The organism is Undibacterium sp. GW821-FHT11B02 (assembly GCF_058808955.1).
The window spans coordinates 64,052-179,394 of sequence record NZ_JBXASD010000008.1; the positions used below are offsets into that span (position 1 = coordinate 64,052).

Here is a 115,343-nt window from a genome sequence, read left to right on the forward strand (position 1 = left end):
GCGATGGAATCTGCTGCGTCTGCTGATGCTGCTGCGACAATACTTGCGCCTTGAATACCTGCCATGATGTTGCTCCTTGAGTAAATAAAAATGAAATATAAAATATGAAAACCAGGTGTTGCTGGATTTTTGATCAGAGTGATCAAAAACCTGAAACGATTAACCTTGGGTCAAGCTCTTGGCGTTTTTGCCGCCATTTTCAGCGATCTGATTGGCCGCCATGTTGTAGTTCTGTTCGTTGGTGATTTGCGCCAGCTTGTTTTGCGTCGCCATGTTGATGTTGGCCAGTGTTTGTGATGTAGCGATGGAATCTGCTGCGTCTGCTGATGCTGCTGCGACAATACTTGCGCCTTGAATACCTGCCATGATGTTGCTCCTTTTAAAGGTGTAATGAGATTACAAAGATGGAACTGCTTCAAACAACGTTTACAACAAAAAACATTTAAGACATCTTGCCAACGTTCGTCCTGCATATATCTGCTGCTGCAAGAAACCCCGTATACAAAGTGTGCATTTCTTTGCGCACAATGGCATCTTCCCCGGTCGCCCAATTGCTGAATGGCGTAGCGGTCTTTTCCAAAGCCGCAACTACCAAAGTACAACGTGCTTGATTGGCCTTGTCTTGCAACAGCGACTGGAAATCATCCATATCTGCCAGGATTTCTGGTGTCAGGTGTTGGTACATAGTCATAGTCATAGTCATGTTAGATCTTCACATTCGATGAGAAAGTCTTGTTTAATAGCGAGAAGGAGGAAAATGCTTGCTGCCGTCAATAGCTTGAACGTACTGCAAAGTTCCGCTGACCAAAGCCGATTCGCTGTCCGTGACGTCCCACTTCTGCGCTGCCGGTGTGACGTTGAGCGATATCTTGATACTTGGACCAAAATCCGCTTCAAGCTGTGTCAAGGTTTTTTGCATGGCAGCCACACTTCGAACAGCGCCGGTGACATTGAAATTTCCATTGCCCTCGTAGCCTACTTTGACGCCAGCGTCATGCACAGAGTCATGGATATTGGCGATGACGTCAGCAATATTACTGATATCGATCAGCGAATTCGACGGCACGATTTTGTGCAACATTTCTTTCACAGCAATCGCGTCAGCATTGCTGTGTACCAAACCATGGACGATGATACGATCACCTTCCAGCGACGCATTTAATTCGGTCTGATGACTATTGACCAGCACGTTCTGTACTTTTTTCAGTAGTGTGGTGTTATTTGGTAAAACCGTAGCTTGGGAGGTTTGCCCTGGGAGGATTGCCGTGCTTACGGCGACTCCGATCAAGGCTGCGCTACCAACCATCAACCAGCGCAACGGTTGCTTTGCAGTGAGCGGCCGGCTCGCAACTCCATTCTTTTTCGTGACTGTTGGAGCGTTCAGCTTTTCCAGCAAATCTGCATCATCTGGCCAGGCCCCAACAGCATCACCGACACATATGATGATGTCGCCCATGCGAATCGGGTGCAGGTCCATCAGTGGTGTGCCAGGGCCATCAGTATCAGTGGCAATCCAGGTGACGCTGCCGTCCTTGCCGATTTCCATCGACACTGGAGCTTGCGTCCAATCACTGAGTTGTACGTCCATGCTGTCGTCGCAGCCAATTTTCCAAATACCTGCAGCCATCTGTAATCTGGCACCGGCATGTGTGCCTGACAAAATACGAATTTCTTTACTCATCTTAAAAACTCCTACCGATTTCGGTCGATACTGTTTAGTCGCGTAATTTGTTCGATTAACCTGGGCTATTGCCCTAATCCATGGTTCTACTTTACTACTCAAAACTTCCGATTTCTGTCGAAACGCGAACTTTAGTGATTAATTCCGAAGTTCCCGCTTTGTTGCAACGACTATGGCGGATCGGCATCCATTCTTATGGCGAATAGCGCCGCAATATCGAATCAATTGCAGCCTTCCCTATGCCGCGCTGTTCGTCAGTGCGCGGGCGCGAAGCATTCAATAGCAGGATCGGCAAGAATAAATGCATGTTGTGGGTCAACAGTGGTTTGGCTTCATGTCCGACTTCAGGCTTTGGCAAGGCAAGCACACGTTTACGAACAGTCTTTAGCGTACCGGGCGCGTTCGCTATGTCGGCGGGAAGGTCCAGATAATCGCGTATGATTTTCAGGATATGAGGAACAAGCGAATTGGATGATTTCAAATCCGCTGCTGCTGACCGAATGTCGTTAAGTGCAGCTTCCAGCCAAATATAGTTTGACCGGCCATCGACGCTGCTTGGTTTCATCTGCATGCTGCGGGCCTGCGATGCAGCTTTCACATCGTGCTGCGCTTCCACTCCCTTCCTGCCCCCTGCTCTGAAATCCATGGCCATTTGAAGGTGGTCCGGCTCCGATGATCCGGATTGCTGCCCGTTCTGACCATCTTTTTTTCGTGAGGATGCGCGAATGACGGGGTGAGCTTCACCATTGTTGCGTTCCTCCAGCATCATCAGCAACTCTTCGATTTCGCTGGAAGAGGTGGCGGCTTCGGGATGATCGACGCTGCCACGTTTGCGGCTGCGCTGCTTGTTTGCCAGTGACCGCGCAAACTGGCTTAACGGCTTGATGACCAGGTCGGGGCTGGTCAACATTTCTTCCGCATTATGGTGGGTGCCGCGATGATGTGCCGGGTGTGCGCGCTTGGTGGCGGCCGCTCCGGTATTCTGTTTGGGCAAGTTGCTTGCTTCAGTCTCCTCATTTTCGAGGAGTTGCTGCAGCTGCGAAATACCTTGACCACCGATTTTCATGAGAAAATCGATTGCATGACGTTATTGGCGAACTGCAGCACAGCAGAAGCGCCCCAGGGTGCGGCAATCATGACTGTCGCAGCGACCGCGACCAGCTTGATGCTGTGCGAGATGCTGGAATCTTGCAGCGACGTGACGGCCTGAACGAAAGATACGAGCAAGCCGACCACCGCCGCAACGAGGACGGCGGGAAGCGAAATCAAGATACACAAAGTCAACGCCGACGTCGTCAGGCGTCCGATATTATCGTAATCCATACTATCACCTGTAAGTTAACACCAGACCGTGAATCAAGACCGACCAACCATCCATAACGACGAACAGCAGCAACTTGAACGGAATGGCGACATTAGTTGGCGTCACCTGAGAAAGTCCTAGTGCCAGCAGTACATTCGCAATCACCAGATCGATGACAATAAACGCCAGGTAAAGCAGAAAGCCAATCTTGAATGCCGCAGTCAGTTCGGTCAGCGCGAATGCCGGCGCGAGCACGATCAGGTCGTCCTTTTTCAGCTGGGCTGCTTTGTCTGCCGGCCATATCTGCTGGGCCGAACGCATAAAAAACGCTTTCTCACGCTCATTGGCATGTTTCTCCAAAAACTTGCGAAACGGATCGCGTGCCGCATCAAGAAGCTGAATCACGGGGTTTCCGTTACCACCTTCTGCCGTGGAGAGGTTGGCATGTTTCATGGCATCCATCCCGACCGGTGCCATGACATACACTGATACGATGATAGCGATGCCGTTCAATACCGTGCTGGGAGGAACCTGCTGCACCCCAATCGCATTTCGCAGCAATCCAAGCACCACCACAACCTTGGTGTAGGATGTCACCACCATCGCGGCGAACGGCAGCAACGCAAGTGCGAATACTGCCAGAATCAGCGATGCAAAATCAGGCGTCTGTGTCATGCTGTTTCGCCATTTTCGAGATTTGGAAGCCGAAATTTTCCCCAATGATCACCAACTGACCGTAACCAAGGGTTTGCCCGTAGGAAACCAGGCGAATTTGAGCATCTGCGACGGCGATCGGCAATTCCATCACGTGTCCAGGATGAAGCGTACTGATCTGCTCGACCGGTAATACCATGGTTGCGATTTCCAGATTGACAGGGAGCTCAAGATCCGCGATGTCGGTAGCTGGAGCGTTTTGATCTGTGGCAAATTGAGTGTTCATGATTTCGCTTTCAATGCACAAGGTTGGTTCGGATTCTAGGGTGATGGTGGTGCGATCGATGTGGGCTTTTGCAACATACTGGAGTCCCCGGGGAGAGCCCCAGTACATGCTCACATCCTCCAGCGTGGTCATATCGCATGCAGGGCGCGCCGGGTGCCACCCGAGCAAGATGTCGCCAGGCCGCAAAGAACGCAGCAGATTCGGCGAGCAGGCACGTTGCGCGATGCGCGCACGACCCGGCATTTTCAACTTGGAGATGAACTCGGGAAGCTCCTGCTGCTTCTGGCTGAGGGACTCTTCCAGCGCCGAGAGCACGCCTGCATCGACATCAGAGATGATGATGACCTCGTCGCCGCTCACGTTGTGAACGCGAAGTGCGAGCCCTTCAGCTATGGCATCATCAAAGGCATCCCCGATATCCTGCAATTTCATAAAAGACGAAACCGTGAACACCGGAAAACCCATCGCCTCCAGCTTGTTCAAGAACCGCTTCAGCAATTCTGTCGCGAGCAAAATCCTGAATTCGCGATTTGGTGCCAGAACGGCGCTTTCCAGGGCTGGATGTGCATGCAAGTCAACAATGAGCGCCATGCTGCCGTATGTGCAGCGTAAATGCAGGAGCGCCGGTTTCAAAAATTCAGTGGTATGTGGCGATACCGGGAAGGTTGAAAAGCATATGTTGTGTTGGAGCGCGAGGGCGACCACCCTGGTGTCAAAAAAAGCACGTGACAATCTCGCAGCCGATGCCGAATAAACCGGAAGAATTTTTCTGATATCGCTAAGTGTTACGCTGTCGTCATACATTTATTTGTCTCGATCTTGAACCTGTTTCGAATGTCACCAGATGGTGACCTCCACATCGACCTTCCCTTGCAACAAGGAACTGAGCCTCATGCCAAGTTCATTGGTGTTGTCACAGATTAAGCTTTTCGATCGATAGTTTTCGGTCTCGAAGCGAAGCAATAAGCGATAAGACGAAAGTTGCAGAAAAAGTTTGGTCTCTGCCAGAACTGAGGGATTGAGTTCAACACGCAACTCCCACGTTTGACCTTCAATGATGCTTGGCGAATTACAGAATCTGGCGATGACGGATGCCAAATATTCCGTCCTCAAATTGGTTTCTTCACCGACTGCACAAGCGCGAACGATTTTGCGCGAAAGCATTGCTTCATCACTTGAGTGAGAAGACGACAAGTCAGAAGAGGAAGCGGATACAGCGCTTGCTTCCGGCTTCTTCTGCTGAGCCTCGCCTGCCTGATACGCTTCGCGTGACGAAGTGTCCTCCGCTGCAGGCTGGTCGGTGCCCTCCTCCAATTCGTCAGCGTTTACTAAGGATTCCAGAGTACCACCGGAATCGTCGGGATCGCTGCCGTAGAGTACGGAGAAGTTTTTCGTTTGCTGGGCCAATCTGCCATTCCTGGTGGCCGTCACTGGTGAGAGTGACGACTTCGGCAAAATACGAACCTGCAGCACGTCGAGGCGACGATTGGACATGAAATGCAACTCCTTATAAGTAACTATGCGTGACCGCGAACCAATTTCAGATTGTTAGCCGGCCAAGTGGTTGCAAATCAACATATCCGCCAAGTTCCTGGAAAGAATAGACGTTCAGCCAGGAAAGACGGGGTTCGATCATGCGGCGAAAATAACGCCGGATATCCATTGAGGTCACGATGGCAGTCTGCGGGTTGGGTGAAGATCCAAGCATGTTTTCGAGACGGCTTAGGATCACGTTGACCTGATCAGGTGGCAAGGTCAGATAATTCCCTGCAGGTGTGGCCTTGATCGATTGCCTGATCAATTGCTCAACAGCAATATCGAGCACAATGACAGAAAGCTGCCGGGAGCCTCGTGTGGCGCGATGCGCAATGAAACGCCCCAGATCCCCCCGCACGTATTCGGTGAGTGTCAGCATGTCCTTTTCCTTCGGCCCCCAGTTCACCAGGCTTTCCATAATCGCCCGCATATTCCGGATGGGAATGTGCTCCTCAAGCAAGCGGCGCAAGACGTCTGCAAAGCGTTGCGTTGGCACGGCCTTTTTCGCCTCTTCCACCAGACCGGGATAATCCATCGCCACGCGGTCCAGTATCCATTGCGTTTCCTGAACACCGACAAACAAATGGGCATGGGAACGCAACAGCATGATGACGTGATGCGCAATCAAGGCTTCCGTGCCAACGACAGCGATGTCCGGCAAGCCGACAGCAGACGCCCGTTCAATCCAATAACTCTTTTCGTACCCACCGATATTCGTTTTCTCCTCCGTCTTCCACACATCATGCGGTGCTGCCAGCATCAGCATGTCTGGTGGCAGATCAACCAACGCCACGGGCACGTCGTGCAACAAGACTTCATAGCACAAGCCAGTCCAGGCCTGCGCCTTCCACATCGATATACCGGGAAACGGCAGGCCTAACTCTTCCGTCAGTTCTTGACGGCTGGCCGCAAAGGATTTGTTGAGTTTTTCCATGTCGAACAGCGCCGCCAGCGCAGGTGACAATTTAACCGCCAACGGGGAGGAGAACGCCGGTGCCGATTCAGCAATGGCGGGCGCACTCTCCTTCCCTGCTTTGGCACCCTCGCGTTTCAGCGATGGCAATTCAGGGCCACCCGGGGATTTCTCCATTTCCTTCTTCCACAACAAGTACCCGGAACCGCATAACGCGCCGGCGAGGATGATGAACATGGTTGAGGGAAAACCCGGAACGAAGGCGAAGCCGACCAGCATCGCGCTGGCCGCAAAAAGCGCACGTGCGTTACCGGTCAATTGTCTGGCGATTTCGGCGCCGAGGGAACTCGGTCCGCTGCCGTGTTCATCAGCAACGCGTGTGATCATGACGCCAGCGGCGACGGAAATAAGCAACGAAGGTATCTGGGACACCATCGCGTCACCGATTGACAACACGGCAAAACGATTGGCGGCATCCCCAGCGCTCATTTCGTGATAAGTGATGCCGACAACGATTCCCGCTAAAATATTGACCAGAGTGATGATCAGTCCTGCAATCGCGTCACCCTTCACGAATTTCATTGCGCCATCCATACCGCCATGCAACTGGCTTTCCTTGGCCAACATGGCCCGCTTGTTGCGGGCATCTTCAGCGCTCAGATTACCAGCCCTGAGATCAGCGTCGATGCTCATCTGTTTTCCAGGCATGGCGTCCAGTGTAAATCGGGCACCGACTTCAGCCACCCGCTCAGAACCTTTGGCAATCACGATGAACTGTACTGTCGCAATGATCAGGAACACCACCAGCCCAACCACCAGATTGCCACCGACGACCAGTTCACCGAAACTTTCGATGATGTGGCCGGCATCCGCATGCAACAAAATCGATTTAGTCGACGCAATGTTGAGAGAAAGGCGGAGCATCGTGGTAAACAGCAACAGCGAAGGAAACGACGAGAACGACACCGCATTCGGTATGTACATCGTGATCATCAGCAGCAGGACACTGATGGTAATATTGAGCGCCAGTAGCGAGTCAATCAAAAATGTCGGCAAAGGCAGAATCATCAAGGCGATGACAGCTACCACCAAGGCGGCGATGGCAACTTCACCACCGAATTCGAGTTTTTTCAGAACGTTCATAGAGGATCAACCAGGTAGGAGGACGAAGAGGGAGACGTGGTATCGGCATGGTGGTTGCCGATGTCCTTGACCCATTTGAGAATAACTGCGACGGTTTCAAAAAGTGTTTCAGGGATAGCATGCTCGAGCGGCACGGTATGCAGCGCCCTGGCCAGCGGCGGATTGCCGACGACGGGTATGCCAAGATCCTGGGCAATACGGCGAATGTAGAGTGCATCGTCGTCCGTGCCCTTGGCGACCACGCGTGGCAGGCCGAATTCTTTAGGGTCGTAGCGTATTGCAACCGCATAGTGCGTGGGATTGACGATGACCGCCTGCGCGCTGCCAACCGCCTCGCGGGTAGGCTTAGGAGGCGCGGTTTCAACCATTTCCTTGGCAACTGACTTGCGCTTGCCCTTCATATGAGGGTCACCTTCGGAATTCTTGTGTTCGCGCTTGATATCATCCTTGCTCATGCGATGGTCACGTATGAATAACCAGCGCTGAATGCCGAAATCGGCAGCACCCAGAACAAGGAAAAGTCCTCCACCGATCGCTATGAATTTTGTCAATACCTGCCAGGAAATCTGAGCAATATCCAGCACAGGTTCGTAAGCGACTGCAACCATGGTCGAAGCGAGCATAAGCAGAAGTTTCCACATTACGCAAGAAATGATCACTGCCTTGAACACCATCTTCAGGAGGTCAATCATGGAGCGCATGGAGAATATTCGCTTCAGACCGGAAGCGGGGTTGATGGAATCGAACTTCATTTCCAGCGGTTTGAACGACAGCATTATGCCCGTCTGAGCCCAAATGCCGATGACCGCCGCCGTGACCACCACCCCCAGAAAAGGCAAAATCAGCATGGCAGCTTGCAACGCCAATTTCTTCATGTAGACAACCAAATCGAAATCAGGGTTGCTGTAGGCTTGGGCATCAAGGGCAAACAACATAAGGGACCGCAAGCCGTCAGCAAAAAAAGGACCTCCGATCACCATCAGCAGGACGCCTGACAGCAAAACTGCGGAACTAGTCAAATCGGTGCTCTTCGCCGCTTCACCGTCACGCTTCGCGTCATCGAGTTTCTTGTCGGTTGGTTTTTCCGTCTTTTCGTCAGACATTTAGACACCACAAATCCAGAGGTTTAACTTCAATATGCTGCACATCCATATTGTGAGTCGCCTCATACACGACCTCGCCCGTCAGACGAAATTTGCGACCGTCGTGCGAATCATGAAGAGAAAGTACCCTGCTGTAGACAGTAAAGAAAATTGCAGGGTGCAGGCATTTTCGCTAACTTCATCACCCGCCTTCACCGGGATTCAGTGCTGGCATGTCGGTTGACAGAGCATACGCGGCGGTTCAATCATGCCTGGACGGTGCTTTTAAAATCAATCGATCCTTTATTCGATGATGGCCACTGCTTCGCATGGCGAGTGTGTACTTCGCATGGAGCATCACTCATCGTTACACATGCCTATATCGTTCAATCACGGCATCGGTGTGGACAAGAAACGATCATGACTGTTCACTCCGCTTTGCAACCGCTGAAACTTTTCACTGACAGGAAAATCATGGACTTTACATCGTGCGATAAAAAAATCGTCATGGGCTTGATCGAAATCTTGATGACCGGAGTAAAAAACGACAATCTGGATCAGGCCGATGCCTTACTGGCTGCACTGCGCATATTGCGGCCAAAATTCGGCGAGCTGGACATCTTCGACGCATGGCTGCTGATCAAGCGAAAAAAACACATGCAGGCTGCACATATTCTGCACGGCATGGTTAGCAGTGAACAGGTCACCAAGAGCATGTCGATCTGCACCGCACTGCTGTCACTTTGCCTGCATCATTCCGGGGATCCTGCCTGGGAAGTCAGTGCAAACGAGGTGCTTGCACGCGACGACGATGCCGAGGCGGTTGGCCTGGTCAACATGTTATGTGGCAAACACGTGGAAGATACAGAAACAAAAAAAGCCGATGATGCCTTGCCCACTACGCCCCACGACTCTGCAATGGACATGCATTTCAACTATTACGTACGTGCCTAAGGAAAAACACCATGCTACCAATTCCGCCTGTAAATGCAGTGCCGCCCGTCGCTTCAGTCGAGACCGTCGCACCGCCGTCAAGTACGCTGGCATCAGCTCCCGATGCGTCACTCGTCGAACGTTTCAACTCAATCATGCAACACCTTGAGACGTCGCCGCAACAGCATGCTCACACCCATGGTCCCTCGGCGATCGGAGAATTCATCACACAACAGGATCATCAATTCCAATCTGTCACTCAGGATGCCCGGACCTTTGCCATATCGGATCCGAACAACCTGCAGCAAACAGCACGAGAAATCATCCATATGCAAAACGAATTGACGACGTTGTCGTTCAAAATGAATATCGGAACCGCCCTTGCCCAATCGGGCAAGGGTTCGGTACAAACGCTGATGAAAAATCAATAGCGGCCGCAGTCACACTTGGAGTCCTTCGTGAAACACAATCTACACTGGGTAAGAACGAGCATGCTTGTCATCTGCGCCGCAATGCTTCTGAGCGCCTGCGACAAGCAATTATTTGCTCAATTAACTGAACTTGATGCAAACGACATGTTGACGGCATTGCTGGAAGTGGGTGTGGACGCCAAGAAAAACACACCCGATGGTGGAAAAACTTGGGAAATCGACGTGGCCGAAGACGATTTCCCAAGAGCAATGAACACCCTGCACGCCCATGGCCTGCCTCACCCAAAGTACACCAACCTTGGGGACATGTTCAAGAAAGATGGACTGATTTCAACGCCGACGGAAGAGCGGGTGCGCTTCATCTATGGTGTTTCACAACAGCTCGCGCGTACCTTGACCAATATCGATGGCGTTGCCGTCGCCACCGTCGAAATTGCGCTTCCGAACAACGATCCACTTGCCAGCGTAGTGAAACCGCCCAGTGCAGCAGTCTTCATAAAATATCGGCCCAATACCGACGTCGCGTCTCTGACACCCGCCATCAAGAACCTCGTTGTGCACAGCGTGGAGGGGCTAGGCTACGATAACGTGAGTGTTGTCATGGTTCCCGGGTCCATGCAGATCATTCCCCCGTCAACGCCACATTCCAACACTGGCATGCCGGTCTGGCTCACGATACTGATTGGCCTGTTGTCGTTTGGCTCGGTGATAATGCTTTCCCATCGCTTTCTTAACAGAGATGAGAACAAGGACAAATTGTCGCTTATCAACAAGATCAAGACGTTAATACGGTCCCGCTCGGCGCTGCGTCGGGGAGCAGCCTGATGGTCGAAATCAAGCTGCCGTCTGTCACAGACAACAAGTCCGTAATAAAGAGCGAGCCCATACCGCCTCTCGCCGACCTGGTGAACATGCTGCACGAATTCGAAGCCCGCCTGACAGTCTTGCCAGACACGATTGACCCCAGTTGGCTCGATCACATATTCGACGCCAAGGACCAGGCAACGTGGCAAAGAGAGCAGCAACCGCTGCGCCGCGCCGAGCAACTGCGCCAGGCTCTGAAACTGCAATCCGTGCCGCTTGACGCGTTCGCGGTCAAGAGCAATCGACTCGCCTTGCTGGAACGCGACATGCTCTGGAAAGTACTTGCGGCGCGTGCGCTATTTGCGCGACGCGGCGCATTGCGCAAGTGCATAGACCGGGCCGTCATACTGCCTTTACGCTCCCTGATCGGCTCTACCGCTCTGGACTTTCTGCGATCGACCTTTAACAGTGCCACGGTAGCGGCCGATAATCAACAGCGTTTTCCGACAGTCAGCTTCCCTCATGCAGTCTGGGCCTGGAGCGGCTATGCCGCTTTCGAGAGTACTGGTGCCTGGAGCAACGCCAGCCTGCAGACCATGATCAGGATTTCCTTGCCCGCCAATGCGCCACCCGACAAACCGCCTCCTGCTACTGAGGAAACCTCGGCGGAAGATCAGGAATTCATGCAAATTTTATCTGTGCTTTTCCCGGAGTTAACATGGCTATTTGGCTAAGAAAAGAAGGTAGTACAGTCGGCATCGATGGCGACATGATCCGTCGGGAAGAACTGGCGGCATTGAGGGAAATCGATCAGGGTTTCATCGACATGCAGCAGCATACTGCACAAATGTTGAATGAGGCTCAGATGCGGGCTGAAAAAATCGTTGAAGAAGCTGAAAAAAAAGCAGCTGTCATTTTCGGGGCAGTGCAAAAAAAATTCGAAAGCAGTGCGCGACTTGGCTATGCGGCAGGCAAGCAACAGGCTGTTACTGAAGTACACGCGGCAATGCTGGACCGAAGCGTTCAGGACAAACACGCGCTAATGGCGATGCAGGAGCGTATCGCCGGGCTTGTGCTGCGGGCAGTGGAACAAATAATTGACGGCGATCGCGCAGCCTTGTTCAAGCGCGCTGCCGGAATATTGGGTCGCGAATTGGCCGATGTCTCATTCCTGACGGTGACTGTTCATCCTTCCGATGCCAACACAGTACGTGGCGCGTTCCGCGAAATCGCCGAAGAAATGTCATGGCCGATCCAGGCAACCATCGTTGAAGACGGCAGGACAACTCTGGGTCATTGTCTGTGCGAATGGGATTATGGTGTGCTCGATGCCAGCTTGGCAACGCAATTGAAAAGTATGCGCAGGTCGATCAGGAAAGCAATCCAGAACGAGGAACTGCTGGATGCGCAGGCCGAAAACGAATCGTATGAAGAGGAATCCGTCGCCTCGTTCGATCAGGGCTCCGAATTCGAAAATACAGAAGGCAGCGAATTCAGATCCGCAGAAGAAGAGTTGGTGTATGCCACAGAAGAATGAAGTTAACAATTAAAATTAATTGACTGGAGAAGTGAGATGAAAGCATTGCTTAGGCTCGCAGACGCGATAGATGCGGAACTCGATACCCAGCCACATTGGAAAAAAGTTGGGAAGGTGGTTGAAGTAACCGGCACCTTGCTACGTGTCGGCGGTGTCGACGTCAAACTGGGTGAATTGTGCGAATTGCACAATCCTGATGGTACGCTGCTGCAGCGCGCGGAAGTTGTTGGTTTCAATCGCAACATTGCAATTCTGGCACCATTCGGCAGCATCGTTGGCTTGTCACGCGATACGCGGGTGACCGGTCAGGGAAGACCGCTTTCGATCGGTGTCGGCGCCAGACTGCTCGGTCGCGTCGTCGATGGCCTCGGCGAACCCATTGACGGTGCTGGCCCCATCGATTATGAACACCGTGTTCCGGTCTACGCGCTTGCGCCAGATCCGATGAAACGCAGAATGATCGAATCCACGTTATCAACCGGCATCAAAGTCATCGATGGCATGGCGACGCTTGGCGAGGGACAGCGCATGGGGATTTTCGCTCCGGCAGGTGTAGGCAAGAGTACTTTGCTCGGCATGTTGGCGCGCGGAACGGAATGCGACGTCAATGTCATCGTACTGATCGGTGAACGGGGTCGCGAGGTGCGTGAGTTCATCGAACTGGTACTCGGCCAGGAAGGTATGGAGAAAACGGTTGTGGTCTGCGCAACTTCGGATCGATCATCGATCGAACGCGCCAAGGCAGCATATGTTGGCACGGCAATCGCGGAGTATTTTCGCGATTGCGGCATGCGTGTGCTGCTGATGATGGATTCGCTGACCCGCTTCGCACGGGCGCAGCGCGAAATCGGGCTGGCGGCAGGTGAGCCGCCTACTCGCCGGGGCTTTCCGCCTTCGATTTTTGCAGAATTGCCGCGATTGTTGGAACGCGCAGGAATGAGCGACGTCGGTTCCATCACGGCCCTGTACACGGTATTGGCCGAGGACGAAAGCGGCAGCGACCCCATCACCGAAGAGGTACGAGGTATTCTTGACGGGCATCTGATCCTCTCGCGCGAAATCGCCGCACGTAACCAATATCCGGCCATTGACATCCTGGCCAGCCTGAGCCGTGTGATGCCGCAGATCGTATCCAAAGAGCATCTTGACACTGGCGGCAGGATACGCCGGCTGATGTCAAAGTATGCCGAAGTGCAGACCCTGTTGCAACTGGGTGAGTACCGGGAAGGTATTGATCAGCTGGCAGACGAAGCAATTGCCAAGCACGAACAGATCCTGGCGTTTCTGTGCCAGGAAACCGACGAACATTACAATGAAGACGAAACGCTTCAACTGCTGGCCGAGCTTTCGCCATGACAACCGGATCAATCAAGGTCTGGAACACTGTTTTGCTGATGAAGAACCAGGCATTGAAGCGCCTGGAACAGAAACTCACTGGGCAACGGGAAGAGCTCAGGCAATGTCGCGCTGAAGTATCGCGCAAGAACGACGCTGTATCGGCTTGCCGGGACGACAGTGAGCAGCATGCGCGGCGATTGGATGAACTGATGCAAGGTGCTACCGGATTTTCTCCCCAGCAGTATCTTGACCATGACGGCTATCGCAAAATTCTTGTCGAACGAACTGACGCCGCCGTAGCAGAGGTCGCAGCCGCTGAGCAACACGAAATAGACAAGAAAAATGAAGTCGCCAACACGAATAGCCAAATAGGAAAAGCGACAACGAAGCGCAACCTGATAAAAAAGAGAATCGAGATGCTGATGAACCAGAAAGATCAGGCCGAACAAAACAACCAGGACGAGGAAGCTTCCGAGGTCAATCTGGCGCGCCACATACAAGCTGTCAAAGCAGCCAACTCGCAAAGGGCGGCGCGCTGATGCTTGATCTGACCGCAACGAGTATCGGTGCCATGCTGGATTTGCATCGCAATTTCCATGAACTGCTGTATGTGCTCGCTTTATGCAGCATTCGTATTTTCGTCATCTTCACGGTATTACCGGCGACGTCGGACCAGGTGTTGCCGGGTAGTGCGCGCAACGGTATCGTGTATGCCATCAGCTTCTTCATTGCTGCTGGACAGCCAGCAGATTCCCTCTCACAGCTCAATTCATTGACGGCATTGATCCTGATAGGGAAGGAAATGTTCATTGGCTTAATCATCGGTTATGTAGCGTCTTCGGTATTCTGGGTTTCCCAAAGTGTAGGTGTCATCATCGACAATATGGCAGGCTTCAACAATGTGCAGACCAGCAATCCACTACGCGGTGAACAGGCCACGCCAATTTCCAATATTCTCATCCAATTGGCAATTGTCCTGTTTTACACCGGCGGAGGGATGATGTTCCTGCTCAGCGCAATTTTCCAATCTTTTACCTGGTGGCCGTTGGACGCGACCATGCCGGCAATGAATAAGGTGACAGAGAGCTTCATGATTCATCGCGTCGATTCCATCATGACGGCGACAGTAAAGCTCGCATCTCCCATTATCTTTGTGTTGGTACTGATTGATATTTGTTTCGGACTCGTCGCCAAGGCGGCCGAAAAACTGGAACCCATGTCACTGAGCCAGCCACTGCGCGGAGTGGTTGCCATGTTGATGCTGATTTTGTTGCTGAATGCGTTCATCGAACAGGTAAAAACAGAATTCACTTTCCAGGGATTTCAATCTTTCCTGAAAGAGAATGTAACCGGAGATGCGACAAGACATTAGCGTCATATGACATATGTCGGATTCAACGAAAAAGAATCGATGTGCACCAAGAATAGTAAATTTTCATTGGTGTTTTCGGATTTTGCGCTATGACGGTGCAATCTGCTCCATCTCCATGTCATAAAACTGAAACAATGTTCCTTATTCGCAATACATCAATCTTCGCCAACGGTAATCATCCCCTATGAACGCCCGGATTTCCGTTCGACCGTTCTTTTTCATATGAAATTTGTTGAGGAAAATTCGGTTATTTATTTAGGAATTTTCCAGTTTTCTTGAAATTCTCTTTTCGTCGCATCGCTAACATGATTGACATGAGGCGGTGAACAACGAGACAGCAGTTGTCATCGCACTAATCGGTGCATTTACTCTCTTCAGTAAAAGCCCCTTTGTTTTGGCAACCACTTTGAAAAGGTGAATGACTATGTTTCCTGTATATTTTTCTGTGATTTCCGCGATTGCAAAGGTTGACGTTCTGCCTTCGTTCACATTTTCCATGCTTGACGGCGATTTTGATCAGGCGTTGAAGCACGTGGAATGGTTCTCCGATCTCGATTCTTCTGAACTGGGTGAAACGGGCGTGTTGTCTTTTCAGGCAATCGCCGATGCATCTCTCCTTCTGGGGCGTGACGAGGAAGCCGAGGAAAATTTTCGCAAAGCACAAAAACTGCTGAAAGGATCGAACGATGAGTTGCGTATCTTTTCATGCCGCAACACCGGCTGGCAGGCACTTTCCATGAACCGTTATGGAGCGGCTCTGAATTGTTTCTCGCGCATCGTGCAAGATGCTGCATCGTCCCGGGAACAAAAGATCGAAGCGATCATCGCCATTGCCATGATCCACCACCAATTGGCACAACAATCAGCCGCTGAAGAAGCGCTGACACATGCCGCCCAGCTTGCGAAAAGCGATTGCGACAATCGCTGGTGCCAGCTGATCGACCTGCTGGCATTGGACTTTTCTGTGCAGATTGGCATCCGCTGCGCGAGCGGCCTGAAAGACCATGTATTCTGGCAATCCGCCGCAGCTTACGGAGACCATCGTTCAAAGCAGGCGCGCTTCGTCACACAGATGTCTACCGCGCCAGCCGCGACACCGACTCCCGAGATTCTGGCACAGCGCTATAACTACCTGGTTTTGTTGCAGCGTTGCGCCGCTGGCGAACGCGACGTGATAGGAGCATTGACAGAGCAACTCACGCTTTCCCGCAAGTGGAAATGCGAAATTTATTCCAGCACAATGCAGTTAGAAATCGTCATGTCCGCCCTCGCCGGAAATTGCAGCGAACAAGTCGAGAAACTGTTGAGCCACAACCAGAACGCCAAAAACAGATCGCGTCGCTGGAATCTTGACTACCTGTATTGCCAATCGAAAATTTGTTTCAAGCAAGGCAATATCGACGAAGCAATGAAATTCTACACCAGCTATTCCGGCGAAGCGCTGCAATGCCTGCGCAGTGAAACACAGATCATCAAGTCACTCAACGGTATTGTGGAGACCTCCGTCACCGCTCCAACCGACGATATCAGCGCCCGCCTGCCCGCCAAATATCGCCGCGCCTATATCTATATTCTTGCGAACTTCAAAAACAATTCGCTGACCACACGCGACGTTGCGGCGCACATCTGCGTGACCGAACGCGCATTGCAACTGACATTCAAAGAACATCTCGGCATGCCACCCAGCGCAGTGATTCGCCGGTTGCGACTCGATGCGATTCGCACCGACTTGCTTCACGAAGGCAGTGGTAACGACAGCATCATCAAAACAGCGAACCGTCTCGGCTTAAAAAGCCGTTCCGCCCTGCTCAGGGGATATCGCAAGCAGTTCAACGAGTCGCCTTCGGAAACCATACTCCGTTGACCACGCGTTTGATCCGGTCAAAAGCTATTTTCGATTTCAACTTTTCTTTCAGGTAATTTTCAAATGAAACTATGTGATCAACACTCATACGTCGATGGACTCGTCACGGCGCTTGTGGTTCTTTGCTTGATGTCGGGCCAACCAGTCAGTGCAACGACAGTCGGGCCCAAAACTTCGCTGAGACTGGAAACCAATCTGGACATGCGTATGCCAGGGGCGTTACCGATACCCTGGAAAACAAATTCCTTGCAATATGCGGCGGATCATAAAGAACTCAAGGAGATCCTGCGTGAACTAGCCGCGAGTCAAGGGGTTATGACGAAAATATCGCCACAGATAGAAGGGAACGTCACCGGAAAATTCTCGGATACACCACAGCGTTTCCTGGAACAGCTTTCAGCGTCGTTCGGTTTTTCATGGTACTACGATGGCTCGATATTGTATTTGTATGGAGCGAACGAAGCCAAAAGCACTACCGTTGGATTGACATATGCTTCGACAGAAGATTTGAAGGCAGCATTGGGGCGCATGCATATTTTCGACAAACGATACTCCATAGTGTACGACGAAACGTCTGGAACTGCTCTGGTATCCGGGCCACCGCGCTATGTGGATTTGATAACCGAAATCGCTGGAAAAATCGATCACAACCAGGCAGAAAACAGGCATGCCGTGGTTCGAGTATTTCCACTGCACTATGCCTGGGCCGCAGACCGTCCGGTACGCGTGGATGGCCAGGCGATGACGATCACCGGCGTGGCGAATATCCTGCATGCTATCTACCAGAAAAATTCAGCAATGCCGCACGAGCAACCAATATCGCAAACTGAAGTCAAACGGGCCAGTAGCGTGTTGCCAAAAACAACATCTCAGCCGCAGAATACCAATTTCTGGAAGACCGCTTTGCCGGGTCTTGGAGGAACAGCAGGTGGCGACAATCAGCCTGTCAATCCGCCATTGCCAAAGACGGCACCACTAAACGAAGCGACGCAGGCATCCACACCGACTACTGGCGACATGGGCCCGGACGAGGCACCGTCCATCCAGGCTGACCCACGTTCCAACGCCATCCTGATTCGCGATTACCCAGAGAAAATGGCAGGCTACGCCGCATTGATCGCTTCGCTTGATACCCGGCCCCAGGTTCTTGAAATCAGTGCCAGCATCATCGATCTTACCGAGAGCGGGCTGGCGCAATTGGGAGTCGATTGGCGCCTGCATGGTAGCCATGTGGATTTCGAAACTGGAAACGGCGACTTAGTGCAAGCGAGCGCCAGCAGCTCGCTTAATCCGGTTGGGTTCGGCAACCCCAACAGCACAGCGGCCACCGTGGCGAGCACGCCCTTGGGCGGCGCATTCACAGCTATCGTGGGTAGCGCCGCAAATTACTTGTTGACACGTGTGAGTGCGTTGGAACAGACCAGCGACGCCAAGATGACGGCAAGCCCCAAAGTAGCCACATTGGATAATGTCGAGGCGGTCATGACGAACAAGTCGACGTTCTACGTTCCGGTAGCCGGAAATCAATCCGCTGACTTATACAGCGTTTCCGCCGGTACCTCTCTGCGGGTGTTGCCCACGGTGATATCGGGTAACGAACACTCACAAATCCGGCTTAGTGTCCATATTGAAGATGGCCGGTTGACCAGCCAATTGGTAGGGCAATTGCCGGTCGTTACCAATAGCGAAATCGACACGCAGGCAATGATTCGGGAGGGAGACAGTCTATTGATTGCAGGCTACACAGTAGAACAGGATGTAAAGCAAAACAGCAGTGTTCCCTGGTTGTCCGGGTTGCCTGTAGTCGGCAATTTGTTTAAGTATAACCAAGGCCAAAAGCAGAAGTTCCAACGCTTGTTTTTGTTGACACCGCGCATCATTACACTGAATTGAATATTCGACATTGCCTTCCTTTCAGTCATTACGAGTAGCGCGATAGTGCTACTCGTTGCGGCTTAAAGAAACGATCGTCGTATTCAGTTGATAACGGCTGTTAAAACAAAGAAAATGTTCAGCAGACATGAGAAGCCCATGAACATACATCCCTTTTCAAAAGCGCCGACCAACTCCGCATTGTCATCGTCGGAAAACTGATTGAATGTCCCCCGGCCTAAAAAAACTGCAAACCAGGCGATGCCTATATAGGCAAAATAGGCCAGAACATCGAATATGTCGTGCAGGCCACAATGCGTCAATGCTAAAGAATGCAACATGGCGATGCCGCAAAGGCTGACAGGGTGGCCTATGGCCTTTAATGTTGTCTTGCGAAAGTGCATTAAATTCCCATCAACCTTGGGGTCGATGCTCGCTGCAAAGTTATGAATAGCTACTAAAAAAGTAGCTATGGGTTGCTATTTAATCTGCCATATTTACTACATTTGGTGCTGGCGAACGGCACCAGTCATCGATGCCAGCAATTCGACGCATGAAGAAGACGCCGCTCTACATCTGCATAGCTATCCAAAGTGGACGAGGAAATTTACAGTTTGTGCCCGATATATGCACTACTCGAACTGCCGGAGATACTCTTCCAGAGCAGCGCCGCGGCTCGCGTGACGATGCATTTGAGCCGCGTCGTCCGTCTCCTGCTTTTCAAAGTGGGAAAGCGGCAAAATTGGCTGTTCATACGACTTTTTCACCGGGCTCGAATTCGTTGGCGCAGTTCTCACGGATTCATTTCGCCCAGTCGTGTTCTGACGTCGGCTCACCGCCGGTTTGGGTGCGAATTGCGCATTGTATTTTCCCCATGCCAGCGCATCGCTCGGATGCTCATTTTCATAGGCAGCACGATCGGCCTCCTCCGCCATGAATTCTTCAATCGGCCTGATCGGTTGGCCGGAGACATTGCCTGCGCCACCCAAATAAGCGGACGTGTTTTTCGATTTGGCACCTGGCCTTGAAGCCTGGGGAGAGGAAAAGAATTGCGCTTCGTACTGTGCTTTCGCGGCTGCTTTGCTCGGGCGTTCGTTGGCATTTTCGGCGCGATCGGCTTCCCATTTTTCAAAATGCTCGAGAGGCTTTGAGTCCACGGGCTTTGAGGGACGATCCGGAGCGCCCCCCCCGCTGGTAGAATGTACGCGTGCAGCTTGTTTGGGCACATTCGATGGGCGGCGGTTTATATCGGCAAGCCCCTTGAAATCATCCATATTAAGACCCAATGAAGACGCTTGTTTGGTGGAATTCGACGGACGGCGTTTGATATCGGCAAGCCCCTGGAAATCATCCATATTGAGCCCCAGCGAAGACTTCGCCGGTGCGGAAGGCGCAGAAGAAGTTCGCGGGCCTGATGATACAGCACCATTCTGCACACGTCCCTTCGACGGCAATTGAGAAGTCCCGCTTCGCCCTCCTTGCATACGCGCCGGAGGTGGTGACGCTTGAGCCGGCTTCGCGGTTGTGCGTCCCTTCCCTATCGGTGTATCCGTCTTCCCTGTCTGTTTCGCTGTTGCCGACAAAATCGGCCCAGGCGCCTTTTTTAATTCCTGCATGAGCGTCTTCAAGTCCTTCTCAGGTGCCGGAACTTGCGCTGCTGGCTTGTTCGCAATTGGGGTTTTCAATGCATCAAAACGCGCAAACAATTCCTTTTCTGACGGAACCGGGCCGCCGCGCAGGGCTTGAAACCGGGCGTTCAATTCTGGTGGGAGCCCCTCATTCACGCTCGTCTTTCTTGGCCTTCCAGTTGATCCGCCCGTTTCCTGGCGGGTACGGGCCGAAGCACCCATTTGATATTGGCGAACCGGAGCCTGTGTTACCTTGCCTTCAGCCTGACCATTGCGAGACGAGGAAAACTTTTTCGCCAAATTGCCAAGTATTGATTGCGTCGACACTTTGGCAGGCTTTTGTTTTGCTTGCGTCAGCGCAGGCTCTGGTGCCACACGAGCCGGGCCGAAATGTGGCATGTACTTCGCGATACCAGTTTTGAAAGACATAGCAAATTTCCCCTCAATTTCTCATACAACGACTATTAGATGGTCCCGACCCAGCTCGGTCGATGTGCCGCAAAATTACGGCGAAAAACGAACTGCATGTTCTTCGCTTGTGATGTCGGCTTTTCATCAAGTGCAAACCTATGGGTGATGACGCACTCATTAACCTCGCGTCAGCGACGTGGCATTCTTGCCAAGTTGTTCCGATACCTGATTGAGCGACATATTAAGTTGCATCCGGTTCTGGATCTGAGCCAGCGCATTATTGGTTTCCATGTTAATTCGCTGGAGTTCAATAGATTGATTGATCATGCTATCCGAATCAGCTTTCGCGGTTTTCACTGGACTGCCATCGTTCGGTGGTTCCGGTGGTGGATTGCCACCAGGTCCAATTGGGCCATGCTTATCGCTGGATTCGTTGTGCCCAATGACGCTGTACGAATCATGGTGCAGCCCGACTTCAGACTCATGAGATCCCATGCTCGAACTTGTCGAGTCGAATTCCGCAAATTGGGCAGGATGTTCCCCGTGCCCGTGATAAGGTACGAGCGGACCGCCTGGATGCTGCCCCGCGTCCGATTCCAAATTCCTGCTTTTCGCCGACGCGATGGCGTTGCGCGTATTCGTACTGAGCTTGATTTTAGGACCAACCTTGAATCCGGCCCTCGGTCCGCTTGAAGCCGCAGGCTTTCCTCCCAGGCCGGCAAGCGCACCGGACGGTTGATGGGATTTCTGCCCTTGAGTTGTCGCAGCATCAGCGCCGTTGCTCTTCCCCGCAGGTGCATCGTGTGGCGTTGACGATACATCCCGGCTTGAGCCGAAGGAAAGAAAAGATGGTAATGACGGTAGACCAAAAGTCATGATGCACTCCTATTTCAAAAATAATTTGCACGCTGAATCGCAATACGAAGCCACTGACGCACCTAATTTTCGACAACGCGTTCGCGTGTCGGCGTCAATAACATCTGTATATAACGACTATAAAGCTCTCTCAATCAGGCTTGGGTTACAATGCGCAAAATCTGCTCTAAGAGCGAACTCACCCTCTTCGCACTTAATGATTAATGATGACTGATGTAACCCCAAAAAAGGCCGCGTGCCCAACATCCATTTAGCTACAAGGCACAGCAGTGCGTCGCCTGCATGCAGCGCCGACGACGCACCGTGCTCATGCATTAGCCCTGCGTCAGACCCTTGGCATTCTTGCCGCCATTTTCAGCGATCTGATTCGCTGCCATATTGTAGTTTTCATCATTGCTGATTTCGGCCAACTTGTTTTGCACGCCCATGTTGATGTTAGCGAGCGTCTGCGCAGTCGCAGTTGCTTGGGCGGCATCAGCGGCCGCAGATGCAACGATACCGCGACCACCGATTCCCCCGCCGCCACCAGTCGCTGCAAACGACGCCAGATCAATAACCTGTGAAATCTTGTCGCTCTTTGAGTTCGATCCTTCGTCGGTTTTCTGCCGCTTGTTCGACCCAAAGCCGGGATTGCCCTGGCCATCCGCCCCAGATTCATCCCGCGTGCGTTTGCCGCGCCTGCTGCCCATGGCGTCGAACGCAGCACCGCCGGCGATCCCCAATGCTAGCCCTGCAGCAGCGCCGTTCCCAGCGCCACTCGTGGCCCCATTCAGGCCAACTGATGCAGCAGTCGATACGAGTGCATCCTTACCTGCATTAACCGCTCGCTTGGCCAATCCCTTGGGGCCGCCAACCAGGTCACCCACTACGTTTTGTAGCGCAGCGCCGCCAATATGCGCCGTCTGCATGGCCGCCACGGTGGCATTCGCCGCCAGACCCTCCGGTGTCAGATCCGACGCCAGGGAAACACCACTGCCAAGCGCGCCCAGGCCATCGGAAAGCGCAGCGCCGAAATGACCATGCACCGCATCCTTGGCAGCATTCAACGTGCCCTGTACCGTATTGATCGCGTCGTTGGCGACACCGGTCGCTACCTGATTGAAGGTCTGGACGACCCCATCTTCCATCTTGTGGTCCAGGCTCTTGACTTTTTGGGCCACCTTGTCCATCGTTTTGCTGACATGCATGTTCGTGACAGCATCCATTGCAGCGTCGACTTCGGCTTTCTGTATGTCGGTTCCAGCCTTGGCCAGATCGGTTAGCGTCCGCACTTCGGAATTCGCCGCTTCCTTCCATTTTCCCTGTGCCAAATCTTCGATCGTGTGGAACTGTGATACGACTGCCTTTCCTACGTCCTTTGCCGCGTGTTCTACTCCATGCACAATATCACCTGCCGCATGCTCGATGGCATGTCCAAGATTATGAAAAAAACTTCCGATTCCCATGATGATTTCCTTTTCAATTGATGTAATTTAATTAAACGAACTGCGTTGTATAACTACCGTCTAACCGGTAGATGCCTCAAAAAACTGCCCTGGCCCACCAGAAGTCGTCATCGCGCGATTGAGCCACTCGCAGCGATTCAGAGACACACTGGTGCGATCCGTGTTACTGGTTTTTAGTACCGGTACTGCCCGTCGTAGGCAGTTGCTTCGCCATCTGTTCGATCATAGGGAGCAATTGCTGCAAAACTTGCATAACTTGTTGCAACATATCGCCTTGATTAGTCGCGCCAGGAGAAGGCGAATTGGTGCCGCCGGATGTTCCTTGCGGCGGCTGACTACCTGAAGGTGGCTGTTGGGTGCTGGCTTGTTGTTGCAGCATTTGCGCCATCGTTTGCAGTATCGACATCATCTCTTGCATGATGTTCATGAGTTGTGACTGCGGATCGGTAGCGTTTGGATCGGTCGAGCTTGGTGTAGTCGAGCCAGGATCGGTGGGGCTTGGTGTAGCCGAACTTGGATCAGTCGAGCCTGGTGCCCCCGAACCAGGATCGGTTGAACCTGGTGCCCCCGAACCAGGAGCTGCTGCCCCCGAAGTGTCGCCGGAGCCGTTCGAATTGCCCGCACCCTGTCCTGACAGAAGCTGTTGCAGCATTTGAATCAACTCGTCAAGCATTTGCATGATTTGCTGAAGCGAGCCACCCCCCGAAGAATCGCCGGCGCTACTAACACCACCGGAGCCTTGCGCCTGCATTTTCTCAATCAACTGCATCAGCTCGGCCAGCATCGCCATCATGTTCTGCATCATGCTTCCGCCTTGTGATGCCCCTTGGGTAGACGAACTGCCGTCCACTTTGTTGTTTGACTGATCGCTGGAGGGTTGAGTGGAATTTGCCTGGAGTGCCGATTTCAACAGATCCTCCACGACCTGCAGAGCGACGGCCATGACCTGCTCCGCTTTCTGCATGTCTTCAATCTGCTGAATTTCTTTCGCCAACGACGCGAGATTGTTCACTCCATGTTGAATTGATAGATTGCCAGATATACTCATAAATCACCTATAAAAATGATATTTTGAAAAACCAAAGAAAAACGTCCCACAAAAAAACTACAATGACTACCATGCATCTTGGACCCAATATCAAAAACACCCAGGCCGATTGAAATCGGCAAAGGCAGGAGCCGGTGCTAACACCACACTGGCGAAGGTCAGTAATTCATCTGCACGTCGTGCGACGTGGCCGGCGCCGGTGGTTTTCATCTCACGATGGGCCATAAACTTCCCGACACGACTCTGCAAGTCACACATTTGCATCACCCATCTTGCCGCTTTCGCAAAGACGTATCGAAACGCCCTCCTCGCCGCGCGACCTGACTTCACTGGGCAATTAAACCAAATGTAAATGGTAAGAACATTTCGAAAACCCATATAACGAATTGGGTGCGCAAAACACGAAATTCGACGAGCACTTTGTTCACGCCTTCCTTCAGGTGCCGGTCAGCAATTTTCGAAAGTAATTTTCATCATGTCTTTTCGTTTTTTATTTACATATTTCGTTTGGGGTAAAGCCCTCGCACTTCAGAACTCCTACGATGAGAGCGTTGAGATAAAGGTGGCTTCGTCTGGGGAACTTCGCGAAGCTGTTTGACTAATAAATCGATGGCGCATCGAATCGGCTCATCTGTTGGAAGTGCATATGTCAAAAAATATTTATAGGACTGGAGCTAATGGTTCCTCACGTGTCGCGCCGCATGGTGCGGTTGACGGCATAGGTTATCGAAGAATTTTACTGTCGCAGCAAGTGCGTCTATTGCCGATGGCGCGTCATATCGGCATATTTTTGAGTTTGCTCTTGGTCGACAATGCCGCCATGGCTGCGAGCTTGGGGGACCTCGAAGTGCAGTCGGTGCTGAATCAACCATTGCAAGCGCTGATTGCCGTGAGCGATGTCGGAAAAACTAGTGCCAAGTGCTTCAAAGCCAGCCTCACTTCGCTCGACGGCGAGTCGTTGGGTGCGACCGGTATCAAACTCGTCAAAGAAGGCTCGTCGCACAAAATGGTGCTATGGACCGACAATTCGATTCCCGAGCCGGTGGTGAATGTCTCAGTCGAATTCACTTGCGATAAGAGGCAGAAGCGCAATTATCAAATTTTGCTGGATCTCGCCGTATCGAATCCGACGCCTGCAACACTGCAAAATCACAACACAGTTGAAAAAACGGACGAGAGCCCGGCAATGAAATACGCAACACGAACAAACGAAATCGATTCACCGAAGCTTTGGCAGATCGGCATGACCCTTAGTCGTACTCTGTCAAGCATCATTCCATCAGCCGCCGCGGCTACGTTACAGGAAGATGTCGTCAACTCGGCCAAGAAGAGAATAGAATCGGTGCGGGCGGAAATGACACCTTTCGAACAGGAAACCGCGAGCCTGCTCGCGAAACAGCATGGCGAAAACCTGTGGGGTTTCTACTCCACTGCACGCCAATATTTATATGTCACACTGATCTGCGTCGGTTCTGGAATTCTGCTGCTGTGGGGCACCAACTATCGCGCATCTAGTGGCAAACGACGTACTGTCCAGCGATACAGAGCCACCAAGGAAGAGGAGCAATTCGGAAAGGAGTGCAAAAGAACAAATTCGTTAATGGACGTGAGCCAGCCTATCCCTTACGAGCCAACTGTCCCCCCCCAGGCAACCGTTCACGACGGTGGCGGGCCATGCTCAACTCCAGGCAGGTTATTTTCCGTAGAAACGATCAAGGAACAAGAATTCGTTAACAACCTCGAATATTTTGCCAACACCCGTGGCGATCTTCCCATTTATAGCGTGGAAGTGCTTTTGGACGAAGAACAACTGGTCAAATTCTGGAACAACATCGGCGAACCCGGGCATGCGATTGAAATCCTGGAATCAACATGGCGAAACGTGCCGCCAGTATCGCCCATACCTTGGCAGTATCTTCTGGAACTGTATCAGATTGTAGGCAACAGACGAAAGTACAGGCGATTAGCCAAAGAGTTTGAGCGGGTATTTCAATGCGACGCGCCGGCATGGTCTTACTTTCCGCATGAGAAAACAGGCACGTCTGGGCTGGAAAATACACGTATGTGTGCCTGACAACCGCAGGGAAATTAAAGCAAAAGACGGAGGAGAACAAATTTTATCGGTCTTTTTTGCTAATCATTGATCTATTAATCTATCAACGAAAAAGCCAGTGAAATATAAAATTTTCCAACCAATTGTTGTCCAAGCCCGACAGCCACAACGAACCTGCACGGCAGGTTGTGTTCTGCTTAACGGCAATTTTTGGAAATTCATCATGACAAAGTATGTGACAGCTGCATTAGTGTCGATTTGCCTCTTTGTGCCACGTCTGGCGTTTGCAGACTGTTTCGATGATGCGGCAAACTACCAACATGTCAACCCGTTGGTGTTGCGTGCAATCGCGTGGCAAGAATCGCGTGGACATGCCAATGCCACTCACAGCAATGCCAACGGCACGACAGACTGGGGAATGATGCAAATTAACTCGATTCACCTGCGTACGCTATCGAACTACGGTATCTCGGCAAAGGACTTGATGAAACCCTGTGTCAGTATCTATATTGGGGCCTGGTATTTGAGACAAATGATGTTAAAACACGGCAACACATGGGATGCCGTCGGCACGTATCATTCCGAAAAAGCAAGCGAACGTGACAAGTACAAGAACGCCCTTATTAAGATCATCTCCGAACATTGTGGTGAACTTGAAGCAGCAAACAGCCAAGTCTCTCATTGCGGCGACGTCAAGGCCGACAGACGCCGCGTGCACGGCGACGCCTTGCTCATGTCAAATTCCGGGGAAAAGGCATTTAGGACTCCGGGCAATTTTTGAGGGTGGCGTCAAGTGGTATGTTGCTATCAAAAAATCCAGATGAAAAATGCAAAACATCGCATTGATGAATTGCCGGGTGCCTTGCACCCTGCCCTACCTTACCAGGCTTCCACTCGCCTGAAGAAATGCGGCCCAGGCAATTCTCAAGCAAGATTGAAGACGTCGTGGCGACAATGGATGGCAATTGTCATTCAAGCTTTTGCACTGTGAATATCCAGATGTCATCGCAGATTTATATTATTTTGTGATGACACCGTCTGGCAATGGGAGGGCATCGCAGAATATGAAGGGCAAGCCAGAGCAGTCCAATCGTCTGGACGCTTTTCCTGTGAGGGGCCGCCAACTTCCAGCTTGTATCCGAGAGAGTAAACGGTTTGCAGCCAGACATCGCCGTGTTTCGACATTAATAGCTTTTTCCGTATTTTGTAGATGTGTTGTTCAATCGTGCGCTCTATGCAATCAGAAGATCTTCCCCAGATGGAGGACGCCAGTGTCTGCTTGGTAAAAAAGGAATTCGGATTCGAAAAGAAAAGCCAGGCCACACAGAATTCCCTCGCCGTCAAGTTGATGGGCTCACCTCGACATGTTACACGACCTTGTTTTTTATCCAATACATAGTTGCTTACACGTAATACCGAACATTGACTTTCCTGCTTATTCCTAAGTGAATTCAGGATACGGTGGACGCGTACATACATTTCATCTCTGTCGAAAATACCGACAAGAACATCGGATACGCCGACATCAAATGCCCGGAACATACTTTCTCTGTCAGGAAAAGGGCCGAATACCACGACCGGCATAAGGTGATCAGAATGGCAGGCGCGCCACAACATGAGTTCGTTAGCACTACGGAACGATTGCGCATCCACTAATGTCAAATCGAAATTGCCGTCGCGCGAGGCTTTCAACAGCAATCGAACATCCTCGAAACCCTGGCATTCGATGCCGTCCGCATCGAAACAATTTTGAATTTCAGCTAAGTGCCTCTTGCTACTGGTCAGAACAGCAAATTTCATTGTCGCTCCCGGATATGGTTACTTCGTTCTTCACATCAAAATCTGCCTTGCTTTCGCGCGGACAGGGCTTTGACTGCGTTTTTAAAGTATTTGTAATTAAGTTTGCATCCAGAAAGCATGCATCTTTCTTACAGGGTACTGTCATTGCGCTTACCACAACAGATGCACCCATTGTCACAGCGATCGATGCCTGATTCCATCCGGCAGATGTCAGAAAAGGCAACGACGTTTGTCCGGGTGTCCCCCCCCGACAATTGTCGGATACCGATTCGCCGGTATAGCTGATACTATGGTGTTTTGAATTTCAAAACCTTATCGTGATGACAGCGCCGAATACGAAGATACTTATCTTAGAGGATCAGAGACTGGTTTCCGCCGGCATGCGGGAATTGATTAAGATTTCAGAGCCAAATGCCAGCATCTTCGAGGCAGCGAGTTATGAACAAGCCATTGAATTTTTGTCACGTGAGGCTATCGATTTTGCTTTCCTGGATTTCGATCTGAAATCGACAAAAACCGGGCTCGACGTGTTGAAATATATTCGCGAAAACGAATTCGAAACCCACGCGATCATGTTGTCCGGCCGCTCTGAAAAAGAATTGGTTCTGGAGTGCATCATGGCTGGCGCATGTGGCTACATCTGCAAAGATATCAACACTGCAGATGTATTTAGCAATACGCTCAATACCATCTTGAGCGGCGGCATATATTTGCCGGCAACGCTCATTGGAAGAGAGATCGGACTTTCAAATACGACAGCCACAAACTCCACGACATCTCTGAATTCCCTGGGGGTCAGCCCGAGGTGCGCCGAGGTCTTGAGTTATATTTGCCAAGGCTTGCCCAACAAAGCAATCGCCTCAAAAATGCGCGTAGAGGAAGGGACAATACGTAAGGATTACGTCCCAAAACTATTCAGGATTTTCAAGGTCACACGCCGTACCGAGCTCTTGATCGAAGTTTCCCGACTTGGCATAAAATTGCCGAAATTCGATAAAGAGTCTGTTGCAGCATTGGATTAAACGTCTGGACAGATCAGGAGATCAGTGCCCGAATCTGGGTCAATAACGCCGTCACGGAAATCGGCTTGCGCAGAATGACTATATCGTTCGAGCCATCCGGTAGTTGAAAATTGCCGCTCTCGCCTGTCAACAGGATGGTCGGTATCGAGGCCTGAAATTCGGCCCGCACTGCCTTGATGACATCGATCGCCGTGGTCTTATCAGACAGGTGATAATCGGTCAATATGAGATCTGGCATTCTTTCAAGCGTCGGTAATTTTTCAGCCAATTCTTCAAACGATTTCGATGCATCGCACAGTATCCCAAATTCGTGCAACAACGCTTCGGTGGCTTCACGCACCATGGCGTCGTCTTCGACATAGAGAATGAATAGCCCCGCCACATCTACATCTGTCGATTCGCTGCTGGGTGCATGTTCGATTTGGCAAGCATCCTGCGATAAAGGTACATCAACAGAAAAGCGCGTGCCGTATCCAAGCCTGGAACGCATGGTGAGACGATGTCCATCGAGCAGGTTCGTGATTGATTTGACGATGGAAAGCCCTAGGCCCAAGCCTTTCTCACGTTCTTGACCCGGATTGTTAATCTGGAAGAAAGGCTTAAAAATATCAGCCTGATCTGAAATGGCGATACCGATACCATTATCCACAACGTTGATCCGGAATCTGCCCGGCAATGCCACCACGCCTACGATAACGGTTGATTTATCACCTTTTTGCGAATTGCTGTATTTAATGGCATTCGAGAGCAGATTGGACAAAACGCGCGCGAGCAAATGCCGGTCACTGTGCACGATGCACGAATTTTTCGACGACATGCGGATGCGCAAATTCACACCTTGCGGCTCGGCCAAGGGACGTATCGAGACAAAAATTTCGTTGAGCAGTTCGACGAGGCTGAAATCGGAATAGTTGACGGTCAGCGAACCGCTATCGAGGCGGGACAATTCCAGAACCGAATTAAAGGACGAACGCATCGACTGCGCCGCGCTTTGCGCGGAATCAACCAACTCCTCACTTTTAGCCGTGTCGCCGCGCAAGGATGCTTGCCTGGCCGCTTCGAGCAGATTACCGATCGCTTGCATGGGTTGCCGGAGATCATGCGCTGCATCGGCGATAAACTTCGATTTGTCGAGGTTGCTTTTGTGCGCCTTCCAGCGTAATTTCTCCTTCTCCCGAATGATCACGAACGCGATCACCGACACCAGGATGGCCGAAAGAATCGCAATGGTACGTTGCAGATTCTTGTTCTGAAGTTCTTCAACCTGTATGTCATTTTTCTTCTGCAACAGTTCGATTTTTATCTGGCGCTCACTGGCATCGAACTTGGCCTGCATTTGCGCCATTGCACCGTCACGATCCTTCTGAAACAGGGTTGCTGCCAGCTTGTGCTGTTCCAGCAACGCCTTCGCCTGGTTCTGATATTTTCCGATTTTTTCGTAAGCCGTAGCCAACTGACCATACGTTGTTTCCATATCAGGTAGATTGTTTGCCTTGCGCATCGCATTGATGCCACTTTCGACTTCGGCCTCCCCGGCTTTGACCTCGCCGATGCTGATATGACATAAGCCAAGATTGATATTGCTCATAAAGACGCCATCTGCCATCTGTGTTTTCCCTCCTGCCAAAGTCGCCGCCTGCGCATACCGGATACATTCCGCATACCTCTCTTGTACGCGGGCGACATCGGCAAGATTATTCAACAAAATCATTTCTGTCTTAATCTCTGGATATTTGCGAGCCGTTTGCAATGCCTTCTCATATATTTTTTTGGCATTTTCCATGTCCCCTAGCAGCGAGTAGGCATTGCCGCGATCAACGGCAAAAGATTCGGCCAATCCTGGCACATTAATGCTTTGCGCCAGTGCATACGCTTTGTCGCTATACTCCAGCGCCCTCTTTCCATCCTTCAGGCTGGCATAGATTTGGCAGATGACATTGAGTGACCTCGCCCTCGCTTCAATAATATTCTCTGTGTTTCCCTTGAGCATGTTCAACGCAGCAATTTCATGCGCTAATGCTGCCTGAAAATTTCCTTTCTCAAGGTAAATATCGCTGGCCGCTCTATGGACCATGGCAATGGTCTTGTCGTGGCCAGATCCGTCAACCAAGGTGATAGCTTTCTCTATATTCACCGCGGCGTCATCCAGTTTCCCCTCAAAAAACAGCACAAAGGATTCGTGAGTCATTGCCATCGCCGTTGCGATCTTGTCATGATAACGGTCGCCGTGGGCTTTAAGTTTTTCTATTTCGACCTTCGCTTGGTCATACTGACCAGTTGTTACCAGAAGGTTGAGCAAGTCGCCTTTGAAATCGCGTTGGGTATCAGCAGGCGCCTTCTCCATGATGTATTTTTCCCTCTCCCGCATTTTTTTAATAGCTAATGTGGGGTCAGTCCGCGCCAGTTTACTTATCTCGGTGGAATCGCTTGGCAACTGCAGGGGAAAAGGATCTGGTTCCTGTGCTGCCACCTGGATTTGACATGCCATGGCAACAGCAATCAAAAGACCAAATACATTACGCGTCAAAATTTGCATTAGAGTGAACCTTTCACATTTAACATCGTAAAATCATTGGGGCCACATCTACCACATCTGAACCTTCCATTAGGCAACAGACACAGCTAAACGGCTAGAACAGTATCGTCGCTGAGTTAGTTCTGCATAAGTCTTACTGTACTAGCTGCGCAGGATGAAAATCAACCGCGTACACATCCGAAAAAACAACGCCCGGTCTATTGACGCCTGGTAGCTTAGTCAGAGTCCGGTTTAGTTGTGATGCTTCGCAAATTGGGGACTTCATGCTGGTCACAAACACCGATTCGATCGCTGTAGAAACAACTGACTTATCGATAACAACATCTTTTACCACCGAATCCGTTTCCGTATTGCCGACTTCCTCTACCGCAGTAAACGAAAAGAGTTCACTACTGATGGTCAACGCCACCATCGATCGTGTATGACGCCGAATGCCGCGGTTATATGCCATGCCCCTCCCAATTTGCAGATTGTGAAATTACGACGTACCCGAAAAATTAGAACGTTCTAATTTTTACTGTAATTTTAACTCAATTTATAACTTGATTGCTACTTTGAATAGAATTACTTCGCTGTACGAAAGTTTCTACAGTTGACGGGCCGAAATTGATTTGACGCCTATCATGTTACAGGTGGCGCGTTTCGGCTGGAGGCGTGTCCCAATTATCACGGAATCCGTCAATGTACCTCATTGGAGCATTGGCGAGTTCATCAATGGATGCATCATCCAAACATGTGACACTTACACCATAAAATTTTCCTATTTTGGGTGAATTGCCAAGCCCAAAGGGTCTTACACCGCAATGCTTGCAAAAAAAATGTCGCTCGCTCTTTGTGCCGAATTGATACTCGCTTAAATCCCCTTCACCACCAAGTAATCGAAACGATTCTGGTGTCACCACGACCGCCCAGCACCGAATTTTCAAGCAAAATGAGCAGTTACACCGTTGAGTTCCCCTCGATAAATCGATGTCCGTTTCGAAGCGAATGGCGCCGCAATGGCAGCTTCCTTGATATGTTTTCATTTTTACTTGAACTCTATAAATAGCGCGAAGTCGTAAAGCATAAATTTGAAGACTTTTAGCTTCCGAATACCTTGCACAATGCTGATCAATCTAATGAGGCAAGGTATTGCCAATATTTTGCAATGGTCCCAGCGGGTTATGCTCAAGCTCTTGCTGTTGGATATTTGCTTCACCGCTCCATAGTTTATATACCACTACGTCATCCTGTATAACTAATAATGCATCGAATTGCCATCCGGAAATAAGCGTTTTTCTTTTAAAATTAAGAAAATCCAACCAAAAATTCCCTTGACGCTCTCGCTCAATATGTTTTTGAACGATTTCGTAAGCGTAGCAATTGTAGGGAGATGCGATACAGATTTGCACTTTTGGTGCCAACATTTTAGTATCCATAGTTGCGGATGCGATCAACTTCCTGGAAGTATCGGCATGGTTCAAGAGAGTCACGTTTGGTGTACTTTTTGGGTCAATTCCCATATTTTTGAGTTCGGTCAGTGTTGTTTTCTCTGGAACGATTGTCGCAAACATCTTCTGGGCATATTCATAGTTCGCCCAAGGCAAATCAGTTGTCTGCTTCGCACTTGGAAGAAGTGTTGCACATCCATGCAACATCCATAAACAAGCCAAGAATGCGAAGCGTTGAATCATTTTAGTTTTCATGATGTTTTCAGATATTTTTTCTTCTATTCTGAACGCTCCAGCTTCTATTATTTTTGTGCTAAATCAATTTGAAGGAATTGATACCCTGAAAGCGAAATTCAACTTATTTCACTCCACTTACTTCAGTATAGCTTCAATTTCAGTAAGCGAAAAAATAACACCATGTCTTATCGAAGATATGATTCACCGAATATTTTATCTGCGCTTGCCATCAATTTGACGGATTGTACATAGACTGCTTGGCCATTCGAAATCAGTCGCCACCAGATAGTTGAATTTTTACATTTTGCATATGGCCGCTGCAGCAGTTTTTACGATTTTTTTAGAATTATCTTGATACGCTTTGCTCTGTTAAAAATGGTCATCTGATTCAGCGAGGTGAAATCAAACTCGCCAGATGCGATCTTGAAAGAGTAAGCGCAAATGAAACTCCAACACATCATTTACCACTTGTCCGCCATGGTTATTGCCTATGGTATTGTGCTGGCGCTGCCTGCGCTCTTTGATTTTGCTTTTGATACTTGTACAGAATTCGCTGTCATTGTTTGGCTCAATATCGGCTTGCTTGTCATGCGAGTACGGAAAATTCCCTTTCCCTCACCTGACATGCGTCATGTTGACATCAAAGGCGGCCTGAAAGTATTGTGGTGGGCTGTCTTTTGGCCTAACTATATACGCTGACTTGTGTGGGACTGACGCATGACCTGTCAAACTGCTTTACTACCCAGTCTTGTTTTAAAAGTTGATACTCTACACGAGCGAAACCCGGTGGCGTCCGAATCTATGGTAAAAGACCATCACCCGCCGTTTCAAGAGGAAGCAGATCAAGGCGAGTACCAAGTTCAACGACACGGTTAGGTGGAATCCCAAAATGTGAGGTGGCGTCCAGTTCATTCTTATGCAGCCAGACAAACAAGCTCAGCAACAGGCGCATGCCAATGGGACATTTGTTGCTGACCTTAAGGGTTTCGCGGCCGAGATAAAAAGAAGTCGTCATTGTGTCGTAGAAGATTTTCCCGCTTTGCTGTTCTGCAAGCTGCAGCAAAGCCGGTACGTTGGCTTCCTCTATATAACCATAGTGTGCCACGATCCTGACGAAACCGATTTCCATGTTTTCAAGCTTCACACGGTGCTTGTCATCTATCCTTGGCACCTCGTCGGTGATGATAGTGAGCAATACTACTCGCTCATGCAATACCTGATTGTGCTTGAGATGATGGAGTAAAGCAACCGGGACAGATGTATCAGATGCCATCATGAAGACGGCTGTGCCAGACACGCGATGCGGGGGCGACAAAGCCAGGCTAGAAATCAATACCTCGATGGGGAAGCCTGAATCAGCACGCGATTCACCCAATACCTTGAGCCCGGTAAACCAGGCAAATGTGATCAGGCAGGTGAGTAATCCAATGACAAACGGTAACCATCCCCCTTCAGCAAATTTCATCGCATTGGCAGCAACAAAGGCAATGTCAGCCACCAGAAACACGCCCGCGACCAAGCCTACCCTCCATACTGGCCAATGCCAGCGAGTGCGGGCAAAGGCGGCAAATAATACGGTAGTAATCGCCATGGTAGTCGACACTGCCAAGCCAAAGGCGGCAGCCAGGCGGTCTGACGAGCGGAAGATCAGCACTACTGCTATCGTACCCAGCATTAACATCCAATTTAACGCTGGCAGGTAGATTTGCCCGGCACTACTGTCTGATGTATGTTTGGTGAAAATGCGTGGGCTCAAGCCCAATTGCGATGCCTGCCTGGTCAATGAAAATACTGCTGAAATCAAAGCTTGCGCAGCGACAACCGTTGCCAGGGTAGCAAGGATCACCATGGGATACAAGAGCCAGCTTGGTACGGTTGAATAGAAGGGATGGGATGCCGCACCCGGGTCGCGCAAAAGCAATGCCCCCTGTCCCAGATAATTAACGGTCAGTGAAGGCAGTGCAAGACCATACCATGCAAGACGTATCGGCTTTGCCCCAAAATGTCCCATGTCGGCATACAGTGCCTCACCACCTGTCAGGCAAAGCACAACTGCTCCAAGCGCCAAAAAGCCACGTCCACCATTGCGTATGAAAAAGCTGATGCCATTCAAAGGATTAAACGCCGCCAGTATTGCCGGTGTTTTCAACAAGGAATATAAACCAAGGAAAAAAATAACTACAAACCAGGTTGCCAGAATAGGTCCGAATGCTACGCCTACACGGCCAGAACCCAATGATTGTATGGCGAACAAGGCAATCAGTATGGCGATGGTGACTGGCACAATATAGGGTTCAAATGCCGGGGTGGCGACATTCAATCCCTCGATGGCACTAAGCACAGAAATGGCAGGCGTGATGACACCATCCCCATACAGCATTGCTGTACCTATCATGGCCAGGTAGATCCAGCGCCTGGATTTTGCTCCCATTCGGTGCTTACCACGGTCACCGAGCAGCAACGCCAGCAAAGCCAGCAAACCGCCCTCGCCTTGATTGTCTGCCTGCATCAACACAAACACATACTTGATGCTGACCATCACAATCAACGACCACAAGAACAAAGAGACGACCCCAATGACATTGGCAGCGTTCGCCGTCACCCCGTTGGCACCATGAAACGCCTCCTGCAGCGCATACAGCGGGCTCGTTCCCAAATCACCAAAAACAATACCGAGTGCGGCTAGTGTCAGAGTTGCTGTCGCACTGTGGCGCACCGTGGAATTATTTGCCTGATGTGTAGCTGAAGTTTTGGACATATTTTTATTCACGCCAGTCTGGTTTTTGCCACGAAACAATCAACATTGCGCAGGAAACGTAGCAGGCTAGCAGAATTATAAATGTTTCAGTACAAGATTTTCTGATTCATTTTATTTTGGCAATACAAATGAATGTTGACATTCCCCTTTTCATTAATTTTATCAATTCCAAACTGTGCGAGCCAGCTCTCGCTCTGAACGTAGCGACCTTACCTATCAGAATGCGCCAACGTAGTTTTCCGCCAGCGCAGTTGCCATTGCGCGCGAGCTGACCACGCATTCGAGTTCGGCGCGCTGCACTTCGCGCTGGAACGGGCTGGCGTCAGCAAAGGTATGCAGCAGGCTGGTCATCCACCATGAAAAGTACTCGGCGCGCCAGATGCGTTTCAAGGCAGCTGCCGTGTAGCCATTCAAGCGGTCTTCTTTCCCTTGGTGGTAGAACTGTTCCAGTCCTTGCGCCAGCAAATGCACGTCCGACACGGCCAGGTTCATGCCCTTGGCACCAGTGGGTGGTACGATGTGCGCTGCGTCGCCAGCCAGGAACAGTCTGCCTGCCTGCATAGGCGTGGATACGAAGCTGCGCATGCCGATGATATTTTTTTGAAAAATGCGTCCTTCATTGACGCGCCAGCCATCATTAATCTCCAGGCGCGCATGCAATTCGGCCCAGATGCGGTCATCTGACCAGTTGTCAACATGATCGGCGGGATCGCACTGAAAGTACAGACGCTGCACTGTCGGGGTACGCGTGCTGACCAACGCAAAACCACGCTCGTGTTGCGCGTAAATCAGCTCATCAGACGATGGTGCCGATTCCACCAGAATGCCGAACCAGCCGAAGCCATAGGTGCGCTGGTAATCCTGGCGGCCTTGTGATGGCATCGCTGGCCGCGTAACGCCATGATAACCATCGCAGCCGATGACGAAATCGGCTTCAATGCGTGTCGCAGCACCGTGATGACTGAAACTGACTGATGGCGTGACAGTATCGATGCCATGCAATTCTACGTCGCTGACTTCGAACAGCAACTGTCCCTGCGCTGCCTGCCTGGCAGCCACCAGGTCCTTGATCACTTCATGTTGGGGGTAGACGGTGATGGCCTTGCCGGTCAGTTCAGTCAGGTCGATGCGATGCCGCCGACCATCGAAGGCCAGTTCTATTCCATGGTGCAGTGCACCTTCGGCCTGCATACGGGTGCCAACGCCTGCATTTTTCAGAATGTCCATGGTGCCTTGTTCCAGCACACCTGCACGGATGGTCGCTTCAATTTCAGCCTGGCTGCGTGATTCAAGCACAATGGATTCGATGCCGTTCAAATGCAGCAGATGGGATAACAGCAGGCCCGCTGGGCCTGCACCAATGATGGCTACTTGGGTACGCATGATGTCTCCGATGTGGTTTTAATGTGTAGTCATCGTAGCGCCGGACCGGTCAAAAAAAAATGGATGAAACAGCTTAAAACTTGTACTATTTCGACACCCTGTCATTTTTCACACATGCGAATATCCATGGCCCGCAATACAAAACCGGCACCGCCCGACATCCCGCAGTTTGGTCTGTATGGGGAGCATACGCAGGTTGAGAACACAGAATTTGTGCACATTGAGCTCATCGAAACCCGTAGCAGGGTGCATCACTGGCATATCGAAAACCATACCCACAGTGGCTTGTTTCAGGTACTTTTTCTCTTCGGCGGCGAGGTTCGCGCCAGCGTCAATGGTGCCGTATGGGAATGCAGCGCGCCGACCGTCATTACCATCCATCCATCGGTGGTGCATGGCTTCGACTTCTCGGCAGAGGCGCACGGTTATGTGTTGACGGTAGACCAGAACGTAGTGTTTGCAGTGGCAGAAAACTATGGTGACTTATACTCCTCACTGTTCGTGGAGCCATTGGCAATCGATCTGACTGGACACCCTGAACTGCGCACGCGACTGGAGTCACTGTTGCAAAACTTGCTGACGGAAGCAGCCTGGCCACAATACGGCCATACATTGATGCTGGAATGGTTGGCACGCAGTGCTTTGCTGCTACTGGTGCGTCTGAATGAAGAACGTCGCTTTGCCGATCAGTCGGGTCGCCGCGACTTTGAACTATTTAGCCACTTCCGCGCCGAAGTGGAAAAACATTACAAGGATCAATGGCAGCTCAGCCAGTACGCTGCGGTACTACGAACCTCGCCTGTGACGCTGAACCGATTGTGTCTCAAACTGTCTGGGAAATCAGCATTTGACATCACACAGGATAGACTGATACTGGAAGCCTGTCGCAAGCTGACCTATTTGCCAGCCAGTATCGCCAGTATCGCCTACGAACTGGGTTTCCAGGATCCAGCTTACTTCAGCCGTCTGTTTAAGAAGCGCATGGGTATGACGCCGAAAGAATTTCGCAACTGAAGTGTGGCGCTGCTATCAACCACATCATAGCAAGGCATTCAATTCGACCTGAACCTTGATCAGTGCTGGCAAGCATCGATCCACCATTTGTTCACGCGGTATGCGGCCAGCATGCACGCTGATGTTCATGGCAGCCACTACTTCACCACGGAAGTTCTTCAGCGGAACGGCGATAGTGCGCAGCCCCAGTTCCAGTTCCTGATCTACCAGCGCATAACCCTGTGCACGGGCGCGTGCGATTTCCAGCGCCAGGCGTTCCTTGTTGATGATGGTGTGTTCGGTGATTTGCTCTGGCTGGGCTCGTTCCAGGAAGTGATCAATCTGTTCCTGTGGCAGATGTGCCAGCAATATCCGCCCATTCGCTGTACAGTAGGCCGGCACCCGGGTACCAGGCTGTAGCGTGACCGACACCAGTTGCCCAGCGCTGGCAGCAGCCACGCACACCAGTTGATCTTGATCCAGCACACCAGCCGATGCCGCCTCACCCAGCGAATAGGCCAGCCGATACAACAAAGGTTGCGCAATGCGAGGCAAGCGTGCCGAATGAAGATAGGACTGTCCCAGACGCAAGACCATCGGCGTCAATGCGAATAGCTTGTTTTCATGACGCATGTAGCCCAGATGCGTCAGCGTAATCAGATAGCGACGCGCCGCGGCCCGCGTCAAGCCAGTGCGTTCGGCCACTTCAGCAATGGTAAGGCGACTGCGCTCCTGGTCGAAGGCGGCGATCACCTGCAAACCTTTTTCCAGGCCCGCCACCATGTCGCGCTTGGCGGGAAAATCGTATTCTGATTCCATGAGAGAGAAAATAGAGAATTTGTGCGATTGTCGCACATTTTGTGCGCATAGCGAATACCATCTGCATTTGATGTATTGTGATACCAGGACGCATTTCATAACATGGTTTTCACACACACTTTAATAAAAGGAGACCAGCCTTGAAATTCGATGCTATTGCGTCCGGCGTCTATCCGGAACTGATTTACCCAGCCTATAAATCCACGCTGAAGCGCGGCCCTACCCAACCACTGTTGCGCATCCAGGCAGACCAGCCAGTGCTTGACAATCTGGTGCCCTCGCCGCGCATCTTGCTACCCAACGATACCGACCTGACCGCGCATGGCGCAAGCGAGCCATTGGGTGAAAAGATCGTCGTTACCGGCAGGGTGTTCGATGAAGATGGCAAGCCAGTACGCAATTCGCTGATCGAGGTGTGGCAATGCAATTCCGCTGGCCGTTACTGGCACAAACGCGACCAGCACCATGCCCCACTCGACCCAAACTTCTTCGGCTTTGGCAAGATGATGACTGATGGCGACGGTCGCTACCGTTTCATCACTATCAAACCCGGCCCTTATCCTTGGGGTAATCACGACAAGGCATGGCGTCCGGCACACATCCATTTTTCCTTGTTCGGTAATGTCTATGCGCAACGTCTGGTCACCCAGATGTATTTCCCCAATGATCCGCTGTTTGATTACGACCCTATCTTCCAGAGCATCCCGGACCTGGCCGCGCGCCAACGTCTGATTTCGCGCTACAGTCTGGAACATACTGACAGCGACAAAATGCTGGGCTATGAATTCGACATCGTACTGCGTGGCCGCGATGCCACACCCATGGGCATTTAACGGAGAGACACGCATGAGCAACATCACTACATCACAAACCATCGGCCCTTTTTCGCATGAAGCCTGGCAGTGGGCGGTTGACGCCACCGCCGCCGCACGGCTGGAAACCACAGCAGCCACCATCACCATTAGCGGTGCCATCTATGATGGCGACGACCAGCCTATCAACGATGCCCAGATCGAAGCCTGGCAGCCAGCCGCAGCTGGCGCAGAAGCGGCACAGGCTCTGCCGGGCTTTCGCCGCGTGCCGAGTGACGACGCCGGCCGCTTCAGTTTGCGGCTTTCGCAAATTGAGCTACCCACCAAGGGCGTACCTGCCACCTTTATCACCGTGTTCGCACGCGGCCTGGTCAAGCACCAGTTCACCGCCATTTTCCTGGACGATGACAGCGGCCTGGCACAATCTGTCATACTGCAGCAGGTGCCAGAAAATCGCCGCCCGTCCCTGATCGCCCGCAAAACAGCGCCCGGCACCTATCACTGGGACATCTGGATGCAGACCGATAAGGAAACCGCATTCTTCGACTATGTATGACCTTGCAGCGGAGTTCTCTTGAGCGTATCCATCTTCGACAACTTCCTCACCACGCCCGACATGATTGCTGTCTTTGACGATGCAGCAATCGTGCAGGCCATGTTGCGCTTTGAAGCTGCACTGGCGCGCGCCCAGTCTGAGGAAGGCTTGCTTCCAGCAACGACGGCACACGCCATTGCTGGCGTCTGCAATGCGCAACTGTATGACATCCCGGCCATTGTCAATGCTGGCCGCCGTGCCGGTAGTCTGGCGATTCCGCTGGTGCACGAATTGACACGCGCCGTGGCGCTGTATGACGCAGAGGCGGCAACGCGCGTGCATTGGGGTAGCACCAGCCAGGACGTGATCGACACTGCCATGGTGCTGGCCACACGCAACGCGCTGCAGTTGCTGGACGACGGCCTGCATGACCTGACCGGGCATCTGCTGCAATTAGCGGATCAACACATCGCCACGCCGGTACTGGCACGTACGTTAATGCAGCCGGCACAAGTCAGTAGTTTTGGTTTCAAGATAACTGGCTGGCTGGCACCGCTGGTGCGCGCACGTGCACGTCTGCGCGAATGCGCTGCACGTGCGTTGCAACTACAATTGGGCGGCGCAGTCGGCACGCTGGCAGTGATGGGTGAGCAAGGCACCGCAGTAGCCGCACGCGTAGCCAGCGATCTGGGCCTGAAGCTGGCTGATGCTGCGTGGCACACGCAGCGCGACGAATGGGTGCGACTGGGGCTGGAAGTGGCAGTCCTGACGGGTAGTTTGGGCAAGATCGCTACCGATGTCAGCCTGATGGCACAAGGTGAAATCGCTGAACTGGCCGAACCATCCGGTCAGGGTCGCGGTGGTTCTTCCGCCATGCCGCATAAACGCAATCCAGTATCGTCCATGATCGCACTGGCCGCAGCTATCCGTACACCGCAGCACGGTGCTGCGTTACTGGCAAGCATGGGACAGCAACATGAGCGCGGACTGGGTAACTGGCAGGCCGAACTTGCAGAATGGCCTGGCCTGTTTCTCAGTGCACACGGTGCGCTACAGGCACTGAATGACGCCTTTGCGGGCCTGCAGGTTGATACTGGCCGCATGCTGCGCAATATTGACGCCCTGCAAGGACTGGTCTTTGCCGAAGCAGCATCGGCGGTACTGGCAGCCAGCATTGGCCGCCCGGCAGCTCACCGGCTGCTGGAACAAATGAGTCGCGAAGCACTGGCCAGCCAGCGTCATTTGCTTGATGTGCTGGCTGACGCTGTACAAGCCGACGCCAGCTTGCGCAAACAAACTGATCTGCCCGCCCTGGCTGCGCTATTCGACCCAGTTGCAGCCACTGCCCCCGCACAGCGTCTGGCGAGGCAGCAGCTAGACCGTCTGCACAGCGACATCACTGCACTAAATGCCACCCATTTTTATCACAGGACTACTGCATGAGCTTCGACCCTATCGACCACGACTTCGAGCGTGGATTACATAATCGCCGCGCCATTCTTGGGGATGCCTGGGTGGACCGCTCCCTGACCAACGCCAACAGCTTCAACGCCGAGTTCCAGAACCTGATCACACGCTTTGCCTGGAATGAAATCTGGGGTCGGCCTGGTCTGGAACAGCAAACCAGGCGCGCCATTGTTCTGGCCATCACGATTGCGTTGGGGCGCTGGGAAGAGTTCGATTTGCATGTGCGGGCCGCGCTACTGGGTGACGAAACAAATCGCCTGACGCCGGACGAATTGAAAGAAGTATTAATACAGTCTGCCATCTATGCTGGTGTCCCTGCTGCCAATACCGCGTTTACCCATGCACAAGTGATCTTGCGTGAAGTAGGACCGCAAATCGGCTATGAACTGACACCGCTGTCACCAGACGCTACCTGCCACCCTGGCATTGGTCACGCCGCCCGTAGTGCCGGCCAGCCCGCGCTGCACTATACGACTCGTGCACCACGCAACGGCAAGGCACCGCGACACACTGTAGTACTAAGCCATGCGTTGGGCTGTGACCTGACCATGTGGGACGACCTGGCCAATCTGCTGGCTGAAGACTGCCGGGTGATCACCTACGACCATCGCGGCCATGGCAGTTCCGAAGCACCGACGGGCATGTACAATATGGCCGACTTGGCAGACGATGCGGCAGCCCTGCTGCGCGAATTGGATACAGGGCCGGTAGTGTGGATAGGCTTGTCGATGGGCGGAATGGTGGGCCAGGAACTGGCACTGCATCATCCTTCCCTGATACGGGCACTGGTGCTGGCCAATACCACTTCAGGCTATCCCGATGTCGCACGCGAGGCCTGGCGCCAGCGTATTGCTACCGTGCGCGAAGGCGGTATTGAAGCTATTGCCGACGCTGTGATGGGGCGTTATTTTCGCGAACAATTCCGTAGCGACCACGCAGCTACAGTCACTCGCTTCCGTCGCCGGGTGGTTAGCACGGATGCAACAGGTTATATTGGTTGCTGCCATGCAGTTGGTACTGTCGATACAACTGGCCGGTTGAGTACCATTGCCGCGCCAACGCTGGTGATCGCTGGCGAGCTGGACCAGGGCACGCCAGTGGAGATGGCACGAACACTGGTGGCTAATATCCCCGGTGCGCAATTGAAGATATTGGATCAAGCATCGCACCTGAGTTATGTCGAACAACCTCTGGCCTTCACACTCGCGGTTCAGGAATTTATTGCCACGCTGTAAACCGATGCTGGCCGTCAGATCGCCATCCTTGTAGATGAGCGACCGGATGGCTGGCGAGGCTGTTCAATTATAAATCCAGCAGTAAAGTACCCGTTTTGGAACGTGAACAACAAGGCGTGAACTGGTCATTGGCCGCTTGCTCTGATTCATCCAGATACAAGTCGCGATGATCAGGAACACCTTCCAGCACGCGTGTCAGACAGGTACCGCACACACCCTGCTCGCAAGATGCAGGAATGAACACGCCCGCATCGCTCAGCACGCGTAATACCGTGCTACCGGGTGGAATGATATACACCTTGCCGCTTGAAGCCAGCCGCACTTCAAATGCCTGGTCACCACCCACCACTATAGCTGGGGCTACTGCAGCACCAAAGTACTCAAGGTGCAACTGCGCCTGAGGCCAGTCGTGCGCTTTGGCCGTGGCCTTTACATGATCGATGAAACCGGCCGGACCACACAGATAGATGTGGGTCTGACGGTCCAGCCGCGTCAGCAGCGTGGGCAAATCCAGCTTCTGCGCCGCATCCCCATTATCGTAGTGAAAATGCACCTGCTCCGCGAATGGTGCTGCTGCGATGCGCTGACGGAACGCCGTACGTTCGGGTGAGCGCGCGCAATAGTGCATCTCGAACGTATCCCCCTGCGCAGACAAGGCTTCTGCCATGGCAAGAATCGGCGTGACGCCGATACCGCCCGCCAACAGCAGGCTGTATTTGGCCTCGGTTAAGGGAAAATGGTTTTTCGGTGTGCTGATCTGCAAGGTGTCGCCAGCTTTAATATCTTCATGCATGGTTTGTGATCCACCGCGTGATGCAGGATCACGCAGTACGCCTATCAGATAGCGGTGACGCTCGCGGGGTGGATTGCAGAGCGAATATTGTCGCACCAGACCCGTGCCTATATGCACATCGATATGCGAGCCGGCAGAGAACGGCGGCAGCTGCGCACCATCCGGGCTGACCAGTTCGTAGCTGCAAATATCGTCTGCTTCGACGTGCTTGCGCTCTACCCGCACTTGCAGCAAACCGGCGCTCATTTCACTTGCTCCCGCTCCAGCCACTGATCCAGTACGCGGCGTGACTGCACGCCACCGGCATCGATATTCAACATCAGCAGCTTACGCTCGGGATGACGCAGAATATTGGCCTGCTGCAGCTCCAGCATCTCGCGGTCTTCACCAAATATCTTGCCCTGACCTTCACGGATAGTGGCAGTCAGTTCCTTGTCGTCAGGCCTGAAATTGCGTGCCATGCCCCAAAAATACCAGTGCGAGGTCTCGGTTTCTGGCGTAATGAAGTCGACCACAATGCTCGATGCCTTGTGTTGCGAATCGGCATTGTAACCACCCTTGCCTGCATGCGCGACGCCGACCTCAATCATCACGTGGCTGGGTGGTGTAAAGCGGCAGATCTGCCAGCGGTCCACCGGTACGTCGTCCGCCAAACCGTTTCCACGCAGAGCTGCGCGCCAGAATGGTGGTGCCATGATGTTTTCCATGAAGCGACTGGTGATGACTTCCTCGCCCTCGACGCGGGTGTTGACAGGCGCCTCGTCAATTTCCTTCTGGCCGATGCTGGACGCATGCACATAGGTTTCGTGCGTCAGGTCCATCAGATTATCGATCATCAGCCGGTATTCGCAGTTGATGTGATACAAGCCACCACCATAAGCCCATTCCGGATTGACAGCCCATTCCAGATGGTGAATCTTGGCCGGATCAGCCAGTTCGCGCTCGCCGGTCCAAACCCAGATGAAACCATAGCGTTCCTCTACCGGATAACTGCGTATGCAGGGAAAACCACGCACGCGCTGGCCCGGCATGCTGATCACCTTGCCGTCGCAGCCCATCTCCAGTCCATGATAGCCGCACACCAACTGGCCGTCGCGAACAAAGCCCAACGACAACGGCGCGCCACGGTGTGGACAAAAATCCTCCACCGCTGCGACCTTACCTTCCGGTCCGCGATAAAACACGATCTGCTCGCCGCAAATCTTGCGCCCCAGCGGCTTAGTTTCTATTTCATCCGGCGTGCAAGCTACATACCAAGTATTTTTAGGGAACATCCTGGTCTCCTTTTTTGAGTTTTAAGTTAATATTCAGTGTACTGAATATAGTAAAGTATAGACTGGAATCCGGCGATGTATACGTCGTACACGAATTCTTTTTACGTTGCACCGCAACAGCTGAGAAAACACTATGCAAACAACAGAAAGCAAGCTGATTGACTTGTACGAACATCCGGGCCATTTGTTGCGCCGCGCGCAGCAAATCTCGGTATCGATTTTTTATGATGAAATGGGTGATGAACTGACACCGGTACAGTATGCAATGTTGCGCAACCTCGAAAATCACGAGGGCATCGATCAGGTATCGCTTTCTGCCATCAGCGGCATTGACACCTCGACCGGTGCCACCGTATGCGCGCGACTGGAGGAAAAGGGTTTGCTGGAACGCCGGGTCATCCCGACCAACCGTCGCCAACGTGCACTGACTATCACCCACGCTGGCGAGCAATTGCTGAATGACCTGATCCCCGGTGCGCAGCGACTGCGACGCCGTTTGCTGGCACCGTTGACGGATGCAGAACAGCAGCAATTCATGAAACTGCTGACCAAACTTGTGCAGGAAAACAACGAGCAAAGCCGCGCCCCGCTCACCAATAGCGCACCAGCCCAGCGCGAGGTAAACTAGTGCAATAACACAGGAATATTCCATTCACCACATCAGGAGACATTATGAAACCTTACGCCATCGCCAGCTTGACCGCCCTATTACTTGCTCCTGTCCTGCCCGTCCTGGCACAGACCGCCACCAAGGCCGATGCTATTGCTTTGGTGGACAAGGCGGTGGCAGATATCCAGAAAAAAGGTATTGATGAAGCCTGCAAAGACTTTTCTGATCCCAAGGGTGGCTTTATTCAGGGTGACCTGTATGTTTTCGTCCAGGACGCGCAGATGATGATGGTCTGTCACGCCGTAACGCCCAAGATGAATGGCAAAGACATGTCACAGTTGAAGGACGCCAACGGGAAAAAGTTTGTACAGGACATGCGGGACATGGCCCAATCGAAAAAATCCGGCTGGGTCGATTATGTCTGGGTCAATCCAGTCACCAAGACACTGGAAGACAAAACGTCCTATATCCGTCTGGCAAGCGACAAATACACAGTTGGTGCGGGCATCTACAAGCCCAAATAAGTTGGCATTCTAAGCTGGCATTCGATTCCCTATGAGTCAGGCAACGGCGACAAGGTGATCCAACTTGTCGCCATCTGCCAACAGGCTGGCACTGTCCGAATCGTGCACGATGCGACCACGATCGAGCACGATGGCGCGCTGCGTCAACGACAGCGCCAGGCGCGCATGCTGCTCAACCACGATCACCGACATGCCATCATCCTGCACAAGTTTGCGGATCACCCGCATCAATTCCTGTACGATGATGGGTGCCAGGCCTTCCATGGGCTCATCCAGCAGCAAGATACGAGGGTTGGTCATCAGTGCGCGGGCAATTGCCACCATTTGCTGTTCACCGCCGGATAGCTGGTTACCCATGTTGCTACGGCGCTCGAACAGCCGCGGGAATATCTGATACACCTTCTGCAGATCCCATGGTCCAGGACGCGCTACCACCGTCAGATGTTCTTCCACCGTCAACGAGGGAAACATATGTCGCTCCTGTGGCACCCAGCCCAAACCAACTCGCGAGCGCTGATGCGTGGGCGTGCGCACGATATCGCGCCCGGCCCAGCGAATCGTGCCGCTGTGCAGCCGCGTCAATCCCATCAGCGTCACCAGCAGGCTGGTCTTGCCGACACCGTTGCGACCGAGCAATGCCAGACTGTCACCTTCTTTCAGTACGAACGAAACATCCTCCAGTACCACCGATTCACCATAACCGGCGCAGACTTTATCGAGTGCCAACAACTCAGACATATTCAGCCTCCCCCAGATAGACTTCCCTGACCCGAGGATCTGCCGCAATCTCGTCCGGCGTGCCTTCGGTCAGCACCTTGCCAGAGACTAATACCGTAATACGGTCGGCGAAACGAAACACCAGTCCCATATCATGTTCAATAAATAGCACAGTGACTTCGCGCGGCAGTTGGGCCAGCACCTCGAACAGCTCCTTGCTTTCGGTCTGCGGGATGCCGGCGGCTGGTTCGTCCAGCAGCAAAATGCGTGGTTTGGTAGCCAGCGCCAGCGCAATTTCCACCAACCGCTGTTTGCCATAGGCCATGCTGCGCGTGATGCTATTGGCCTGATCACTCAGTTTGAGTGTGGCGAGCAGGGTCATCGCCTCTTCAATGACGTCGGCTTGCTTTGCCACAGTTTGATACCAGATCGACTGTAACCCGCGTCGCTCGCAAATGGCCAGTGCCACTGACTCCAATACCGTCATACCAGCAAACAAGGTATTGAGCTGGAAGGTGCGGGTCATGCCGCGTTGCACACGCCGGTGCTGCGGCAAATGTGTAATGTCTTCACCGCCCAGATACACTTTACCGCTGCTGGGTAAAAGACTACCTGTCAGCAAATTGATAAAGGTGGTCTTGCCTGCACCGTTGGGACCGATCAGTGCATGGCGTGCACCGGGCTTGAAGGTCAGGTTGATGTCGCTGTTGGCGACGAATGCACCCCACTGCTTGCTCAAGCCTTCGGTGCGTAATGTGATGTCTGTGTTGTCGTCGTTATTGGGATGCCTCATGTTTGCTCCCTGCCCAGCAATGATTTGACACGGCGGGCCAGTACTTCCAAGCCACCAAGAATACCGCCACGTGCAAACAGTACGATCACCATCAGCAGCAGACCAATATAAAACTGCCAGTATGCTGGGTTGAGCCCTGAAAGATAGTCCTGTGCCAGCATGTACACTGCAGCGCCAATCAGCGCCCCGTACAGTCGACCAGTTCCGCCCAGCACCAGCATGATCAACAGTTCTGCCGAGCGTGGAAAGCCCAGTGAATCCAGCCCGACAAACTGTGTGGTTTGCGCCAGCAGTGCCCCCGCCAAACCGGCCACTGTCGCAGCGACCGTAAATACAGCTACCAGACGGCGATTAACATTGACGCCCAGTGCAGGCATGCGGCGCACGCCCTCGCGAATGCCGATCAGACTCAGACCAAACGGCGACTTCACCAGTCGGCGCAGCAACAAAAATACAAGAAATAATACGGCTAGGCTATAACAATAAGCGACCTTGCCGTTCAAATCGAACTCGAAGACACCGAACAATTTACCGACCACCATGCCGGACAAACCATCCACGCCGCCAGTCAGGAAAGATGCTTTATTGGCTGCTTCAAACAACATCAGGCCGATACCTAGTGTGACCATCAGGCGGGTCAAATCCTGGCCACGCACCACTAGCCACGATGTAATAAAGCCAAACAGCCCGGCAACAGCAGCGCCAGCCAGCAATCCGCTGAACGGTTCACTCCAGCCGTGCACAGACAACAGGCCGGCGGTGTAGGCACCCAAGCCGAAGAAAGCTGCGTGTCCCAGCGAAACAATGCCCGCATAGCCCAGCATCAGGTCCAGTGACAGCGCGAACAGACCAACGATCATGATCTGACTGATCAGTACCAGGTAACCAGGAAAAGAAAAATACGCCGCCACCGGCAGCAGCCAGAAAGCAACTTCCAGCAGCGTCCAGCGATCATGGGGTAAACAAGGTACGGGCGTCACCTGAGATTGGATAGTTGTAGCAGCGTCAGCCGGTTGGATGACGGCTTCGGCAGGGGCGTTCATGCTTTCCTCCGTATCAAACCAGCCGGAAACAATATCAGCAACAACACCATCAGACCATAGATGACGAAGGCACCCACTTGCGGCACGTAGTATTTGCCGGCCACATCGAACACACCAAGGATCAACGCCGCCAACAGTGGCCCTTTGATCGTCCCGGCTCCACCCACGGCGACCACCAACAGGAAGTAAACCATGTATTTGATCGGGAAAGTCGGATCCAACCCCAGTACATCAATACCCAAGCCTCCGCCCAGCCCGGCCAAGCCAGAACCCAGCGCGAAGGTCAGGCTAAATACCAGGCTGACATTGATACCCAAACCAGCAGCGGCAGTCTGATTATCTACCGACGCCCGAATTTGCGCTCCAAAACGGGTACGTTCAATCAATAAACCCAAGGCCACGGTAACCAGCACCACCACGCCAATCAGGAACAGACGGTAGACACCAACATCCAGCCCCAGCAGCGATACCTGACCGTGCAACCAGTCCGGCAGTGTGACTGGCTGTTGCGTCGGGCCGAATAACCAGGTGGCACCTGCTACCGACATGAAGGTAAGACCGATAGAGAACAATACCTGATCCAGGTGGCTTGCCTGGTAGAGGCGACGATACAAAAGCCGTTCCAGCACCAGCCCGGCGACGGCGGATGCCAGAAAAGCCAGCGGCAGCGACGCCAGGAATGGCACTCCCAGCCGGGATAGCAGCGTGACGCTGACATACCCGCCCAGCATCGCAAAAGCACCGTGTGCCAAGTTAATGAAGTTCATCATACCCATTGTTACCGACAGACCAACGCTGATGAGAAACAACAGGCTGCCATAGGCGATGCCGTCGAACAGCACACCAGCAATATTGGTCAGCATGACGTACTCTCAGCGCGCATGTTGGTATGGTATTTCTTTTTATCACCCATATTGTCCCCTGCCAATCCCAACGACAAACTACACGAATTACATTTTTCAATCACACTTTTTCAATGATCATCGCAATGCCCTGCCCCACCCCTATACACATGCTGCACAGCGCATAACGTCCACCGCTGCGATGCAATTGGTAGGTCGCCGTGGTAACCAGCCGGGCACCGCTCATACCCAGTGGATGGCCCAGCGCAATAGCACCACCATTTGGATTGACGCGCGAGTCGTCGTCACGCAGGCCCAACTGGCGCAACACGGCCAGACCCTGCGCAGCAAAGGCTTCGTTCAGTTCTATCACATCCATCTGTTCCAGTGTCAGGCCAGTCTGGCGCAGCAGCTTTTGTACTGCAGGTACCGGGCCGATACCCATGACACGCGGTGCCACACCAGCAGTTGCCATACCAACGACGCGTGCTAACGGCTTTAGTCCATACTGGCGCGCTGCGTCGGCATTGGCGATCAGCAGCGCGCAGGCACCGTCATTGATGCCAGATGCATTGCCTGCGGTAACACTACCATCCGCTCTGACCACGCCTTTCAACTTCGCCAACGCATCCAACGTGGTAGCGCGCGGGTGCTCGTCCTGATTAAAAATGACGGGATCACCCTTCTTCTGCGGCAGCGATACGGGCATAATCTCACGTGCAAAAATGCCTTCGGCGATGGCGACACCTGCCTTGTTCTGGCTGGCCAGCGCAAACGCATCCTGGTCGGCACGGCTGATACCATAATCCTGGGCAACGTTTTCTGCCGTTTCTGGCATGGTCTCGACGCCGTAAACTTCCTTCAGCGCTTTGTTGATGAAGCGCCAGCCCATGGTCGTATCCTGCAGTGACGCATTGCGCGCAAACGCTGAATCAGTCTTACCCATAACGAAAGGTGCACGTGTCATCGATTCGACTCCACCTGCTATCAACAGGCTGGCGTCACCAGCCCGGATTGCGCGTGCCGCAGTACCGATGGCGTCCATTCCCGAACCGCACAGCCGGTTAATGGTAGAGCCTGGCACTTCCTGTGGCAAGCCTGCCAGCAATGCCGACATGCGCGCCACATTGCGATTGTCCTCGCCAGCCTGGTTGGCACAGCCGTAGATCACGTCATCGACTGCAGTCCAGTCGACGCCCGGATTGCGGCGCATCAGTTCACGCATAGGCAGTGCACCGAGGTCGTCCGCACGCACGTCTTTTAACGATCCGCCGTAACGACCTATTGGCGTTCGCACTGCATCACAGATATAGGCTTCGTTCATGTTATCCCCTTTTATTTTAACGGTAACAGCGGCGCGCCAGTGGCGGCCTGTAACTCTTCAAAGCTCATGCCTGGGGCTATCTCGCGTACTGCCAATCCCTGAGGTGTCACATCCAGCACGGCCAGGTCAGTATAGATACGGTTGACACAAGCCATGCCAGTCAATGGGTAACTGCATTGGGTGACGATCTTGCTTTCACCTGTCTTGGTCTGATGGTCCATCATCACGAACACCTGTTTGGCACCGATTGCCAGGTCCATTGCGCCGCCCACGGCCGGGATGGCGTCGGGCGCACCGGTGTGCCAGTTGGCCAGGTCACCGTTGGCTGCTACCTGAAAAGCGCCGAGCACGCAGATATCCAGATGTCCTCCGCGCATCATAGCGAACGAATCACCGTGGTGAAAGTAAGCTCCGCCTGTCAGCAGCGTGACCGGCTGCTTGCCAGCATTGATAAGGTCTTCGTCTTCCTCGCCGGGAGCTGGTGCAGGCCCCATGCCCAGCAAACCGTTTTCGCTATGCAAAAACACTTCTCGCTCGGCTGGCAGGTGGTCGGCCACCTTGGTCGGCAAGCCTATGCCCAGATTGACATAAGCTCCTTCAGGGATGTCTCGTGCAACACGGGCCGCCATCTGGTCGCGGGTATATTTATTCGTCATGCTGACTCCTTCACCACGCGTTGAACAAAGATGCCGGGCGTGATGATCTCTTCAGGATCCAATTCGCCCAGTGCCACCACCTGTCGCACCTGCGCGATGGTAGTCCGGGCCGCCATCGCCATGATGGGGCCAAAATTACGGGCCGTCTTGCGATACACCAGATTGCCCCAGCGGTCGCCGTGCAGCGCCTTGATCAGCGCAAAGTCGGCGTGAATCGGCGCTTCCAGCACGTAGTGGCGGCCATTGATCAGACGTGTCTCTTTGCCCTCCGCCAGCAAGGTACCATAACCAGTCGGCGAGAAAAAACCGCCAATACCGGCACCGGCAGCACGGATGCGCTCAGCCAGATTACCTTGCGGGGTCAGTTCCAGTTCGATTTCGCCAGCACGGTATAGCGCGTCAAAATGATGAGAGTCAGTCTGGCGCGGGAAAGAACAGATGATCTTGCGCACCCGTTTGCTCTTCAGCAGCGCGGCCAGCCCCGTTTCACCGTTGCCGGCATTGTTGTTAACGATCGTGAGTTCGCGTGCGCCCTGCGCAATCAGCGCATCTATCAGCGCGGACGGCATGCCAGCGTTGCCGAAGCCGCCAATCATGACCGTAGCGCCATCGTGAATATCAGCCACGGCGCGCTCCAGCGACTCAAAAGTCTTATCAATCATATGTCTGCCCTTGTTATTCACTTTACTAGGACTTACGCAAAACTGCCCCAGCTGCGTTGCAGCTCCTAGCCGTACTATTCGTACTGTCTTCGTCGCTACGCCTTGCTGAGACCGTTTTGCGTAAGTCCTATTTACGACTAATTATGTGCGATAATCGAACAAATGATTGTTTATCGCACGAATAGTGTAACAAGGTCACATCCTGCTGGTCAACAAATAAAACTATCGAACTTACCGACTGCATTAAAATTACGTCATGTCCAAGATCACCAAACCCAAAACCAATACCCCAGAAACCGGGCAAGAACACGAACCAAGCATCTCGGAGCAGATCGACGCACTGACCGATCCCAGTTTCATGACCTCGCTGGCGCGCGGTCTGGCTGTGGTGCGTGCTTTCAGTGATTCACGCAAACCGCAGACCATTGCCAATATCAGCCAGAAAACCGGGATTCCACGCGCAGCCGTACGGCGCTGCCTGCACACCTTGCGTGAACTGGGCTACGTGGATGCGGAGTTGAATAATTTTTCACTACGACCCAAGGTGCTGACGCTGGGATATTCTTATCTCTCGTCAACACCGCTGACGGTGTCAGCCCAACCGTACCTGAACAACATCAGTCGTACCTTGAACGAATCGAGTTCACTGGCGGTGCTGGATGACGGTGAGGTGCTGTATGTGGCGCGCGCCGCGACTTCACGCGTGATGTCAGTGGCGCTGAACACTGGTAGTCGCCTGCCCGCTTACTGCACTTCGCTTGGTCGCGTGATGCTGGCGTATCTGCCACCTGATGAACTGGAGAAGTACCTGGCACGTACCAAACTGCGTCCGATGACGGAACATACAGTGATCAACCAAAAACGTCTGCGGGAAGTCCTGGCCGACGTGCGTCAAGCTGGCTATGCCATCAATAATGAGGAACTGGAACTGGGCCTGCGGTCCATTGCTGTACCTGTGCGTGGCGCGTCCGGTACAGTGTTGGCAGCATTGAACGTGGGGACACAGGCGTCCCGCGTCAGCGTCAAACAGTTGAAAAATGAGTTCCTGCCGGTGCTGTTGCGTGGCGCACAGGAACTCTCAATATTACTGCCATAGAAGCAACGGATGCAATCAAAGGCATCAGACCGAAGATGTGATCGGCAAAACCCTCTGTGTCCCCACTGTGTTGGCGTAGCACTCCTCACTCTGTAATGACTTTGATTTGCTTCAGTTGCCGTCCAGGGTGCTGAATCAATTTATCCGTCAATCACCAAGGCCAGGATTTCACGGATAACCACTCTTCGAAACGCGCACGCGATTCCATTTGGGCCTGGTGCGACCGGTTGCAATTTTCTAGCGCGAATGCCTGAAAATTGCGCAGGCCGATGGTCTCGAAGACGTAGCGCAGGTAAGGTGTTGCCCAGTCGGTTTGCGACGACGGACCACTTCCGAGAGTACCCCCACAGGCTATTAGCACGCACACAGGCCGGTCACGCAGCAGCCCCACTTTGCCATTACTGGTTGAGCGAAAGCTGCGGTCTGGACGTACCACATGGTCGATCCAGCTTTTTAACACTGAGGGTACGCTAAAGTTGTGCAACGGGGTAGAAAGCAGGATGGCATCGGCGGCATCAAGTTCATCTATCAGCGTCTCTGAAAGCACCAGTTCCTGATGATGAATACTGTTGCGCTGCGATGCTGCCGTCAGGCTTGCACTCGCGAATGCTGCGCTGACGTGCGGTACAGCAGTTTCTGCCAAGTCACGTAGCACAACGCTCAGTCCGGACATCCGGACCTCTATACCCTGTACAAGTTCATCTGCAGCCTGACGACTGTGTGATACGCCGGCGCGTGGGCTGGCGGCAACGTGCAGCAGTGTTGCCATATGCTCATACCTCAATCGGAACGTTAAAGCGCAGAGCACTTGCCAGTAAGCCGCAGCGAAAATAGAAGCGATGGCCAAGCGAGTTCGACAAAGGTGTGTCCAGTACAAGTTTGCCGCAACCTAATGCACGTGCCCGGTCGCGTAAATACGCCATCAACTGTTCACCATAGCCACCACTGCGTAGAGCCGCATCTGTCACCAGGTCGTCCACATAGAGGAAGCGACCATGCACCAAATTCTCCTGCACGCGATAGCCAGTCAGCGCCACGACTTCGTTTCCGTCGAACAAGCCAGCCAGGTGGTAGCCCTCTGCTGCCTGACGTCGCCAACGGTCGCAAAATTCATCCTCAGATGTGAGGTGCGGGCGCAGTTGCCGCATCAGCCGGAAGCAGCCGCGCACGTCTGCTTCACTACTGACCGACTGAAGTACCAGGTTCTGTTTACTCATAATCTCCCGCCTTCTGTCATTTGGTCTCTGGGAATAGGCGGAGAGAACTGCAAGGCACCTGCAATACGATTCCAGGCATTGATAGCACCCACAGCAGTGGTCAGAAAAGCTATTTCAGATTCGCTGAATTCTGCTTGCAGCCCGATATACACAGCGTCGGCAACGTGTTGTTGCGCCATCAAGGTCAGTGCTTCAGTCCATGCCAGTGCGGCGCGCTCACGTGCTGAAAACACGCCAGCTTCACGCCATGTTGCGACCAAGTCGATTTTTACCTGCGCCAAACCCAGCTTGCGCGCCAGATTCAAATGGAACTGAAGGCAAAACGCACATCCATTTAGCTGGGAGGCTCGCAATTTCAACAGCTCGGTGAGTTGCTTGTCCAGTCCTGAGTCGTCAACTGCCTTTCCCAACAGTCGTAGCGCTGCAACGACGCTTGGCGCAGCTAGTTCAAAAGATGCCCAATCGCTTCGTCGATTGAATAAAGATGTCATAATGCACTCCAAAGGATTAATATAAGAACTCGAACAATAATATACGAACTCTAACATTATGCGCAAGTCAAAAATACAAGGCACGCCGATTCCAGAAATAGGTGAAGGCAAACGAGGTGAAACAGGTCACATCGGTTATCTGTTACGGCAGGCCCATGCGGCTCACAGAATCAGGATGGAACGTTCTTTACAAGACATGGGTCTGACCTTGCCCCAGTTTTCGGTGTTGACCATGCTCGCAGCATACCCAAGCGCTTCTGGCGCAGAACTGGCCAGATTGTCACTACTGACACCGCAAACGATGAGCGTTATTGTCGGAAACCTGGAGCGTGCCGGAGCAGTTTCACGGCGACCGCACCAGGAACATGGCCGGATACAAATTATCGAGATCACCGAGGCGGGGCTGGAGCTGCTTACTCGCTGCAAGTTAGCGGCCCAGGCAGTTGAAACGACGCTGTTGGCTGATGTTAGCCAAGCCGATGAAATTGCAGTTCGCCGCTGGCTGGTTCAGGTCGCAAAGCGCCTGGACGCAACCAGTGAATGAAGAACATTGAGTCATATCAAACAATGGAGACCACGTAAATCTGGCAACTGGTGTGCGCTTAGTGCGAAAGGATAATCGCACATTTTTTAAATTGTTCGATTATCGAACAATGGATTGTTAATCGCACACACATTAGATACTATATATAAAGCGATCGGCTATCTACAAATGCCGCGTGGAAGAATTGAAACCTGCTGTTGCGAACAATCGCCACGTCTGGCTATTCTTCAAAAAGAAAAAAGAACGCAGAACGCAGAACGCACTGAACAATATAGGAGACCAGCATGACAATGAAAAAATTTGTATCAATGGCGACATTGGCAGCCGTTGCATGGTTAGCACTGCCGCTGGCGCAGGCCGAAGACACCATCAAGATTGGCTTGATCGCCGCCTTCTCAGGCCCCTTCGCCGATTATGGAAAACAAATGGAAGGTGGCATCAAAACGTGGATGGCACAAAACGGCAACACGGTTGCAGGCAAAAAAATTGAGATCATCGTCAAGGACACCACAGGCCCATCACCTGAAATCGCCAAGCGGCTGGCGCAGGAATTGGTGGTGCGCGACAAGGTCGATTTCCTGGCTGGTTTCGGCCTGACGCCAGAAGCGCTGGCCGTTGCCCCCATTGCTGAACAGGCAAAGAAGCCGATGATCATCATGAACGCCGCCACATCGGTGATCACCACCAAGTCCAATTACATCGTGCGCTTTTCGATGACGCTGCCGCAGATCTCTGCACCTATGGCAACCTGGGCAGCAAAGAACAACATCAAGAAAGTTGTGACACTGGTGGCCGATTATGGCCCCGGCATTGATGCCGAAACGGCGTTCAAGAATGAGCTGGTCAAAGGCGGCGGCACGGTTACTGAGGCAATCCGTGTTCCGCTACGCAATCCAGAATTCGCGCCTTACATTCAACGCGTCAAGGACGCCAAGCCAGATGCCGTGTTCATTTTCGTGCCAGCTGGCGAACAAGGCATTGCCTTCATGAAGGGTTACCGTGAGCGCGGCCTGGCTGCGGCGGGCATCAAGGTTATCGCCACAGGCGACCTGACCGATGACCATGTACTGCCTGCCATGGGTGACACCACATTGGGCGTGATCACCACTTTTCACTATTCAGCAGCGCACAAATCACCAGAAAACCAGGCTTTCCTGAAAAGTTTTGCGGCTGCCAATCCAGGTGCAGGCCGCCCCAACTTCATGGCGGTGGCGGCATATGACGGCATGGCGGCGATCTATGAAGTAGTACGTAAATTGAACGGTAAAATCGACGGCGACCAGGCCATGGCCATTCTGAAGAACATACAGCTCAACAGCCCGCGCGGTCCGATCGCCATTGACCCACAAACCCGTGACATCGTGCAGACAGTCTACGTGCGCAAGGTTGAAAAGGTCGGTGATGAATTCTACAACGTCGAATTCGACCAGTTCAACCACCAAAAAGATCCTGGTAAATAAGGCTGAGTGAATCCAGTCATCTGCTTTCCAAAAGACCGCCTCCGCCCGTATCCTGCTGGCGGAGACTACCGGAGCATGTGTGACCGGAGCTCAGCCTTGCTGCAGCTTCTTCATCCGGTATGACAACTGTGGCCGCGTCAGGCCCAGCATGCGTGCTGCTGCCGACAGATTGCCATCAGCCCGCTCCACCGCCGCGAGTATCAAGGTACTTTCCAGATGGTCCAGTGACCAGCCCAGGTTCTGCTCTGATGCTTGTTGCAGCATGCCGGGAAGCACATCGAGCAGCGCACCACTGGGCGGCGCTTCCGTTGCGGCGGCACCGTGACCAGTCAGGCGACCTGTTTGCGCCAGTGAGAAATACGAGGTTTGTGATTCTTCACCACTGGTGAACAGGTGAGGCAGATCTATTGGACCATCCTCGTTAGCAAAAATGACACCACGCTCCACCAGGTTTTGCAGCTCACGAATATTGCCGGGGAAGTGGTAGTTGAGCAAGGCATCCACCGCACGTGCAGTAAAGCCGATCACACGGCGCTGATGCTTTTGCCCGTAATGGCGCATGAAGTAACCCATCAACAGTGGGATGTCGTCGCGCCTGTCCCGCAGTGGCGGCAAGTGGATGGGGAACACATTCAGGCGAAAGAACAAGTCTTCACGAAAGCGACCCTGCCGGATCTCCTCACGCAAATCGACATTGGTTGCAGCCACCAATCGGACATCAACCTTCACGCTGCGCACACCCCCTACCCGTTCAATTTCGCCCTCTTGCAACGCACGCAGCAGCTTGCCCTGCGCGACCATGCTGAGCGTCCCAATTTCGTCGAGAAACAGAGTTCCACCCGAGGCACGCTCGAAACGACCTGGCCGTGACTGGCTGGCGCCGGTGTAGGCACCACGCTCCACGCCAAATAGTTCAGACTCGATGAGCGTCTCGGGAATCGCCGCACAATTGACCGCCACGAAGGGCTGCGCCTTGCGGGCGCCTATCTGGTGCAGCATGTGGGCGAACAGCTCCTTACCCACACCGGATTCACCAGTGAACAGTACCGTGGCCGCAGTCGGCGCGACTCGCCGTAACATGTGGCAGGCCGCGTTAAAGGCCGACGACACGCCCACCATTTCCTTCTCGCCATAAGACCGCCCGTCGTCGCCTGGAAGCACTGCAGCTTGCTGATGTTGCCCAGGTCCGCCGTAAGCCGTGGTACTGACAAAAGACTCCGCGTTCAGGAAACGCAGGTCCTCTTCCACGTTTTCCCATTCATCGGCAGGTTTTCCAATCAGGCGACAATGCTTGTGGCCCATGGACGTGCACTCGACCTCGCGGTAGATGATCAGCCGCCCTATCATCGCGCTGGTATAGCCCATGGCGTAGCCAGTCTGCATCCAGCACGCTGGCTCGGTACCGATGCCGAAATCGGCTGTATGCACCTCGTCCTCACTGGAGTGATGCCACAGGAACTCGCCGTGATAGGTGCCGCGCTCAACATCGAATTCAAAATGCAGTGGCTCAACCTTGACCGCCCCTTCCAGCGAATGCATGCGCGGTCCTGCGGCAAACAGCGTGGCCGCATCAGCATCTGGCCAGCGTTCGCGCAGCAACTGGGCGTCACGTGCACCAGCCGAATAACCGACCCGGGTCAGCAAGCCGCGAGTGCGCCCGGAGCCTATGCTTTCGAGCAGTTCCCGTCGCAGCGCGCCAAGAGAAGTGGTATGCAACAGCTGCATACGCTGGCCGTTGAGCCAGATGCGTCCATCACCAGGCGAAAAATGCAGGCTTTGCGTGAGATCTTCCAGCGTTGGTGCCGCGCCGGCATGAAGTTGTGCGTTATCGCCACGGTTCAGCATCTTGCCGGTGGCGCGAGATACGTCGGACAGTGATACGCGATGGGGTTTGCTCATGTCTCCACTTTCATCGTCTTTTATCAAATCATACATCGGCAAATCTCCAGTTTGATCATTTCATCAATCGCCAGCGCGATATCTTTTTTGCTGCAGCGCGCCACGCCAGATCCTTCAACAGCGACTTAACACACAGTACAAACACCGCTTAGTGCGCCGCAATAACTTCAGCATTCAAGGAGCTGGCACATAACTTGTAATAGCTAAGACAAAAGCGGCAAGCAGACTTTCATGCAACAAACATGCAAGGAAGCTGACTTTCCCACCATCCCTCAATCAACAGGAGACAACATGACTGACGCTATCGGTTTTTTGCGCCCCGCGATCTGGCAAGATCGCATCTTCAATGGTGACTGGATTACTGCCAAGGGCGGCAACCACACTTTCATCGAACCCGCCACCGGCGAACAGTTAGGCCGCATCGGTCTGGCGAATGCAGACGATGTGGCGCTGGCCGCCACACAGGCGCGTGCAGCACAAACCGCGTGGGCCAGCAGCGACTATAAGGAACGCGCTGCCATTTTCCGCAAGGCAGCCGCGTTAATCACCGAACATCATGATGAACTGGCCGTATGGATCGTGCGCGAGACTGGCGCAATTCGCCCCAAGGCCGATCTGGAACTGCGTGAAGCATGCGGACATCTGCAGGAAGCTGCCGCAATGTTGACCCAGCCCAAGGGTCAATTACTGGCTTCGGGCAGCGGTCAGATGAGTATTGCGCGCCGCGTTCCACATGGCGTCGTAGGCGTGATCTCGCCTTTCAATTTCCCTCTTATTCTGTCGATCCGTTCTATCGCACCAGCACTCGCGACTGGCAATGCGGTAGTGCACAAGCCTGATCTGCAAACGCCAATCAGCGGTGGTGTGTTGATTGCCCGTATCTTCGAAGCAGCCGGCTTGCCGAAAGGCGTGCTGCATGTGTTGCCGGGTGCTGCAGAAGCTGGTCAGGCCATGTGCAACCATCCCGACATAGCCATGATCGCTTTCACCGGATCGACCGCTGTGGGCCGCAGCATAGGCGAAGCAGCGGGCCGTAATCTGAAAAAGATGTCGCTGGAACTGGGTGGCAAAAATTCGCTGATTATCCTTGATGATGCTGACCCGGACATCGCCGCCGCCAACGTGGCCTGGGGTGCTTACTTGCATCAGGGCCAGATATGCATGGCTTCTGGCCGCATTCTGCTCCAGCGCGGTATTGCTGACGCCGTCATAGAACGGGTGGTTGCCAAGGCGCGTCACCTGCCGGTTGGTGATCCGATGAAGGGTCAGGTTGCATTAGGCCCGTTGATCAATGCCCGTCAGGTGCAGCGTGTGCATGCCATCGTCGAAGACAGCGTAGCCGCCGGTGCCACCCTGCTGGCCGGCGGCAGCTATGACCGGCAGTTCTACCAACCGACAGTATTGACTGATGTCCGTCCCGGCATGCGCTGCTTCGAGGAAGAATTGTTTGGCCCGGTAGCATCAATCACGGTGTTCGACACCGACCAGGAAGCCATCGACCTTGCTTCAGCCACCAGTGGCTGCCTGGCACTGGGCGTGATTACTCCGGATCTGGCACGCGGCATGTACATCGTGGATCGCGTGCCAGCTGGTCACGTCCATATCAATGACCAGACCGTGCTGGCCGAAGTGCACGCGCCATTCGGCGGTGGTGGCACCTCCGGCAACGGTGGCCGCCACGGCGGCACGGCTGACTGGGACGAATTCACCCAATGGCAGTGGCTGACAATGAAAGCCGAAGCGCCACGCTATCCCTTCTGATTCACACACAACCACACAAAACATCAACCAGGAGACAACATGAAGTTACGTAACAAAACCATCGTCGTTACCGGTGCCGCCTCCGGCATCGGCGCCGAAGTAGCCCGCCTGGCGCGCTTTGAAGGTGCCACAGTGATCGGCATGGACCGCAACGAACCGGGGCTGACACTGGACGGTTTTATCGCAGTCGATATGGGGCAGACAGTCAGCATCGACGCCGCCATCGCCAAACTGCCACAGCGTGTGGATGCACTGTGCAACATCGCTGGCGTGCCTGGCACGGCTGACCCGGCGTTGCTGGCGCGTGTTAACTACCTTGGCCTGCGTCATCTGACCGAAGGTGTATTGCCACGCATGCCAGTTGGGGGTTCGATTGTCAACGTCGCCTCTATCCTGGGCGCGGAATGGCCTGAGCGCACTGCGCTGCACAAGGAACTGGCAGCCGCAAATGGTTTCGCCGCTGGTCAGGCCTGGCTGGAAGCACATCCTGTCCCGGCTGACACCTGCTACCAGTATTTCAAAGAGGCACTGATCGTCTGGACCTATGCGCAATCACAGCCATGGTTTCTGGAGCATTCAGTACGCATGAATTGTGTGGCACCCGGCCCGGTCTTCACACCTATTCTGGGCGATTTTGTATCCATGCTGGGCGAGGAACGCGTGCAGCGCGATGCCCACCGTATGAAACGCCCGGCTTATGCAGACGAAGTAGCTGCTGCAATCAGTTTTCTGTGCAGTGACGACGCACGCTGGATCAGCGGTGTCAACCTGCCGGTAGACGGGGGACTGGTCTCAACTTTTATCTGATGCATACCATCCGTCAGGCCGCGCGTTAGCGGCCACACAACTATAATGAGGAGACTATACATGAAAGCGAATAAACGTCTGAGTCCGACCCTGTTGGCACTGGCTGTGGCAGCCGCACTACCGACCGCCCACGTCTACGCCTACGAGTTCGAAACCGATAATCCCGATCTCAAAATCAGCTGGAATAATACATTCAAATATAGCACCGCGTATCGCCTGAAGGATGCTGATGCGCGTCTGCTGGCCGGTGGCTATCCATCAGCTGGCCCGGGCGACTTCACCGGCTATAACCTTGACGATGGTAACCAGAACTTCCGCAACAAGGGTATCGTCTCAAACCGTGTCGACTGGCTGTCCGAGTTCGATGCCGGCACCCGCAATCTGGGCATGCGCATCAGTGCTGCAGCGTGGTATGACTCCGTCTACAACCGCAGCAACGACAACGCGTCCTACGGCAGTAACGCTGCGACCTTGGTCGGCAACGCCGGCAACAGCTTCACTGACGGCACCCGTACGCTGCATGGCCGCAATGCAGAACTGCTGGATGCTTTTGTTTTCGCCAAGGGGTCACTGGGCGATTTGCCGGGTACCGTGCGCGTTGGCCGCCATACACTGCAGTATGGTGAGAGCCTGTTCTTCGGAGCTAACGGTATCGCCAATGCACAAGGACCGGTGGATCTGGTTAAACTGCTTAGCGTGCCGGGCGCGCAGTTCAAGGAAATCCTGCGTCCAGTCAATCAAATCTCAGGCCAACTGCAAGTGTTGCCGAATGTGTCGATCGGTGGCTACTACCAGTTGGAATGGCGTCCTTCCCAGATTCCTGGTGTCGGCAGCTATCTCAGCTCTTACGATGCTGCAGGTGCTGGTAGCAGTGCCTTTCTGGTGGCACCGACAAACAGCGGCGCACCAGCCTTCTACACTATTGCGGACATGAAGGCAAAAAGCTCTGGCCAGGGCGGCCTGCAAATCAAGTTTACACCTGCTGGCTCGGACGTCGAATATGGTCTGTATGCCGCGCGTTACCACGACAAAACCCCTTATTTTTACCTCCAGTTTGCGCCCAGTTTCCCACCCGGTGCACCGTCCGCCGTGCAGGCAGTGTATGCAGAAGGCATCCGCACTTTCGGTGCCAGTGCCAGCACCGTGTTATTTGGCGCAAACGTAGCGGCCGAAGTTTCGATACGCCGCAACACACCATTGGTCAGTGATCCCACGCCAAACTTTTTATCCCGGGCTGGCACCGGCGTTCTTGCTGACAATAACAGCAACCCTGCTTACGCAGTCGGCAACACGGCACACGTCAACCTCTCAGCGATTTACGTCATGCCCACCACCGCACTGTTCCAGGGGGCGTCACTGCTAGGCGAATTAGCATGGAACCGCGCTACCAGCGTTACCTGGCAAGGTTCGCTTGATCCCAATACCACGCGCGACGCTACCTCGGCACGCATGATCTTCGAACCGTCGTATTACCAGGTAATCAATGGGCTCGATCTGTCAGTCCCGATCGGCATCGGCTACAACATCGATGGCCGCTCGCGTGCCGTATTTAACTTCAACGGCGGCAGCTCGCACGGCGGTGATTTTAATATCGGCATCAACGCCACCTATCGCCAGGACTGGAAGATCGGTATCAACTACGTGCGCTTCCTTGGCGCGGCAGGCACCTTCCTGAAGAATAATCCGGTCACCAACAAACCAATACTGAGCTACGCCCAGTCGCTGGCAGACCGCGACTACCTCTCTTTCACTATCAAACGCGCATTCTAAGGACAAAACTAAAATGAAGACGACTATCAAATTCGCTGCTGCGGCCCTGACCCTGGTTTTTGCTCTGCCGGATGCCGGTGCTGCCGTTACTGCTGATGAAGCGGCCAAACTGCACACCACTCTGACGCCACTGGGTGCCGAAAAGGCAGGTAACAAGGAAGGCACCATCCCGGCCTGGGAAGGTGTCTACACCAAGGTGCAACCTGGCTTCAAGCCAGGCGACTTCCGCGTTGATCCATTCGCCAGCGAGAAACCGGCGCTTGCCATTACGGGCAAGAATGTCGACCAGTATGCGGCCAAACTGTCGGCTGCTACAGTGGCACTGCTGAAGAAATATCCGACCTACCGGCTCGACGTTTTCCCGACCCATCGTACTGGCGGTGCACCATCCTGGGTGTATGACAACACGCTCAAGAACGCCACCCGAGCCAAGTCGATTGACGGCGGCTTCGGGGTGGAAGGCGCATACGGCGGCATTCCCTTCCCGATTCCAAAAACCGGCTATGAAGCAATCATGAACCACCGCTTGGCCTGGACTGGCGAAACGATACAGTTGCCGATCCGCACCATCATCGTCACGCCGGACGGCAAACGTGCGATGGCTACCGAAGCCGAACAGACGCTGATGCGCCCATACTACTTCAAGGAAGGCAGTCTGGAAAAATTTGACGGCATCACCCAGTATGGCCGTCTGATCACCCGCGCCCCAGCGTCCAAGGCGGGCGAAGGCATCCTGGCTTATGACGGCATTGACGAGGCCCACCCACGCGCCATCTGGCAATACCTGGTCGGCCAGCGCCGTGTACGCCGTGCGCCATCAGTGTCCTACGATACGCCGGACTCGGTCACGTCAGGTATCGGCCTGTTCGACGAAGCGTTCATGCTGTTCGGACCTATCGATCATCACGAGTTAAAACTGATCGGCAAAAAGGAGATGTATATCCCCTACAACAATAACCGGGCCGGTGCCGCCAAGATCGCCGATCTGGTCGGCCCACAGTTTCTTAATCCAGATCTGGTACGCTGGGAGTTGCACCGCGTGTGGGAAGTGGAAGCGAACCTGATTCCCGGTAAACGCCACGTGGTCGCCAAGCGTCGCTACTACCTGGACGAGGATACCTGGCAAATCGTCATGATCGACGGTTATGACGCCCAAGGCCAAATATGGCGCGGTAATTACACGCTGACACTACTGGCACCTGACCTGCCGGCTGTGCTGGGTAACATCATGTGGGGCACCTACAACGTGCAGACTGGTGCCTATCTGCTGAACGAAGCCTCGAACGACATGTCATCCCAGGTCAAAGCCATTCCTCGTCTTCCAAACAGCTATTTCGGACCGGAAGAGCTTGCAAACCAAGGCTCGCGCTAAGTGAAGGAGCGAACGATGTCCAGATTGAATTCAGGCATGCTGTCTGCAATGGTCGGGGCCTGCGCCACACTGGTGTTGGCGACGACTGCACTGGCAGATGGCGGTGCTCCCGTTGCGGCACCAGTCGCGCTAAACCAGCCGGCTCTGGTCACACCCAAGGCACTGGGTGCAGCCATGCTGGCGGTGGCCAGCGCTGGCAAGCGCCTGGTGGCTGCTGGTGAACGCGGCACCATCTTGTACTCAGACGATGCTGGCCGGAACTGGCGGCAAGCCAGCGTCCCGGTCAGCGTCAGCCTGACAGCGTTGAAGTTTGTCGACGACAAACAGGGCTGGGCAGTCGGTCATCAGGGCGTGGTGCTGCACAGCAGCGACGGCGGCACCACCTGGAGCAAGCAGCTGGATGGTATCCATGTGGCGGCATTGGCAGTACGCGCCGCCGCTGCCATAACTGGTCCTGAACAGCAACGCGCCCAAGCCGATGCCCAGCATCTGGTGGACGATGGCCCGGACAAGCCTTTTCTCGATCTGTACTTCGACAGCTCTAGTAGCGGCTACGTATTGGGCGCGTATAACCTGATGCTAAGGACCACGGACGGCGGCGCGACATGGCAGCCATGGCAAAGCCATGTCGCCAACCCCAAGGGCTTGCACCTGTACGGTATGCAAGGTGCCAGCGGCACACTGTATCTGGCTGGTGAACAGGGTCTGCTACTGCGTTCTACCGACCAGGGAGCCAGTTTCGTTACGCTGGCCACGCCTTACAAGGGCAGTTATTTCGGCCTGCTTGCCACTCGTAGTGGCGCATTGTTGGCGTTTGGTTTGCGCGGCAACGCCTGGTGGTCTGGCGATCAGGGCATCAGTTGGAGCAAGGTCGACACGGGTATCCAGGCCTCGCTGGCAGGTGGCACCGAATTGGCTGACGGCACGTTGGTGCTGGTCAGTCAGGGCGGTGACGTACTGCTGAGTCGCGATCAGGGTCGCAACTTCGTTGCACAAACCGGTGGCGGCTTGCCTCCAGCTTTACCTCTGGCGGCAGTAGCACAAACCAGCGATGGCGCACTGGTTGTAGCTGGTTTGCGCGGCTTGCGCCGCGTATCAATCGCGACATCAGCGGCACGGCAACAGTAGCACCGCCTCTTCCTTATATGAATATCGTTGGAGCATCATGAATACAGACCAAGATTTGGAACAACAGCCTGTAGTACGGCGACTGCAGGATTTCGATACCAGCTCCGGCAATCTGGGTGAGCGTGCGCTATTCAACTACCGGCCGCTGGTGATATTGCTATGCCTGCTGACGACCATTGTGCTGGGCTACCAGGCCACACGCATCAAGCTTAACGCCAGCTTTGAAAAGATGATTCCCAGCAGTCATCCTTATGTGGTGAACTACCTGGCCAACAAGACCGACTTGAATGGCCTGGGTAATTCAGTGAGGATTGCGGTCGAAGCGCGCGATGGAACGATCTATGACCGAGCCTATCTCGATACGCTGCAACGCATGAACGATGAACTGTTTTTGCTGCCGGGTGTGGACCGTCCGTTCATGAAATCCTTGTGGACGCCCAGTACGCGCTGGGCTTCCGTCACCGAGGATGGCCTGGACGGCGGCACCGTGATCCCGGATGGTTACGATGGCACGCCCGCCAGCCTGGCCCAGTTGCGTGCCAACGTAGCACGCTCCGGCGAGATCGGCCAGCTGGTCGCGGCTGACTTCAAGTCCAGCATTATCTTCGTACCGTTGCTGGAGCAAAATCCACAGACCGGTCAGTCGCTTGACTATGGTGCACTGTCTGCACGTCTGGAGCAGATCCGCAGCAAGTACGAGAAGGAAGGCGTGCGCATTCATATCACTGGCTTCGCCAAGATTGTCGGCGATCTGATCGAGGGTCTGCAGCAGGTGCTGCTGTTCTTCGTGCTGGCAATCGCCATCGCCGGTGCTGTACTGTTCTGGTACACACGCTGCTGGCGCAGCACCACACTTGTGGTGGTATGTTCGCTGGTGGCGGTGCTATGGCAGTGCGGTTTGCTGGCCACGCTGCATTATGAACTTGATCCCTACTCCATCCTGGTACCCTTCCTGGTATTCGCCATCGGCATGAGTCATGGTGCACAGAAAATGAACGGCATCATGCAGGACGTTGGCCGTGGCACACACCGTGTGGTGGCTGCACGTTACACCTTCCGCCGCCTGTTCGCTGCGGGCCTGACGGCACTGCTGTGTGATGCTGTCGGCTTTGCCGTGCTGGTCAGTATCCGCATCAAGGTAATTCAAGATCTGGCTATTATTGCCAGTATCGGTGTGGCTGTGCTGATCTTCACTAACCTTGTATTGCTGCCAGTACTGCTATCCTATACTGGCGTCAGTGGCAAGGCAGCCGTACGTAGCCTGCAGGCCGATAACACTACCCAACCATGGCTGTGGACCTTCCTCGACCGTTTCACCCAGCGGCGCTGGGCTACGGTCACGGTCGTCGCCAGTTTGCTGCTGGGTGGTCTGGGCTATCTCTACAGTCTGAACCTGAAGGTGGGTGATCTTGATCCCGGTGCGCCCGAACTCCGTGCCGACTCGCGCTACAATCGCGATAACGGCTTCATGGTCACCAATTACGCAGCCAGTTCTGACATCCTGGTCATCATGGTCAAAACACCGCCTGATCAGTGCACTCAATACGCCACATTGGCCAGTATGGATGCGCTGGCCTGGCAGTTGGAACAACTTCCAGGTGTTGATTCGACCAACTCTATGGCTGCACTCAGCAAGCTGGCTACCACTGGCTACAATGAGGGTAATTTCAAGTGGTACGACCTGATACCGAATGCCGGTGCACTTGGAGCAGTACAGACGCGAGCGCCACGTGAGCTGTTCAACCAGAGTTGCTCGTTGTTGTCATTGTATGTTTACCTGAAAGATCACAAGGCCGCTACACTAACCCGCGTGGTGGATGCAGTTGAGGCCTTCGCCGCAACACACAACACGCCGGACGAGCAGTTCCAGTTGGCTGCAGGCAGCGCCGGTATCGAGGCGGCCACCAACATTGTCGTCAAACAGGCCATGCATGACATGCTGTTCTGGGTCTACGGTGCTGTGATCCTGCTGTGCTACGCGACTTTCCGCAACTGGCGCGCGGTGGTGGTGGCGATCTTGCCGCTGGTGCTGACCTCTATCCTGTGTGAAGTACTGATGGTGGTATTGGGTATGGGCGTCAAGGTCGCAACCCTGCCAGTCATTGCGCTAGGTGTCGGCATCGGCGTCGATTACGCACTGTATGTATTGAGCGTGATGCTAAGCCGTATGCGTGCGGGTGTCAACTTGTCCGAGGCTTACATGCATGCGCTGCAATTTACTGGCCGGGTGGTGATACTGACTGGTGTGACGCTGGCCGTGGCGGTTGCCACCTGGCTGTTCTCGTCAATCAAATTTCAGGCTGACATGGGTATCCTTCTGGCCTTCATGTTTCTGTGGAACATGGTAGGTGCGCTGGTGTTAGTGCCGGCGCTGGCGCATTTTTTGATGCCGCAGACGGCGCAGCAAATGCGGCCAGAAAAGCTGCCTGCAACTGCGACAACAGCAGACCATGTCATCTTGCGCGAGAACGTTCTGTGAGCATGCAAAATCTGTTCTTCGCACTTGGGTTGCTGGTCAGCCTTGCCAGCAGTACCCATGCCGAAACGGTTGCCATCGATGGTGCCGTGAATCTCGGCATGTCGCTGCCCTTGAGCGGACCGCAAGCCAGTATCGGCCTGGCTATCAGGGGCGGCGCGGAATCCTATCTTCAACACGTTAACCAGAACGGCGGGATCTTTGGTCGCAAGATCCAGTTGGTGGCACTCGATGATATGGACGATGTGGCACTTACCGTTTCGAACACCAAAAAACTGCTGGATGAATCCAAGGTGCTGGCCCTGCTGGGCTACCATGGTACGGCTGCGGCAGAGGCCATATTACCACTGCTGCCAATTGCCGGCGCGCCCCTGGTCGGCCCGACCAGCGGTGCCGAATCCCTGCATGAACCGGTCAACCGCCATGTATTCAACCTGTTCGCCAGTTACAAGGAAGAAACCGAAGCCATCCTCAACCAACTTGATTTCCAAACACTGATTGAAGTCGCGGTACTGTATCAAAACGACCGTTTCGGTCTCACCGGATTGAAGGATGCCGAAGCAGTGATGTTGAAGCTGGCACTAAGGAAAAATTCGGTGGGTGTCGTAGCGACCAATTCGGGTGATGTGGCGCAGGCGGTCAAAACCATTGCAGTGGGAAAACCGCAAGCGGTGCTGCTGATTTGCTCCCCCCATTCGGCTGCAGAATTTATCAAACAGATACACAAGTCAGGTCTCTTCCCACAATTCATTGCAGCATCCTACATGGATGTCGGTGCGCTGTTCAAGGAATTGGGTACGGAAGCTCGCGGGGTCGCCATTTCCCAGGTTGTTCCGTTCCCGCGGGGTAGCGATTTACCATTGCTCAGGCAGTACCAGACTCTGGAAAAGCAGCAATCGGCCCAGCCAATTTCAGTGTACGGCTTGCAAGGTTTCATGGCTGCCAAGCTGGTGGTAGAAGCGATGCAAAAAATCGGTAAAAACCTCTCGCGGGAAAAGTTGATCAGTGCACTGGAAACCGACTTTGACCTGGGTGGTTACCGGCTTCGTTTCAGACGTGACAATCACAGTGGTTCAAAGTACACCGAAATGACTGTGATTGCGCGCGACGGTAAGCTGAGCCGCTAAACTGTCAAGAACAATACCCTGATAGTCACACAGTACCTTATTTACAGTAAAACAAGGAGACAAACATGCCCTACTACTGGCTCATCGCCCTGACTGTCGTGGCCGCTGTCGCGATCCTGTTTTCAAGGCGCAGCCGCAACACGCCGCTGCCACCACAGAAAACAACAGATCCGGCGTCACTACGCAATACCTCGCTCGGTGCCGTCGTCGGATTTACCGACAAACACAACACCCATGCCTGGCTTGGACTTCCGTATGCGCAGCCGCCAATCGGCGCACTGCGCTGGAGGGCACCGCGTCCGCCACAGGCGTGGCAAGGTGTACGTGAAGCTTTGACCCACAGCCAGCCAGCCGTCCAATTGGGTGGCATTACACTGGAACTGCCGCCCGAGCAATGGGGCAAGCTGGCAGGATCAGAAGACTGTCTGATGCTCAACATCTATGCCCCTCAGATGCAGCCGGAAGAAATAAAGGCGACCAGTCTACCGGTGATGTTCTGGATACATGGTGGCGCCAACACCGCTGGTACGTCCGCCACTTACACTACCTTACGCAATCTGGCGGGCCAGGATAGCGTGATCATGGTTTCGGCCAATTATCGGCTCGGTATCCTCGGCTGGTTTAGTCTTGAAGAGCTGGCGCAAGACGGTGACAGCGCAGCTGACCGCTCAGGCAATTTCGGCACGCTGGACCTGATCGCGGCACTGCAGTGGGTGCGGCAACACATCGCCAGTTTTGGTGGCGATCCAAACAACGTCACTGTGTTTGGCGAGTCAGCGGGCGGCCTGAATACTTATACGATGCTAGCCAGTCCGCTGGCCAAGGGTCTGTTTCACCGTGCAATATTACAGTCACCTCTGATGGCTAGTTATACCATGGCGCAGGCGCGCAACTACACGGACGACGCACAGCCCGGTCATGCTGTCAGCTCACGCGAGCTGCTTTGCCAATGGCTGCAGCGGGATGGCCGTGCCGCCGATCGCGCCGCAGCCAAGGCATTGATCGCGTCCATGCCACCGGCTGAAATAGCCAGCTTTGTACGCGGTCTGCCACCCGAGGCGCTGCTGGCAGCCATCACGCCGGGCGCACTGAGCTTCTATGATGCCCCTTGCGTGCTACAAGACGGGCACGTACTGCCTGCAATGCCGCTGCTTCAGGTGTTCACGGATCGCAGTCTTTACAATGCGGTACCGGTCATCATCGGCACCAACCGCGATGAATATAAACTGTTCATGTCCAACAATCCTGCCTATGTGCATATGTTGTTCGGCAGCATTCCGTTGATGCGCGACCGCGCCCGCTACTTGCGCCACGCAGCCTACATGTCGTCATTGTGGCAGGTCTCGGGTGCGCTGGAGCCAGCCAGTGCGATGGTGGCTTCCGGTCATTACGATGTCTGGGTCTATCGCTTCGACTGGGACGAACAGCCAGCCGTGCCGCTGATCCAGCCACGGGTATTGCTGGGTGCTGCACATGTACTGGATGTTGCTTTCGTGTTCCGCGATCTGGATGGTGAATTCGATCCATTCCGTTCCTTCACTGCCGCCAATTTGCCGGGCCGCAAAGAAGTTTCTGACGCCATGGCAGGCTACTGGACCCACCTTGCCCGCCACGGGCAACCAGGCAGTGGTACGGTCATATCCTTGCCGGAATGGACACGCTGGAGCGCCGAAGTCAGTCAACCGCGTCTGATGGTATTTGACACCAGTGCCGATGGCGGCACGCGTATGGTGACACACGACAGCAGTCTGGCCAAACTCAAGACTACGCTGGCGCAAGACACTTCGCTGCACCACGATCCACGCGAGCGTGCCGAACTGTATGGACGCATGTTCCTATGGTCAATTTTCGGCGGGCAAGAAGCGCCACAGGCGCTGGCCACCTTTGCACAAACGCACGGTTATGGCGGCGACACCGACAAACTGCGCCCCAGTTACTGGCCATGACGATGCATTGACTTAGGTATCGTCGTAGCTACTTTAACCGGGCCAGACGTGCACAACGACATGATTTTTTAACCGTGATCGAAAAGTTTGAAAATCCTTTAAAAAATGCTTGCATAACTGTTCAAGCAGCATATATTATAAGACGCGTATCAGGTAACCTGATATTAACCTAATATCAACCAGCATAGAGTGAGAACAAGATGAGCCAATATGACAACCGTTGGAGTACCGTGAAAGTTGAAGTTACCGGCGGCATCGCCTGGGTGACCTTGAACCGGCCAGAAAAGCGTAATGCCATGAGCCCGACGCTGAACCGTGAAATGATAGACGTACTGGAAACCGTGGAGCTCGATCCTGAAGCGCAGGTATTGGTGCTGACCGGTGCTGGCGACAGCTGGACCGCCGGCATGGATCTGAAAGAGTACTTCCGTGAAACTGATGGCCAGCCCGAAATCGTGCAGGAACGTATGCGGCGCGATTGCTCGCAATGGCAATGGAAGCTGCTGCGTATGTACAGCAAGCCAACCATCGCCATGGTCAATGGCTGGTGCTTCGGCGGCGCATTCTCGCCACTGGTGGCCTGTGATCTGGCAATCGCAGCTGACGAAGCAGTGTTCGGCCTATCCGAAATCAACTGGGGCATTCCACCTGGCAACCTGGTCAGCAAGGCCGTGGCAGACACCATGGGCCACCGCGCTGCACTACACTACATCATGACTGGTGACACTTTCACCGGCCAGCAAGCTGCTGAAATGGGCCTAGTGAACAAGAGTGTACCACGTGCAGAACTGCGCGCCGCAGTGCTGGAACTGGCCGACAAGCTGTTGGCCAAGGCACCGGTAGTACTGCGTATCGCCAAAAACGGCTTCAAACGCTGCCGTGAGTTGAATTGGGACCAGAACGAAGACTACTTGTACGCCAAGGTCGATCAATCCAACTATCGCGACCCGGAAAAAGGCCGTGCCCAAGGGCTTAAACAGTTCCTGGACGATAAAACCATCAAGCCTGGTCTGCAAACTTACAAACGCGCATAAGACGCGTCTCACCACCCCAGCATAAAACAACACAGGAGATACATCATGTTTGAAGCCCGTTTGCTGATTGGAGGCCTGGATCAGGCCGCATCCACAGGTGCCACTTACCAGCGCCTCAACCCCGCCACTGGCGACACTGCCTCAGTCGCTGCTGCCGCCACCCTGGCCGATGCCGATGCTGCCGTAGCAGCAGCACAGGCTGCCTTTCCTGCCTGGTCTGCCACGGCACCGGGCGAACGCCGCCGTCTGCTGCTGAAAGCTGCCGACTGCCTGGAAGCACGCACGCCAGAATTCATTGCTGCCGGCGTAGCCGAAGCAGGCGGTGTGCCCGGATGGTACGGTTTCAACGTGATGCTGGCGGCTGGCATGCTGCGCGAAGCAGCATCCATGACTACCCAGATCGCTGGTGAAGTGATTCCCTCAGATGTACCAGGCCTGCTGGCAATGGGCGTGCGCCAGGCCTGCGGCGTAGTGCTAGGCATCGCACCATGGAATGCACCAGTAATTTTGGGCACGCGCGCAATTGCCACCCCACTCGCCTGCGGCAATACCGTCGTACTCAAATCGTCTGAAGTATGCCCTGCCCTGCACCGCCTGATCGGTAAGGTGTTTGAGGATGCTGGCTTTCCGGCTGGTGTGGTCAACGTCATCAGCAATGCACCACAAGATGCGGCCAGTGTTGTGGCACACCTGATCGCCAATCCGGCCGTCAAGCGCGTCAATTTCACTGGTTCAACCAAGGTCGGGCGCATCATTGCGCAACAGGCAGCAAAATATCTGAAACCGGTGGTGCTGGAACTCGGCGGCAAAAATCCGCTGCTGGTGCTGGACGACGCTGATCTGGACGAGGCGGTACAGGCCGCAGCCTTTGGGGCTTTCTTCAACCAGGGCCAGATTTGTATGTCAATTGACCGCATCATCGTTGACAGCAAGGTGGCTGATCAGTTCGTCGAAAAACTAAAGGTGAAAACTGCTGGCCTGCGCGCTGGCAAACCGGGACAACAAGGTGCCGTATTGGGTGGCATGGTCGATGGCTCAGCCGCCAGTCGTGTAGCAGCCATGATCGATGACGCCAAAGCCAAGGGTGCCACACTGGTCTGTGGTAGTAGCGAAACCGATGGCAATGTACTGCAACCGGCCATTATCGACCACATCACACCTGCCATGGCCGTCTATCAAGAAGAATCCTTCGGCCCCATCGTCGCCATCATCCGTGTCGATGGTGACGAGGCGGCGCTGGCTGAAGCCAACGCTGGCGAATATGGTTTGTCGGCAGCAGTCTTCAGTCGCGACATCCCGCGTGCACTCGCACTGGCGCGCCGTGTCGAATCGGGTATTTGCCATATCAACAGTTCCACCGTGGCGGACGAAGCGCAAATGCCTTTCGGTGGCGTCAAAGCAAGCGGCTACGGGCGCTTCGGTGGCAAGGCTGGCGTTGCCGAATTCACCGACCTGCGCTGGATCACCATCCAGAGTGGCCATCGTCACTACCCAGTGTGATGGAGTTGACGCCATGACGCAACTCCCTTCCACTGCGGTCGGCACGCTGGATTTGTCGCGCTACCGCCCGGTGCGCGTCGGCAGCGCACCAGTGCGGATTGAAGCTGATGCACAGGGGCGCTGGCACCTGGCATCGGCGGAAACACTGGGCGCCTACCCGGACCGCATCACCGATTGCCTGGTGCGTGGTGCAGAACAGCATCCCGGGCGCACGCTGGTTGCCCAACGTGGTTCTGACGATGCATGGCAGCATATCAGCTACCGGGAAATGCTGGAGCAAGCACGCGCCATCGGTCAGGCACTGCTCGACCGTGGACTGTCTGCCGAGCGCCCACTGATGATTTTATCTGGCAACGATTTACAGCATTTGCAGATGGCAATGGGGGCGCTGTATGCAGGCATTCCATATTGTCCGGTGTCGCCCGCTGCCTCCATAATCGCTACTGATTACACAAAACTGAAGCACTTCGTGCGCCACCTGACGCCGGGTATGATCTATGCCACTGACGGTAGCGCCTGTGCGACTGCATTGGCAGCGGCAGTGCCAGACGAAGTGGAGATCGTGATCGACCGGGGTGACGCCGGACGCGCCAGCACACAATTGGTCGATTTACTGGCAACCGTGCCAGACACGGTTGATGCGGCCAACGCAGCCAGCGGCCCGGACACCATCGCCAAATTTCTGTTTACGTCTGGCTCGACCAAACTCCCCAAGGCCGTGATCACTACTCAGCGCATGCTTTGCGCCAACCAGCAAATGCTGTTGCAAAGCTTGCCAGCCTTCAGCGACAAGCCACCGGTACTGCTGGACTGGCTGCCATGGAGTCACACTTTCGGCGGTAGCCATAACGTTGGGATCGCACTATACAATGGTGGCAGCTACTACATTGACGATGGAAAACCAACTGCGCGTGACTTCGCTATCACGGTACGCAACCTGAAAGAGATCGCACCGACCGTATTCTTCAACGTTCCCAAGGGCTGGGAACTACTTACTGCTGCGTTGCAGGACGACCCCGCACTGTGTCAGCAATTTTTTTCGCAGATGGAGCTATTCTTCTTCGCCGGAGCCGGTCTGTCGCAAGCCGCATGGGATGCACTTGAACAAGTCAGCGAAAAACAGTGTGGTCAACGGATCCGCATCATGGCCGGCCTGGGCATGACGGAAACAGCTCCGTCCAGCACCTTCACCACCGGCCCAGTGATGATGGCGGGCTATGTTGGTTTGCCTGCGCCAGCCTGCGAGGTCAAACTGGTGCAGATAGATGGTAAGTACGAGGCACGTTTCCGTGGCCCACACGTTATGCCGGGTTATTGGCGCGCTCCAGAAGCAACTGCTGCCGCCTTCGACGAAGAAGGATATTACTGCAGTGGCGACGCTGTATGCTTTGTCGATCCGGCGCGACCTGAACTTGGATTGATGTTCGATGGTCGCATCGCCGAAGATTTCAAGCTCAGTAGCGGTACCTTCGTCAGTGTCGGGCCATTACGGGCACGAGTAATCAGTACCGGTGCGCCTTACATCCAGGATGTGGTGGTGGCCGGTCTCAATCGCGATACCATAGGCTTGCTGGTATTCCCTCGCCTGGATCAATGCCAGTTATTGTCCGGGCTGGGGGCCGATGCAGACGCTGCAGCCATTCTGTCAAGTGCCCCAGTGCGCCGCCATTTCCAGCAGTTGCTGGTGCAATTGAACACCAAGGCGACCGGATCAGCGTCCCGCATCCAGCGCATGCTGCTGTTGGAAGAAGCGCCATCTGTGCTAGCTGGCGAGCAAACCGACAAAGGCTCAATCAACCAGCGCGTGGTGTTGACACGGCGCGCAGAGCTGGTCGAAGCGATGTATGGCGGTGTGCCAGGGACTGATCAATTCCTGATCATGGAATAAAGCAAGGAAACAGCGTCCATAGAGTAGAAAGGGCAACGGTTGAATGCAAGAACGTCACGTTATGGCGTTTTTCTGCTGAACCGTTGTTCTGTGACGCTGGTTCCCCATTGCATGCCCTCCTCTTCGTCAGTCAGTTGAAAGCCGAATGACTCATACAGATGGCGGGCCGCATCCAGCCCCTTGAAGGTCCAGAGGTAAGTCTCATTAAAATGTCTGTCGGCATATTGAATCGCTTGCGCCATGAGTTGACGTCCGACACCTGAACCGCGCAAAGATTCATCGACAATGAACCATCGCAAATGCCCTGTGCTGGCTTCATCATCCCCATCGATTGCAATAGAGGCCAGTGAGCGTCCGTTTTCTGAATAAGTCCACAGTGCCTTGCCTTTTGCTGGCAACGTAGCCGTGAAGCAGGCAAGTTCTGTTGCTACCTTTTGCTCGAAGAATGCACCGAAACCCCAATGCATTGAATAAAACCTGGCGTGCAAACCTGCAATGTCTCCAATACAACCGGGTTGGTAACCTGCAAGAATAGATGTGCCCGAAGCACGTTCAGTGCTGGTATTAAGCAGATTGTCTTGCGCCAGTGCATCAACATACTGCGCCAGAGAACGGACCAAAGCATGCTGGTCGGAAGGGGTTATGCGCCGAAACGCGCCAGACACCTGATTTGTGGCGTATCGGTCTATTTTTTTCCGAATCTTTTGCCCATCGCTGGTCAAATACAGATTTGTTGAACGGGCATCTTCACTTTCAGCTCTGCGTTCGACTAGCCCGGCAGCCTCCAGCTTACCTACTTGCCGGCTGGTATTCGACTTATTCAGTCGCAAGATATTGCCTAAAGTTTTGGCGTTCATCCCCGGTCTGGCACCAATTTCGATAATGGCGTGCACTGCCGAAGGAGCGAGATCGCTATCGGCCAAGGTGGGTCGCATAAAACCAAGTTCACGGACCAGTCTTCGGGAAACTTCGCGAAGTTCCAGAATCGTAGTTTCCCGGGGGTGAGCTAAGGAATCGACAAGAGTCATGGCTGGCCTGATATTAGTTGCGTTTCGCAATCAATATAGTTGCGAAACACAACTTGTGCAAGCCTTGTTTTTTGATGTGTCGCTCTCAAGCAATAATTACTGCTGGCCAAACATGAGGATAATTAAATGACATGCTTGCTTTGACACAATAGTTAATTTGGTCTAAATTGACTATATGGGATTACAGTCAGCGGGTCTTGATTCATAGAAGAAACATCGTGGGTATGGTCCAGATAAATTCACGACTGAAAGACTTTGAATGTGTTATGTTCATTAATGACTATGCAGCATAATTTGTTGTGCAGTCAGACCTGAGTATTGATTGATCCTTTTCGCCACCTTTAAGCTCGACTGCCGACGCACTTTTCAAAAAGCTTTTCTACGGGAGAACTGCCGTGAACAGACTTGAAGCCTTCCGTAGTATTGCGGAGCAAGCGAGCCGGGGAGATTTGACCTTTCCGACCAATGTCAACGCCACCCTCAAACTGAAAAAGGCGCTGGATAATCCAGATGCCCACTTGACGGATGCTGCCAGACTGGTACTGACCGAACCTTTGCTCTCGGCGCGGATTGTAGCAATGGCTAATTCGGCAGCCTACAATCGCTCTGGCATGGAAATCAATAACGTAAGTACAGCTGTAGCACGCCTGGGCTTTCGCACAATACGTTCACTCACTGCCTCACTATTGGTGCACCAGATGAGTCGTAGTCTGACAACCCCTGCATTACAGGCAAAGGCAGAACAACTATGGGAGCATACCGCCAACGTCGCCGCACTGGCCCAGGTTATTGCCCGCAAGATGACTAAAATTGAGCCCGATACTGCGATGTTTGCTGGCATTGTGCATGAAGTTGGTGGCTTTTACCTTCTTTCGCGTGCAGATGCATTTCCCGGTTTGCTTGACGGTACGCTTGAAGACTGGGTCGAATACGGTGAAAAGATTATTGGAAGAAGCGTGTTGAAAGCGCTGGAGGTACCTGACACTGTCAATGCAGCCATCGAACAAACTTGGTTGGGTGGAGGAGCGCGCCCACCTTCAACCCTTGGGGATGTATTGGTGCTGGCCAACGATCTCTCTTCCATTTTATCTCCGTTGTCAGTTTTATCGCATGAGGTAGATAACGAATTTGATTTTGATGTTGGCAATAAGACCCTGCGTTCTATCCTGGAGGATTCGGCAGATGAAATTGAGTCTTTACGAATCGCCCTACTCCATTAATTCACTTTGTTAATTCTCTGGAAAGTCGTATAACGTAGTCAGACACAATGGAATAAAATATGCTCGAATTTGAGTTTCAGGAGAATTAACAATATGACTGAACTGAATGAGCAACTGCAACGCCTTACCATTAAGCTAGTTTATTATGGTCCCGCTTTATCCGGGAAAACAACGAATCTGACTCGCTTGCACGACATGCTTGCCCCGCAACTTAAAGGCGAGATGATGACCTTGGAAACCGAAGGTGATCGTACCTTGTTTTTTGACTTGCTTCCTCTCGGCTTCACTGCCCCGTCAGGACTGCTCATTAAATTCAAATTATTTACAGTTCCGGGCCAGGTGATACATGACGGTACCCGCAAAGCAGTATTGTCGCGCGCCGACGGTGTCATGTTTGTCGCTGATTCACAAAACAACCAGATTTACAATAATGGTGCCTCGTTTGACAATCTCATTGCAAACGCCAATATGGTAGGTTTGGATTTGTCTGCACTGCCGCTCGTGGTCCAATTTAACAAACGCGATCTTCCTGACATCCTCAGCAAAGAAGAAATTCTGGAACGCTGGTCACAAGCGCCATGGCCAGTATTTTTTGCCTCGGCACTGGAAGGTGACGGGGTGCTGGAGTCGTTTAGCGCTCTGCTTGGTGGTATCTACGACAATCTGGACAGGCAATTCAATTTTGAACACGTGCACCAACTCAACCGTGACGCATTCATTTCAGCCGTGCGGGGAAAATGATGGAAGCCAATCAATTTGACCGCGACATTACGCTGGAAGAATTGTTGCGCGGAGTTTCCAAAACCAAGTTAATGGCCGCGCTAAACCTGTCGTTAGGCACATCATGGTGCCTGCAAGACAATACAGGCAACATCTTGATGCACTCATCTGCTGCACATGATGAGTCGATCAATATCCCTGGCTCTGCCATACAGGTTGAGCTGGAAAACATTGGGCAATTACATTCAACTTGCCCCGCAGAAACGCGCATTGCCACAGCCGCCTGGTTAGAACTGATGCTGACCGCAGCACACCGCTATTGCATGGTAGCTGATTTGCACTCTGAAGTCGTGTTCACCAATTATGCTGAATTACAGCGTGAACATCTGGCACTACGTGCGTCAGAGCAACGTTACCACGAACTTGCCAATGAGCTGGAGCAACGAGTAAAGGAACAGGTACTTTTGATAGAGCGCTCACAAAGACAGTTATATCAGGCTGAAAAAATGGCTTCTGTCGGTAGCCTGGCGGCCGGAATGGCGCACGAAATCAATAATCCTATCGGGTTTATCCGCTCCAATCTCTGCAGCGCAATCAGCAATGTTGACAGCATGCAAGAGGTGCTTGTGGCCTTTCACCGTGGAGCGGCACAAGAAGCGGAGCGTATATGGGCTACCAGTAACCTCGATTTTATCCTGGAAGATTTCCCTGCTCTATTGGCTGAGTCGGTTAACGGTGCTGACCGGATTGCTCGCATTGTCGCCAACCTGAAAGATTATGCAAACATTGACAATGCCGAAGCAGGTTTGATTGATCTCAATGATTCCATCCGTACTGTAATGAATCTGCTTGGGGATCAGCCATCAAGCAACATAGAATTGCAGATGGATTTACAAGCACTCCCCCCCATTGCATGCGACAGGGGACGTTTTAACCAGGTTCTGTTATCGTTAGTGCAAAATGCTTTACAAGCGCTGCGAGGTAATGGCGTGGTTCGTGTGTCAAGCGCGGTTAAGAAGAATCAAATTGTGGTCACAGTCAACGATAATGGTTGTGGCATAGCACCGGACACCCTGGCGCGTATTTTCGATCCTTTTTTTACATTGCAAGATATTGGTAAAGGAACGGGACTTGGCCTTACCGTCAGTCAGGAAATTATTACTGCGTATGGTGGCCACATTGCAGTAGAGAGTCAGATTGACAAAGGCAGTACTTTCACGATTTATCTGCCTTTACCCCAAACCAGTTGATGTATTCATCAAAGTAAAAAGTCATGCCAGCAACTGCAAATTTCTCGCACTTGTTTACCGGGGGCCCGGCCCCCGCAAGCTCCGAATTGCCGAAAGTAACAAGCTACCGGATATTATTGGTTGATGACGAACCAAATGTCCTGTCTGCATTAAAACGCGCTTTCCGTCAGGAAAACTATCAAGTCATCACTTGCCAGACACCGCATGAAGCGCTGGAGCGGCTAAGTCAGGAACGTTTTCAGTTAATCATCAGTGACTATATGATGCCGGGAATGAACGGTGGTGAGCTACTCAGCCGTGCGCGCACCGAATATCCAGAAATGATACGGATCATGCTTACAGGGCATGCTGACGTGAATGCGGTAGTCAGTGCGGTTAAAACCGGCGCCGTATATAAATTTATCCTGAAGCCATGGAATGACGACGACTTAAGGGTGACCGTAGCACTGGCACTTGAACAGCATGCTTTAATTGAAAAAAATCGTCAGCTCAAAAAAGAAAATATTGAGAAAAAACGGGACGTTGAACAGCTCGTCAAGATTAGCGTCAACAATCGCGCCCAACTTGCCCATACACTCCACAAACATAGTCTATTGAATGATCAGCAATTGCAAGAAGTTTTGCGTGTCCAACAGCAATGCAAGGAACCTGTAATCCGCCTTTTATGTGGCCGGAATTATTTAAATGAAAGGGCCATCTGCAATTTTCTCTCAGATGAAATGAAATTGAAATTAGTCACATTGAATGAATATGTGATCGATCCGGCGGTGGCGGCCCTCGTACCCGCAAGTCTTTGTCAGAAACAGTTAGTTATTCCCATGAGCGTTACTGACGACAGATGTTTGCTACTGGCAATGGCAGACCCACTGGATGCCGGTTTAATGGAAGATCTCCGGTTTATCACCGGACTGGAGATCGTGCCGCTACTGGCGCCAATGCAAGCTGTCAGTGACAAGGTAGCTGATGTATATAAGCTAGGTGAAACTGGCTTGACAGATCTGGAAGTGGCATTTGGGAATTCTGATCCTTATGAAGGCATACAGATCGTCATAGATGATGAACAAGACTTGACGATAAGCGAGTTGTTGCGTGAAACAGAAGAGCCTCCCGCAATCCGCCTGGTAAACTCCATATTGCTCGAAGCGATACGCCTGGGTGCGTCCGACATACATATCCAGCCGCGCGCAAAGAATGTCATCATTCGGCTGCGCATTGACGGTGTTTTGCTGGATAAGATGTTCATACCGAACAGCATGCATCAGTCTATTGTGTCACGCATCAAGATTATGGCTGATCTGGATATTTCTGAACGGCGGCGCCCACAAGACGGGCGATTAACTGTAAAAACACCAAAACGAATAGTTGATTTACGCGTCTCCGCACTGCCTACCATCAATGGCGAAAAAATAGTCATGCGGATACTGGAACGGAATTCGTCCGTATTAAGCCTGGATGGTTTGGGTTTCTCTCCCGCCAATCTGGAACGCATTAAGTATGCAAGTGATAAACCGCAAGGTATCATCCTTGCTACAGGCCCAACCGGCAGCGGCAAGACCACCACTTTGTATAGCTTGCTACAAAACAGTGCCACATCCGAAAAAAACTATCTGACCATCGAAGACCCGGTCGAATACTACCTCGATAGCGCCGGCCAGACTCTGGTCAAAGAGAAAATCGGTTTGACATTTCCATTGATACTGCGGTCCATCTTGCGACAAGACCCGGACGTTTTATTGATTGGTGAAATTCGTGACTTCGAAACTGCCGAAGTCTCATTTCATGCAGCATTGACTGGACATCAAGTTTTTTCCACCCTGCATACGAACTCAGCAATTGCTACCATTTCGCGCTTATTCGATCTGGGGCTCAAACCTTTCGTGATCGCGACGGCATTGGAAGGAATTCTTGCGCAAAGGCTAGTACGGAAAATCTGCCATGAATGCAAGGAGCAGGTAGCCCCCGACCCTGCATTGCTGAAACGCCTGGGGACACGTTTTCAATTGGAGCATATTCAATGCTATAAAGGGAAAGGCTGCCAGGCATGCTACAACACCGGCTACAAGGGGCGCGTAGGTATATACGAGGTACTTACCCTGGACGATCACATGCGCCACTTGATTGCTGATCAAACGGCTGTTACCGAGATGTCAAAATATGTCAGTACCAAGGGCTTTACCAGCCTGCGTGACGATGCCTTTGAAAAAATACAGGCTGGCCTTACTACCCTGGAAGAAGTTCTTCGTGTATTGGGGCCAGAATAAAACGTCTCGCGGCTCATGTTAAAACAAGCAAATAAGCCGACTTATCAAATAGCTGCCGTCTTACATTCCTTTGAGTCATTCACCTTGGGAATGCTCTAGAAACGGTGTCGTATACCTAGCATGGCAGTTTTCCCATTTTCAAGACCAGTATATTGATCAACCATGAAGACTGCGTAGACATCCGTACGACGAGAGACAAAATGATCATACACAATTGACGTTGTATTACGCGTTGGATTAACGCCTGATGTTGCTGTTCCAACCGGAATAGTTGCAACTGCCGTCGGTGCATACGCAGAGACGCCAGTACCTGGTAAAGTGATCGAAGTATGTCCCCACGATAGCAGCAATTTTCCTGAAGCGTTGAGTGGTATTGAAGCGCCCAGCTGTGTGGTGTTAAATTTTCGATCAGAATCAGCGGTAGTAAATTCCTGCCTGGTTTGAGCCAATTGCGCATAGAGTTTGGCAACACCAAAATCATAAAAAGCACCCAGCATCAAGGATGTTTGCTTATCTTCAGTTGTGAATGCGAGCGGCGATTTTGTTTGCTCAAACGCGACACTCAAGCCCAACGGCCCTTTTATATAATTCATGTTGGCGCTAATTCGATTTTTGCTGGTATTGCCTGCCACTTCTCCAAAACTATATTGAAATGCGCCTTTTAATCCCGATAAATCGGGAGTCGTGTATTGCACCGCATTGGAAGCACCGCTGTCCGGCGTATTGAGTGGCGGTGCCAACAAGGGGTTTTGCCCACCTGTATAAGTATGCAAAAATATAGGTGCAAAAGCGGAAGAATCACCCAGTGGATTAAATACAATCATCGACATAAAGTACGGCGTACTATTGCGCCCTAAACGTATCTCGCCAAATTCACCATTTAAGGTCACGACGGCACGGCGCGAAAAAAGTGCATCGTCTGCGACGTTGGGGATGCCCGAAAATCGCCCACTCTGTCCGGTATCGTTGCGGATAAAGGCAGACAGGTCAAAACCTGCCTTTAATCCGCTACCCAAGTCTTCCGTACCTGCAAAGTTCAAGTATGAGGTGCTCATACCACCGCTATTTGTGACCACGTTACTTTTTTGGCCTGCGTATTGCATGACACCTGTATTTGCATCTATCAGGCCACTTACAGTAACACTTGATTGTGCGAATACTGCCCCTGAAGCCAGTCCGGCAAGTAATATGCTGAGCGTCGTTTTTTTCATGCTTGTCTCCGTTTTTATAATAGGTAAATCGTTCAATTTTTTGTGCTATTGCACATTTCTCCATTACTGCTTAGGTAAAACAATATTTTTTGACGTAAAAGCCCCTGGCTTCATTTAACGAAGCCAAATTGATTCTCTTCTATGCTCAGGAAATACCGGCTCTTATTCTCTATTCGCTTAATGCCGGAATTTATGCTGGAATTTATGTCTCGATTGATGGCAACAAATTGCTGTCAAAAATAGCGACTGCGCGCGTCCAGCCTGCAGAGGCACCGCGAATCTTTACCGGGAAGCAGGAAACCATGAATCCGCTAGATGGAAGCGCTGCCAGATTTCCCAATTTTTCCAGATGGCAGTACCCAATGAGCCGCCCTGCCTTATGCCCTTCCCAGATAAGGCTGGCATCACCTGTCTCAGCAAATTTTTTGGCAGTATGTGCAAATGGCGCGTCCCAACTCCATGCATCAGTGCCGGTCAGGCGCACGCCACGTTCTAATAAATACATGGTCGCTCCAAAGCCCATCCCACATCCGGAACGCACATAATCTGGTTGTCCGTACCGGGCTCCGGCACCGGTGTTGACCAACACAATGTCCAAAGGCTGTAAACGATGTCCGATGCGCTTCAATTCATCTTCAACATCCTGCGCCGTCACTACGTAACCATCTTCGAAATGGCGAAAATCCAGCTTAATGCCCGGTTGAAAACACCAGTTGAGATCAACCTCATCAATAGATAAAGAACGCTCCCCTTCGTTCATGGTTGAATGAAAATGATATGGAGCATCCAGATGCGTACCATTGTGAGTATTGAGCTGTACATCCTCCACAGCCCAGGCTTCGCCATCTGGCAAGTCTTCTTTCTTGAGACCTGGGAAAAATGGCGAAATTTGTTCAAAACTCATCTGATGATTGGTGTAATTGATCTTTGGCCCCAATCCTGGCGGATCAGAAATTACATCGTTTTCCAGATGAATCGAAATGTCCACTAAGTGACGCGTTGCTGTAGTGCTATTCAAGATACTCTCCTCAAAACAATCATTCGTGAAATTAATTTCTCTATTTTTTCCAGGCCAATAAACGCTGTTCAAGCAAATGTAATAGAAAATTGCTTCCCAGCCCAATACCACCGAGTAATAACACTCCGGCAAACAAATCTGCAGCCCGGAATGAACGGGCTGCCAGCAAAATTGCTGTACCCAACCCATCTTGCGATGTCAGCATTTCGCCCACGACTGCCAGGATTAATGAAATCGTCAGCGACACCCGCATGCCCGCCAGTGCGTCTACAAGCGCGTTCGGCAAACCAATCTTGACAATGAATGCAAAGCGCGACAGCCCAAGTACTTTTGCCACTTCGTTCAATCTTGGCTCTATATTGGCGAACCCATGTATTGTTCCTAGCAAGACTGGCCATACCGCGCCGAAGATAATGACGAACAAAACCATCAACGGCGATAAACCAAACAATGCAATCGCTACCGGCACCATGGCAGAGGCTGGTAATGGCCGGATAAATTCCAATGAGGGCTGCAACCAGGCACGCATGCCTGCAGAAACACCTATCAAGGTACCAAGGGCAATACCAAACAAAGATGCCATTAACCATCCATAAAACATCCTGGTCACGGTGCCACGGGTCAATGCAGGTAAATCACCGTTAGACCAGGCATCCTGCAATGCATAAAATGTGGCTGCAGGCCCAGGTAAAAAAACTGGCGATATCCACTGCTTTTCGGCAATTAATGCCCAAAGGCCAAGCAATACTATGGCGACAAAAATGCTGCCGATATGGCACAGAAGCTGGAACGATGGTGTTGATAGAGCCTTCATCGAGTCCCCCGCATCACAAATGGGTTGAAAAAAAGCGTTTGCAGGCGGATCAAAACAGCATTCAAAGCCCAACCAATAACACCTATCCATGTCAGGAAGGCCAGCATCAATTCAGGTCTGAGGTTTTGCTGCGCCGACATCATCGCGTAACCAAGGCCATATGGATTGGCTGCAATTTCAACCGTGACTGCCACCACCAGGGCTATTCCGCTGGATAAACGAAAAGCGATGAAAACTCGCGGTAATGCTGCAGGTAAAATAATTTTTTTCACCTGGTCACGCATTGACAAGCCCAATACTTTTGCGACATCCAGGAGCTGACGTTCGACATGACTCACGGCATTTCTTGTCAGCATCAACATAGGAAAACAGCAAGTGAATGCGATGACCGTGATTTCCATCCGATAACCGAAACCAAAAATCATCATGGCTATTGGTATGAGTGCCACTGATGGTATGGGCATAAGCAATTGCACAGTCAAGGCACCCAACCGTGAAGATATTGGCGACAACCCAAACCAGCATCCGATTGCAAGACCAATGCCACCACCCAACGCCAAGCCTGCCAATGCAGCACCAAGCGTCTGTATCGTCGCGTTCCAAAAATCGCCATCACCACAGGCATTTTTCAAAGCGAAAATAATGTCACTTGGTTTTGCAAGGGCATCGCTTTGCATGCCGGATTGCCGCATCGCAATTTCGGTGATACTCACTACGCAAAGAGGAACCACCCACCCGCGAAAAAACCCCCACCTTTGCCAACTTTGTATAAGTTTGAAGTTCATTCGTGATGCTCCTGAATAAAGTCAAACAAGTGACGGCGCAGCTTTAAGAATTCACTATCTTCTCGTGTTGTCAGTTGATCTCTGGGACGTGGAATTGGCACCAATATTGATTGCGCCAAACTACTCAGGCCATGGCCAGGGTTGGCTCGCAAGGCGATAACACGATCCCCTAGGTAAATCGCCTCTTCCAGGTCATGAGTGATGAACAATACTGTCGTGCCAGTTTCAGCAACGATAACGGACAATTCATCCTGCAGGCTTTGACGGGTCATGGCATCAAGCGCACCAAAGGGTTCATCCATCAAAAGGATGGTCGGCTCCTGGGCAAGACAGCGTGCAATTTGTACGCGCTGCTGCATACCACCTGACAATTCTGCTGGATATTTCTCTGCGTGCCTGGATAAACCAACCTTTGCCAGTAGCTGCATGATGCGGTCAGGGTGCTGTGTCTTTGGTATGCCCATCGCCTCCAAAGCCAGGCCGACGTTTCCAGCGACAGTACGCCATGGCAGCAAGGCTTTGCCATAATCCTGAAAAACAATGGCAACATCTCTGGACGGTCCGGTAATCACATCATCGCCCCGCAGTATTTGACCTGAACTAGGTGCAATCAATCCTGTCATCAGGCGCAGCAAGGTCGTTTTTCCACAACCTGAAGGGCCAACAACACAAACGAACTGCCCCTTGGCGATCGAAAAATCGAGTTCGTTGATAATCCTCCGCCCTCCCAAATCCAGGCTAACCTGATTGAAACGGATAATGTCCTGTACTGCATTATTTTCCATATTGATTGATGCCGGATAATTGGCGCTCATATTGGCTCGTAATGCGAGAACTGATGCACTCATGGTGAAGTCTCCAATTCGACGTAAATTTACCGGACAATAATGGAAGCGATATCAGGTGTATTTTTGTATGCTTCTTTATTCGGTGTTTTGAACATTTCTTGCTGGCGCATTGCAGTTACCCAAAATTTCAGGTGTTCAGCAGAAATGTAATTAGCCAGCTTGGGTATGGGAAGTGTTTCCAGAACTTGTGGAGGCACTTTTACGTACTTCCCTATGATGCTGCGCGTCGCCTGGGGATTGGCCAGGGCAAACTCCACTGCTTCTGTCAAGGCTTCATTGATAGCTTTCAGGGCAGCAGGATTTTTCTTCACCCATTGACGTGTGGATGCGTACACTACGACAGAGAAACCATCAGGCAAGTCCTTTGATAGATTTGCGTAGATCACACCAACACCGCTTTGCTCAATACGGCTCATGAAAGGATCGGCAACGACAACTGCATCGACATTTCCACCTTTCAATACGTCATTCATTTGTGGAAATGGGATTTCAACGAAATTGATTTTTTTAGTGTCCACGCCTTTATAGAAAAACCATTTTCGTATCAACACATGCAATGCCCCACCAAGGCCGGGCACGCCTATTTTTTTTTCAATGAAGTCAGCAGGCGTGTGAATCTCCGTACCCGCCTTAACCAACAATCCAGGATTCTTGGCGCTGCTGTCACTGAGAGATGCACTTGCAAATGTCACCAGATCCAGTCCGCTTGATGCTGCCTGCAACAAGGTGCTTGGTGCTATTCCGCCCACCTGTATCGAATCTGACTGCAATGCTGGTGGTATATTCGACGTCAGAGTGATCAGTTGAAGTTCAACATCCAAACCTCGTTTTTTGAATAAACCCTTGTCTTTAGCAACAAAAGCAGCAGCAAAATCAGAAATCCCGGTGTAGCCAAATACGATCGGTGTTTGTGCCACCGTGGCTGTGCTGTACAACTGCATTGCGAATACTGCTACCAGCAACACAAGGTGTTTTACTGTTTTCATACTTGTCTCCGTTTTAAATTAATTTATGCAGTGACGGCATCTTTGTGCCTTGTCTGTCCACTGCAAATTCCTATTGCACTTGCTTTGTTTATACGTCATGCAACAATTTTGTTACGCAAGATGCCGATATGCTGAACTTCCAGTTCAATCACGTCTCCAGCCTTCAAAAAACGGCCGTGTTCAAGACCACACCCCATACCTTGCCCTCCTGAACATGTACCTGAACCAAAAAATTCTCCGGGATACAAGGTTTCACTTTTCGACACATAAGCAAGCACCTCTTCAAAAGTAAAATACATATCCCTGCTATTGCCGAGTGATACTTCCTCTCCGTTGATGCGAGCACGCATGCTTAGTGCATAAGGATCGGGAATCTCATCAGGGGTGACCAACACCGGCCCCATGCAATTTCCCGTATCAAAATCCTTCCCTTTCGCAGGGCCTAAGCGCGCGCCCATTTCACGACCTTGAATATCACGGGCAGAAAAATCATTAAAAATCGTGTAACCACCTATATAACTGCGGGCTGCATTGACATCAATGTCACGTCCGCGCTTACATAAATAGATCCCGAACTCAAGCTCGTAGTCGAACACTTTGGTGTACGAAGGAATCACAATATCGGCATCATTACCAACCACGGAAAAACGATTTCCCTTGTAATACGCTGGTCGCTCATACCAGGGCTGGTTGCTGGTATAAGCCAGAGTATGTTGGCGACCAAATGTTTTCTCTATCCAGAGATCCAGTTTCGCGCGCCACGGTTTCATTCCATATTTTCGTGTCGCATTGATGACATGCTGTTCAAAATTCATGAATTCGCGTATGGACTCAGGCGTAGGTACTGGTGCCAGGATTTTCACTGCATTGAGATTCAGCACTAATTCAGGTCCGGAATTTCTTATTCCGTATTCCATTGCTGAAAACGCGACTTCGTGCGCTATCTTGTCCCCGACAAGGAAGGTGAGCATCGTTACTAAATGCGGGCTAGTCATGCCATGTTGTTCAACGTATGCCGCTTGTAGTCGCACAAGACTTGTGTTCCCGGAAAGCAAAGCGCCGATTTCCATACGCTCTTCATAGGAGTAAGTAATTAATCTCATTCGTCTCTCTCTGTCATTTTTTTTGAACGTGTTCGGCACACTTTGTTTTTGCGACGAATTTGTCTCTTGGATGAACTGTAATTGAGAGCGAAGTTTCTGTGAAATCGTTTGTTTCGAACTATACTTTCGGTATAACCGAATGCTCAAAATAGAAGGAGACAGATATGCACTTCAAAGGACTGGACCTGAATTTACTGGTGGCTCTGGATGTACTGCTTAAAGAAAAAAGTATCACCCGTTCCAGCCAGCTATTGCACTTAAGTCCATCTAGTGTCAGCGGGGCACTTGCGAGGCTGCGAGAGTATTTTGATGACGAAATACTGGTATTGGTCGGCAGGAAAATGGTCCCTACCCCATTGGGAACTATGATTGCCAGTTCAGTTGGAGATATTTTGTTGCAAGTTCAATCGACGATAGACATACGACCACATTTTGATCCTGCCACTGCAAAGCGCAACTTTACTTTGATGATGTCCGATTACATATCGACTGTATTAATGAGTGGCGCACTGCGGAAAATGCAACAAATTGCACCCGGAATCACGTTTGACATGGTGCCTCCTACTGATACGCACAGTGAGGCATTGGACCGGGGTGAAATCGATTTGCTCATCATGCCCAAGAGTCTCATTTCCTCCAACCATCCGGCTGAAGTTTTATTTGCAGACAGTTATGTGTGCCTTGCAGCAAAAGATAATTCTCAAGTTGGAAACAAACTCTCATTAGAACAATACTGCAGCATGGGACATGTCGTTGTGAAAGCGGGAACGCCGCGCGGATTGACCCACGGCGATGTGTTTTTGACCCAAAAGAAAATAGAACGACGGATTGAAATATTTACCCTTAACTTCAATTGCCTGCCCCGCTATCTTATCGGCACCAAGCGCATTGCCACCGTACAAAAGAGGCTGGCTGACGAATATATTAAATATTTACCCCTCAAATCAGTACCATTGCCATTCAAGATTCCCAACCTGGTGGAAATGATACAGTGGCACCGTTACAAGGAGAAGGATCCAGCACTGACCTGGCTCAGGCAATATTTAAAACAAGCTGATGAACAACGTTGATTGTGTAAGTAGCGTCGTACTATATTCAACGTGCTCCTTGATTCCCCAACAGAGAAATACGCAGCCCCACCTGTTTAAGATGGCAAGTGTATTCAAATGAGGTCTTGCCTGAGATTTATTTTTCTTCCATATGGACAGGGTCTACCATCATGGATCCTAGCGAACGCAATAGTTTCCGCAATTGGCCATGCAGTGCGTTACGTTCTTCATTACCAAGTTCTGCAAGCATCGCAACTTCCAGCTTTGCAACAGCGATATCACAGTTCCTCAATAAACTTTGCCCAGATTCAGTCAGACTGATTTGAATGATACGACCATGACTGGCGTCTGGTTGGCGTTCTATCCACCCTCGGCTTTCCATTGTTTTTACCATTTCATTGGCGGATTGCGGTGACACCATTGATCGTTCCGCCAGCTGCGCATTTGATAATTGACTTTGTGCATTTAATACCGACAAGGCTGTATATTGCGGTGCCGTCAGGCCCAACACGGCAAGACTGTCACGCAGGCGCCGGTTCAGCACATGATCAATTCTTCCTATGAGGTAGGCGATACCGACGGGCCTGGGTTCAGATGATGGCGTAGTTGTCATTGATTTTTTCATTGTAAAAAAATTTCAAATAATTCTTGTTATTTATTTTGGAATGGCTATATTATAAGTCAAATATCAGGTATCCTGACATTAACCTTCATGAATAACGAGGAGAAAACATGGCAAATTATGACACGCGCTGGAGCACAGTAATAGTTGACGTAGCAGATGATGTCGCCTGAGTTACTTTAAACCGCCCCAATAAGCCTCATGTGATGAGCCCAACGCTCAATCTCAGCATCATTGAGTCATAACAAGATGGCTCGAGACGCCTTCGCTAGTAAGCCGGCGGCTGAAATGAGATTGTTCAACAAGTGCATGTCACACTCAGAATTGCGCGCAGCAACCAGCATGTCCCTGGAAAAGTCCGTCAGCAAAGAGATGATGCCCCCTGCATTCGCGTTAATTGATTGAGGGCTGTATCAACATTAATGACAACGAAAAGCAATTTTGAAACATACCTGATAAACATCATCAAAATACAAGGCGCAAAAAGCGCTGACCAATGGAGACAAAATGACAGCCAACCTGAATTCAGGATACGGAAGCGTTAGAACGATAGCGCTATGTTTTATAGTTGCCTTGTTAGAAGGCCTCGATTTGCAAGTAACCGGCCTTGCCGCGTCTGGAATCGCTGCCGAATTCAAGTTAAGCCCGGCACAGATGGGCTGGATGTTCAGCGCTGGCTTACTTGGTCTTTTGCCAGGTGGTTTTGTTGGGGGCAGATTGGCTGATAAAGTTGGTCGTAAAATGATATTGATCATTTCCGTCATACTCTTCGGCATATTTTCACTTGCCTCTGTGTATGCCTGGGATTATTCAAGTTTCCTGATTGCCCGCTTAATGACAGGCCTGGGTTTAGGAGCTGCACTGCCTGTACTCATCTTGCTTTCGTCTGAAGCATTCGAAGAAAAACATCGCAGTACTGCAGTAAGCATGACTTATTGCGGTGTACCTTTGGGAGGTGCTTTTGCATCCCTGTTTGGCATGTTGAATCTGGGTTATGGCTGGCGCAGTCTCTTCTATATTGGCGGCTTGTTACCAATTGCAGTTGCGGTGTTATTGCTTCTTTGGCTACCGGAATCCCGTGCATTCCGAAAAGATGCCATTAGCGCGGGACATGTGCGCGGCATAGAACAAACCGCATTTAGCGACCTGTTCCGGTCCAAAATGTGGCGCTCAACGACCATGCTTTGGCTGGGATTCTTTTTTACAATAACGACCTTATACCTGTTGCTGAACTGGCTGCCGTCTCTTCTGATGCGTCAAGGTATTGATCGTTCACACGCAAGCATTGTACAAATATTCTTCAATCTCGGCGGTGCAGCGGGGGCATTATTGACTGGTCGTTTGCTGGACCGCATACGTCCTGCTGTCGTGGTCGTGTTGACATATACCGGAATGTTGCTGTCACTTGCGGCCCTGGGCCTGTCTGACAGTTTTGCTGTTATGACTCTGGCTGGCACCCTGGCCGGATATTGTGCACTGGGGGCGCAATTGGTTCAGTATTCTCTGGCACCTAAGCTATATTCAACCTATATCCGTGCGACTGGCGTAGGCACCGCCCTGACCATTGGACGCATGGGTGCAGTGGGCGGGCCATTGATTGCGGGTGCAATTCTTGCCACAGGTGCAGGTGTTGGTGGCGTAATGCTCGCTGCGTCACCAGGTCTTGTTATAGCCGCAGTCACCGCATTGATTTTATTTGAAAAAAAGACTGCAGTAAGTTAAGGAGATTCTTCGTCAAATTATTGTGAAACGCAACTTGATCTGCATTGATAGCAATCTGCCCCATTCCCTGTTTATAAAAAACTTTGCCTCAAGTTGTCCCCCCAAAAAAAATGGAAACCAATTTTTGGGGGAATTTCATGGCTACATACTGTGCACTCACCTCACCACCTGCATCCTCGCGCTCGTTTGAATGCAACTACCATTTCGATATTATCGCTGGCTACAAGAGTTAAGATGACGCTCTCGTGTTCCCGCCACAAAATCTCGTCACGATGCAGCCAGACACGGCAGAAGCAACAACATGAGCAAAGCGAAATATAAGTTTGTGACGAATTGTCACAAGGAAATAGTTTTTGATTTACGTCAGTTCCATCTCTGGGAAATTTCATAAGCTAGACCTAACCCTTAAACGGGGTCGGCGAACATGCAATGAATATGATCAAGTGATACTTCATTGCATGATTTGAATAATCATCTGGAGATCATAATATGGCCATTCCACCCCTCAATCATCCTTGTTGGCAACGACTTGCAAACGGTGGACTTTCAAAGCTCAAGACGCAGCATCTCGGAACCCAGTTAATGGCAAAACGTATCGAGCGTAGCAATGCCCCTATTCCTGAAAGAGTTGCTGAGATTCATGCCTTCTTTACCAAGTGGGAACGAATTCTTGCAAACGAAGTTTCACAATTGACTACCATCTGAGGGCTGAATCATGAACAAACTAATAACAGTAGAAGAAGCCATCAAGTTGATAGGGCAAGGCATGCCGCTGAGTCTGGCTGGTCCGGAGCAGGAATTGGATAAACTGCCAGCTGGAAATTGGATTGGCGGGACAATACCGTATTTTATGGTCGCTACCGGTGGAGTAGTAGAGCGAGAAGGTAAAATTTTCGCCACCGACCTTTCCGAAGTTGGTGAAGTTACTTTTGCCAGCTATGACTCTGCAGAATTGGCAGGCATTTGCAAAAATGCACCTGCAAACGGTTTTTCATTAACAATCATCCCGGCTGGCAGTAACTCACATCGACAGTTTGCAGTTGATGCTGCGAATTTCGAAAATGCATTCATCAAGCCTACAGTCGGCTGGATTGCCGGCATTCATCTGTCAGAAGTCGGCGCCGTTACACCAAAGGTGTACGATGGACGTGGTCCAAGTAAATACGAAGATCGTGCCGTGGTTGCCTATGTCGCATTACCTGACGACAAACTGGCATCTATCGAAATAATTAATTTATTCGAGCCAGATGGCGGCGACGTGTTGCATTTTCCATCGTCCAGTTTCCAGGTGGATGAATGCCAAGTCAATGGCAAAAAAATGAACTTCGCCGAATACATCCGGAATCGTGGACTGGAGCAAGGAAAGTTGCCACTTGTTGGCGATTTTGCAGGTGCCTTTGTCAACGTATCTCTGCAGCAGGTTGGGGAAAGTGGCGGGACGGTAGATTTATATGCACCAGTCTTCCCTGGGGTCGATTATCGTTTCGCAAAACCCGTGGACGATTATGCCGCAGCCTTCCAAAATCGTTTGGCACAACAAAGCGCAGAAGGACTAGTTCTCTCTTGCAACTGCATCTTGAATTTCGTCTTCGGTGAACTTGAGGGTAAAGCTATTGGTGGCATGGAAGGACCGGTCACATTTGGTGAAATCGCCTATCAACTGCTCAATCAAACGATGGTGGCGATACGTGTATATTGATCAGCTGTCACCAAGCTTGAGTTAGCTGAAACGATCTGCTTGACTTTAAGTGCTGCAAGAGAACTGCTGGCGAAGGATAGCTTACAATAAAAGCAACCCGCTTACTGAGATTGACACCTTAGTAAGCGGGTTGCATCATAACGCAACACAACCGCCCATTCGCGATCCTGCAGCGGAAACTGCATCTCGACCACAGACTCGTTCATACGCCCTTTACCTGGCAGGCTTAGAAAGCTTTCGCGACTCGACTCTGCCAGAACTTTATTGCGCAAACTTAAAAAAACAAGATGAAACAAGACAGGTTGCATCGCAATCAATTGCTGATGAATACTGGAGATCAAGGTCATCGAGGCGAGTAAATTCTGGAACAGAAAAATAAAGTAAAGGCATTGAAAAAATTCACCGGACGCAAGCTGCTACCGATTGAGGAAAAACATGTGCGTCGCAGCTCCGCTTGAAATTTGACGGCAAAGTACCGACAATGCCTTTATTTTATTTATTTGTGTATGTGTATTATGAGTTATTTACTGACAATCGGCCTTTGCATTGGGGCCAATTTAGCTACCAATTTATTGGCAACAGTAGTAAAAATATTATTTTTTCCCATCGCAACTTGTAGGTCTTCAGCCAAAGCATTGAAGTGAGCGTTATTAATCCCCATCCCTTCATGCGTGCCATACATATCACGGCCTTTGTACTGACAAGGACCACCCGCCAGCTCACAAAATTGATCACTGAGCAGACCAGCTAAATGCTTTGTATCCACCTTGGAGAAAAACCGATTGATACGTTCATCTCCAAGTACGAGAGGAATAAAATCACTTACGATCTTGTCTATCCCGGCTTTGGCTCCCAAACTACAAACGATGGCCATCGTCTTTCCTACACACATCATCACATTGGTGTGGTAAATCTCCCGGGCATGCCGGTCAAAGGCACGAAACCAAACTGCACGATATGCGGTGCGATGCATAAACTCGTGCATCACCGCTGGGTGACTGCGTGACGAGTGACAGATATAGGCCAGTTTGTTGTCATGGTCCAGCACAAGCGAGCCAGTGCCCTCAAGATACAGCGCATCTTTTTCAAAATGCCCCAGATCGATTACTTCACGGATGCAGAATGTCTGTTCAATTTTTTCCAGAACCGCAGCACGTCTTTCCTGTCGTCGATTTGGCGCTTCCATGGGATATAAGAAGACCCGTCCATCAATATGCAAGCTGAGCCAGTTATTTGGGAAGATAGAATCTGGCGTGTACGGGATCGGCGTATCGTCGATCACTGTTACACCAACTCCAGCTTGGCGTGAAACGCTGACATAGGCGTCAAATTCCTGTAAAGCTTTGGTCTGTGACAAACAGGTATCTGTCTCCAATGTCTGAAAGGCGTTACTGAGCATACTTTGTGGATTCGACATAAATTTTTCTGGACGTATCATTAGTACTTGATCTGTCGTTTGCATTTGAGGCATCTCCATGGGTGAGTGATGAAAAAATTATGCTGGAACTTGCGATTGATAAAAAGTGCGCACTTTGATCACTTCGTCAGAAAATTTGACAAAATGAAGGTTTGAATACAGCATTTTTTCGGTAAGTGAATGTAAGCGTGTCATCCAGCCATCATGCTAAGGCGTTACTATTCCGATACCTCAACTACAGACTTTTTACACGAAGGTGATTAACTTGACTCGCCCATTCAAAAATACGAACTTCCTTGTCCATGCAGCATTACTGTTCACACTAGCTGTGGCATCTGCACACGGGGAATCCTTCGTTCATCCGGGTGCCTTACATACCCAGGTCGATCTTGAACGAATGAAAATGAAAGTCGAACAAGCTGCACAACCGTGGCTCAGCAGTTGGGAAATTCTGATCAAAAATCCGCACGCGTCATTGAATTGGACACCACGTCCTGTAGATGTGATCTATCGTGGCAAGGACAGAGTCGGTCACAATGAAAATTATGCTGTCTTATTTAATGACACCGCCGCCGCTTACGCGCTTGCACTACGCTGGAAGATAAGTGGCGACACTGTCTATGCAGATAAAGCGACAGCCATTCTGGATGCCTGGTCTGAGAAATTGACCACTATAGACGGCAGTTCGGATAAATTTTTGGCAGCGGGTATCTATGGTTACCAGTTTGCAAACGCCGCAGAGATCATGCGTACCTATAAGAAATGGCCAGAGAGTAATTTCAACCGTTTCAAAACATTGATGCTCAATGTCTTTTATCCGATGAACCACGATTTTCTGGTGCGACATAATGGCGCAAAAATTGACCATTACTGGGCAAACTGGGACCTGGCAAATATGGACTCCATGTTAGCCATTGGCATACTCACAGATCGACAAGACATCTATAAAGAAGCCATTGAATACTTCAAGCACGGGCAAGGTAATGGCGCTATTAATCAGGTCATATGGAAACTCTATCCTGATGGACTAGGACAGACACAGGAAAGCGGACGTGATCAAGGGCACAATACACTTAACGTCGCATTACTGGGGGCATTTTGTCAGATGGCGTGGAATCAGAACGACGACCTCTTCGGTTATGACAATAATCGTGTTTTGAAAGGTATCGAATATATCGCAAAATATAATCTTGGTTATGATGTCCCATATACCAAATACGTCAACAGTGACGTGACGCAAGACAGCATTTCGGCTGCGGGCCGAGGGGATACTCGCCCCGTGTGGGAAGTCTTTTATAACCACTACGTCATATTAAAAGGGCTTAATGCACCCTACACCACTATGGTTGTTGAAAAGCAGCGCCCGGAAGGCGGCGGTGGAAACTATGGCCCAAACAGCGGTGGTTACGACCAACTTGGTTACGGCACCTTAACTTATACTTTGAAATAAAATATTTTGTGGATGATGACAGCCTGGTTAATCGATTTGCCAGTCATGAAAATCATAAGCTTTTTGCCAGACGTTTACCATCTACCAACATGGTCAGAAATTTATTTGCTGGCACTGGCGGGCTAAAATAATAGCCCTGCAGCTCATCACAATGGTGATCCAGCAAAAATTGTAACTGATCCACAGTTTCAACGCCTTCCGCAACGACACGAAGACCTAAACTGTGGGCCATTGCAATGATGGCTTTAGCTATGGCCGCATCTTCCGCAGAATTGCAGACATCAATAATAAAGGCCCGGTCAATTTTAATAAAATCGAATGGAAACCGTTTCAGATACGCCAACGATGAATACCCTGTACCAAAATCATCCAGCGATAATTTGGAACCTAAATCCTTCAATTCTTGCAAATTACTAATCGCGTCTATGGGTTCATCCATCACCACAGATTCAGTTAATTCAAATTCGACATACTCTTGAGGCAAATCATATTTTGCAACTATGTCACGTACCGTCTGTAATATTTTTCCTTTTTTAAACTGAACTGCCGATAAATTAATTGCTACTGGAACTATTTTGATTTTCTCTTGGCGCCATCGCGCTTGCTGAGCACATACTGAATCGATAACCCATTCACCGATAGCAACAATTTGCCCAGTATCTTCAGCAAGGGGGATGAACTCTATGGGGGAAATTTGACCACGCACGGGGTGATGCCATCGAATTAAAGCTTCAGCACTCACTATATGACCGGTATGTAAATCAACACGAGGCTGATAATATATTTCAAATTGCTCACTTTCCAGTGCTTCCTTGAGCGCGTTTTCCAAAGCGATGCGCTCAGCAATTGCTTCATTCATCTTTCGGGAGTAATAGAGATACTGTTCAGTTGATGATTTTGCTTTTTTTAAGGCGACTTCGGCATGTTTATACAGTGTCTCTGCATCTTCTCCATCCGCAGGGTAAAGCGCAATACCTGCCCGAATGGAAAGCCGGATTTCGTGTTGTGATAATTTGAAAGTCTGCCCAAGTGGCTCCAATATTTGCTGAGTTAACTGTGCAATGACGTCCGCATCTCGTTTAACTGCACCAAATGCAATAGCAAAGATATCTCCCCCGACACGTGCAAGGCTGTATGGTTCTTTTAATTCAGCGCTCAAATGGTTTGCAACCAATTTGAGTATGGCGTCACCCGAGTGCCGTCCGTGGACTTCATTAAATTGAGCAAAATGATCAAGGTTGATCATAATCACTGCAACCAGGTCATCCGAATTAAATGATGCATGTAACATTTGTGTTAAACGATCATGAAACAGCATGCTATTGGGTAGCCCTGTCAATGCATCGTAATAGGCAAGATAATTGAGTCGCTCTTCTTTTTCTATAAATTGCAAGCCAAATGATAAGTCACCAACCAGTTCATCAAATAGCTTTCTCGTATCTTTTTGGGAAAAACAAGCAATAGCATCAGCTACGACAACAATGACACTAATGACTTGATTGTCAACAGACAAGGGTAAGGCAACCAATGATTTAAAATCGTTTTCCAGTAATTTTGTCTTCAACACAGACTGTGCTAACTCCACTTGGATATCATCCAAAATCACTGGCCGATTTTCGATGAAAGCAGTAGTCGCAGGTCCGCTATTTATCGTTGCCTCAATAGCTTGCACGAGCTGACTTTTTTTGGTATCGCCAATATCATGTATGGACCACGCACACATATTGATACTTTCTGTATTCGTATCAATAACACCGGCCCAGGCGACACAGAATTCACCCTGGTTGGTCAACACCCGACAAGCCTCATGCAATAATTCATTCCTATTGCGAATACGGACGATAGCAGAATTGATTCCACTTAAAACTGCATATATGCGGTTTAAGTGCGCAATGTTTTGTTGCTGTATCTTTTGCTCAGTCACATTCTGAATAGTATTAAACCAGCGCGGTGCCCTGTCCAAATAACTTTTAGCTGGCAAAGGCTCCATTACTTGCCGCACATGAATTAGCTCACCGTCGCCACGCCTGATGCGATATTCGATATCCTGACGTTGTTTGCTTTTACCAGCTGCAACGCAAGTGGCACGAAAACGTTCACGATCAACTGGCTCAACAATGCTTAGCCAATCACGTGTATTAGTTGGTAAGGCTATGCTTGTCGTGCCAATCAGTTGAGGCAAAGTAACTGACCAACTTTCAAATGAGCCATCCGGTTGGCTGATAACATGAGACAGTTTTGCAATTAACTGCGCTCTTTGTAACCCGGCCTCTCGTTCCAACAATGACGTTTGCAAATTTTCCTGTGTTGTAATGTCTTCAGCAACGCCTGCAATTCTGTATATTTCCCCTACGTCATTGCGAATCGGAAAACCGCGCACGTGTATCCACCTCACGACACCATCAGCCCGAATTATTCTGTACCGATGATCAAAATTGTGATCAGATGCTTCCGGGCCAAGCAATTTCCAATTTTTCCCTGCAAGCTGGATTCCCGGTATGTCATCAGGATAAATTGATTCCCGCCAGGATTGTGGCTTAGCATATAAACTCAGGCAACTACGTCCCCAGATTTTTTCGTACGCTGGACTAATATACAGAACGCGAACATTTACCGGATCAACCAGAAAAAAAGCTTCGTCTATGTTTTCAGCCAATTGGCGAAAGCGAGTTTCGCTTTCATACAATTGGTCAGCGATTCGTTTGCGTTCGGCAAGGTCAATTTCCAGGCGATTTGCATGCTCTTGAACTACTTCAAACAAATCTAGATTTTCATATGCAATCGCCAATTGAGTGGCGACCGTCATCACCGTTTGTTCGTCAATTTCATTGAATTCGTTGGCATCAAATTTATCAACGAGATAAATCCAGCCATAACAGCGCTTTGAACTGGTGATTGGCACACCAAGAAATGAATGGACTGGTGGGTGATTTGCCGGCAACCCTAATATCTCAGGATTACCATCCCGGTTTTCAAAGCGTACCGGGTTTCTTTGCTTCAGCAACTTCCCAAGTACTCCTGTAGTAATTGGGACTGAAAAGAAATATTCATTGAACTTGGGTTCCAACCCCCTTACACAAGAATGTAATATTGTTTCATAACTCGAATTAACTATGCCAGCAACGGCGTATTTTGCGACACTGACATGGCGAGCAACCCGACACCCACTTTCCAGCAAACGAATCGGATCCCTTTCAGAATTCAATTCAATGCCCATGTCGATCAAGGCAGTCAATCTCAGGCTTACCGCCTGCAAATCAGCAAGTGACTGCGACAATCTCTTATTTGTCTCTTTTACTTCATCGTTTTGGGGAAGATGTGAATTTGTGTCTTCTGCGATTTTGGAAATAAACTGACTGCTACTTTCCAATTCTCGTAAATATCCGGTTAACTGATTATCGATAGACTCGAATCGGTTTCCTGCCTGAGTTACGTTGACTGGTAGCGCTGCAATCTTGACAGTTGTCGTTGTTCCCAGAGCTTCACGCACAGTCTTCAAAATCAAATCCGGCGGCGAAGGTTTTTGCAATACCCATTTAACGCCACAAGAACGCGCCATCACATCCGCTTCACGCGTGCTATAAGTTGAAGTATAGAAAATGACCGGTATGCCAGCGATAGAAGGCTCGGTGCGGATACGCAGCACAAATTCATAGCCGTTCATGTGAGGCATTAAGATATCTGAAATAATCAAATCCGGACGTTCTTGCAAAGCTAATTTCAAGCCTTCCAATCCGTCTGATGCCAATAGCAATTTGTGATGCTGAAAATTAAGCAATGCAGTCAGAAATTGGCGATTTAACGCATGATCATCTACGATCAAGATAGTAGCCATTCATGTTCCTTTCATGAACTACTAGTAAATGTCGGCGCAATCGATGATTGCAAGCAAATTGACTTAATAATACCTCCAATATTAATTTGGTACATCAAGACTTCCTGTCATCAACACTTACTATGTATGCCCATTACAATATTTTTCTTAAAGCCTCTCGCAACTCCGATAATTTAGGCGGTTTGCTGAGCACACAATTGACATGAGTAGGCTCGTCACCATCATCAACCAGCCGTTGTCCCCATCCGGTTAACATGATAATGGGTGTCATTGGCGACAATTTCTTAATCGAACTGGCAACTTTGCGACCATCAACATAAGGCATTCCCAAATCAGTAATGACGACAGCAAATGACTCACCTCTTTCTTGTGCCTCGCGAAATGTATCTATGCCAAGCTGGCCACCGTTAGCGGCCACAACACTGTGGCCATCTATTTCCAAAATATCCCGCACAGATTTAAGGACCATAGGGTCGTCATCGACGACAAGCATACGTTTATGGGTGGGAATCGCGCGTGACGTTACGGCTTGAGAAATCTCTTTAATTGCTGCCGGCACCAGGAAGCTTAAGCGCATTGTTGTTCCCTTATTGAGTTCAGTATCAATCTCAATATCAGCGCTATGCCTTTCTATCATTCCATATACCATTGCCAGCCCTAAACCTGTACCACGTTCACCTTTCGTAGTAAAAAAAGGCTCCAGGCATCGACGCCTGGTGTCTTCGCCCATGCCAACACCGCTATCACTAACCTCTATCAAGACTCGCATTACTTTCATGTCTTCTGTTGATAAATGCGATTGTTCTGCCAGTCTTGTTCTCAGCGTTAAGGTGCCACCATTTGGCATTGCATCTACTGCATTAAATATAATATTCGTCAATGCCTCTCTGATTTCACCATTCACACCCATAATATCTGGTAAATCACTTGCTAATTCAGTTCGTAATTCAATGACTATCCCGCGTTGCTGCGGCATATCGCTCCATCGGGCACGTGTCAGATCAATGACCTGCTGTACCAATTTATTTACGTCAACCGGCATTAAATTAAGTTGAGGTGGACGCTGCCGGTAAAATTCCCTCATTCTGGCGACTGTGGCCGCGACATCATCAATAGCCCGAGAGATAATTTCCAGATAGCCACGCCCTTTTTCACTAAGATTTTTCTCTGTCTCAAGTAAAGATTCTGTATACAGCGCCACAGGAGAAATCGCATTATTGATATCATGAGCAATACCACTCGCCATTTGCCCCAGTGCACGCAATCTTTCTTGCTGCATTACCGACTGCTGCGTTTGCCGCAGATCATCGTAAGCTTGTTGTAACGATCCATACAATTGAGCTTGATTAGCGGCAAGGGCAACATGTTCACTCAACTGCTGCAAAAATTCGCATTCGCCACTGTTAAAACTGAATGCCTGATTTTTTGCAACCACGAGCACACCAAATACCACACTCTCTGCTCGCAGTGGTGCCATCACTAATGCACGCAAACCACCTTTGACCAACCGCTGAGGGAAAGGAAAAGCAACGTTGCTGATGTCCGCTTCATAAACCAAATGACCGCGTACGCACCGTGACAAACCATTTTCGTCTATGGCAATTTCACTGTTGCTAGTCATGGCCAGTTCTTGTGCCAACATCTCGCTGTGCAGACCGACGCTGGCAACCACCAGTATATTTTTTTGTTGGTCGTAGAGACAAATGCAGCTAAAGTCGACAGGCAAGTGATCTTCGAGGCTACGAATAACTACTTGAAAGATACTACGTAAATCCTGACGTTCACCAATGGAACGCGTAATCTGATGCAAGAGATTTAAACGACTAAGTTGCGCCTGTGCTTTTTTCTCTATTTGCTGTCGTTCAATAATTTCAGTCTGCAGTGAATCATTCATGCCCGCGAGTTTGTCACGCGAAACCGTAGTCAATTTCAATTTTTCTGTCATACCATCGAACGCACGAGCCAGGTCACCAATTTCATCGTGAGTTTTGATATTGAGTGAAAACTCCAGATCCCCTCCTCCAACAATAGCTGTACCCTGGCGCAATTTTTCGAGTGGTTTGGTGACGCTTCTCAGCGTCAGGTAGATGGTGAAGGTGACAACGAGTATCACCATACCTCCAAACAGAATTACTCCATTAAATGATTGTCGTTGCGCGTCTAAAGCACCAGCCCTGCTTTGTTCGGATAGGTTTAAAGCATCAGAGATCATGCCCTGTGCCTTATTTGAAATTTGCCCTAACAACCTGGATTCAAGCTCTTTCAGCATTTCACTTTTATTGCTGTCATGCTCCAACTCTGAACGATTTGCAATTAACAGGGCAAATAATTTTTCAAGATTTTCGTTGGTATGTATGAGTCCTTTTATGACGCTCTTCCCCTCAGGCTCAGTAAACTCCTCTATTGATAAAAGACGTTTGTTCAACGAGGCATTCCTCAGTTTCCACTGTGCTATGGTGCGTTCCTCATGGAGCAATGCATATTCCAAAGTCAGATATCGAAGTGAAGTAACAGCCTGCAAAAGTTCTCCCGCGATTTCATTTTTTGCAATTTCACGACGCATCTTGAGGTTTGTCGATAACAAAACGACGACAATTGCTGCAACTACCGCAAGTGAAAATAGTTCGGCGAATTTCAGTCGAGTTGAAATTTTCACTTTATTTCTCAATGAATAATGGTAACTGTTGACGGTTTCACTGCCTCCAGACCATCAAGATAAATGTAGTCAAGATAATTAGGAGTTGACGTTTTATTCGTTAGTTTATTTTTGATTGCCCATCTTGCTTCATCTTCCAGCGCAAGAAGCAATCCCTGGTCCAGAGCAACGTCAAATCGATAGGATGGCCATGCACCTTCCAGGTCTTTCATGTCCGTTTTGATCATAACATCCACCAGTTTTCGTGCAGCGTCGGGCATATCATTACAAAAACGTCCGCCCAAATCCAATGCACGCAATGCTTTTTTAATTGTTTCTGGATGTTTGATGACATAATCTCTCAAGCCAACAATTCCATATAGGCTTTCATATATATCTTGCCCATAAAAAGCCACGCCATTGCTACCTAATTGCGTAAGGATATTGCCTAAAAAAGGCTCCCAACCTGCCACCGCATCAACGTCCCCTTTTTCCAGCGCTTTGCTCAATTCCTCAGGTTTATAGTTGTGCTTGATTACATCATCAGGATTCAGTTTTTGCCTGTTAAGAAAAGCATCCAGCGTAAAATGCCCTGAAGTACTTTGCGTCACCCCGACATGCTTCCCCTTCAGACTAATTGGCGTTGTTACCCCTTTGTCCTTTCTTCCGACAATCCCATGATCTTTTTCGGCTTTAAATATTGTGGCAATAACCAATATCGGCCGGTTATCCAGGCCTGCGAACATAATTGGAATGTCTGCAACGGTTCCCAAGTCGGCCTGTCCTTGCAGGACAGCTTCCATTGCGGCCTTACCACTTGAATGCGACTGTATCCTGACCTGCAAGCCCTCATTAAGAAAATAGCCGTTCTCTAAAGCGGCAATAATGGAACAGGTTCCTACATATTCGGTATTAGTTGCAATCGTTATCTGTTCAAGAACTACAGGGCGACCATTTGCTGGTGCGCGAAACATCAACATGTAAGCCGCAAGCAAAACAATAGCCATCAACACACTGGCGGCAACATAGATGTAGGTTTTGGGAATATTCTTTGTACTCGCCGCATATCTCATTGCGATTCCTCTTCTACATTATCGGGACTCATATAACAAACAAAAGAGTGCGACGAATACAACAAAGACAGCTACAAGAAATACTAAACTTTAATTGCCGCAAAGCAAAACTAAAAACACAAGAAGCTTCAAAATTTAGTAAAAACCATGCCCCAACCCCCATCAAAGCAACGAAAATTGCATTTTATTCTAGTTCTTTTAATAAACTTAGGCAAGCAATTGCCGTTTTATCATTTATGTCCATTTCCTCGTGCCAGGCAGAGACTGAAATAGCAATGAGCTTTCTGTTACGTAAACCCCGGAAGACCTGTGCAATGTCTGCATATCCAGGCCCATGTTTTACATGATATTTAAGTGCAGGCATGTCAACTTCTGCATCAATTACATCTGTATCAAAATGCAAATAGATACTTTCATCAAGTGGAAGATGTTTGAAAATGTCTTCCAGCTTGCAGATAGTAATGCCAGAATTTTGTATCGCTTCACGTTCACCAGCGTCCAAATCGCGTGCGTCAGATAAAACAATTCTTTTTTCTGGATAAGCTTGCGCACCAACCATGTTAGTAAAAGCAGCTACAGAATCCCTATCTTTTTTTCGCCTGTCACGCTTACCGACCAGGATAGCGAGTGGCATTCCACCAAGATATTTCGTTTGTGTCGTCTCCCATGTGTGAAAATCTCCATGTGCGTCCAACCAAAGAATACGATCCGGCTCTTTTCCTGCTCGTTGTAAGCCACTCAATACACCCAGGGTGGAAATACAATCGCCAGCAACACAAACAGGTCGCAATCCATGTTTAAGGATGTTTTCCACCGATTTGGACAGGCGGGCATAAATTATTCCCATTCTGCGTAACTTCTCATTGGCATCACCAATTTCTGTTTCAGAGAAATCTGGCACGTCTACCATGTCCCACATGTCGCCCTCGATGTCGCGAATACGACACAGGCCGTTACGACGTTGTCCTGTTAAGAATGGAATGATGAGGCGGTGATTCATATCCAGGTTTCCGGATCCATTGAATAATCAAGTGCAGCCATCATTGCAATGACTTTTGGATCTGATCCCAAATTCATCAGCAAATTCTTTCGCTTTTCCCATCGTTTTAATTTGGGTGTTTCTGTTGCCATCATAGTCCGGAATTCAGGTAATGATGGCATATCGCTCAGGCCAAGATATTCTGTGATTTTTTTTATTACTTCGGCTGGTCGCAATAGAAATTCTTCGAAAGTTACACGCAGCGCGTTTATTTCACTGGCAAGAACCGCCTGGTGTGCTGACAGCCACTGATTGAGACAAACATCTTCTAGACGGGCTCTGGTAAATTCCTTCCAATTTGGAGGCAAGTCAAATTTCCACCATTTCTCACCAAATTCGACCACGTTTGAATAACCATCAATAGCCAATTGCACATCGATTTGGCTACAATCCAGCGAGAAAAAACCTATCGGCGATAACCAGCCATCCATTAATCCATTCACAGACTGCGCATACCCTCTGGTCAAATGGATGTAATTTATTTTTGCGTTAGGAAAAAGCCGCTCATACATACCAACACGATAGACATCCGGAGGAGATTTGAAGAGTAAGGTCTTTTCCCGCGCATCCCGTTCAGTAAACTGCCTTCGATACAGTCCTGGCAGTACAAACGGCGGCTCTTCCAATTTGGTCCTTTCATTAAAACAAACTGCACCCGCTGTATTCTTTCGGCCATCGTAATATGCCATTCTCCATGGCATACGTCGAAATACTTTAGTCAGTACGACCTCTTGCTGAGCCAGCTCTTCACTGACATTGCCAGTCCTGACTTCATTCAAAGCTTCATCCAAAGAGTCCATTAGATCAACATGTGCCAGAGAATCTGAAAATAAACTTGGAAATTGCAATAACAAGCGTTTTTCCCATTTCTTTTTTAAAAATCCTGCATCTGGCATTTCCTTCGTAACGACCGTCAAGTCATCAAGAATATTGTCGGCCAAATTATCCAAATTTGAAAAACTACTGATCGCATCACTATCAGAATTACAGCCGAAGCCATTATCTGTAAGGGTCAAAAATGGCGTGATTTCGCCGTCAAGAGTAGCGACATCCGGATGAGATGCCAGCACACTTTTCAATAAAGTAGAACCAGACCTGGGCGACGTTAAAATAACCGCTACCTTATCTACCTGTAAATTAAGTCTGGAGTGCGCGATATTGCGCATCTCATTGACTGCGCAAATAGTCTTGGTCATGTAGATTTACTGGTAGCAATCCTTTTCATGACAAAAGCAAAGAATTTTTTTGTCTCTTCCTTATCTGCAGCGGCACTACCTATTGCACGAACAGAAAACCCTGCCGCTTTTGCCAACGCTTTCATTTCTTTGATGGCACCAAAATTTGATTGCGCAAAATAAATTCGCCCGTTTGGCTTCAAATAGCTGCCGACCTCTTCAAAAAAACGGGCATTGGTCTTGAAATCGGTGTCCCATTGGGATTGCGCTACCACATCATGTGCAAATTTGTTTCGAAAAGGGAGATTCGCTGTAATAACATCAAATTGAGCTCCACTAATTTTTTGAAAAAGATCTGAACTCTTGACTTGCATAATTTTGTCAAATTCGTGCAATTTTGCATTGTGCTTTGCACTCTTAATAGCCGACGGATTAATGTCTACTGCCAGCACCTCACTGGCCCCTTGATAACAGGCGAAAATAGCAATAACCCCTGAACCAGTCCCAATATCCAGTACACTTTCTCCCGGCTTGATACGGAAATTTTGGACAAGCGGCTGGCTATCAATAAATGGCCAAAAAGTACCTGGGTAAACCAGGAACTCTTTATCAAGGTATTTAAACTTTTTTCCTGTTGAAGGAATTGCCTTGAATGCTTTTTGCCGACCCTTTTGCCAACGATCTATACGCGCAACGCTATCAGTATTTGTGTTAGAAAAGTGCTCCATCTTTTTCCCTCTTTCATGAAAATGACTTCAAGATTGTGCAGCAAATGTTCGTCGTATCTGAATTCAAATATCAATACATGCAACATGGACGAATTTGTGAAAATAGTTGCCGATTCACTCCAATTCCAGGGCAGCGTCTATTGCTTCAGTAAATTTAACAATATCAATGGGTTTAGTAATATAACGAAAGAAACCCGAAGCTACCCCCATTTCGATTTCGGAAGACATCGCATTTGCAGTAAGCGCAATGACAGGAATATGTGCTGTTCTTAAATCATCACCGAGTATTTGCCTGGTTTCAATTCCGTCGATACCGGGCAAATTAATATCCACCAAAATAACTTGAGGTAAATGCAAACGGGCCAATTCTATTCCGGCAAAACCATCTGGCGCGGACAGAAAAGTAAAATCCGGGCGAAAGCGCATGAGCTCCTTTACCAACCTCAGGTTCGTCGGATTATCTTCTATGTAAAGTAAAGTTTTTTGCCCTTTTTCCAAAGAACCATTAGATGATTCACGCGCGGCTGCTTCGGCGGATTTAGTCATCAAAGGTGGCATTACAGAATCACCCATAGGCAGTTCTATCCAAAAGGTGCTACCAACCCCTAGTTCACTGGAAATGCCGATTTCCCCACGCATTGCATCAACCAGATGCTTCACCAATGCCAGGCCAATTCCGGTACCTTCTTCGTCAAAAACTTCACGCCCCAGCCGATTGAACGGCTGAAAAATAGTTTCGAGCTGGGCTGCGGTGAGTCCAATACCCGTATCCTGAACATAAATGCGCATTTTTTTTGCATCGATCTTTTCACAACTTACCGTAACAACGCCATCTGACCTGTTATATTTAATCGCATTGGACAATAAATTGATCAAAATCTGTTTCAGGCGTATCCGGTCAGCAAAAACATGCATGCCATGAACTGGTTTGAATTGAACACCGATAGCACGTTTTTTTGACAGAGGCTCAATCATCGTACTGCATTCAGCAAATACATCTTCAAGCGCGACGGGCTCAAGTGATAAACTCATCGCACCGGATTCAACTTTCGCCAAATCGAGTATTTCGTTAATCAAAGTAAGTAAGTGAATTCCTGCTTCTTCTATATGCTGCGCAAATTCTTTTTTTTCATCAAGTGTTGTTGATAATGTCTCGGATGTGAGTATTTGCGCGAAACCAAGGATAGCGTTAAGTGGAGTGCGCAACTCGTGGCTCATGTTAGACAAGAAGGTGGATTTCGCCCTATTCGCAATATCTGCTTGTGTCTTGGCCAATTCAAGATCTTCATTTAAGACTGCCAGTTCAGTGATATGCGCATGTAACAGCCGTTCGAGATTGGCGTTTTCCATTCGCAATGTCCGCGCTTCCAGTGCTCTTGCCAGCACAGGAAGAAGTGAAGAAATCTTGAACGGCTTAATAATATAGTCAAGAGCCCCAACCTTCATCGCTTCCACCGCAGACGCTATCGTCCCCTCACCCGTCATGACAATGCACGCCAGGTCTGGATCAAGATGACGAGCCGCCTTCACCATTTCTATACCGTCAAACTGCGGCATCATCAAATCGGTAAGCAGAAGATCAAATGTTGTATCCCGCATTTGAATCAGTGCTTCTGAACCTGATACAAAGCCTGAAGTCTCATAGCCATGATCACGCAATAAATCACACAGTGCACTCATGTGCAGCACTTCATCATCTACTATCAATATTCGCGGATACGCTTTAGGTGTTCTCATCCAGACTCCCTACCGGACATCATCACGTTTTGGTATAAGTTAATGCATATATAAAATTACTACTTTCAATATAGCTGGACTTTTTTTAAAAACAACAAATATCAAAACAGAAATTTTTTTGCATATTAGTCATCTATACACAAATAATACCTGTACATCAAGAAAAACTGTTGTTGTAAAATTAATTGCAATGGCGAAATGTAGGATATTTTTATCAGTTTTTAATAAATTGAATCAACTTGCATGATTCATAGTATTATTAAATTGCCACCAAATGAACTATATGCATGAAAACCTGTGCAAAGGAAGATAGATGTCTTTCAGTTCTTTGAAATTTGCCATCTTGTTAGCGTCAGGGATTTCAAATTCTGTTCTGCCAGCCTCGCTGGATGAACCAATTAAACCCATACCTTTTTCGCTGAATCAAAATCCAGCCAGAGCAGAAATTGGCAGGCAACTATTTCGTGACCCTCTCCTTTCTGTAAACAATAAAATATCCTGCGCAAGTTGCCACAATCTTGAAAAAGGCGGTATGGATGGCCTGTCACGCTCTATCGGTATTAACGGGCAAAAAACCGAGGTCAACACGCCAACCGTTTTCAACACCGCATTCAATTTCAAACAATTTTGGAATGGACGCGCAGATTCTTTAGAAGCACAAATCAGTCAGGTGCTGCAAAATCCCGCTGAGATGGGTTCAAAATGGGAAGATATCGTACGTAAAATATCCAAAGACGCGAAGTATCAGCAAGCTTTCACCGCATCCTATAAAGATGGGGTCACACAAGCCAACATACAGGACGCAATTGCCACTTTTGAACGCACCTTGATCACACCCAATTCACGTTTCGACCAATATCTTCGGGGCAATAATTTGGCCATTTCTGATGTGGAAAAAATTGGCTACAACAAATTTAAACAATACGGTTGCATAGCCTGCCATCAAGGAGTCAATGTCGGTGGAAACATGTTTCAAAAATTTGGTGTCATGGGAGACTATTTTAAGCAGCGCGGAAAACTAACAGAAGCAGATCTTGGTCGCTATCTTGTCACAAAAGAAGAAGGAGACAAGTATGTGTTTAAGGTACCTAGTCTACGTAATGTCGCTCTGACTGCACCATATTTTCACGACGCATCTGCAAAAACACTGGAGGAAGCAGTTGACGTCATGTTCAAGTATCAACTTGGACGTGTTGGTTCAAAAGAGGATAAGCAATTCATCGTCAAATTCCTCAATACATTAACTGGCGAACTCTCCAATAAGCCATGAAAATTAAGCGTACTTCATTGACTTGGCTCCCAATGGCATTTCTGGGCGTACTGCTTTCCTCCTCGCTCATTTTTTTATATATAAAAACGAAAAATTTCGACCCAGCTCTCTATTTCGAAAACGTTGCCCTGTTACGTCAAATAAAACAGCTTGACGCGCATTGGGAATTGGATGTGATGAAGTCTAAAGTCGGAATCAATAAAACGTATGATCCATTAGTTGATCCACTCTCAGACCTGGATAAATTGCAGCAACAATTGGATTTAATCACAGCAAAAAAAAATCACAATACCTCCCTGAGACTGGAAAACGAAATTAGAATTTTTGAAAAAACCTTGCAGAAAAAATCAATTCTGATTGAACGCTTCAAATCTCACAACGCAATCCTTAGAAATTCTTTAGCATTTCTGCCGACTGCAGCTGAAGATATTCAAAACCTAGGTTCTCAAACAAAAAATGCAGCCATTTTCGAAAACATCACCGGGAGTGTAAAAAAAATATTGCTAGCCAGTTTAGTGTATGACCAGGCAGCGTCCGAGGAAAAAGCAATCGAAATCGAATCAGAGTTAGTTCAGTTAATTAGCTTGGAAAAAAATCTTCCTCTAAATTTCACGGAAAGGATGAACATATTTTCCGCTCATGCACGGACAATTTTAAGAGAACACGGTGTTGTCAATGAACTTTTAAAAGACATCTCCAATGAACCGACTGCAGCGAATATAGATGCAATCAATAATTCTCTCAACATTGAACAACAACAAAACACTGAACTAGCTCAAAAATATCGACAGTATTTATTTCTATTTGCCGTCGCGCTGACGGGTTTATTTTTATATGCAGCAATTCGAATAATTCGCAACAATGCGCTTATAAAGCGTATCAATACTGAACTGCAATATGCGAACAACAATCTGGAACAACGAGTTCAAGAACGCACCTATGAATTAAAAGCCGTGCAGGCTGAACTGATTACAACTGCTCGTCAAGCAGGGATGGCCGAGATTGCGACTAACGTACTTCATAACGTAGGAAATGTTTTAAACAGCGTGAACATATCAGCCGAATTAGTTAGTAATCGAGTTCGCGCATCTAAAATATCAGGGTTAGGAAAAGCTGTCCAACTTATCGAAGAGCATGCTGAAGACTTGGGGGATTTTTTCACTAAAAATCCAAAGGGTAAATTATTACCTGATTATCTTGGCAAATTGTCTGTTGCAATAGGTGACGAACAACAAGCAATTGTCAACGAACTTGCCCAACTTGTTAAAAGTATTGATCACATTAGGGACATCGTTACTACACAGCAATCGTACGCAGGTACATCAAGTGTGCTCGAACAGTTTCAACTTAACGAACTTATTGAAGACGCATTGCGTATAAGCGCTAGTTCATTAGTACATCACAACGTGAAGATCGTAAAGGAGTTTGATACTGTTCCACCGATGTTACTTGACCGGCATCGGGTATTGCAAATATTAATTAACCTTATTAGTAACGCAAAAAATGCAATGGCCAGCAAGCAAGGCGACCAACATCTGATTACTCTGCGCGTGCATCAGGTACAAGAACAAACTATACAAGTACAGGTCATAGATAACGGCGAAGGCATTCCACCCGAAAATATCATACGTATCTTCTCACATGGATTCACCACCCGCAAAAATGGTCATGGTTTTGGATTGCATAGTTGTGTGTTGGCGGCAAAATCGATGGGGGGAAATTTAACAGCTAGTAGCGATGGCGTGGGAAAAGGTGCAGTTTTTACTTTCGAATTCCCGATAAAATCAGGAAAAGATATTTTATGAATTCGTTGAAAAATAGACGCATATTGCTCATAGACGACATGCATCAGATTCATGAGGATTTTCGCAAAATTCTCGTTGAAAGTTCATCTGAATCAGAGCTCGACAGCGCAGAAGCGATGTTATTTGGAGAAAAACCTGATACCTCTTTTATTGGATTCGAGTTGGATTCTGCGTATCAAGGGCAAGACGGCATGGAGATGGTACAGAAGTCGCTGGATGCCAATTTACCCTATGCAATGGCTTTCATAGACATGCGTATGCCACCCGGCTGGGATGGTGTTGAAACCACGGAGCGTCTGTGGCAGCTAGACCCGAGATTGCAGATCGTTATATGTACGGCTTATTCCGATTATTCCTGGGAAGAAGTATTAAATCGTCTGGATACACGCGATCGCTTATTGATTTTAAAAAAACCCTTTGACTTGATTGAGGTCCGGCAGTTAGCCAATACCCTAACCGCCAAGTGGGTAAGCGGCCAGCAAGCAGCATTAAAAATGGATCACCTGGAGCAGATTGTTCAAGAACGAACAAAGGAACTCACAAATGAAATGTTGGTGCGAAAAGAGGCACAGGCAAATCTTGAAATTGCAAACAACAATCTGCAAGAGAGTGAGGAACAATACCGACTGCTCGTTGAACTGTCTCCGGACGCTATCTTAATTGAGCGTTCAGAGAGAATTGTTTTTGCAAATAGAACAGCTTGCGACTTGTTTCGCGCACATCAACTCAATAATTTATTAAATCGTTCGATAACGTCGCTGCTCGTATCGGTTCATCCTTCCGCTGCAAAGCATCTCAGTAATTCAGAAAATAATATTGATGTGCAGTTTTCGACAGAAGAATTGGCGCTATGTCTTGATGGCGACAAGATACATGTCTTAGTAAACCGTCTTGCATACACTTACCAAGGAAAATCAGCGACACAGCTGGTGATACGGGATGCGACCGAACACAAACGATTACAAAAACAATTACAATATCAGGCCAATTATGACGCATTAACTGGTTTGCCTAATCGGCATTTGTTAATGGACCGACTTCATCAGGCAATATCACACGCCCAAAGAAACGACGGGCGGTTAGCGATATGTTTTCTCGATTTGGATCGTTTTAAATGGATTAATGACAGTTTTGGTCACGCTGCGGGCGATGAATTATTGAAGGTCGTTGCCCTACGTATCGGTAGCTGTTTACGCGAAACAGATACTGTCGCCCGCTTAGGAGGCGATGAATTTGTTTTGTTGCTATATAACCAAAATGGACAGGCGCATAACGTTGAACTTGCCATTGATCGCGTAGTGAAAAGCGTTGCGCAACCTTTGATTCTCGCTGGTCGGCAAATTAATATAAGTTGCAGTATTGGTTGCAGCAATTTCCCCGAAGACGGTATAGATGGAAATGAATTGCTTAAGTTCGCCGACGCCGCTATGTACCGCGCAAAAGAAATGGGACGCAATAACCTGCAAATTTATAATGAGAATTTGCATCGTCATTTGGATGAACGAAAAAAACTGGCCTCCGACTTGCAACGCGCAATTGATGAACATCAGTTATCGCTAGCGTATCAGCCACAAATCGATTTGCGCAATGGGAAAATAAGTGGAGCTGAAGCGCTACTGCGATGGCAACATCCAGAATTAGGAAACATCCCCCCCACTCTGTTTTTACCTCTGGCCGAAGAAACGGGTTTAATTGAGTTACTAGGTGCCTGGACGATAAGGAAGGTTTGTGAACAATGCAAGGCATGGCGGGAAGCAGATCTTCCGATCATAGGCATCAGCATTAATCTGTCAGCCAAACAAGTAGAATGGCCTGATCTAAAACAATGCATTGCCGGTTCTTTAACCGCGAATAAAATAGAGCCCTGTCATCTTGAATTGGAGTTGGCGGAAAGTACAATAGTTCAAAATATTGAAAAAAATATCTTGATCATGAACGATCTTAAAAGCTTGGGAGTGCAATTGGCGATTGACGATTTTGGTACTGGTTACTCGAATTTGCGGTCATTGGCAGCACTCCCAATTGACAAGATCAAGTTAGATGGATCTTTTATCAAAGATGTTGTCAGTAGCCCGGACAATCTGGCCATTACAAATACTATTATTGTGATGGCACATCAACTCGGATTGAAAACAGTCGCCGAAATGGTCGAAACGGCTGGTCAGGTTGCATTGCTTACTTTAGGTGGTTGCGACCAAGCGCAAGGTTATTTTTTTAGCCCGGCATTGCATGCTGCAGAATTGATGTCTCTCCTGCTGGCTGGTCCACTTCTCGTTCCGGAATCCAGATCAGAAGATTCTTTTACCCGGACCCTGCTTGTATTGGATGACGATCCTGGTATGACACGTGCAATAGTAAGGGGATTAAAATTTGATGGTTATCGCATACTATTGGCGAATCGTGCAGAGGAAGCTTTTGAATTACTTGCTTGCAACAATATTGGCGTGGTTTTATGCGATCAACGACTGCAGGAAACAACTGGAGTAGAAATGCTGACAAAAATCCGACGTTTGTACCCCAGCACCGTTAGATTACTTTTTAGTGGTTACAAGGAATTTGAAGCGATGACTGCGGCAATTAATCAGGGTGCCATCTATAAATTCTTAGGCAAACCTTTCAGCAATCATGAGCTTCGAAAAATTTTGGCTGAGGCGTTTGACGTACATGATCGTAATGTATCAGAGACCAAGCGACAATCAGACGCATTCATTGCAAAAAAGAGATTGAATTAAAAAACCTTTTCCGAAAAATTGAAGATATGGAAATGTATTGTTAAATTTATGGATTATTTTTCAAATAGACGCATATTACTCATAGACGACATGCCTCAGATTCATGAGGATTTTCGCAAA

103 protein-coding genes and 1 pseudogene (1 of these 104 cut by a window edge) are annotated in these 115,343 nt (G+C 50.7%); 49 read left to right on the forward strand and 55 right to left on the reverse strand.

What is annotated here, in order from left to right; genetic code table 11:
* Positions 1–159: 159 nt before the first annotated feature.
* From AC1RVX_RS18160 to sctU, 10 genes are all read right to left on the reverse strand, one after another.
* A complete protein-coding gene (locus tag AC1RVX_RS18160; protein ID WP_493218007.1) occupies positions 160–366 on the reverse strand; it encodes a hypothetical protein in 207 nt (68 codons plus the stop codon).
* A gap of 76 nt (positions 367–442) precedes the next feature.
* A complete protein-coding gene (locus tag AC1RVX_RS18165; RefSeq protein WP_493218008.1) occupies positions 443–703 on the reverse strand; it encodes a hypothetical protein in 261 nt (86 codons plus the stop codon).
* Positions 704–736: 33 nt separating this feature from the next.
* Positions 737–1,681, reverse strand: coding sequence for a hypothetical protein (locus AC1RVX_RS18170; protein ID WP_493218009.1), 945 nt, complete (start codon positions 1,679–1,681; stop codon positions 737–739).
* 193 nt (positions 1,682–1,874) lie between these two features.
* Entirely contained in the window at positions 1,875–2,747 is an 873-nt protein-coding gene (locus tag AC1RVX_RS18175; RefSeq protein WP_493218010.1) for a hypothetical protein, read from the reverse strand.
* Entirely contained in the window at positions 2,744–3,004 is a 261-nt protein-coding gene (gene sctS, locus AC1RVX_RS18180) for a type III secretion system export apparatus subunit SctS (protein WP_493218011.1), read from the reverse strand. The genes AC1RVX_RS18175 and sctS overlap by 4 nt, the downstream gene beginning before the upstream one ends.
* 4 nt (positions 3,005–3,008) lie before the next feature.
* Positions 3,009–3,659 (reverse strand): type III secretion system export apparatus subunit SctR, encoded by a 651-nt coding sequence (sctR, locus tag AC1RVX_RS18185; RefSeq protein WP_493218012.1) that lies wholly within the window; start codon positions 3,657–3,659, stop codon positions 3,009–3,011.
* Complete coding sequence (gene sctQ, locus AC1RVX_RS18190; protein ID WP_493218013.1) at positions 3,643–4,728, reverse strand: type III secretion system cytoplasmic ring protein SctQ; 1,086 nt, start codon at positions 4,726–4,728, stop codon at positions 3,643–3,645. The genes sctR and sctQ overlap by 17 nt, the downstream gene beginning before the upstream one ends.
* Before the next feature lie 33 nt (positions 4,729–4,761).
* Positions 4,762–5,418: a type III secretion system protein SctP gene (sctP, locus tag AC1RVX_RS18195; RefSeq protein WP_493218014.1), complete on the reverse strand. Its 657-nt coding sequence runs from the start codon at positions 5,416–5,418 to the stop codon at positions 4,762–4,764.
* A 46-nt stretch (positions 5,419–5,464) separates the two neighbouring features.
* Positions 5,465–7,516, reverse strand: coding sequence for a type III secretion system export apparatus subunit SctV (gene sctV / locus AC1RVX_RS18200; RefSeq protein WP_493218015.1), 2,052 nt, complete (start codon positions 7,514–7,516; stop codon positions 5,465–5,467).
* The gene (gene sctU / locus AC1RVX_RS18205; RefSeq protein ID WP_493218016.1) at positions 7,513–8,619 is read right to left on the reverse strand and encodes a type III secretion system export apparatus subunit SctU; all 1,107 of its coding nucleotides are present in this window, start codon (positions 8,617–8,619) and stop codon (positions 7,513–7,515) included. Before sctU ends, sctV begins: the two co-directional genes overlap by 4 nt.
* Positions 8,620–9,072: 453 nt before the next feature.
* Here sctU and AC1RVX_RS18210 point away from each other — a divergent pair, with 453 nt between their 5' ends.
* The 10 genes from AC1RVX_RS18210 to sctC all read left to right on the forward strand — a co-directional run bounded on the left by AC1RVX_RS18210 (position 9,073) and on the right by sctC (position 18,770).
* Positions 9,073–9,552, forward strand: coding sequence for an HrpB1 family type III secretion system apparatus protein (locus tag AC1RVX_RS18210; RefSeq protein WP_493218017.1), 480 nt, complete (start codon positions 9,073–9,075; stop codon positions 9,550–9,552).
* Between the two features lie 11 nt (positions 9,553–9,563).
* Entirely contained in the window at positions 9,564–9,962 is a 399-nt protein-coding gene (locus AC1RVX_RS18215) for a hypothetical protein (protein WP_493218018.1), read from the forward strand.
* A gap of 27 nt (positions 9,963–9,989) precedes the next feature.
* Complete coding sequence (gene sctJ, locus AC1RVX_RS18220; RefSeq protein WP_493218019.1) at positions 9,990–10,787, forward strand: type III secretion system inner membrane ring lipoprotein SctJ; 798 nt, start codon at positions 9,990–9,992, stop codon at positions 10,785–10,787.
* On the forward strand, positions 10,787–11,500 hold the full coding sequence (locus AC1RVX_RS18225) for a type III secretion protein HrpB4 (RefSeq protein ID WP_493218020.1): 714 nt from the start codon (positions 10,787–10,789) through the stop codon (positions 11,498–11,500). The genes sctJ and AC1RVX_RS18225 overlap by 1 nt, the downstream gene beginning before the upstream one ends.
* Positions 11,485–12,303 (forward strand): type III secretion system stator protein SctL, encoded by an 819-nt coding sequence (sctL, locus tag AC1RVX_RS18230; protein ID WP_493218021.1) that lies wholly within the window; start codon positions 11,485–11,487, stop codon positions 12,301–12,303. The genes AC1RVX_RS18225 and sctL overlap by 16 nt, the downstream gene beginning before the upstream one ends.
* 36 nt (positions 12,304–12,339) lie before the next feature.
* Positions 12,340–13,659, forward strand: coding sequence for a type III secretion system ATPase SctN (gene sctN, locus AC1RVX_RS18235; protein WP_493218022.1), 1,320 nt, complete (start codon positions 12,340–12,342; stop codon positions 13,657–13,659).
* Positions 13,656–14,180, forward strand: a complete 525-nt coding sequence (locus AC1RVX_RS18240; RefSeq protein WP_493218023.1) for a hypothetical protein — start codon at positions 13,656–13,658, stop codon at positions 14,178–14,180. Before sctN ends, AC1RVX_RS18240 begins: the two co-directional genes overlap by 4 nt.
* The gene (gene sctT, locus AC1RVX_RS18245) at positions 14,180–15,013 is read left to right on the forward strand and encodes a type III secretion system export apparatus subunit SctT (protein WP_493218024.1); all 834 of its coding nucleotides are present in this window, start codon (positions 14,180–14,182) and stop codon (positions 15,011–15,013) included. Before AC1RVX_RS18240 ends, sctT begins: the two co-directional genes overlap by 1 nt.
* Before the next feature lie 418 nt (positions 15,014–15,431).
* On the forward strand, positions 15,432–16,877 hold the full coding sequence (locus AC1RVX_RS18250) for a helix-turn-helix transcriptional regulator (RefSeq protein WP_493218025.1): 1,446 nt from the start codon (positions 15,432–15,434) through the stop codon (positions 16,875–16,877).
* A gap of 129 nt (positions 16,878–17,006) precedes the next feature.
* Positions 17,007–18,770 carry a type III secretion system outer membrane ring subunit SctC gene (sctC, locus tag AC1RVX_RS18255; RefSeq protein WP_493218026.1) on the forward strand — a complete coding sequence of 588 codons (1,764 nt, stop codon included), beginning with the start codon at positions 17,007–17,009 and terminating at the stop codon, positions 18,768–18,770.
* A gap of 83 nt (positions 18,771–18,853) precedes the next feature.
* Here sctC and AC1RVX_RS18260 read toward each other — a convergent pair whose 3' ends face one another.
* The 6 genes from AC1RVX_RS18260 to AC1RVX_RS18285 form a co-directional block, all read right to left on the reverse strand.
* A complete protein-coding gene (locus AC1RVX_RS18260; RefSeq protein WP_493218027.1) occupies positions 18,854–19,153 on the reverse strand; it encodes a hypothetical protein in 300 nt (99 codons plus the stop codon).
* A 228-nt stretch (positions 19,154–19,381) separates the two neighbouring features.
* Entirely contained in the window at positions 19,382–20,806 is a 1,425-nt protein-coding gene (locus AC1RVX_RS18265; RefSeq protein ID WP_493218028.1) for a hypothetical protein, read from the reverse strand.
* A gap of 159 nt (positions 20,807–20,965) precedes the next feature.
* Positions 20,966–21,664 carry a hypothetical protein gene (locus tag AC1RVX_RS18270; RefSeq protein WP_493218029.1) on the reverse strand — a complete coding sequence of 233 codons (699 nt, stop codon included), beginning with the start codon at positions 21,662–21,664 and terminating at the stop codon, positions 20,966–20,968.
* A gap of 314 nt (positions 21,665–21,978) precedes the next feature.
* Positions 21,979–23,109: a hypothetical protein gene (locus AC1RVX_RS18275; RefSeq protein WP_493218030.1), complete on the reverse strand. Its 1,131-nt coding sequence runs from the start codon at positions 23,107–23,109 to the stop codon at positions 21,979–21,981.
* Between the two features lie 163 nt (positions 23,110–23,272).
* Positions 23,273–24,157 carry a hypothetical protein gene (locus tag AC1RVX_RS18280; RefSeq protein ID WP_493218031.1) on the reverse strand — a complete coding sequence of 295 codons (885 nt, stop codon included), beginning with the start codon at positions 24,155–24,157 and terminating at the stop codon, positions 23,273–23,275.
* 90 nt (positions 24,158–24,247) lie between these two features.
* Positions 24,248–24,382, reverse strand: a complete 135-nt coding sequence (locus tag AC1RVX_RS18285; RefSeq protein WP_493218032.1) for a hypothetical protein — start codon at positions 24,380–24,382, stop codon at positions 24,248–24,250.
* A 421-nt stretch (positions 24,383–24,803) separates the two neighbouring features.
* Between AC1RVX_RS18285 and AC1RVX_RS18290 the strand changes: the two genes are divergently transcribed.
* From AC1RVX_RS18290 to AC1RVX_RS18300, 3 genes and pseudogenes are all read left to right on the forward strand, one after another.
* Positions 24,804–26,231: a type IV pilus assembly protein FimV gene (locus tag AC1RVX_RS18290; protein WP_493218033.1), complete on the forward strand. Its 1,428-nt coding sequence runs from the start codon at positions 24,804–24,806 to the stop codon at positions 26,229–26,231.
* 202 nt (positions 26,232–26,433) lie between these two features.
* Positions 26,434–26,844, forward strand: a pseudogene (locus tag AC1RVX_RS18295) (lytic transglycosylase domain-containing protein); the annotation flags it as partial.
* A gap of 186 nt (positions 26,845–27,030) precedes the next feature.
* Complete coding sequence (locus AC1RVX_RS18300; protein ID WP_493218034.1) at positions 27,031–27,201, forward strand: hypothetical protein; 171 nt, start codon at positions 27,031–27,033, stop codon at positions 27,199–27,201.
* An 11-nt stretch (positions 27,202–27,212) separates the two neighbouring features.
* Here AC1RVX_RS18300 and AC1RVX_RS18305 read toward each other — a convergent pair whose 3' ends face one another.
* Positions 27,213–28,010, reverse strand: coding sequence for a winged helix-turn-helix transcriptional regulator (locus AC1RVX_RS18305; RefSeq protein ID WP_493218035.1), 798 nt, complete (start codon positions 28,008–28,010; stop codon positions 27,213–27,215).
* Between the two features lie 320 nt (positions 28,011–28,330).
* On the opposite strand from AC1RVX_RS18305, the gene AC1RVX_RS18310 reads away from it, so the two are divergent.
* A complete protein-coding gene (locus tag AC1RVX_RS18310) occupies positions 28,331–29,032 on the forward strand; it encodes a response regulator (protein ID WP_493218036.1) in 702 nt (233 codons plus the stop codon).
* Positions 29,033–29,045: 13 nt separating this feature from the next.
* On the opposite strand, the gene AC1RVX_RS18315 is transcribed toward AC1RVX_RS18310, so the two are convergent.
* From AC1RVX_RS18315 to AC1RVX_RS18330, 4 genes are all read right to left on the reverse strand, one after another.
* Positions 29,046–31,568 carry an ATP-binding response regulator gene (locus AC1RVX_RS18315; protein WP_493218037.1) on the reverse strand — a complete coding sequence of 841 codons (2,523 nt, stop codon included), beginning with the start codon at positions 31,566–31,568 and terminating at the stop codon, positions 29,046–29,048.
* Positions 31,569–31,701: 133 nt separating this feature from the next.
* A complete protein-coding gene (locus tag AC1RVX_RS18320; RefSeq protein WP_493218038.1) occupies positions 31,702–32,019 on the reverse strand; it encodes a hypothetical protein in 318 nt (105 codons plus the stop codon).
* A 175-nt stretch (positions 32,020–32,194) separates the two neighbouring features.
* Positions 32,195–32,593: a GFA family protein gene (locus tag AC1RVX_RS18325; RefSeq protein ID WP_493218039.1), complete on the reverse strand. Its 399-nt coding sequence runs from the start codon at positions 32,591–32,593 to the stop codon at positions 32,195–32,197.
* Between the two features lie 90 nt (positions 32,594–32,683).
* The gene (locus AC1RVX_RS18330) at positions 32,684–33,253 is read right to left on the reverse strand and encodes a hypothetical protein (RefSeq protein WP_493218040.1); all 570 of its coding nucleotides are present in this window, start codon (positions 33,251–33,253) and stop codon (positions 32,684–32,686) included.
* A 423-nt stretch (positions 33,254–33,676) separates the two neighbouring features.
* Between AC1RVX_RS18330 and AC1RVX_RS18335 the strand changes: the two genes are divergently transcribed.
* On the forward strand, positions 33,677–33,934 hold the full coding sequence (locus tag AC1RVX_RS18335) for a hypothetical protein (RefSeq protein WP_493218041.1): 258 nt from the start codon (positions 33,677–33,679) through the stop codon (positions 33,932–33,934).
* Between the two features lie 100 nt (positions 33,935–34,034).
* Here AC1RVX_RS18335 and AC1RVX_RS18340 read toward each other — a convergent pair whose 3' ends face one another.
* Together AC1RVX_RS18340 and AC1RVX_RS18345 are read right to left on the reverse strand one after the other, a co-directional pair.
* A complete protein-coding gene (locus tag AC1RVX_RS18340; RefSeq protein WP_493218042.1) occupies positions 34,035–35,993 on the reverse strand; it encodes a potassium transporter Kup in 1,959 nt (652 codons plus the stop codon).
* A gap of 216 nt (positions 35,994–36,209) precedes the next feature.
* On the reverse strand, positions 36,210–37,376 hold the full coding sequence (locus AC1RVX_RS18345; protein WP_493218043.1) for a 4-hydroxybenzoate 3-monooxygenase: 1,167 nt from the start codon (positions 37,374–37,376) through the stop codon (positions 36,210–36,212).
* Between the two features lie 126 nt (positions 37,377–37,502).
* Here AC1RVX_RS18345 and AC1RVX_RS18350 point away from each other — a divergent pair, with 126 nt between their 5' ends.
* Positions 37,503–38,390, forward strand: coding sequence for a helix-turn-helix domain-containing protein (locus AC1RVX_RS18350; RefSeq protein WP_493218044.1), 888 nt, complete (start codon positions 37,503–37,505; stop codon positions 38,388–38,390).
* 24 nt (positions 38,391–38,414) lie between these two features.
* Here the strand turns inward: AC1RVX_RS18350 and AC1RVX_RS18355 are convergent, their stop codons facing one another.
* Positions 38,415–39,188, reverse strand: coding sequence for an IclR family transcriptional regulator domain-containing protein (locus AC1RVX_RS18355; protein WP_493218219.1), 774 nt, complete (start codon positions 39,186–39,188; stop codon positions 38,415–38,417).
* 140 nt (positions 39,189–39,328) lie between these two features.
* On the opposite strand from AC1RVX_RS18355, the gene pcaH reads away from it, so the two are divergent.
* From pcaH to pcaCD, 4 genes are read left to right on the forward strand one after another with little or no spacing between them, the layout of a single operon-like run.
* The gene (pcaH, locus tag AC1RVX_RS18360) at positions 39,329–40,021 is read left to right on the forward strand and encodes a protocatechuate 3,4-dioxygenase subunit beta (RefSeq protein ID WP_493218045.1); all 693 of its coding nucleotides are present in this window, start codon (positions 39,329–39,331) and stop codon (positions 40,019–40,021) included.
* A gap of 13 nt (positions 40,022–40,034) precedes the next feature.
* Positions 40,035–40,556 (forward strand): peptidase associated/transthyretin-like domain-containing protein, encoded by a 522-nt coding sequence (locus AC1RVX_RS18365; protein WP_493218046.1) that lies wholly within the window; start codon positions 40,035–40,037, stop codon positions 40,554–40,556.
* Positions 40,557–40,574: 18 nt separating this feature from the next.
* A complete protein-coding gene (gene pcaB / locus AC1RVX_RS18370; protein WP_493218047.1) occupies positions 40,575–41,978 on the forward strand; it encodes a 3-carboxy-cis,cis-muconate cycloisomerase in 1,404 nt (467 codons plus the stop codon).
* A complete protein-coding gene (pcaCD, locus tag AC1RVX_RS18375; RefSeq protein ID WP_493218048.1) occupies positions 41,975–43,237 on the forward strand; it encodes a bifunctional 4-carboxymuconolactone decarboxylase/3-oxoadipate enol-lactonase PcaCD in 1,263 nt (420 codons plus the stop codon). The genes pcaB and pcaCD overlap by 4 nt, the downstream gene beginning before the upstream one ends.
* Positions 43,238–43,304: 67 nt before the next feature.
* Here the strand turns inward: pcaCD and AC1RVX_RS18380 are convergent, their stop codons facing one another.
* A complete protein-coding gene (locus AC1RVX_RS18380) occupies positions 43,305–44,276 on the reverse strand; it encodes a PDR/VanB family oxidoreductase (protein WP_493218049.1) in 972 nt (323 codons plus the stop codon).
* Positions 44,273–45,304, reverse strand: coding sequence for a Rieske 2Fe-2S domain-containing protein (locus AC1RVX_RS18385; RefSeq protein WP_493218050.1), 1,032 nt, complete (start codon positions 45,302–45,304; stop codon positions 44,273–44,275). The genes AC1RVX_RS18380 and AC1RVX_RS18385 overlap by 4 nt, the downstream gene beginning before the upstream one ends.
* Positions 45,305–45,437: 133 nt before the next feature.
* Between AC1RVX_RS18385 and AC1RVX_RS18390 the strand changes: the two genes are divergently transcribed.
* Together AC1RVX_RS18390 and AC1RVX_RS18395 are read left to right on the forward strand one after the other, a co-directional pair.
* Positions 45,438–45,932: a MarR family winged helix-turn-helix transcriptional regulator gene (locus AC1RVX_RS18390; RefSeq protein WP_493218051.1), complete on the forward strand. Its 495-nt coding sequence runs from the start codon at positions 45,438–45,440 to the stop codon at positions 45,930–45,932.
* Between the two features lie 44 nt (positions 45,933–45,976).
* Entirely contained in the window at positions 45,977–46,438 is a 462-nt protein-coding gene (locus AC1RVX_RS18395) for a cache domain-containing protein (RefSeq protein ID WP_493218052.1), read from the forward strand.
* Between the two features lie 36 nt (positions 46,439–46,474).
* Here AC1RVX_RS18395 and AC1RVX_RS18400 read toward each other — a convergent pair whose 3' ends face one another.
* From AC1RVX_RS18400 to AC1RVX_RS18430, 7 genes are all read right to left on the reverse strand, one after another.
* Complete coding sequence (locus AC1RVX_RS18400) at positions 46,475–47,176, reverse strand: ABC transporter ATP-binding protein (RefSeq protein ID WP_493218053.1); 702 nt, start codon at positions 47,174–47,176, stop codon at positions 46,475–46,477.
* Positions 47,169–47,948, reverse strand: a complete 780-nt coding sequence (locus AC1RVX_RS18405) for an ABC transporter ATP-binding protein (protein ID WP_493218054.1) — start codon at positions 47,946–47,948, stop codon at positions 47,169–47,171. The genes AC1RVX_RS18400 and AC1RVX_RS18405 overlap by 8 nt, the downstream gene beginning before the upstream one ends.
* Positions 47,945–48,991, reverse strand: coding sequence for a branched-chain amino acid ABC transporter permease (locus AC1RVX_RS18410; protein ID WP_493218055.1), 1,047 nt, complete (start codon positions 48,989–48,991; stop codon positions 47,945–47,947). The genes AC1RVX_RS18405 and AC1RVX_RS18410 overlap by 4 nt, the downstream gene beginning before the upstream one ends.
* Entirely contained in the window at positions 48,988–49,854 is an 867-nt protein-coding gene (locus tag AC1RVX_RS18415) for a branched-chain amino acid ABC transporter permease (RefSeq protein WP_493218056.1), read from the reverse strand. The genes AC1RVX_RS18410 and AC1RVX_RS18415 overlap by 4 nt, the downstream gene beginning before the upstream one ends.
* Positions 49,855–49,954: 100 nt before the next feature.
* A complete protein-coding gene (gene pcaF / locus AC1RVX_RS18420) occupies positions 49,955–51,157 on the reverse strand; it encodes a 3-oxoadipyl-CoA thiolase (RefSeq protein ID WP_493218057.1) in 1,203 nt (400 codons plus the stop codon).
* Positions 51,158–51,168: 11 nt separating this feature from the next.
* A complete protein-coding gene (locus AC1RVX_RS18425; protein ID WP_493218058.1) occupies positions 51,169–51,813 on the reverse strand; it encodes a CoA transferase subunit B in 645 nt (214 codons plus the stop codon).
* Positions 51,810–52,475 carry a 3-oxoacid CoA-transferase subunit A gene (locus AC1RVX_RS18430; RefSeq protein WP_493218059.1) on the reverse strand — a complete coding sequence of 222 codons (666 nt, stop codon included), beginning with the start codon at positions 52,473–52,475 and terminating at the stop codon, positions 51,810–51,812. The genes AC1RVX_RS18425 and AC1RVX_RS18430 overlap by 4 nt, the downstream gene beginning before the upstream one ends.
* Before the next feature lie 256 nt (positions 52,476–52,731).
* On the opposite strand from AC1RVX_RS18430, the gene AC1RVX_RS18435 reads away from it, so the two are divergent.
* A complete protein-coding gene (locus AC1RVX_RS18435; protein WP_493218060.1) occupies positions 52,732–53,571 on the forward strand; it encodes an IclR family transcriptional regulator domain-containing protein in 840 nt (279 codons plus the stop codon).
* A 151-nt stretch (positions 53,572–53,722) separates the two neighbouring features.
* Here AC1RVX_RS18435 and AC1RVX_RS18440 read toward each other — a convergent pair whose 3' ends face one another.
* The 3 genes from AC1RVX_RS18440 to AC1RVX_RS18450 are packed head-to-tail and all read right to left on the reverse strand — an operon-like array spanning position 53,723 to position 55,279.
* The gene (locus tag AC1RVX_RS18440; protein WP_493218061.1) at positions 53,723–54,340 is read right to left on the reverse strand and encodes an FMN-dependent NADH-azoreductase; all 618 of its coding nucleotides are present in this window, start codon (positions 54,338–54,340) and stop codon (positions 53,723–53,725) included.
* Between the two features lie 4 nt (positions 54,341–54,344).
* Positions 54,345–54,788 (reverse strand): GNAT family N-acetyltransferase, encoded by a 444-nt coding sequence (locus AC1RVX_RS18445; protein ID WP_493218062.1) that lies wholly within the window; start codon positions 54,786–54,788, stop codon positions 54,345–54,347.
* Positions 54,785–55,279, reverse strand: coding sequence for a carboxymuconolactone decarboxylase family protein (locus tag AC1RVX_RS18450; protein ID WP_493218063.1), 495 nt, complete (start codon positions 55,277–55,279; stop codon positions 54,785–54,787). The genes AC1RVX_RS18445 and AC1RVX_RS18450 overlap by 4 nt, the downstream gene beginning before the upstream one ends.
* A gap of 58 nt (positions 55,280–55,337) precedes the next feature.
* On the opposite strand from AC1RVX_RS18450, the gene AC1RVX_RS18455 reads away from it, so the two are divergent.
* On the forward strand, positions 55,338–55,823 hold the full coding sequence (locus tag AC1RVX_RS18455; protein WP_493218064.1) for a MarR family winged helix-turn-helix transcriptional regulator: 486 nt from the start codon (positions 55,338–55,340) through the stop codon (positions 55,821–55,823).
* A 284-nt stretch (positions 55,824–56,107) separates the two neighbouring features.
* Entirely contained in the window at positions 56,108–57,283 is a 1,176-nt protein-coding gene (locus tag AC1RVX_RS18460) for an ABC transporter substrate-binding protein (protein WP_493218065.1), read from the forward strand.
* 90 nt (positions 57,284–57,373) lie between these two features.
* On the opposite strand, the gene AC1RVX_RS18465 is transcribed toward AC1RVX_RS18460, so the two are convergent.
* Positions 57,374–59,182 carry a sigma 54-interacting transcriptional regulator gene (locus AC1RVX_RS18465; protein ID WP_493218066.1) on the reverse strand — a complete coding sequence of 603 codons (1,809 nt, stop codon included), beginning with the start codon at positions 59,180–59,182 and terminating at the stop codon, positions 57,374–57,376.
* Positions 59,183–59,473: 291 nt separating this feature from the next.
* On the opposite strand from AC1RVX_RS18465, the gene AC1RVX_RS18470 reads away from it, so the two are divergent.
* From AC1RVX_RS18470 to AC1RVX_RS18520, 11 genes are all read left to right on the forward strand, one after another.
* Entirely contained in the window at positions 59,474–60,943 is a 1,470-nt protein-coding gene (locus AC1RVX_RS18470; RefSeq protein ID WP_493218067.1) for a benzaldehyde dehydrogenase, read from the forward strand.
* Between the two features lie 39 nt (positions 60,944–60,982).
* Entirely contained in the window at positions 60,983–61,750 is a 768-nt protein-coding gene (locus AC1RVX_RS18475) for a coniferyl-alcohol dehydrogenase (protein ID WP_493218068.1), read from the forward strand.
* Between the two features lie 60 nt (positions 61,751–61,810).
* Positions 61,811–63,520 carry a DUF1302 domain-containing protein gene (locus tag AC1RVX_RS18480; protein WP_493218069.1) on the forward strand — a complete coding sequence of 570 codons (1,710 nt, stop codon included), beginning with the start codon at positions 61,811–61,813 and terminating at the stop codon, positions 63,518–63,520.
* Between the two features lie 13 nt (positions 63,521–63,533).
* The gene (locus AC1RVX_RS18485; RefSeq protein WP_493218070.1) at positions 63,534–64,892 is read left to right on the forward strand and encodes a DUF1329 domain-containing protein; all 1,359 of its coding nucleotides are present in this window, start codon (positions 63,534–63,536) and stop codon (positions 64,890–64,892) included.
* Positions 64,893–64,907: 15 nt separating this feature from the next.
* The gene (locus AC1RVX_RS18490; RefSeq protein WP_493218071.1) at positions 64,908–66,020 is read left to right on the forward strand and encodes a YCF48-related protein; all 1,113 of its coding nucleotides are present in this window, start codon (positions 64,908–64,910) and stop codon (positions 66,018–66,020) included.
* Between the two features lie 37 nt (positions 66,021–66,057).
* Positions 66,058–68,499: an efflux RND transporter permease subunit gene (locus tag AC1RVX_RS18495; RefSeq protein ID WP_493218072.1), complete on the forward strand. Its 2,442-nt coding sequence runs from the start codon at positions 66,058–66,060 to the stop codon at positions 68,497–68,499.
* A 2-nt stretch (positions 68,500–68,501) separates the two neighbouring features.
* A complete protein-coding gene (locus AC1RVX_RS18500; RefSeq protein WP_493218220.1) occupies positions 68,502–69,623 on the forward strand; it encodes an ABC transporter substrate-binding protein in 1,122 nt (373 codons plus the stop codon).
* Between the two features lie 65 nt (positions 69,624–69,688).
* Positions 69,689–71,569, forward strand: a complete 1,881-nt coding sequence (locus tag AC1RVX_RS18505) for a carboxylesterase/lipase family protein (protein ID WP_493218073.1) — start codon at positions 69,689–69,691, stop codon at positions 71,567–71,569.
* A 200-nt stretch (positions 71,570–71,769) separates the two neighbouring features.
* Positions 71,770–72,603 carry a p-hydroxycinnamoyl CoA hydratase/lyase gene (locus tag AC1RVX_RS18510; protein ID WP_493218074.1) on the forward strand — a complete coding sequence of 278 codons (834 nt, stop codon included), beginning with the start codon at positions 71,770–71,772 and terminating at the stop codon, positions 72,601–72,603.
* Positions 72,604–72,648: 45 nt separating this feature from the next.
* Positions 72,649–74,103 (forward strand): aldehyde dehydrogenase, encoded by a 1,455-nt coding sequence (locus AC1RVX_RS18515; protein ID WP_493218075.1) that lies wholly within the window; start codon positions 72,649–72,651, stop codon positions 74,101–74,103.
* A gap of 13 nt (positions 74,104–74,116) precedes the next feature.
* A complete protein-coding gene (locus AC1RVX_RS18520) occupies positions 74,117–75,991 on the forward strand; it encodes a feruloyl-CoA synthase (protein ID WP_493218076.1) in 1,875 nt (624 codons plus the stop codon).
* Between the two features lie 59 nt (positions 75,992–76,050).
* Here the strand turns inward: AC1RVX_RS18520 and AC1RVX_RS18525 are convergent, their stop codons facing one another.
* Entirely contained in the window at positions 76,051–77,019 is a 969-nt protein-coding gene (locus tag AC1RVX_RS18525; protein WP_493218077.1) for a bifunctional helix-turn-helix transcriptional regulator/GNAT family N-acetyltransferase, read from the reverse strand.
* 395 nt (positions 77,020–77,414) lie between these two features.
* Here AC1RVX_RS18525 and AC1RVX_RS18530 point away from each other — a divergent pair, with 395 nt between their 5' ends.
* The 4 genes from AC1RVX_RS18530 to AC1RVX_RS18545 all read left to right on the forward strand — a co-directional run bounded on the left by AC1RVX_RS18530 (position 77,415) and on the right by AC1RVX_RS18545 (position 82,470).
* A complete protein-coding gene (locus AC1RVX_RS18530) occupies positions 77,415–78,239 on the forward strand; it encodes an HDOD domain-containing protein (protein ID WP_493218078.1) in 825 nt (274 codons plus the stop codon).
* 93 nt (positions 78,240–78,332) lie between these two features.
* Positions 78,333–78,980 (forward strand): GTP-binding protein, encoded by a 648-nt coding sequence (locus AC1RVX_RS18535; RefSeq protein ID WP_493218079.1) that lies wholly within the window; start codon positions 78,333–78,335, stop codon positions 78,978–78,980.
* Complete coding sequence (locus AC1RVX_RS18540) at positions 78,977–80,209, forward strand: sensor histidine kinase (RefSeq protein WP_493218080.1); 1,233 nt, start codon at positions 78,977–78,979, stop codon at positions 80,207–80,209. Before AC1RVX_RS18535 ends, AC1RVX_RS18540 begins: the two co-directional genes overlap by 4 nt.
* A gap of 23 nt (positions 80,210–80,232) precedes the next feature.
* Positions 80,233–82,470, forward strand: coding sequence for an ATPase, T2SS/T4P/T4SS family (locus AC1RVX_RS18545; protein WP_493218081.1), 2,238 nt, complete (start codon positions 80,233–80,235; stop codon positions 82,468–82,470).
* A gap of 95 nt (positions 82,471–82,565) precedes the next feature.
* Here AC1RVX_RS18545 and AC1RVX_RS18550 read toward each other — a convergent pair whose 3' ends face one another.
* The 7 genes from AC1RVX_RS18550 to AC1RVX_RS18580 form a co-directional block, all read right to left on the reverse strand.
* Positions 82,566–83,681 carry a porin gene (locus AC1RVX_RS18550; protein WP_493218082.1) on the reverse strand — a complete coding sequence of 372 codons (1,116 nt, stop codon included), beginning with the start codon at positions 83,679–83,681 and terminating at the stop codon, positions 82,566–82,568.
* Between the two features lie 202 nt (positions 83,682–83,883).
* Positions 83,884–84,699, reverse strand: coding sequence for a cyclase family protein (locus AC1RVX_RS18555; RefSeq protein ID WP_493218221.1), 816 nt, complete (start codon positions 84,697–84,699; stop codon positions 83,884–83,886).
* A 40-nt stretch (positions 84,700–84,739) separates the two neighbouring features.
* Entirely contained in the window at positions 84,740–85,513 is a 774-nt protein-coding gene (locus AC1RVX_RS18560; RefSeq protein ID WP_493218083.1) for an ABC transporter permease, read from the reverse strand.
* Positions 85,510–86,298, reverse strand: coding sequence for an ABC transporter permease (locus AC1RVX_RS18565; protein ID WP_493218084.1), 789 nt, complete (start codon positions 86,296–86,298; stop codon positions 85,510–85,512). Before AC1RVX_RS18565 ends, AC1RVX_RS18560 begins: the two co-directional genes overlap by 4 nt.
* Complete coding sequence (locus tag AC1RVX_RS18570; RefSeq protein ID WP_493218222.1) at positions 86,295–87,083, reverse strand: ABC transporter ATP-binding protein; 789 nt, start codon at positions 87,081–87,083, stop codon at positions 86,295–86,297. The genes AC1RVX_RS18565 and AC1RVX_RS18570 overlap by 4 nt, the downstream gene beginning before the upstream one ends.
* Before the next feature lie 89 nt (positions 87,084–87,172).
* The gene (locus AC1RVX_RS18575) at positions 87,173–88,132 is read right to left on the reverse strand and encodes an ABC transporter substrate-binding protein (protein ID WP_493218085.1); all 960 of its coding nucleotides are present in this window, start codon (positions 88,130–88,132) and stop codon (positions 87,173–87,175) included.
* Between the two features lie 95 nt (positions 88,133–88,227).
* Positions 88,228–89,235, reverse strand: coding sequence for a fumarylacetoacetate hydrolase family protein (locus tag AC1RVX_RS18580; RefSeq protein WP_493218086.1), 1,008 nt, complete (start codon positions 89,233–89,235; stop codon positions 88,228–88,230).
* A 164-nt stretch (positions 89,236–89,399) separates the two neighbouring features.
* On the opposite strand from AC1RVX_RS18580, the gene AC1RVX_RS18585 reads away from it, so the two are divergent.
* Positions 89,400–90,305: a LysR family transcriptional regulator gene (locus AC1RVX_RS18585; RefSeq protein ID WP_493218087.1), complete on the forward strand. Its 906-nt coding sequence runs from the start codon at positions 89,400–89,402 to the stop codon at positions 90,303–90,305.
* A 115-nt stretch (positions 90,306–90,420) separates the two neighbouring features.
* Here AC1RVX_RS18585 and AC1RVX_RS18590 read toward each other — a convergent pair whose 3' ends face one another.
* Complete coding sequence (locus AC1RVX_RS18590) at positions 90,421–90,897, reverse strand: MarR family winged helix-turn-helix transcriptional regulator (protein ID WP_493218088.1); 477 nt, start codon at positions 90,895–90,897, stop codon at positions 90,421–90,423.
* Between the two features lie 516 nt (positions 90,898–91,413).
* Here AC1RVX_RS18590 and mhpT point away from each other — a divergent pair.
* The 3 genes from mhpT (at position 91,414) to AC1RVX_RS18605 (ending at position 94,327) form a co-directional block, all read left to right on the forward strand.
* Positions 91,414–92,628, forward strand: coding sequence for a 3-(3-hydroxy-phenyl)propionate transporter MhpT (gene mhpT, locus AC1RVX_RS18595; RefSeq protein WP_493218089.1), 1,215 nt, complete (start codon positions 91,414–91,416; stop codon positions 92,626–92,628).
* A 489-nt stretch (positions 92,629–93,117) separates the two neighbouring features.
* Complete coding sequence (locus tag AC1RVX_RS18600) at positions 93,118–93,333, forward strand: hypothetical protein (protein ID WP_493218090.1); 216 nt, start codon at positions 93,118–93,120, stop codon at positions 93,331–93,333.
* 10 nt (positions 93,334–93,343) lie between these two features.
* Entirely contained in the window at positions 93,344–94,327 is a 984-nt protein-coding gene (locus AC1RVX_RS18605) for a DUF6976 family protein (RefSeq protein ID WP_493218091.1), read from the forward strand.
* Positions 94,328–94,428: 101 nt separating this feature from the next.
* Here the strand turns inward: AC1RVX_RS18605 and AC1RVX_RS18610 are convergent, their stop codons facing one another.
* On the reverse strand, positions 94,429–94,674 hold the full coding sequence (locus AC1RVX_RS18610) for a hypothetical protein (RefSeq protein ID WP_493218092.1): 246 nt from the start codon (positions 94,672–94,674) through the stop codon (positions 94,429–94,431).
* A 173-nt stretch (positions 94,675–94,847) separates the two neighbouring features.
* Positions 94,848–95,789, reverse strand: a complete 942-nt coding sequence (locus tag AC1RVX_RS18615) for an arginine deiminase-related protein (RefSeq protein ID WP_493218093.1) — start codon at positions 95,787–95,789, stop codon at positions 94,848–94,850.
* 220 nt (positions 95,790–96,009) lie between these two features.
* On the opposite strand from AC1RVX_RS18615, the gene AC1RVX_RS18620 reads away from it, so the two are divergent.
* Complete coding sequence (locus AC1RVX_RS18620; protein WP_493218094.1) at positions 96,010–97,194, forward strand: alginate lyase family protein; 1,185 nt, start codon at positions 96,010–96,012, stop codon at positions 97,192–97,194.
* Between the two features lie 52 nt (positions 97,195–97,246).
* Here AC1RVX_RS18620 and AC1RVX_RS18625 read toward each other — a convergent pair whose 3' ends face one another.
* From AC1RVX_RS18625 to AC1RVX_RS18655, 7 genes are all read right to left on the reverse strand, one after another.
* Entirely contained in the window at positions 97,247–101,029 is a 3,783-nt protein-coding gene (locus tag AC1RVX_RS18625; protein ID WP_493218095.1) for an EAL domain-containing protein, read from the reverse strand.
* A gap of 133 nt (positions 101,030–101,162) precedes the next feature.
* Complete coding sequence (locus AC1RVX_RS18630) at positions 101,163–103,685, reverse strand: ATP-binding protein (protein ID WP_493218096.1); 2,523 nt, start codon at positions 103,683–103,685, stop codon at positions 101,163–101,165.
* Between the two features lie 8 nt (positions 103,686–103,693).
* A complete protein-coding gene (locus AC1RVX_RS18635; protein WP_493218097.1) occupies positions 103,694–104,737 on the reverse strand; it encodes an ABC transporter substrate-binding protein in 1,044 nt (347 codons plus the stop codon).
* A 184-nt stretch (positions 104,738–104,921) separates the two neighbouring features.
* Positions 104,922–105,737 carry an arginase family protein gene (locus AC1RVX_RS18640; RefSeq protein ID WP_493218098.1) on the reverse strand — a complete coding sequence of 272 codons (816 nt, stop codon included), beginning with the start codon at positions 105,735–105,737 and terminating at the stop codon, positions 104,922–104,924.
* Entirely contained in the window at positions 105,734–106,972 is a 1,239-nt protein-coding gene (locus AC1RVX_RS18645) for a sulfotransferase (protein ID WP_493218099.1), read from the reverse strand. Before AC1RVX_RS18645 ends, AC1RVX_RS18640 begins: the two co-directional genes overlap by 4 nt.
* Positions 106,969–107,679 carry a 50S ribosomal protein L11 methyltransferase gene (locus AC1RVX_RS18650; RefSeq protein WP_493218100.1) on the reverse strand — a complete coding sequence of 237 codons (711 nt, stop codon included), beginning with the start codon at positions 107,677–107,679 and terminating at the stop codon, positions 106,969–106,971. Before AC1RVX_RS18650 ends, AC1RVX_RS18645 begins: the two co-directional genes overlap by 4 nt.
* 114 nt (positions 107,680–107,793) lie before the next feature.
* Complete coding sequence (locus AC1RVX_RS18655; protein WP_493218101.1) at positions 107,794–109,416, reverse strand: response regulator; 1,623 nt, start codon at positions 109,414–109,416, stop codon at positions 107,794–107,796.
* A gap of 313 nt (positions 109,417–109,729) precedes the next feature.
* On the opposite strand from AC1RVX_RS18655, the gene AC1RVX_RS18660 reads away from it, so the two are divergent.
* The 4 genes in view from AC1RVX_RS18660 to AC1RVX_RS18675 are tightly spaced (at most 48 nt apart) and all read left to right on the forward strand, a layout consistent with a single transcriptional unit that may run on beyond the window.
* Positions 109,730–110,686 (forward strand): cytochrome-c peroxidase, encoded by a 957-nt coding sequence (locus tag AC1RVX_RS18660; protein WP_493218102.1) that lies wholly within the window; start codon positions 109,730–109,732, stop codon positions 110,684–110,686.
* On the forward strand, positions 110,683–112,491 hold the full coding sequence (locus AC1RVX_RS18665) for a DAHL domain-containing protein (RefSeq protein WP_493218103.1): 1,809 nt from the start codon (positions 110,683–110,685) through the stop codon (positions 112,489–112,491). Before AC1RVX_RS18660 ends, AC1RVX_RS18665 begins: the two co-directional genes overlap by 4 nt.
* Positions 112,488–115,223: an EAL domain-containing protein gene (locus AC1RVX_RS18670; protein ID WP_493218104.1), complete on the forward strand. Its 2,736-nt coding sequence runs from the start codon at positions 112,488–112,490 to the stop codon at positions 115,221–115,223. The genes AC1RVX_RS18665 and AC1RVX_RS18670 overlap by 4 nt, the downstream gene beginning before the upstream one ends.
* Positions 115,224–115,271: 48 nt before the next feature.
* Positions 115,272–115,343, forward strand: partial view of an ATP-binding protein gene (locus tag AC1RVX_RS18675; protein WP_493218105.1) — the 5' portion only. Its footprint extends 1,335 nt past the window's final position; only the first 72 of its 1,407 coding nucleotides appear in the window; it begins with the start codon at positions 115,272–115,274; its stop codon lies beyond the right edge, outside the window.

What these genes read in the sequence shown, in the direction of transcription:
- sctU (WP_493218016.1), bottom strand. Translation starts at nt 8,619, where the DNA reads ATGTCTGACGAAAAGACGGAAAAACCAACCGACAAGAAACTCGATGAC.
- AC1RVX_RS18520 (WP_493218076.1), top strand. Translation starts at nt 74,117, where the DNA reads ATGACGCAACTCCCTTCCACTGCGGTCGGCACGCTGGATTTGTCGCGC.
- sctN (WP_493218022.1), top strand. Translation starts at nt 12,340, where the DNA reads ATGAAAGCATTGCTTAGGCTCGCAGACGCGATAGATGCGGAACTCGAT.
- AC1RVX_RS18430 (WP_493218059.1), bottom strand. Translation starts at nt 52,475, where the DNA reads ATGATTGATAAGACTTTTGAGTCGCTGGAGCGCGCCGTGGCTGATATT.
- AC1RVX_RS18240 (WP_493218023.1), top strand. Translation starts at nt 13,656, where the DNA reads ATGACAACCGGATCAATCAAGGTCTGGAACACTGTTTTGCTGATGAAG.
- mhpT (WP_493218089.1), top strand. Translation starts at nt 91,414, where the DNA reads ATGACAGCCAACCTGAATTCAGGATACGGAAGCGTTAGAACGATAGCG.
- AC1RVX_RS18550 (WP_493218082.1), bottom strand. Translation starts at nt 83,681, where the DNA reads ATGAAAAAAACGACGCTCAGCATATTACTTGCCGGACTGGCTTCAGGG.
- sctQ (WP_493218013.1), bottom strand. Translation starts at nt 4,728, where the DNA reads ATGTATGACGACAGCGTAACACTTAGCGATATCAGAAAAATTCTTCCG.
- AC1RVX_RS18660 (WP_493218102.1), top strand. Translation starts at nt 109,730, where the DNA reads ATGTCTTTCAGTTCTTTGAAATTTGCCATCTTGTTAGCGTCAGGGATT.
- AC1RVX_RS18280 (WP_493218031.1), bottom strand. Translation starts at nt 24,157, where the DNA reads ATGAGTATATCTGGCAATCTATCAATTCAACATGGAGTGAACAATCTC.
- AC1RVX_RS18385 (WP_493218050.1), bottom strand. Translation starts at nt 45,304, where the DNA reads ATGTTCCCTAAAAATACTTGGTATGTAGCTTGCACGCCGGATGAAATA.
- AC1RVX_RS18525 (WP_493218077.1), bottom strand. Translation starts at nt 77,019, where the DNA reads ATGACTCTTGTCGATTCCTTAGCTCACCCCCGGGAAACTACGATTCTG.
- AC1RVX_RS18610 (WP_493218092.1), bottom strand. Translation starts at nt 94,674, where the DNA reads ATGACCTTGATCTCCAGTATTCATCAGCAATTGATTGCGATGCAACCT.
- AC1RVX_RS18650 (WP_493218100.1), bottom strand. Translation starts at nt 107,679, where the DNA reads ATGGAGCACTTTTCTAACACAAATACTGATAGCGTTGCGCGTATAGAT.
- AC1RVX_RS18440 (WP_493218061.1), bottom strand. Translation starts at nt 54,340, where the DNA reads ATGGCAACACTGCTGCACGTTGCCGCCAGCCCACGCGCCGGCGTATCA.
- AC1RVX_RS18290 (WP_493218033.1), top strand. Translation starts at nt 24,804, where the DNA reads ATGTCAAAAAATATTTATAGGACTGGAGCTAATGGTTCCTCACGTGTC.
- AC1RVX_RS18405 (WP_493218054.1), bottom strand. Translation starts at nt 47,948, where the DNA reads ATGAGGCATCCCAATAACGACGACAACACAGACATCACATTACGCACC.
- sctT (WP_493218024.1), top strand. Translation starts at nt 14,180, where the DNA reads ATGCTTGATCTGACCGCAACGAGTATCGGTGCCATGCTGGATTTGCAT.
- pcaCD (WP_493218048.1), top strand. Translation starts at nt 41,975, where the DNA reads ATGAGCTTCGACCCTATCGACCACGACTTCGAGCGTGGATTACATAAT.
- AC1RVX_RS18490 (WP_493218071.1), top strand. Translation starts at nt 64,908, where the DNA reads ATGTCCAGATTGAATTCAGGCATGCTGTCTGCAATGGTCGGGGCCTGC.
- AC1RVX_RS18450 (WP_493218063.1), bottom strand. Translation starts at nt 55,279, where the DNA reads ATGACATCTTTATTCAATCGACGAAGCGATTGGGCATCTTTTGAACTA.
- AC1RVX_RS18285 (WP_493218032.1), bottom strand. Translation starts at nt 24,382, where the DNA reads ATGGCCCATCGTGAGATGAAAACCACCGGCGCCGGCCACGTCGCACGA.
- AC1RVX_RS18540 (WP_493218080.1), top strand. Translation starts at nt 78,977, where the DNA reads ATGATGGAAGCCAATCAATTTGACCGCGACATTACGCTGGAAGAATTG.
- AC1RVX_RS18350 (WP_493218044.1), top strand. Translation starts at nt 37,503, where the DNA reads ATGGCCCGCAATACAAAACCGGCACCGCCCGACATCCCGCAGTTTGGT.
- AC1RVX_RS18570 (WP_493218222.1), bottom strand. Translation starts at nt 87,083, where the DNA reads ATGGAAAATAATGCAGTACAGGACATTATCCGTTTCAATCAGGTTAGC.
- AC1RVX_RS18170 (WP_493218009.1), bottom strand. Translation starts at nt 1,681, where the DNA reads ATGAGTAAAGAAATTCGTATTTTGTCAGGCACACATGCCGGTGCCAGA.
- AC1RVX_RS18215 (WP_493218018.1), top strand. Translation starts at nt 9,564, where the DNA reads ATGCTACCAATTCCGCCTGTAAATGCAGTGCCGCCCGTCGCTTCAGTC.
- AC1RVX_RS18160 (WP_493218007.1), bottom strand. Translation starts at nt 366, where the DNA reads ATGGCAGGTATTCAAGGCGCAAGTATTGTCGCAGCAGCATCAGCAGAC.
- AC1RVX_RS18300 (WP_493218034.1), top strand. Translation starts at nt 27,031, where the DNA reads ATGAAAAATGCAAAACATCGCATTGATGAATTGCCGGGTGCCTTGCAC.
- AC1RVX_RS18210 (WP_493218017.1), top strand. Translation starts at nt 9,073, where the DNA reads ATGGACTTTACATCGTGCGATAAAAAAATCGTCATGGGCTTGATCGAA.
- sctC (WP_493218026.1), top strand. Translation starts at nt 17,007, where the DNA reads ATGTCGGGCCAACCAGTCAGTGCAACGACAGTCGGGCCCAAAACTTCG.
- AC1RVX_RS18425 (WP_493218058.1), bottom strand. Translation starts at nt 51,813, where the DNA reads ATGACGAATAAATATACCCGCGACCAGATGGCGGCCCGTGTTGCACGA.
- AC1RVX_RS18665 (WP_493218103.1), top strand. Translation starts at nt 110,683, where the DNA reads ATGAAAATTAAGCGTACTTCATTGACTTGGCTCCCAATGGCATTTCTG.
- AC1RVX_RS18460 (WP_493218065.1), top strand. Translation starts at nt 56,108, where the DNA reads ATGACAATGAAAAAATTTGTATCAATGGCGACATTGGCAGCCGTTGCA.
- AC1RVX_RS18510 (WP_493218074.1), top strand. Translation starts at nt 71,770, where the DNA reads ATGAGCCAATATGACAACCGTTGGAGTACCGTGAAAGTTGAAGTTACC.
- AC1RVX_RS18315 (WP_493218037.1), bottom strand. Translation starts at nt 31,568, where the DNA reads ATGCAAATTTTGACGCGTAATGTATTTGGTCTTTTGATTGCTGTTGCC.
- AC1RVX_RS18480 (WP_493218069.1), top strand. Translation starts at nt 61,811, where the DNA reads ATGAAAGCGAATAAACGTCTGAGTCCGACCCTGTTGGCACTGGCTGTG.
- AC1RVX_RS18640 (WP_493218098.1), bottom strand. Translation starts at nt 105,737, where the DNA reads ATGAATCACCGCCTCATCATTCCATTCTTAACAGGACAACGTCGTAAC.
- AC1RVX_RS18575 (WP_493218085.1), bottom strand. Translation starts at nt 88,132, where the DNA reads ATGAAAACAGTAAAACACCTTGTGTTGCTGGTAGCAGTATTCGCAATG.
- sctL (WP_493218021.1), top strand. Translation starts at nt 11,485, where the DNA reads ATGGCTATTTGGCTAAGAAAAGAAGGTAGTACAGTCGGCATCGATGGC.
- AC1RVX_RS18615 (WP_493218093.1), bottom strand. Translation starts at nt 95,789, where the DNA reads ATGCAAACGACAGATCAAGTACTAATGATACGTCCAGAAAAATTTATG.
- AC1RVX_RS18270 (WP_493218029.1), bottom strand. Translation starts at nt 21,664, where the DNA reads ATGACTTTTGGTCTACCGTCATTACCATCTTTTCTTTCCTTCGGCTCA.
- AC1RVX_RS18175 (WP_493218010.1), bottom strand. Translation starts at nt 2,747, where the DNA reads ATGAAAATCGGTGGTCAAGGTATTTCGCAGCTGCAGCAACTCCTCGAA.
- AC1RVX_RS18260 (WP_493218027.1), bottom strand. Translation starts at nt 19,153, where the DNA reads ATGCACTTTCGCAAGACAACATTAAAGGCCATAGGCCACCCTGTCAGC.
- pcaF (WP_493218057.1), bottom strand. Translation starts at nt 51,157, where the DNA reads ATGAACGAAGCCTATATCTGTGATGCAGTGCGAACGCCAATAGGTCGT.
- AC1RVX_RS18355 (WP_493218219.1), bottom strand. Translation starts at nt 39,188, where the DNA reads ATGGAATCAGAATACGATTTTCCCGCCAAGCGCGACATGGTGGCGGGC.
- AC1RVX_RS18310 (WP_493218036.1), top strand. Translation starts at nt 28,331, where the DNA reads ATGACAGCGCCGAATACGAAGATACTTATCTTAGAGGATCAGAGACTG.
- AC1RVX_RS18505 (WP_493218073.1), top strand. Translation starts at nt 69,689, where the DNA reads ATGCCCTACTACTGGCTCATCGCCCTGACTGTCGTGGCCGCTGTCGCG.
- AC1RVX_RS18645 (WP_493218099.1), bottom strand. Translation starts at nt 106,972, where the DNA reads ATGACCAAGACTATTTGCGCAGTCAATGAGATGCGCAATATCGCGCAC.
- AC1RVX_RS18165 (WP_493218008.1), bottom strand. Translation starts at nt 703, where the DNA reads ATGACTATGACTATGACTATGTACCAACACCTGACACCAGAAATCCTG.
- AC1RVX_RS18655 (WP_493218101.1), bottom strand. Translation starts at nt 109,416, where the DNA reads ATGAGAACACCTAAAGCGTATCCGCGAATATTGATAGTAGATGATGAA.
- sctV (WP_493218015.1), bottom strand. Translation starts at nt 7,516, where the DNA reads ATGAACGTTCTGAAAAAACTCGAATTCGGTGGTGAAGTTGCCATCGCC.
- AC1RVX_RS18625 (WP_493218095.1), bottom strand. Translation starts at nt 101,029, where the DNA reads ATGGCTACTATCTTGATCGTAGATGATCATGCGTTAAATCGCCAATTT.
- AC1RVX_RS18535 (WP_493218079.1), top strand. Translation starts at nt 78,333, where the DNA reads ATGACTGAACTGAATGAGCAACTGCAACGCCTTACCATTAAGCTAGTT.
- AC1RVX_RS18415 (WP_493218056.1), bottom strand. Translation starts at nt 49,854, where the DNA reads ATGCTGACCAATATTGCTGGTGTGCTGTTCGACGGCATCGCCTATGGC.
- AC1RVX_RS18265 (WP_493218028.1), bottom strand. Translation starts at nt 20,806, where the DNA reads ATGTCTTTCAAAACTGGTATCGCGAAGTACATGCCACATTTCGGCCCG.
- AC1RVX_RS18500 (WP_493218220.1), top strand. Translation starts at nt 68,502, where the DNA reads ATGCAAAATCTGTTCTTCGCACTTGGGTTGCTGGTCAGCCTTGCCAGC.
- AC1RVX_RS18325 (WP_493218039.1), bottom strand. Translation starts at nt 32,593, where the DNA reads ATGAAAACATATCAAGGAAGCTGCCATTGCGGCGCCATTCGCTTCGAA.
- AC1RVX_RS18635 (WP_493218097.1), bottom strand. Translation starts at nt 104,737, where the DNA reads ATGAGATATGCGGCGAGTACAAAGAATATTCCCAAAACCTACATCTAT.
- AC1RVX_RS18225 (WP_493218020.1), top strand. Translation starts at nt 10,787, where the DNA reads ATGGTCGAAATCAAGCTGCCGTCTGTCACAGACAACAAGTCCGTAATA.
- AC1RVX_RS18250 (WP_493218025.1), top strand. Translation starts at nt 15,432, where the DNA reads ATGACTATGTTTCCTGTATATTTTTCTGTGATTTCCGCGATTGCAAAG.
- AC1RVX_RS18320 (WP_493218038.1), bottom strand. Translation starts at nt 32,019, where the DNA reads ATGGCATATAACCGCGGCATTCGGCGTCATACACGATCGATGGTGGCG.
- AC1RVX_RS18565 (WP_493218084.1), bottom strand. Translation starts at nt 86,298, where the DNA reads ATGAACTTCAAACTTATACAAAGTTGGCAAAGGTGGGGGTTTTTTCGC.
- AC1RVX_RS18590 (WP_493218088.1), bottom strand. Translation starts at nt 90,897, where the DNA reads ATGACAACTACGCCATCATCTGAACCCAGGCCCGTCGGTATCGCCTAC.
- AC1RVX_RS18330 (WP_493218040.1), bottom strand. Translation starts at nt 33,253, where the DNA reads ATGAAAACTAAAATGATTCAACGCTTCGCATTCTTGGCTTGTTTATGG.
- AC1RVX_RS18585 (WP_493218087.1), top strand. Translation starts at nt 89,400, where the DNA reads ATGCACTTCAAAGGACTGGACCTGAATTTACTGGTGGCTCTGGATGTA.
- sctR (WP_493218012.1), bottom strand. Translation starts at nt 3,659, where the DNA reads ATGACACAGACGCCTGATTTTGCATCGCTGATTCTGGCAGTATTCGCA.
- AC1RVX_RS18560 (WP_493218083.1), bottom strand. Translation starts at nt 85,513, where the DNA reads ATGAAGGCTCTATCAACACCATCGTTCCAGCTTCTGTGCCATATCGGC.
- AC1RVX_RS18390 (WP_493218051.1), top strand. Translation starts at nt 45,438, where the DNA reads ATGCAAACAACAGAAAGCAAGCTGATTGACTTGTACGAACATCCGGGC.
- AC1RVX_RS18605 (WP_493218091.1), top strand. Translation starts at nt 93,344, where the DNA reads ATGAACAAACTAATAACAGTAGAAGAAGCCATCAAGTTGATAGGGCAA.
- sctP (WP_493218014.1), bottom strand. Translation starts at nt 5,418, where the DNA reads ATGTCCAATCGTCGCCTCGACGTGCTGCAGGTTCGTATTTTGCCGAAG.
- AC1RVX_RS18455 (WP_493218064.1), top strand. Translation starts at nt 55,338, where the DNA reads ATGCGCAAGTCAAAAATACAAGGCACGCCGATTCCAGAAATAGGTGAA.
- AC1RVX_RS18545 (WP_493218081.1), top strand. Translation starts at nt 80,233, where the DNA reads ATGCCAGCAACTGCAAATTTCTCGCACTTGTTTACCGGGGGCCCGGCC.
- AC1RVX_RS18365 (WP_493218046.1), top strand. Translation starts at nt 40,035, where the DNA reads ATGAGCAACATCACTACATCACAAACCATCGGCCCTTTTTCGCATGAA.
- AC1RVX_RS18600 (WP_493218090.1), top strand. Translation starts at nt 93,118, where the DNA reads ATGGCCATTCCACCCCTCAATCATCCTTGTTGGCAACGACTTGCAAAC.
- AC1RVX_RS18275 (WP_493218030.1), bottom strand. Translation starts at nt 23,109, where the DNA reads ATGGGAATCGGAAGTTTTTTTCATAATCTTGGACATGCCATCGAGCAT.
- AC1RVX_RS18485 (WP_493218070.1), top strand. Translation starts at nt 63,534, where the DNA reads ATGAAGACGACTATCAAATTCGCTGCTGCGGCCCTGACCCTGGTTTTT.
- sctS (WP_493218011.1), bottom strand. Translation starts at nt 3,004, where the DNA reads ATGGATTACGATAATATCGGACGCCTGACGACGTCGGCGTTGACTTTG.
- AC1RVX_RS18395 (WP_493218052.1), top strand. Translation starts at nt 45,977, where the DNA reads ATGAAACCTTACGCCATCGCCAGCTTGACCGCCCTATTACTTGCTCCT.
- AC1RVX_RS18400 (WP_493218053.1), bottom strand. Translation starts at nt 47,176, where the DNA reads ATGTCTGAGTTGTTGGCACTCGATAAAGTCTGCGCCGGTTATGGTGAA.
- AC1RVX_RS18305 (WP_493218035.1), bottom strand. Translation starts at nt 28,010, where the DNA reads ATGAAATTTGCTGTTCTGACCAGTAGCAAGAGGCACTTAGCTGAAATT.
- AC1RVX_RS18515 (WP_493218075.1), top strand. Translation starts at nt 72,649, where the DNA reads ATGTTTGAAGCCCGTTTGCTGATTGGAGGCCTGGATCAGGCCGCATCC.
- AC1RVX_RS18580 (WP_493218086.1), bottom strand. Translation starts at nt 89,235, where the DNA reads ATGAGATTAATTACTTACTCCTATGAAGAGCGTATGGAAATCGGCGCT.
- AC1RVX_RS18445 (WP_493218062.1), bottom strand. Translation starts at nt 54,788, where the DNA reads ATGAGTAAACAGAACCTGGTACTTCAGTCGGTCAGTAGTGAAGCAGAC.
- AC1RVX_RS18670 (WP_493218104.1), top strand. Translation starts at nt 112,488, where the DNA reads ATGAATTCGTTGAAAAATAGACGCATATTGCTCATAGACGACATGCAT.
- AC1RVX_RS18465 (WP_493218066.1), bottom strand. Translation starts at nt 59,182, where the DNA reads ATGAGCAAACCCCATCGCGTATCACTGTCCGACGTATCTCGCGCCACC.
- AC1RVX_RS18470 (WP_493218067.1), top strand. Translation starts at nt 59,474, where the DNA reads ATGACTGACGCTATCGGTTTTTTGCGCCCCGCGATCTGGCAAGATCGC.
- AC1RVX_RS18435 (WP_493218060.1), top strand. Translation starts at nt 52,732, where the DNA reads ATGTCCAAGATCACCAAACCCAAAACCAATACCCCAGAAACCGGGCAA.
- AC1RVX_RS18345 (WP_493218043.1), bottom strand. Translation starts at nt 37,376, where the DNA reads ATGCGTACCCAAGTAGCCATCATTGGTGCAGGCCCAGCGGGCCTGCTG.
- AC1RVX_RS18495 (WP_493218072.1), top strand. Translation starts at nt 66,058, where the DNA reads ATGAATACAGACCAAGATTTGGAACAACAGCCTGTAGTACGGCGACTG.
- AC1RVX_RS18340 (WP_493218042.1), bottom strand. Translation starts at nt 35,993, where the DNA reads ATGTCCAAAACTTCAGCTACACATCAGGCAAATAATTCCACGGTGCGC.
- AC1RVX_RS18380 (WP_493218049.1), bottom strand. Translation starts at nt 44,276, where the DNA reads ATGAGCGCCGGTTTGCTGCAAGTGCGGGTAGAGCGCAAGCACGTCGAA.
- AC1RVX_RS18410 (WP_493218055.1), bottom strand. Translation starts at nt 48,991, where the DNA reads ATGAACGCCCCTGCCGAAGCCGTCATCCAACCGGCTGACGCTGCTACA.
- AC1RVX_RS18335 (WP_493218041.1), top strand. Translation starts at nt 33,677, where the DNA reads ATGAAACTCCAACACATCATTTACCACTTGTCCGCCATGGTTATTGCC.
- AC1RVX_RS18475 (WP_493218068.1), top strand. Translation starts at nt 60,983, where the DNA reads ATGAAGTTACGTAACAAAACCATCGTCGTTACCGGTGCCGCCTCCGGC.